General features: G+C 42.8%; 100 protein-coding genes and 3 pseudogenes (1 of these 103 running past the window's edge). 28 read left to right on the forward strand and 75 right to left on the reverse strand.

Annotation, left to right across the window (positions count from 1 at the left end; genetic code table 11):
- Window positions 1-63 precede the first annotated feature (63 nt).
- Both DYE48_RS05730 and DYE48_RS05735 read left to right on the forward strand, forming a co-directional pair.
- The gene (locus tag DYE48_RS05730; RefSeq protein ID WP_115822789.1) at window positions 64-705 is read left to right on the forward strand and encodes a YigZ family protein; all 642 of its coding nucleotides are present in this window, start codon (window positions 64-66) and stop codon (window positions 703-705) included.
- A 16-nt stretch (window positions 706-721) separates the two neighbouring features.
- On the forward strand, window positions 722-1,735 hold the full coding sequence (locus DYE48_RS05735) for an LCP family protein (protein WP_115822939.1): 1,014 nt from the start codon (window positions 722-724) through the stop codon (window positions 1,733-1,735).
- 41 nt (window positions 1,736-1,776) lie between these two features.
- On the opposite strand, the gene DYE48_RS05740 is transcribed toward DYE48_RS05735, so the two are convergent.
- Window positions 1,777-2,820 carry a glycosyltransferase family 4 protein gene (locus tag DYE48_RS05740; RefSeq protein ID WP_115822790.1) on the reverse strand — a complete coding sequence of 348 codons (1,044 nt, stop codon included), beginning with the start codon at window positions 2,818-2,820 and terminating at the stop codon, window positions 1,777-1,779.
- Between the two features lie 381 nt (window positions 2,821-3,201).
- Between DYE48_RS05740 and DYE48_RS05745 the strand changes: the two genes are divergently transcribed.
- Window positions 3,202-4,650 carry an APC family permease gene (locus DYE48_RS05745; RefSeq protein ID WP_115822791.1) on the forward strand — a complete coding sequence of 483 codons (1,449 nt, stop codon included), beginning with the start codon at window positions 3,202-3,204 and terminating at the stop codon, window positions 4,648-4,650.
- Window positions 4,651-4,685: 35 nt separating this feature from the next.
- On the opposite strand, the gene DYE48_RS05750 is transcribed toward DYE48_RS05745, so the two are convergent.
- Complete coding sequence (locus tag DYE48_RS05750) at window positions 4,686-7,853, reverse strand: chitobiase/beta-hexosaminidase C-terminal domain-containing protein (protein ID WP_244199374.1); 3,168 nt, start codon at window positions 7,851-7,853, stop codon at window positions 4,686-4,688.
- Window positions 7,854-8,082: 229 nt separating this feature from the next.
- Here DYE48_RS05750 and DYE48_RS05755 point away from each other — a divergent pair, with 229 nt between their 5' ends.
- Window positions 8,083-9,114: an LCP family protein gene (locus tag DYE48_RS05755; RefSeq protein WP_244199375.1), complete on the forward strand. Its 1,032-nt coding sequence runs from the start codon at window positions 8,083-8,085 to the stop codon at window positions 9,112-9,114.
- Between the two features lie 39 nt (window positions 9,115-9,153).
- Here the strand turns inward: DYE48_RS05755 and DYE48_RS05760 are convergent, their stop codons facing one another.
- Both DYE48_RS05760 and DYE48_RS05765 read right to left on the reverse strand, forming a co-directional pair.
- Window positions 9,154-9,414, reverse strand: a complete 261-nt coding sequence (locus tag DYE48_RS05760; RefSeq protein ID WP_115822793.1) for a hypothetical protein — start codon at window positions 9,412-9,414, stop codon at window positions 9,154-9,156.
- Window positions 9,415-9,590: 176 nt separating this feature from the next.
- Entirely contained in the window at window positions 9,591-9,800 is a 210-nt protein-coding gene (locus DYE48_RS05765) for a YkvS family protein (RefSeq protein WP_115822794.1), read from the reverse strand.
- Between the two features lie 192 nt (window positions 9,801-9,992).
- Between DYE48_RS05765 and DYE48_RS05770 the strand changes: the two genes are divergently transcribed.
- From DYE48_RS05770 to DYE48_RS21370, 3 genes and pseudogenes are all read left to right on the forward strand, one after another.
- On the forward strand, window positions 9,993-10,586 hold the full coding sequence (locus tag DYE48_RS05770) for a YdcF family protein (protein ID WP_115822795.1): 594 nt from the start codon (window positions 9,993-9,995) through the stop codon (window positions 10,584-10,586).
- 585 nt (window positions 10,587-11,171) lie between these two features.
- A pseudogene (locus DYE48_RS21545) lies at window positions 11,172-12,728 on the forward strand (alpha-amylase family glycosyl hydrolase); the annotation flags it as partial.
- Between the two features lie 66 nt (window positions 12,729-12,794).
- Window positions 12,795-13,460, forward strand: coding sequence for a DUF3459 domain-containing protein (locus tag DYE48_RS21370; RefSeq protein WP_244199387.1), 666 nt, complete (start codon window positions 12,795-12,797; stop codon window positions 13,458-13,460).
- 38 nt (window positions 13,461-13,498) lie between these two features.
- Here DYE48_RS21370 and DYE48_RS05780 read toward each other — a convergent pair whose 3' ends face one another.
- The 7 genes from DYE48_RS05780 to DYE48_RS05810 all read right to left on the reverse strand — a co-directional run bounded on the left by DYE48_RS05780 (window position 13,499) and on the right by DYE48_RS05810 (window position 22,053).
- A complete protein-coding gene (locus tag DYE48_RS05780) occupies window positions 13,499-13,960 on the reverse strand; it encodes a hypothetical protein (RefSeq protein ID WP_115822796.1) in 462 nt (153 codons plus the stop codon).
- Window positions 13,961-14,042: 82 nt separating this feature from the next.
- Window positions 14,043-15,713: a catalase gene (locus DYE48_RS05785; RefSeq protein ID WP_115822797.1), complete on the reverse strand. Its 1,671-nt coding sequence runs from the start codon at window positions 15,711-15,713 to the stop codon at window positions 14,043-14,045.
- A 299-nt stretch (window positions 15,714-16,012) separates the two neighbouring features.
- Complete coding sequence (locus tag DYE48_RS05790) at window positions 16,013-17,035, reverse strand: YecA family protein (protein ID WP_115822798.1); 1,023 nt, start codon at window positions 17,033-17,035, stop codon at window positions 16,013-16,015.
- A 271-nt stretch (window positions 17,036-17,306) separates the two neighbouring features.
- Window positions 17,307-18,344, reverse strand: a complete 1,038-nt coding sequence (locus DYE48_RS05795) for a LacI family DNA-binding transcriptional regulator (protein WP_115822799.1) — start codon at window positions 18,342-18,344, stop codon at window positions 17,307-17,309.
- A 124-nt stretch (window positions 18,345-18,468) separates the two neighbouring features.
- The gene (locus tag DYE48_RS05800) at window positions 18,469-19,308 is read right to left on the reverse strand and encodes a sugar ABC transporter permease (RefSeq protein ID WP_115822800.1); all 840 of its coding nucleotides are present in this window, start codon (window positions 19,306-19,308) and stop codon (window positions 18,469-18,471) included.
- Window position 19,309: 1 nt separating this feature from the next.
- On the reverse strand, window positions 19,310-20,659 hold the full coding sequence (locus DYE48_RS05805; RefSeq protein ID WP_115822801.1) for a carbohydrate ABC transporter permease: 1,350 nt from the start codon (window positions 20,657-20,659) through the stop codon (window positions 19,310-19,312).
- Between the two features lie 92 nt (window positions 20,660-20,751).
- Window positions 20,752-22,053, reverse strand: a complete 1,302-nt coding sequence (locus DYE48_RS05810; protein ID WP_115822802.1) for an extracellular solute-binding protein — start codon at window positions 22,051-22,053, stop codon at window positions 20,752-20,754.
- Window positions 22,054-22,314: 261 nt separating this feature from the next.
- Here DYE48_RS05810 and DYE48_RS05815 point away from each other — a divergent pair, with 261 nt between their 5' ends.
- A complete protein-coding gene (locus DYE48_RS05815) occupies window positions 22,315-24,051 on the forward strand; it encodes a glycoside hydrolase family 13 protein (RefSeq protein WP_115822803.1) in 1,737 nt (578 codons plus the stop codon).
- A 16-nt stretch (window positions 24,052-24,067) separates the two neighbouring features.
- Entirely contained in the window at window positions 24,068-25,438 is a 1,371-nt protein-coding gene (locus tag DYE48_RS05820; protein ID WP_115822804.1) for an MATE family efflux transporter, read from the forward strand.
- 72 nt (window positions 25,439-25,510) lie between these two features.
- Here the strand turns inward: DYE48_RS05820 and DYE48_RS05825 are convergent, their stop codons facing one another.
- The 17 genes and pseudogenes from DYE48_RS05825 to gvpQ all read right to left on the reverse strand — a co-directional run bounded on the left by DYE48_RS05825 (window position 25,511) and on the right by gvpQ (window position 36,213).
- Entirely contained in the window at window positions 25,511-26,458 is a 948-nt protein-coding gene (locus DYE48_RS05825; protein WP_115822805.1) for an ArsA family ATPase, read from the reverse strand.
- Window positions 26,459-26,471: 13 nt separating this feature from the next.
- Window positions 26,472-26,735: a cory-CC-star protein gene (locus DYE48_RS05830; RefSeq protein WP_089651275.1), complete on the reverse strand. Its 264-nt coding sequence runs from the start codon at window positions 26,733-26,735 to the stop codon at window positions 26,472-26,474.
- Entirely contained in the window at window positions 26,714-27,079 is a 366-nt protein-coding gene (locus tag DYE48_RS05835; protein WP_147299270.1) for a hypothetical protein, read from the reverse strand. Before DYE48_RS05835 ends, DYE48_RS05830 begins: the two co-directional genes overlap by 22 nt.
- Window positions 27,080-27,137: 58 nt before the next feature.
- Window positions 27,138-28,874 carry a carbon starvation CstA family protein gene (locus DYE48_RS05840; RefSeq protein WP_115822807.1) on the reverse strand — a complete coding sequence of 579 codons (1,737 nt, stop codon included), beginning with the start codon at window positions 28,872-28,874 and terminating at the stop codon, window positions 27,138-27,140.
- A gap of 143 nt (window positions 28,875-29,017) precedes the next feature.
- Window positions 29,018-30,151: an acyltransferase gene (locus DYE48_RS05845; RefSeq protein WP_115822808.1), complete on the reverse strand. Its 1,134-nt coding sequence runs from the start codon at window positions 30,149-30,151 to the stop codon at window positions 29,018-29,020.
- 144 nt (window positions 30,152-30,295) lie between these two features.
- On the reverse strand, window positions 30,296-30,655 hold the full coding sequence (gene gvpU / locus DYE48_RS05850; protein ID WP_115822809.1) for a gas vesicle accessory protein GvpU: 360 nt from the start codon (window positions 30,653-30,655) through the stop codon (window positions 30,296-30,298).
- A gap of 27 nt (window positions 30,656-30,682) precedes the next feature.
- Window positions 30,683-31,339 (reverse strand): YtxH domain-containing protein, encoded by a 657-nt coding sequence (locus DYE48_RS05855; RefSeq protein WP_115822810.1) that lies wholly within the window; start codon window positions 31,337-31,339, stop codon window positions 30,683-30,685.
- 15 nt (window positions 31,340-31,354) lie between these two features.
- Window positions 31,355-31,669, reverse strand: coding sequence for a gas vesicle protein (locus tag DYE48_RS05860; RefSeq protein ID WP_115822811.1), 315 nt, complete (start codon window positions 31,667-31,669; stop codon window positions 31,355-31,357).
- Between the two features lie 16 nt (window positions 31,670-31,685).
- Window positions 31,686-31,985, reverse strand: coding sequence for a gas vesicle protein K (locus DYE48_RS05865; RefSeq protein WP_115822812.1), 300 nt, complete (start codon window positions 31,983-31,985; stop codon window positions 31,686-31,688).
- Window positions 31,972-32,220 (reverse strand): gas vesicle protein, encoded by a 249-nt coding sequence (locus tag DYE48_RS05870; protein WP_115822813.1) that lies wholly within the window; start codon window positions 32,218-32,220, stop codon window positions 31,972-31,974. Before DYE48_RS05870 ends, DYE48_RS05865 begins: the two co-directional genes overlap by 14 nt.
- On the reverse strand, window positions 32,221-33,039 hold the full coding sequence (locus DYE48_RS05875) for a GvpL/GvpF family gas vesicle protein (protein ID WP_115822814.1): 819 nt from the start codon (window positions 33,037-33,039) through the stop codon (window positions 32,221-32,223). It lies immediately after the preceding gene.
- Window positions 33,040-33,051: 12 nt separating this feature from the next.
- On the reverse strand, window positions 33,052-33,306 hold the full coding sequence (locus DYE48_RS05880; RefSeq protein ID WP_115822815.1) for a gas vesicle protein GvpG: 255 nt from the start codon (window positions 33,304-33,306) through the stop codon (window positions 33,052-33,054).
- Window positions 33,303-34,064 (reverse strand): GvpL/GvpF family gas vesicle protein, encoded by a 762-nt coding sequence (locus DYE48_RS05885; protein ID WP_115822816.1) that lies wholly within the window; start codon window positions 34,062-34,064, stop codon window positions 33,303-33,305. Before DYE48_RS05885 ends, DYE48_RS05880 begins: the two co-directional genes overlap by 4 nt.
- Window positions 34,065-34,078: 14 nt before the next feature.
- Window positions 34,079-34,984, reverse strand: coding sequence for a gas vesicle protein GvpN (gvpN, locus tag DYE48_RS05890; RefSeq protein ID WP_115822817.1), 906 nt, complete (start codon window positions 34,982-34,984; stop codon window positions 34,079-34,081).
- Window positions 34,985-34,995: 11 nt separating this feature from the next.
- A pseudogene (gene gvpO, locus DYE48_RS05895) lies at window positions 34,996-35,265 on the reverse strand (gas vesicle protein GvpO); the annotation flags it as partial.
- Between the two features lie 100 nt (window positions 35,266-35,365).
- Entirely contained in the window at window positions 35,366-35,659 is a 294-nt protein-coding gene (gene gvpA / locus DYE48_RS05900; protein ID WP_115822819.1) for a gas vesicle structural protein GvpA, read from the reverse strand.
- A 20-nt stretch (window positions 35,660-35,679) separates the two neighbouring features.
- Window positions 35,680-36,213, reverse strand: a complete 534-nt coding sequence (gene gvpQ / locus DYE48_RS05905; protein ID WP_115822820.1) for a gas vesicle protein GvpQ — start codon at window positions 36,211-36,213, stop codon at window positions 35,680-35,682.
- A gap of 441 nt (window positions 36,214-36,654) precedes the next feature.
- On the opposite strand from gvpQ, the gene DYE48_RS05910 reads away from it, so the two are divergent.
- Both DYE48_RS05910 and DYE48_RS05915 read left to right on the forward strand, forming a co-directional pair.
- On the forward strand, window positions 36,655-37,848 hold the full coding sequence (locus tag DYE48_RS05910) for a S8 family peptidase (protein ID WP_115822821.1): 1,194 nt from the start codon (window positions 36,655-36,657) through the stop codon (window positions 37,846-37,848).
- 462 nt (window positions 37,849-38,310) lie between these two features.
- Window positions 38,311-39,276: a sodium:calcium antiporter gene (locus DYE48_RS05915; RefSeq protein WP_115822822.1), complete on the forward strand. Its 966-nt coding sequence runs from the start codon at window positions 38,311-38,313 to the stop codon at window positions 39,274-39,276.
- Window positions 39,277-39,313: 37 nt separating this feature from the next.
- Here DYE48_RS05915 and DYE48_RS05920 read toward each other — a convergent pair whose 3' ends face one another.
- The 3 genes from DYE48_RS05920 to DYE48_RS05930 form a co-directional block, all read right to left on the reverse strand.
- Window positions 39,314-40,036, reverse strand: a complete 723-nt coding sequence (locus DYE48_RS05920; RefSeq protein WP_115822823.1) for an amino acid ABC transporter ATP-binding protein — start codon at window positions 40,034-40,036, stop codon at window positions 39,314-39,316.
- Window positions 40,036-40,692: an amino acid ABC transporter permease gene (locus tag DYE48_RS05925; RefSeq protein WP_115822824.1), complete on the reverse strand. Its 657-nt coding sequence runs from the start codon at window positions 40,690-40,692 to the stop codon at window positions 40,036-40,038. The genes DYE48_RS05920 and DYE48_RS05925 overlap by 1 nt, the downstream gene beginning before the upstream one ends.
- Before the next feature lie 116 nt (window positions 40,693-40,808).
- Window positions 40,809-41,615, reverse strand: a complete 807-nt coding sequence (locus DYE48_RS05930) for a glutamine ABC transporter substrate-binding protein (protein ID WP_115822825.1) — start codon at window positions 41,613-41,615, stop codon at window positions 40,809-40,811.
- 270 nt (window positions 41,616-41,885) lie between these two features.
- Here DYE48_RS05930 and DYE48_RS05935 point away from each other — a divergent pair, with 270 nt between their 5' ends.
- Both DYE48_RS05935 and DYE48_RS05940 read left to right on the forward strand, forming a co-directional pair.
- Complete coding sequence (locus tag DYE48_RS05935) at window positions 41,886-42,743, forward strand: GAF domain-containing protein (RefSeq protein WP_115822826.1); 858 nt, start codon at window positions 41,886-41,888, stop codon at window positions 42,741-42,743.
- Window positions 42,744-42,868: 125 nt separating this feature from the next.
- Window positions 42,869-43,819: a nuclease-related domain-containing protein gene (locus tag DYE48_RS05940; protein WP_115822827.1), complete on the forward strand. Its 951-nt coding sequence runs from the start codon at window positions 42,869-42,871 to the stop codon at window positions 43,817-43,819.
- Window positions 43,820-43,984: 165 nt separating this feature from the next.
- Here the strand turns inward: DYE48_RS05940 and DYE48_RS05945 are convergent, their stop codons facing one another.
- The 10 genes from DYE48_RS05945 to DYE48_RS05990 form a co-directional block, all read right to left on the reverse strand.
- Window positions 43,985-45,262 carry a (Fe-S)-binding protein gene (locus tag DYE48_RS05945; protein WP_115822828.1) on the reverse strand — a complete coding sequence of 426 codons (1,278 nt, stop codon included), beginning with the start codon at window positions 45,260-45,262 and terminating at the stop codon, window positions 43,985-43,987.
- Window positions 45,255-46,658 carry an FAD-binding oxidoreductase gene (locus DYE48_RS05950; RefSeq protein ID WP_115822829.1) on the reverse strand — a complete coding sequence of 468 codons (1,404 nt, stop codon included), beginning with the start codon at window positions 46,656-46,658 and terminating at the stop codon, window positions 45,255-45,257. Before DYE48_RS05950 ends, DYE48_RS05945 begins: the two co-directional genes overlap by 8 nt.
- A 14-nt stretch (window positions 46,659-46,672) precedes the next feature.
- Window positions 46,673-47,551 carry a MurR/RpiR family transcriptional regulator gene (locus DYE48_RS05955; protein WP_115822941.1) on the reverse strand — a complete coding sequence of 293 codons (879 nt, stop codon included), beginning with the start codon at window positions 47,549-47,551 and terminating at the stop codon, window positions 46,673-46,675.
- A gap of 14 nt (window positions 47,552-47,565) precedes the next feature.
- The gene (locus tag DYE48_RS05960) at window positions 47,566-48,402 is read right to left on the reverse strand and encodes a carbohydrate ABC transporter permease (protein WP_115822830.1); all 837 of its coding nucleotides are present in this window, start codon (window positions 48,400-48,402) and stop codon (window positions 47,566-47,568) included.
- A gap of 19 nt (window positions 48,403-48,421) precedes the next feature.
- Window positions 48,422-49,315 carry a carbohydrate ABC transporter permease gene (locus DYE48_RS05965; RefSeq protein WP_115822831.1) on the reverse strand — a complete coding sequence of 298 codons (894 nt, stop codon included), beginning with the start codon at window positions 49,313-49,315 and terminating at the stop codon, window positions 48,422-48,424.
- 145 nt (window positions 49,316-49,460) lie between these two features.
- Entirely contained in the window at window positions 49,461-50,843 is a 1,383-nt protein-coding gene (locus DYE48_RS05970; protein ID WP_115822832.1) for an ABC transporter substrate-binding protein, read from the reverse strand.
- 60 nt (window positions 50,844-50,903) lie between these two features.
- Window positions 50,904-51,806: an N-acetylmuramic acid 6-phosphate etherase gene (gene murQ / locus DYE48_RS05975; protein ID WP_115822833.1), complete on the reverse strand. Its 903-nt coding sequence runs from the start codon at window positions 51,804-51,806 to the stop codon at window positions 50,904-50,906.
- Between the two features lie 15 nt (window positions 51,807-51,821).
- Window positions 51,822-52,769 (reverse strand): N-acetylglucosamine kinase, encoded by a 948-nt coding sequence (locus DYE48_RS05980; protein ID WP_115822834.1) that lies wholly within the window; start codon window positions 52,767-52,769, stop codon window positions 51,822-51,824.
- A 186-nt stretch (window positions 52,770-52,955) separates the two neighbouring features.
- Window positions 52,956-54,605, reverse strand: coding sequence for an alpha-glucosidase (locus DYE48_RS05985; RefSeq protein WP_115822835.1), 1,650 nt, complete (start codon window positions 54,603-54,605; stop codon window positions 52,956-52,958).
- Window positions 54,606-54,744: 139 nt separating this feature from the next.
- Complete coding sequence (locus DYE48_RS05990) at window positions 54,745-55,821, reverse strand: YkvI family membrane protein (RefSeq protein ID WP_115822836.1); 1,077 nt, start codon at window positions 55,819-55,821, stop codon at window positions 54,745-54,747.
- Window positions 55,822-56,055: 234 nt separating this feature from the next.
- Here DYE48_RS05990 and DYE48_RS05995 point away from each other — a divergent pair, with 234 nt between their 5' ends.
- The 8 genes from DYE48_RS05995 to DYE48_RS06030 all read left to right on the forward strand — a co-directional run bounded on the left by DYE48_RS05995 (window position 56,056) and on the right by DYE48_RS06030 (window position 66,723).
- Window positions 56,056-57,306, forward strand: a complete 1,251-nt coding sequence (locus DYE48_RS05995) for a PucR family transcriptional regulator (protein WP_115822837.1) — start codon at window positions 56,056-56,058, stop codon at window positions 57,304-57,306.
- A gap of 105 nt (window positions 57,307-57,411) precedes the next feature.
- Window positions 57,412-58,542, forward strand: a complete 1,131-nt coding sequence (gene ald, locus DYE48_RS06000; protein ID WP_115822838.1) for an alanine dehydrogenase — start codon at window positions 57,412-57,414, stop codon at window positions 58,540-58,542.
- 306 nt (window positions 58,543-58,848) lie between these two features.
- Window positions 58,849-60,549: a M4 family metallopeptidase gene (locus DYE48_RS06005; RefSeq protein WP_115822839.1), complete on the forward strand. Its 1,701-nt coding sequence runs from the start codon at window positions 58,849-58,851 to the stop codon at window positions 60,547-60,549.
- Window positions 60,550-60,562: 13 nt separating this feature from the next.
- Window positions 60,563-61,762 (forward strand): M14 family zinc carboxypeptidase, encoded by a 1,200-nt coding sequence (locus DYE48_RS06010; protein ID WP_115822840.1) that lies wholly within the window; start codon window positions 60,563-60,565, stop codon window positions 61,760-61,762.
- A gap of 114 nt (window positions 61,763-61,876) precedes the next feature.
- Window positions 61,877-62,821, forward strand: coding sequence for a nuclease-related domain-containing protein (locus DYE48_RS06015; RefSeq protein WP_115822841.1), 945 nt, complete (start codon window positions 61,877-61,879; stop codon window positions 62,819-62,821).
- A gap of 238 nt (window positions 62,822-63,059) precedes the next feature.
- Window positions 63,060-64,106 (forward strand): CdaR family transcriptional regulator, encoded by a 1,047-nt coding sequence (locus tag DYE48_RS06020; protein WP_115822842.1) that lies wholly within the window; start codon window positions 63,060-63,062, stop codon window positions 64,104-64,106.
- A 119-nt stretch (window positions 64,107-64,225) separates the two neighbouring features.
- A complete protein-coding gene (locus tag DYE48_RS06025; protein WP_115822843.1) occupies window positions 64,226-65,347 on the forward strand; it encodes a glycerate kinase in 1,122 nt (373 codons plus the stop codon).
- Window positions 65,348-65,364: 17 nt separating this feature from the next.
- Entirely contained in the window at window positions 65,365-66,723 is a 1,359-nt protein-coding gene (locus tag DYE48_RS06030; protein ID WP_115822844.1) for a GntP family permease, read from the forward strand.
- A gap of 348 nt (window positions 66,724-67,071) precedes the next feature.
- On the opposite strand, the gene DYE48_RS06035 is transcribed toward DYE48_RS06030, so the two are convergent.
- Window positions 67,072-68,013 carry an LCP family glycopolymer transferase gene (locus tag DYE48_RS06035; RefSeq protein WP_115822845.1) on the reverse strand — a complete coding sequence of 314 codons (942 nt, stop codon included), beginning with the start codon at window positions 68,011-68,013 and terminating at the stop codon, window positions 67,072-67,074.
- 231 nt (window positions 68,014-68,244) lie between these two features.
- Between DYE48_RS06035 and DYE48_RS06040 the strand changes: the two genes are divergently transcribed.
- Complete coding sequence (locus tag DYE48_RS06040) at window positions 68,245-68,583, forward strand: VanZ family protein (protein ID WP_115822846.1); 339 nt, start codon at window positions 68,245-68,247, stop codon at window positions 68,581-68,583.
- 52 nt (window positions 68,584-68,635) lie between these two features.
- On the opposite strand, the gene DYE48_RS06045 is transcribed toward DYE48_RS06040, so the two are convergent.
- The 12 genes from DYE48_RS06045 to DYE48_RS06100 all read right to left on the reverse strand — a co-directional run bounded on the left by DYE48_RS06045 (window position 68,636) and on the right by DYE48_RS06100 (window position 81,978).
- On the reverse strand, window positions 68,636-69,691 hold the full coding sequence (locus tag DYE48_RS06045; RefSeq protein ID WP_167449450.1) for an acyltransferase family protein: 1,056 nt from the start codon (window positions 69,689-69,691) through the stop codon (window positions 68,636-68,638).
- A gap of 41 nt (window positions 69,692-69,732) precedes the next feature.
- Complete coding sequence (locus DYE48_RS06050; protein ID WP_115822848.1) at window positions 69,733-70,506, reverse strand: glycosyltransferase family 2 protein; 774 nt, start codon at window positions 70,504-70,506, stop codon at window positions 69,733-69,735.
- A gap of 16 nt (window positions 70,507-70,522) precedes the next feature.
- On the reverse strand, window positions 70,523-71,875 hold the full coding sequence (locus DYE48_RS06055) for a sugar transferase (RefSeq protein WP_115822849.1): 1,353 nt from the start codon (window positions 71,873-71,875) through the stop codon (window positions 70,523-70,525).
- Between the two features lie 44 nt (window positions 71,876-71,919).
- Entirely contained in the window at window positions 71,920-73,572 is a 1,653-nt protein-coding gene (locus tag DYE48_RS06060) for a glucosamine inositolphosphorylceramide transferase family protein (protein ID WP_115822850.1), read from the reverse strand.
- A gap of 16 nt (window positions 73,573-73,588) precedes the next feature.
- Entirely contained in the window at window positions 73,589-74,650 is a 1,062-nt protein-coding gene (locus DYE48_RS06065) for a glycosyltransferase family 4 protein (protein WP_115822851.1), read from the reverse strand.
- Window positions 74,651-74,674: 24 nt separating this feature from the next.
- Window positions 74,675-75,916 carry an O-antigen ligase family protein gene (locus tag DYE48_RS06070; protein WP_115822852.1) on the reverse strand — a complete coding sequence of 414 codons (1,242 nt, stop codon included), beginning with the start codon at window positions 75,914-75,916 and terminating at the stop codon, window positions 74,675-74,677.
- Entirely contained in the window at window positions 75,888-77,381 is a 1,494-nt protein-coding gene (locus DYE48_RS06075; RefSeq protein WP_167449451.1) for an oligosaccharide flippase family protein, read from the reverse strand. The genes DYE48_RS06070 and DYE48_RS06075 overlap by 29 nt, the downstream gene beginning before the upstream one ends.
- A gap of 29 nt (window positions 77,382-77,410) precedes the next feature.
- Window positions 77,411-78,046: a CpsD/CapB family tyrosine-protein kinase gene (locus DYE48_RS06080; RefSeq protein WP_115822854.1), complete on the reverse strand. Its 636-nt coding sequence runs from the start codon at window positions 78,044-78,046 to the stop codon at window positions 77,411-77,413.
- Complete coding sequence (locus DYE48_RS06085; protein WP_115822855.1) at window positions 78,030-78,785, reverse strand: YveK family protein; 756 nt, start codon at window positions 78,783-78,785, stop codon at window positions 78,030-78,032. Before DYE48_RS06085 ends, DYE48_RS06080 begins: the two co-directional genes overlap by 17 nt.
- A gap of 32 nt (window positions 78,786-78,817) precedes the next feature.
- A complete protein-coding gene (locus DYE48_RS06090) occupies window positions 78,818-79,744 on the reverse strand; it encodes an NAD-dependent epimerase/dehydratase family protein (RefSeq protein ID WP_115822856.1) in 927 nt (308 codons plus the stop codon).
- A 366-nt stretch (window positions 79,745-80,110) separates the two neighbouring features.
- On the reverse strand, window positions 80,111-81,082 hold the full coding sequence (locus DYE48_RS06095; RefSeq protein WP_115822857.1) for a pectate lyase family protein: 972 nt from the start codon (window positions 81,080-81,082) through the stop codon (window positions 80,111-80,113).
- 131 nt (window positions 81,083-81,213) lie between these two features.
- The gene (locus tag DYE48_RS06100) at window positions 81,214-81,978 is read right to left on the reverse strand and encodes a tyrosine-protein phosphatase (protein WP_208639633.1); all 765 of its coding nucleotides are present in this window, start codon (window positions 81,976-81,978) and stop codon (window positions 81,214-81,216) included.
- A gap of 678 nt (window positions 81,979-82,656) precedes the next feature.
- On the opposite strand from DYE48_RS06100, the gene DYE48_RS06105 reads away from it, so the two are divergent.
- Window positions 82,657-83,760: a hypothetical protein gene (locus tag DYE48_RS06105; protein ID WP_115822859.1), complete on the forward strand. Its 1,104-nt coding sequence runs from the start codon at window positions 82,657-82,659 to the stop codon at window positions 83,758-83,760.
- 555 nt (window positions 83,761-84,315) lie between these two features.
- Window positions 84,316-86,652 carry an immune inhibitor A domain-containing protein gene (locus DYE48_RS06110; protein ID WP_115822942.1) on the forward strand — a complete coding sequence of 779 codons (2,337 nt, stop codon included), beginning with the start codon at window positions 84,316-84,318 and terminating at the stop codon, window positions 86,650-86,652.
- A gap of 57 nt (window positions 86,653-86,709) precedes the next feature.
- Here DYE48_RS06110 and DYE48_RS06115 read toward each other — a convergent pair whose 3' ends face one another.
- The 10 genes from DYE48_RS06115 to DYE48_RS06160 are packed head-to-tail and all read right to left on the reverse strand — an operon-like array spanning window position 86,710 to window position 98,754.
- Window positions 86,710-87,711 carry a sugar kinase gene (locus tag DYE48_RS06115; protein ID WP_115822860.1) on the reverse strand — a complete coding sequence of 334 codons (1,002 nt, stop codon included), beginning with the start codon at window positions 87,709-87,711 and terminating at the stop codon, window positions 86,710-86,712.
- On the reverse strand, window positions 87,708-88,340 hold the full coding sequence (locus DYE48_RS06120; protein ID WP_115822861.1) for a bifunctional 2-keto-4-hydroxyglutarate aldolase/2-keto-3-deoxy-6-phosphogluconate aldolase: 633 nt from the start codon (window positions 88,338-88,340) through the stop codon (window positions 87,708-87,710). Before DYE48_RS06120 ends, DYE48_RS06115 begins: the two co-directional genes overlap by 4 nt.
- A 12-nt stretch (window positions 88,341-88,352) precedes the next feature.
- Window positions 88,353-89,195 carry an SDR family oxidoreductase gene (locus tag DYE48_RS06125; RefSeq protein WP_115822862.1) on the reverse strand — a complete coding sequence of 281 codons (843 nt, stop codon included), beginning with the start codon at window positions 89,193-89,195 and terminating at the stop codon, window positions 88,353-88,355.
- Window positions 89,161-90,246, reverse strand: a complete 1,086-nt coding sequence (locus tag DYE48_RS06130) for a mannonate dehydratase (RefSeq protein ID WP_115822863.1) — start codon at window positions 90,244-90,246, stop codon at window positions 89,161-89,163. Before DYE48_RS06130 ends, DYE48_RS06125 begins: the two co-directional genes overlap by 35 nt.
- On the reverse strand, window positions 90,243-91,658 hold the full coding sequence (gene uxaC / locus DYE48_RS06135; protein WP_115822864.1) for a glucuronate isomerase: 1,416 nt from the start codon (window positions 91,656-91,658) through the stop codon (window positions 90,243-90,245). Before uxaC ends, DYE48_RS06130 begins: the two co-directional genes overlap by 4 nt.
- Complete coding sequence (locus DYE48_RS06140; protein ID WP_115822865.1) at window positions 91,651-94,068, reverse strand: glycoside hydrolase family 31 protein; 2,418 nt, start codon at window positions 94,066-94,068, stop codon at window positions 91,651-91,653. The genes uxaC and DYE48_RS06140 overlap by 8 nt, the downstream gene beginning before the upstream one ends.
- Before the next feature lie 18 nt (window positions 94,069-94,086).
- Complete coding sequence (locus tag DYE48_RS06145; RefSeq protein ID WP_089651417.1) at window positions 94,087-95,385, reverse strand: TRAP transporter large permease; 1,299 nt, start codon at window positions 95,383-95,385, stop codon at window positions 94,087-94,089.
- Between the two features lie 9 nt (window positions 95,386-95,394).
- On the reverse strand, window positions 95,395-95,883 hold the full coding sequence (locus DYE48_RS06150) for a TRAP transporter small permease (RefSeq protein ID WP_089651192.1): 489 nt from the start codon (window positions 95,881-95,883) through the stop codon (window positions 95,395-95,397).
- The gene (uidA, locus tag DYE48_RS06155; RefSeq protein ID WP_115822866.1) at window positions 95,884-97,680 is read right to left on the reverse strand and encodes a beta-glucuronidase; all 1,797 of its coding nucleotides are present in this window, start codon (window positions 97,678-97,680) and stop codon (window positions 95,884-95,886) included.
- Between the two features lie 54 nt (window positions 97,681-97,734).
- Entirely contained in the window at window positions 97,735-98,754 is a 1,020-nt protein-coding gene (locus DYE48_RS06160; RefSeq protein WP_244199378.1) for a TRAP transporter substrate-binding protein, read from the reverse strand.
- Between the two features lie 124 nt (window positions 98,755-98,878).
- Between DYE48_RS06160 and DYE48_RS06165 the strand changes: the two genes are divergently transcribed.
- Window positions 98,879-100,063: an ROK family transcriptional regulator gene (locus DYE48_RS06165; protein WP_115822867.1), complete on the forward strand. Its 1,185-nt coding sequence runs from the start codon at window positions 98,879-98,881 to the stop codon at window positions 100,061-100,063.
- Window positions 100,064-100,287: 224 nt separating this feature from the next.
- Here the strand turns inward: DYE48_RS06165 and gndA are convergent, their stop codons facing one another.
- The 8 genes from gndA to DYE48_RS06205 all read right to left on the reverse strand — a co-directional run bounded on the left by gndA (window position 100,288) and on the right by DYE48_RS06205 (window position 109,999).
- Window positions 100,288-101,700, reverse strand: coding sequence for an NADP-dependent phosphogluconate dehydrogenase (gene gndA, locus DYE48_RS06170; RefSeq protein WP_115822868.1), 1,413 nt, complete (start codon window positions 101,698-101,700; stop codon window positions 100,288-100,290).
- A gap of 39 nt (window positions 101,701-101,739) precedes the next feature.
- On the reverse strand, window positions 101,740-103,185 hold the full coding sequence (zwf, locus tag DYE48_RS06175) for a glucose-6-phosphate dehydrogenase (RefSeq protein ID WP_115822944.1): 1,446 nt from the start codon (window positions 103,183-103,185) through the stop codon (window positions 101,740-101,742).
- Between the two features lie 657 nt (window positions 103,186-103,842).
- A complete protein-coding gene (locus tag DYE48_RS06180) occupies window positions 103,843-105,360 on the reverse strand; it encodes a tripartite tricarboxylate transporter permease (RefSeq protein ID WP_115822869.1) in 1,518 nt (505 codons plus the stop codon).
- Window positions 105,361-105,376: 16 nt separating this feature from the next.
- On the reverse strand, window positions 105,377-105,835 hold the full coding sequence (locus tag DYE48_RS06185; RefSeq protein ID WP_115822870.1) for a tripartite tricarboxylate transporter TctB family protein: 459 nt from the start codon (window positions 105,833-105,835) through the stop codon (window positions 105,377-105,379).
- A 55-nt stretch (window positions 105,836-105,890) separates the two neighbouring features.
- Window positions 105,891-106,898, reverse strand: coding sequence for a tripartite tricarboxylate transporter substrate binding protein (locus tag DYE48_RS06190; protein ID WP_115822871.1), 1,008 nt, complete (start codon window positions 106,896-106,898; stop codon window positions 105,891-105,893).
- Window positions 106,899-107,146: 248 nt separating this feature from the next.
- A complete protein-coding gene (locus DYE48_RS06195; protein ID WP_208639634.1) occupies window positions 107,147-107,821 on the reverse strand; it encodes a response regulator in 675 nt (224 codons plus the stop codon).
- Window positions 107,802-109,412, reverse strand: a complete 1,611-nt coding sequence (locus tag DYE48_RS06200) for an ATP-binding protein (protein WP_244199379.1) — start codon at window positions 109,410-109,412, stop codon at window positions 107,802-107,804. The genes DYE48_RS06195 and DYE48_RS06200 overlap by 20 nt, the downstream gene beginning before the upstream one ends.
- Before the next feature lie 164 nt (window positions 109,413-109,576).
- Window positions 109,577-109,999, reverse strand: coding sequence for a hypothetical protein (locus tag DYE48_RS06205; RefSeq protein WP_115822873.1), 423 nt, complete (start codon window positions 109,997-109,999; stop codon window positions 109,577-109,579).
- 143 nt (window positions 110,000-110,142) lie between these two features.
- Between DYE48_RS06205 and DYE48_RS06210 the strand changes: the two genes are divergently transcribed.
- On the forward strand, window positions 110,143-111,012 hold the full coding sequence (locus DYE48_RS06210; RefSeq protein ID WP_115822874.1) for an immunoglobulin-like domain-containing protein: 870 nt from the start codon (window positions 110,143-110,145) through the stop codon (window positions 111,010-111,012).
- Window positions 111,013-111,074: 62 nt separating this feature from the next.
- Here DYE48_RS06210 and DYE48_RS06215 read toward each other — a convergent pair whose 3' ends face one another.
- Window positions 111,075-113,060 (reverse strand): S-layer homology domain-containing protein, encoded by a 1,986-nt coding sequence (locus DYE48_RS06215; protein ID WP_115822875.1) that lies wholly within the window; start codon window positions 113,058-113,060, stop codon window positions 111,075-111,077.
- Between the two features lie 240 nt (window positions 113,061-113,300).
- On the opposite strand from DYE48_RS06215, the gene DYE48_RS06220 reads away from it, so the two are divergent.
- Window positions 113,301-114,263, forward strand: coding sequence for an EVE domain-containing protein (locus tag DYE48_RS06220; protein WP_115822946.1), 963 nt, complete (start codon window positions 113,301-113,303; stop codon window positions 114,261-114,263).
- 38 nt (window positions 114,264-114,301) lie between these two features.
- On the opposite strand, the pseudogene DYE48_RS21585 reads toward DYE48_RS06220, so the two are convergent.
- Window positions 114,302-114,549 (reverse strand): annotated as a pseudogene (locus DYE48_RS21585) (aldo/keto reductase); the annotation flags it as partial.
- Window positions 114,550-114,581: 32 nt separating this feature from the next.
- Between DYE48_RS21585 and DYE48_RS06230 the strand changes: the two are divergent.
- Window positions 114,582-114,791 (forward strand): hypothetical protein, encoded by a 210-nt coding sequence (locus tag DYE48_RS06230; protein WP_115822876.1) that lies wholly within the window; start codon window positions 114,582-114,584, stop codon window positions 114,789-114,791.
- A 61-nt stretch (window positions 114,792-114,852) separates the two neighbouring features.
- On the opposite strand, the gene DYE48_RS06235 is transcribed toward DYE48_RS06230, so the two are convergent.
- A protein-coding gene (locus tag DYE48_RS06235) for a M20 family metallopeptidase (protein WP_115822877.1) crosses the window boundary here: on the reverse strand, window positions 114,853-115,343 show its end. The gene runs 727 nt beyond the window's last position; the window shows 491 of its 1,218 coding nt (coding positions 728-1,218); its start codon lies off the right edge, out of view — the gene reads right to left on this strand; the stop codon is at window positions 114,853-114,855.

Below are 115,343 nucleotides of genomic sequence, written 5' to 3' on the forward strand. Positions count from 1 at the left end.
TCCAACCGTTTGCCGATTGTTTTACCCATCGATATAATAAAACCTTAGGAGGTTTTAAAGACCATGTTAGAAAGCTATTATACCGTAAAACCAGAGGGATCAGAAGAAGTGACGATCCAGAAGTCCCGCTTCATCGGCTATGTCAAACGCTGTGAAACCGAAGAGGAAGCCCAGGACTTTATTGCACAAATCAAAAAGAAGCACCATGATGCTACACACAACTGCTCCGCCTACATGATTGGGGAGAATGACCTTATACAAAAAGCGAATGATGATGGAGAACCGAGCGGCACAGCTGGGGTGCCGATGCTTGAAGTTTTAAAAAAGAGAGGCCTTAAGGACACGGCTGTCGTAGTCACCCGTTACTTTGGCGGGATCAAGCTGGGTGCGGGCGGACTGATTCGTGCCTATGGATCAACGACATCAGCAGCTATTGATACAACGGGTGTTGTGAAGCGCCAATTAATGCAGGAGATGAAAGTGAAGATTGAGTACCACCTGCTCGGCAAAGTTGAAAACGCCGTAAGGAATTCAACCTACACATTGGAGACGATTAATTACTTGGAGAATGTGGAATTAATAGTATATGTAGAAAGCGGCCTTGAAGAAGACTTCGAACATTGGATGACTGACTTGACTAGTGGTCAAGCCACGATTGAAAGAGGAGACGCTTCCTACGTGGAATTTGATGTCACACCTGAGTAAAGGAGCTCACATCAACATGAAACACAGCAAGCTTGCCATTTTCATGTGGTCCGTGGCTTTCATCGTGTTAATCGGCGTTGGCGCTGCCACCGGCTATGCCGTCTACCTTACCGATCAGGTGAAAGAAACAGCTACAGAATCCCACCAGGAACTCGACAGAGGGGACAAATCAGAAAAGCGGGTGGAGGTTGTAAACCCAGCCAAAGATCACACATCTGTTCTTTTTGTAGGAATTGATGACAGTGAAGCAAGGTCTGAAGATACGTCCCGTTCGGATGCCCTCGTTCTAGCGACTTTCAATGATGATGATAAATCCATCAAAATGCTTAACATCCCCCGGGATTCTTTGACGTACATCCCGGAAGTAGGATATGAAGACAAAATTGCTCATGCACACGCTTTTGGAGGAATTGATGCCACGGTTCAAACAGTGGAGCGTATGCTTGACGTGCCTGTCGATTATTATGTCCGTATGAACTTCCAATCTTTTGTAGAAATTGTTGACTCTATTGGCGGCATCACCTATGATGTTCCCTTTGCGATTACGGAGCAAAACAGTTCTGACCTTGCAGGGGCCATTGAACTCGAAGAAGGACAACAAACGTTGAACGGAGAAGAGGCACTGGCTTTAGCGAGAACTCGTAAATACGATAGCGACTTGGCGCGCGGAGAGAGACAGATGGAAATCATTCAACAAATCTTCCGTGAAACAGCTTCAACCCGTGGCTTAAATCATTTCGATGACATATTGGCCTCCGTCAGTGAAAACATGAGTACAAATTTAACTTTTGAAGAAATCATCACCTTTAAAGATTACTTCCTCCAAGAAGAAGGCTTCACTTTCGAAAAAATGCAGCTTGATGGAGAAGGTGGCTTTACAGACAAAGGTTGGTATTATCAATTAGCAAAAGAAGATATTGAAACCACCAGTGAAGAATTAAAAGATCACCTTGGATTACGAAATCCGCTTGCATCAGAAGATCCATCCTCAACCAACAGCGAACCGGACGATGTTGAAGAATCAATGTAAAGTAAAAAACGGCCTCCTAAAAGGAAGCCGTTTTTCTTATTTTATTTTTCTTTTGGACCCTTGATCATATTCAAGATCGGTTTATAGTCTTTGCCAATTAAACCTGTCATTTCTACAATCATCTCGATCATCAACACCAACATGGCAAGAACAATGACCGCGCCATACATCGTGGCTTGCGAGAAAATGACGGCTGCCAGGCTGAACAAGGCACTAACGGCATAAATCATCAGGACAGACTCCGGATGGCTGTAACCTAAATTCAATAAGCAGTGATGCAAGTGTGATTTATCAGGGGCAGACAACGGTTTCCTGTGAATGACTCTTCTCACAATTGCAAACAAGGTATCAGAAATAGGTACACCTAAGATAATGACCGGGATGATGAAGGAAAACAATGTGACGTTTTTAAAGCCCAGAAGTGCGAGCACACTAATCATGAACCCTAAGAATAACGCGCCTGTATCACCCATAAAAATCTTCGCCGGGTAAAAATTATAAACAAGGAACCCAACTGTACTTCCAAGCATCATTAAACCAGCAAAGACGACAAATACATTCCCCATGGTAATGGCCATACCAGAAATCGTCAGCAAAGCAATAGCTGACACTCCTGCAGCTAACCCATCAAGGCCATCAATTAAATTAATGGCATTCGTGATCCCAACAATCCACAAAATCGTAATAGGAATGCTCAAATACCCAAATTCGATTTGGCCGCCAAAAGGCAGGTTGATGAAATCAATTTGAACGCCACCCAAAACAACAACCAAGGTAGCCAATAATTGTCCGCCCAGTTTTACTTTGGCAGATAACTCTTTAAGGTCATCAAGAACACCAGTAATAATAATGATCGTTGCTCCTATTAATACCGGCCATGTATAATCGCTCTCTGGAAAGAAAAATAAAATTCCTAAAGCAAAGCTCAGATAGATCGCCAAGCCACCTAAGCGTGGCATCACATTTTTATGAACTTTACGGTGATTCGGTTGATCGGTGGCACCAATTTTCACTGCTATTTTCTTGACCAGGGGTGTGATTAAAATCGAAGCGATCAAGCAAAATAGCAAGGCCTTGTACTCCATAAAGATCCTCCTCAGGTTTATTATGTCCTCTCCCAGAGGTCATAAGCTGATATATAATTTCCATATTTGTCTGTATAGTTACATCGGTTTTGTTACATATTAACCGTGAAAAATTATATCACAAGAAACCGGTTTTGATTGTAACGATTTAATTACTTTTCTTTAGCCAAACCCCCGCTTTTTGAAACATTTCTATGTAAAAAAAAACGCTAAATTCCTCCAAAATCCAACCCCTATAAGGCCGAAGAATTGACAATAGACCTTAAAAACATGCAAAATTCATCAAGTGTTTTCAGCTTTTCTCATCATAACAGATTGGATTGGAATATTTTACACATATATGAAAATTTACAATCTTTTTTCAAAAGGGAGGTCATGGATATGAGAGAAAGACGAAAATTAGAGCGGTCATTGAAGCCCCATTGGGTGTGGGCCATCGCATTTGGGTCAGCGATTGGCTGGGGGGCTTTTGTACTGCCGACAGACTGGATCAGTCAGGCAGGCCCATTGGGTGTTGTGATCGGACTTCTACTTGGGGCCGTCCTCATGATGGTTATTGGAGTCAGCTACGGTTTTCTCATTGAAAAATTCCCGGTCACCGGCGGGGAATTCGCTTATGCTTATATTGGATTTGGAAGACAATTCGCCTTTGTGGCTGGATGGTTTTTGACACTTGGCTACATCTGCATTGTCGCTCTAAACGCATCGGCATTGGCATTACTTACGAAATTTTTATTCCCTGACTTGGTTCGCACCGGAAACTTATATACAGTGGCTGGTTATGAAGTGTCCATCATTCAAATAGGAATCGCAAGCCTTGCTCTGATTGCTTTCGCCATTTTGAATATTCACGGAGCCAGTTTTTCAGGACAGACTCAATTTATCTTTAGTTTAATTTTAATCGCTGGCATTGTGCTATTAGCGATCGGAGCCATCATCACAGAGGGGCCGCAAATAGCAAACATCACACCTGCATTCCATCCGGATCAATCTACGCTCGCTTCTATTCTAACGATTTTAGCGATTGCACCTTTTGCTTATGTCGGTTTCGATAACATTCCACAAGCCGCTGAGGAGTTTAAATTCGAGGCGAAAAAAGCATTTGGACTAATCATATGGTCTCTCCTAGCTGCAGGGGTCGCCTATAGTGCGATGATTCTTATTACAGCAAGCACGATGCCGTGGCAGGAGCTGCTATTAAACATATCGGAGAACCAGTCGGTGTGGGGCACAGGAGACGCCATTGAAAGTTACCTTGGAAGAGCAGGCGTGTGGATTATTGCTGTAGCCGTTTGTATGGGAATTTTTACAGGGCTTAATGGATTTTACATATCCGCAAGCCGACTGACGTTTGCGATGGGAAGAGCAAGAATTTTACCAGACGTGTTCAGAAGATTGCACCCGAAATACAACACCCCCTACGTTGGAATCCTTTTCACAATGTTGATTTGCCTGATTGCTCCGTGGTTCGGAAGAGAAGCATTGTTATGGGTGGTAGACATGTCTTCCACAGGTGTAGCCATCGCCTATTTCTTTTGTACGGCTACTGCCTACAAGTTTTTCTCTTGGAAAGAAACAGGACCAGATTCGTCACGTACAGCTGCTCCTTGGAAGAAATTGTTCTCTCTGATCGGGATGATTAGTGCTTTAGGTTTCTTAGCTTTACTTTTGCTTCCATTCTCCCCGGCTTCTCTCGGAAAAGAGTCTTATATCGCTCTATTGATCTGGGTCGCATTGGGAATTGCTTTCTATGCATTCAACGCCAAACGTTATAACAGTATTGAACGAAAAGAAATGAACTATCTGATATTAGAAAAAGAAGAGATATAAAAATCCCCCGCTATTTCTATAGCGGGGGATTTGCTTTACTGGTCTTTATTTTTCAAATGTTCATTCACCCATGCAGGAGGCCCCTGCTTAGATTTCTTCGAATGCTCTTTGACCCACGCAGGTGGACCTTGCTTCGACTTTTTCAAATGAATCTGTGCAAGGACCGGATCATGGTCACTAGCACGACCATCCGCTTCAGAAAAGTCGGCATTGATATTTACGGTTTCCACTTTTGTGCGCTTGGCCAGATGATTACTGACAAGGATATGATCCAGCACTTGAGAATTCCCTTGATAGATGTACGTGTATCGTTCTTCGTCAGGAAGCTCCTCCATCATATTTGTGAGATCGTCCCCTTTGAGGGCCTCAACAGGTGCGGAAAATTCAAAGTCGTTCAAGTCACCTAAAACCACAACGTTTGCATCATCCATACGTTCTTCTACTTTTTCAACAAAGCCATTGATTACCTCTGCTTGTTTCAACCGCTGTACTTCACTTCCAAGCACGACCGGTTGGTTGGCACCAAACAATCCATCATCGCCGCCTTTTGAATTGAAGTGGTTCGCAACGACGACAACTTTTTCACCATTGAACTCAAATTCAGCAGCCAACGATTTTCTGGAATCGTCAAAGGCTTCGTTGGTAGGGTCAATGCGCCCAGGGTTCAACGTCAATCCGTCTTCATTAACATCTACAGCCGTTGTAGCATCTCCACTCGGCTTGTCTGTCAACGTGACACGATCAGGATTATAAATAAAACCGACGCGGATGTTCCCTCCTGGTTGACCACCATCTGTCTTATCAAGTGGTGCAATGTCTGTGAATTCATATTCCGGACCACCAGCTTCTACAATCGCATCAATCAATGTTTGGTAACTTTCGTTCGCTTCCACCGTTCCATCATCTGTTGGACCCGTATTATCTTGAACCTCTACAAGCCCGACTACGTCTGGAGTGTTCAAGTTTTCAACCATTGATTCGGCAATACGTTGGACCTTTTCAGGGTCTGTGCCCGCATGGAAGTTTTCCATGTTATAAGTAGCCACAGTCATTTTAGGCTTCAAGCCTTTAAGCTCTGCGGACTGCCTGTCTGTTCCGCCATCTTGAAGTTCAGGAAGCTCACCAACAACACGGATTTTGTAATTGCTGTAGTCGTAACTGACCACACCCGTAATCGACTGTTCGAAGTAATCTCCTGTTTTTGCCTGGACATCGAATCCATCTACGTCAATAAGCATTCTTTCAGGGTTGTAGTCTTCCAGAGAAATCAACAACCCTCCAGCTCTTGTGAAATCCTGATCTTCATTCGTTTCTACATAAACCGGTAGCTCATCATATTTAACAGGACCAGTGACCTTTGGTTCTGGAAGCTCAATAAGCATCCCTTCAAGACTTTCATAAAAATCAAGACCATCCTCTGCAGGATCGAAGGATTCCAGTCCATCATCTTCAATCACTTTTGTCGGTTGTTCCCGGTCAACACCGATGACAATAGGATCAGGTAAAGACTGCCCAGTGGAGGTAGCCGTAACCTCATTAGCGGTAATTTGTGTCGTTAATAGATCTGCTGCATCAGAGTAACCATCTTCACGCCATTCGGTTACTTTTCCGTTCACAGATACGACATCACCGGTCTCTACTCCAGAGGAACGTTTATACACATAAATCCCTTCTGATGTGGCAATATCTTCATCAGGATTCAAAGACTGCATATAGAACCCGTTGTTTCCATCGAGCTTCGTTACCACACCTTCAACACCTTCAACTGATTGCCCTTCATATGGAGATGTGTGAGCGGCTCCCTGAAGATCATGGATCTCAACATCGTCCAATGCTTTTAATGCTTCGTATTCAAAAACGGCCACTTCACTCGTTTCACCGTTGGCACGTACAACAACTGCTTGAACGACCGTATCTTCCGTAATCACAATCGGAGATTCATATGGCGTACTTTCTGCCGTCGGCTCTGAACCATCTAACGTATAATGAATAGAGGCGTCTGGCTCTGCCGTATTCAATGTAACTTCTGTTCCCTGCACGACTGATCCACCAGCAGGGCTTGCGGTGACAGCGAATACTTTTTCAATCAAATCAGATGGTGAACGAGGAACCAGTTTATATTCCCCGTAGTTGTAATCGACCACGCCTTTTACTTGTTCAAATGTATCCCCTACGCTTAATAAGTCTTCGTTTTGAGGTTGAACCACAAAAGTTCCTTGTTCATCTTGAACAGTAAAATCACCATATTGATTTTTATCGATGACTTCTACATTGTTCACTTGCACAAATTCACCTTCGATGGCTTCTCCATTGGAAGCGGAGAGGGCAGAGGCACCGACCTCTTGAGCATCCGGCACACCTACAGAACTCTCTACAACTTCTACATTCACGGAAGAAGCCAAGAGTTGAGCCATTCCAAAATATTCGCTATTTTCTCCTTGAGCTTCTACACGGTCACCCACCTGGACGTTCAGACCAGGGGCACGGACGATGATGCCTGCGGTTTCATCTTGTATGTATAGGTTCGTCTGTCCGCCTGCTTCAAATGCTGCTGTAGCGATTCCTTCCACGCGTACAGTTGCCCCACTCTCCATAGCACGAGCTTCTGCAATCGTTTGTAATTCGACTTCCTCTTCCTCAGGTACTTCGTAGCTTCCAAGATAATCGAATGTGTCTTTTGCGTACGTATCCCATTCTTCACTAACCTGAAACTCATTGGTAGGGTCCTGGTCGCCATTCAAAACTTCTGGCTGCCTTACGAGTGTGACATCTTTACCAAATTCATCATTGCTGCCAACCTGCCCAATGCTGTCAATGACTCCATTCTCATTTTTTAATACTAAGACATCATCCCCATTAAAACCTGTTACTCCACTAGTCAGATCCGTGACAGACTGAATTTCTTCACCAGCCTGACTATCAGACACAACATAAACTTCTCCTGAAGCCAGTGTTCCAGTTAGAGATTCCGATCGAGATGGTTCCACACTACCATTGGAATATAGCTCCAATGTGTACGCGGATAGGTCAACATCTTCACCGGTACCATTGTAAATCTCCAATGCTTTATTAAAACTCGATCCTTCCACATATTCAGAAATAATCAGATCGTCCAAACCTTCAGCTTTAGCTGAAGAAGTAGGTATAACAGCATAGCTGAAAACTAATGATACGATTAACAACAGATGAAAGATTTTTTTCACAATGCATCCCCTTTGCCTAAAATATAAGTTAGGTCTAGTATATAAAATTCAGAATAGATTTTATATTTATTTTCCGTAAAAAAATGTAAATGTTCCCAATGACACGTGAAAAAACGACTATTTATAACAGCACTTTTACAAATTATCCGACAAAAGATCCGTATCTATCGGATGTTTCCAACTGTGGTAAAATAGATAAGCGAGAGGTTAGAAATTGAGGTGTTCTATTTTGACAAAAAGAATCATACGGGTACGCAGACGTAAAAAGAAGAAAAAGATACGTCTGATTGCGGCTCTATTGTTTTTAATAACCTTAATGGCTGGCGGAGGCTTTTACTATGTGACCCAAGTGTACACAGCTGCCTTTGAAGGTCTGGATCGAGGAGATAAATCAGATCTGCGAGAAGAAGCGGTCGATGCCCAGGAAGATCCAATTTCCATCCTTCTGATGGGAGTAGAGGATTATTCCACAGACGGACAAGCCGGACGCGCAGATACCCAAATTGTATTAACACTTGATCCCGACACAAATAAAATGACGATGACGAGTATTCCTAGAGATACACTCGTTGATATACCAGCTTCAAAAGTACGGCAGAAATATGCAGGTTCTCACAAAATCAATGCGGCTTACACGTTAGGTGAAGTGACAGGATACGGAGCAGAAAAATTGACCGTAGAAACCGTAGAAGATTTGTTAGAGATTCCTATTGATAAATATGCGACCGTCAACTTTGATGGTTTTATTGAAATCGTTGACCTTCTCGGTGGAGTGACGGTTGATGTAAAAGAAAGTTTCTGGGAACGAAGCAGCATAGATTACTATAAAAAGATTGAATTTGAAAAAGGTCCAATGAAAATGGATGGAGAAGAAGCCCTCGCTTTTGTAAGGATGAGAAAGCGTGATGTAGCGGTATCTTATCCGAGAGATGAAAGACAGAGACAGTTTATCAAGGCCGGTATTGATGAAGCTTTGTCTCCAGGGACGCTATTTAAAATAGGCGAAATGAAGGATGTCATAGGGAAGAACGTAAGCACAAACCTTACCCCTGGTGAGATGCTCAGTTTAAGAAAAGCCTTTTCTTCAGACCGTACTTCTGTGGATACATTGGAAATAGACGGTGAAAATAAACGTCTCAATGACGGATTATACTATTTTGTCCCCGACGAAGAGAGTCTTGAAGAAACGAAACGCAATTTAAAGAAATCATTAGATTTACCCGTCCCCGAAGACAAAACCTATGAAGACCCCATCAATTGAGTCAAAATAAAGGACTTCCATAAAAGGAAGTCCTTTTTTTCATGCCATTGGTTTAAAAATGAGAATGCCATTCGTTCTGCAGAATCGAAATGGCCCTTCATACTTTTCTATAGATGCACTATCTGCGTTCATAATGGCAATGTTATGTACCCGTTCCTTCTGGTTCAGTACATTTTTAAACGTATCTTCTGTCAACCGTCTCAAAGGTTCAATCACAATCGTTCGATCAATTCTTACACTGTAACGGGCACTTAATGTCAATTCCTTATGCTCTAATAACAGTTTGGTTAATTGCGGCAAAAGACTACACCCTCTCATCAATCATACGCAATTTCTCTACCCTCTACTAATATATCTATCATTCCGTTTGTCCGAAACAGCACATGGGACTAGTAATTATTGATTATTAAGGAATATTTAACCAGAAAAATCACCCAAAATAATACCCTTCCCATTTATAGGAAAGGGTATTTGTGCTATTCTTCTATAATACGATAATTGGTATGAGCTACAACCGTTCTGTCGTATTCGAAATCGATTTCATCTAAGTTGTCCATAATCGTCAAATCTACGATCACGGATTGTTGACATTGACTCGGAATGACTTTGCCTTTGAAAATGATGTCATTTCTCTCAAAAGTTACGATTTGCCCTGGAGTGGCAATGCGATCATCAGGTTGTACCATATCTCTCTACCCTTTCTCTTCCTCGTATTTTGAATAAACTTTACAATAAATTAACAAACAATTCAAACAAAACTTTTACAATATATGTTACTAAATTCGACAAGATTATACAAGTAAAATGTTAAGAGGTTTAATAATTTTCTCTGGAGATATATACAAGATTATAAAGCTATCCAAAATTTGGGGGTTTTTATGGCATCTCATATAAAGAAAACAAAAAAGATCATTCTTTTGTCCTTCTTACTATTCATTCTATTCTTATCAGCAGCGGTGATGACACCTCTTCTTCTAGGTCCAGAGTTTTTGATAGCTGAAGATTCCTTGGAATCCTCCAAAGAATATGATGCAATCATCGTTTTGAGCGGAAATGAGGAACGTCTCGAACATGCGACTGAGCTCTTCAACGAAGGATGGGCGAGTCATATAATTTTAACGAATTCGACGGAAAATGGAACAACACCTGAGGAAGCCATGAGTATGGGAGTGCCTCAAGATGCGATTTTTGAAGAACCTTCTGCTACCAGTACATACGAAAATGCCACTCTATCTAAAAATATTATAGAAGAAGAAGGTTTTAGTTCTGCCCTCGTTGTCACAAGCGATTACCATTCCCGGCGTACAAAGATGACGTTTGATGACATATACGATAACGAAATAGAGTTGGACTACTCCTTTGCCTCTTCTTTCTTTGATCCTTCTGATGGAATGACCGAACATGAAAAAAGAATGACATTCGGCGAATATGTGAAAATAGGTGTCTATTGGTTCCGTTTACTCTTGGAGTGAACGGAATTTTTTCTTCTTTTCTGACATTTAATCATATAGCCCTATGGACATTCTTTGTTGACTCCTTTATTATGAAAGCGATTTCACCTATAATTTTGAAAGGATGGGATTCGTTTGATTCAAAAACGTTGGATTTGGCTGATCGGTATCGCGCTATTATTTTTGTCATTTGCGCAACCGGTTGCATCTACATATGCAGATGCTAAAACATACGATGAAGTTGTATTGCGCGGGAACGCTGAAACCTTAGATTGGAGTTCAAATAACAACCCTCTTACTTACAATGCTGAAGAAGGAGTATGGCTCAGTGGTCCAATTCCATTGGAAGGTGGAAAAGTCACAGAGTTCAAATTTGTTTATGATACAAATTGGATGCCTGGAGCAAATTTGACATTCACAGCTCCTCAAGATGCCGAGTACATTTTCGCTTTTCACCCTGAAAACGAACGCAAAGTCGACATCCGCCTCGCTGATACTTACGAAGCAAGTGTGGAGCTTGAGCTCACCGTCCCTGAGGGAACGCCGGAATGGGTGACACCTACGGTCGCTTCAAGCAAAAATAACTTCCATTACACAGCCGCACCTATGACGAAAACCTCTGAACATACGTACACAACTAAAATTGTAGGACAAGCGGGCGAAGAAGTTTCTTATTTTTATAGTCTTGCCGGGGAATCTTATAAGGAAGAACGCTCCGAACCTCGTACAGTGACTTTATCCACATCTGGCGAGAACAAAGAAGATACGGTCACCGAGTGGAAGAAAGTTCCTGTCGCCCAATCGGTGACTCACGATTATAACCATTCCCCTTACGTTCCGGACCACCGTGATGATGTAACGGTTAAAGTAGAAGTGCAGCACTTTGGACCAATCGACAAAGGAGCCATCTATTATACGACGGACGGCACCACTCCAGATGGAAAACGAGGAGAAGCTGCCAATGGACAAACCGCTCCTTTAAAAGTGACGGATACATCTGAAAATGCCGATGGATTGAAAACATCGATCATGGAAGGTGTTATCCCCTCTCAGAAAAAAGAAACACGCGTAAAATATAAACTCGATGTTTGGAACTCAAACAGTGACGGCTCTCAATTTGCCGATAACAATGTGTTGAGTTCTGAGGATGCCACCGAGTTCGCTTATTATGTAGACACATATGAGTCTCCGAAATGGGCAAAAGAAGCGGTTATTTACCAAGTGTTCGTTGATCGTTTCCGTGATGGAAGTACGAAGAACAATACGTCTGTAAACCCTGAACAGCCATACGACGAGCAGTTAAAAGGCTGGATGGGTGGAGACCTTCAAGGTGTCCTTGAGAAAATTGATTATATCGAGAATCTTGGTGTGAATACACTTTGGATTTCACCAATTTACGAGGGCCCGTATTCCCACGGATATCATCCAACAGACTTCATGAACATCGACCCTCGTTTTGGCAGCAATCAACTCATGAAAGAACTTGTGGATGAAGCACACAAACGCGATATGAAAGTCGTTTATGATCTTGTCCCGAACCACACATCCGATCAACACGACTTTTTCCAGGATGCCTTAGAAAAAGGACCAGACAGTCCTTACTATGATTGGTAAACATTTACGAATTATCCGAATGAATATGATACGTTTTATGGCATTCAAGAACTTCCTGAGTTGAACAACAACAACCCAGAAACGCGTGAGTACATGCTGGATGAAGTCGTCCCGTTCTGGATGAATGAAATCGGTGTCGACGGCTTCCGCCTGGATTATGCCAAAGGCCCAAGCCAAAGCTTCTGGGTTGACTTCCGTCATAAAGTGAAGTCACTCGATGAAGATGCCTTCATCTTCGGAGAAGTTTGGGACAATCTTGATACCATTTCTTCTTACAAAGGAAAATTAGATGGGGCGATCGATTTCGAGACGCATTCAGCGATTACGAATGCATTCATTCAGGATGGTTCAGTAAACGCACTAGCGTCATCTCTCGAGGAGACCTTCGGAACTTATGGGGATGAATTCGTTGCAGCAACCTTTTTAGATAGTCACGACATGCCGCGCTTTTTGTTCGAAGCTGATGGAAACGAAGAAACATTGAAAAATGCAGCAGCGCTACAGTTTACGTTACCTGGCGCACCAATCATCTATTATGGAGATGAGGTCGGCTTGTCTCAAAGCGGTGACCATAACCTTGTGGACGAGTGGAAAGACCGTTACTACCGCGAAATGATGATTTGGGAGGAAGAAAAACAGAACCAGGATATTCTTTCCCATTACAAAACGTTGATTGATGCAAGAAATGACCAGCCAGCCTTAACGCAAGGCGATTTTAACGTCATCTACTCTGATGATGACGTCCTCGTCTTTGAACGTTCCGTGCCACAGGACAAAGTGCTTGTCGTCATGAACCTGGGCGAAGAGGACCGGAAGCTCGATATCATCGACCTTTACAACCAGCAGACCCCGAACAAAGTACAGCTCACTTCGCTTCTTGAAAAGGAAAAGCTGAAGAGTCATAAAGGCACCCTAGAAATGACAAGCGAAGCAGTGTCTGTTGCGATTTATGATGTCAAAGGGAAGCTGCGCTATGAGGCTCCAACGGAAGAAAAGAAATACAACAAAGTCGTATTACGTGGATCTGCACCGTTCGACTGGTCCAGTGATGCCAACATGCTGACCTTCGATGAAAAGGAAGCCCGTTGGAAAAGTGAGCCGATGGAATTGACCGCAGGAGAAACAGTGGAATATAAATTTGTCCGTGACGGTGAATGGCTCGAAGGCGATAACCTCCGCTTCACACCCGAAGCAGATGGGGAATATATCTTTATTTTTGACCCTCAAAACGAATACCAAGTGACGGTGGAACAGGTTCAAGTCAAGAATGAAGCCGCCTGACAGAAGAGCTTCCTACTTTTTAAGTAGGAAGCTCTTTGTTATTTATGATAATCCCATAGGATCTTCCACTCCCCTTTTTCCTCTGCCACATAAACATCTTGATGCAGGCGGAAAAGTCCGTATTTTCCTTTATATGTTTGAATAACAGTCGCTTGATACACAGGACTTAAAGGTTTCGAGCCTTTTTCCATGGTCCATTGATCCAGTTTCTTCAGATCTCCGAGGACAAACTCAAAACTCTCCACACCGAAATGGTTCATGAACACGTGCGCACGGTCTTGTATGTAATGTCCTTTTGTGAATTTCTCCTTCATTTGAGAGTGAAAAAGCTCCCACGAATCCGAAAACTTCCCTTGTTGTTCATGCAAATAAAATTGCTCGATGGTACTTTCTGCACGCTGGCCAGGTCGAGTCATGAAGAAAATGGTGAGGACAATGGCAAGGATAACAATCAAGCCTAAAACAAAGATGAAAATCATGGGTGAACGGCTCCGCTTCATGTGATCCCCTCCCCTACTTACCTTATGCACGAGAGTAGAAAAAAAGAAAAGCCTGACTCTGATTTGAGTCAGGCTTACACGATCAATAAGGGTCCGCTTCGTGTCCTTTTTCCTGAGCTTTTTCAACGGCATCCGCAGCTCCTGCACTTCCAATCGGAGAGCCTCCCTGTTTCGGCAGCTTTCCTTTGGTCGGAGTGATTTCACTCGCCATTTCTTCATTCATGTTTCCTGCGTTCATGCCGAGCCCTTCCGCTACCTGTTTTCCATAATCCTCATCACATTGGGAGAAAAGAGAAATCATTTTCTTCTGGATGTGAGGCTGGCATGGCTTCAGGGAAGTCACGAGGTTCATAATTAGATCATCTCGCTCCCAGTCTTTTAAAAGTCGGTAGCGCTCGCCGGCTTGCTTGAAGTTATTTTCCCGATCAATGGGCTCTTTCTTCAACTTGCCTTCCGCATAAGGCTGATGAGGTTTTGTTTTCGGTTTTGCTTCTTCCAAGCCGTTTAAGGTGGAAGGTTCATAATTCACATGTGGATTCGCATCTTTTGGACGATCCGTGAAATAAGACATGTTGCCACCTTCGTAGTTTGTCGCCACATGTTTTTTTGGAGCATTCACCGGCAGCTGCTGGTAGTTCGCACCAACGCGATAGCGCTGTGTATCGGAATAAGAGAACGTACGCCCCTGAAGCATCTTATCATCCGAAAAGTCGAGTCCGTCCACAAGTACACCTGTACCGAAGGCCGCCTGCTCGATTTCATTGAAGTGGTTGTCCGGATTTTTATTGAGCACCATTTTTCCTACCTTCAGAAATGGAAACTGATCTTCCGGCCAAATTTTTGTATCGTCGAGTGGATCAAAATCAAGTTCTGGATGTTCATGATCATCCATGATTTGAACACAAAGTTCCCACTCCGGATAGTCGCCACTTTCAATCGCTTCATACAAATCTTGAGTGGCATGATTAAAGTTTTCGCCCTGGATTTCATTCGCCTCTTCCTGCGTCAAATTCTTAATTCCCTGCTTTAAAGGCTCCCAGTGGTATTTGACGAGGACAGCTTTTCCTTCCTCGTTCACCCAGCGATACGTGTTTACACCTGATCCTTGCATCTGCCGGTAGTTCGCCGGAATTCCCCATGGGGAGAAAAGGAACGTAATCATATGCATCGCCTCAGGCGTTTGACTGATGAAGTCGAAAATCCGCTCACTGTCCTGAATATTCGTGACAGGGTCCGGCTTGAAAGCGTGGATCAAGTCAGGAAACTTCATCGCATCACGAATGAAGAAAACCTTCAAGTTGTTTCCAACCAAGTCCCAGTTTCCGTCTTCCGTATAAAACTTCACCGCAAACCCGCGCGGATCACGCAAGGTTTCCGGAGAACCAGCCGAGTGCGTCACCGTAGAAAAACGGACAAGCACAGGCGTTTGTTTTCCTGCACCAGAAAACACCTTTGCCCGTGTATATTTCTCCACAGGTTCATCCCCTGCTTTTCCGTATGTCTCAAAGTATCCATGCGCTCCGGTACCACGTGCGTGCACCACACGTTCAGGTACACGCTCACGGTCGAAGTGGGAAATCTTTTCTATAAAATCATAGTTCTCAAGCGTCGCCGGGCCGCGATTCCCGACCGTACGCAGATTTTGATTGGTACGGACAGGATGCCCCTGTCTTGTCGTTAATGTCTTTTCGTTTTCCTCTTCAGAAAAGCGCTGATCCTCCGCTCCTCCTGGACCTTGTTCATGTTTATCCATATTCTTACCACCTCCGTTGTATAGGAAGAGTTTTTGCTGAGGTCAGGTTTTTTATTCCATAAGAGGAAATAAGATTATGTTAGCGAGTTTAGGGATTTTATTAGCAGCTTTGGGGGTTTTATTAGCGACTTCCGGAGTTTTATTGGCGACTTTAAGGATTTATCGGTGACTTCTGGACTTTTATCAGTGGGTTTCACTATTTTATCAGTAGCTTTCAAGAATTTATCGGTGGCTTTTAGACTTTTATCAATATCATCATGAAAAAGGCTTAGAGCACCGAGCTCTAAGCCTTTAAAAGGTCAACCTTCCATATAATCCTTCAGCTGAGTGATTCGCTTACTCATGCTGCTCGGACTAACATCATATTTCGTCGCTACTGCTTTTTTCGTCACCTTCTCAGGTTCAGTGCGAAACTCTTCAGATGTACGATAAATGTGTTCAAGCGCAGCAGAAACCACTTCCGGTTTACGCAACGTCGGATCTTCTGCCTGTTTATAAGAGAGCCAAGCTTCACGCAACCTCTCAAAGGTTGGTTCTGTTTTCAGCTCATCATCGACAAGATCGAGTACATCATCTTCCTCGGTTCCTTGCGTATCTTGTTCTTGTAATTCTTGTTTTTCTGAGGATTCTTCAGAAACGTTCATATACATCCAGTTTCTCAACTGTTCAATAAGTGTTGACTGCATGTAGGCATGAATCGATTCATATCCAGCCTGCTGGCATTTTTCCTCTATCGTCTGTTTGAAAGTTTGGTAGGATTCCTCATAGTTTGGAATCGCAAGCGGTACGAAGTTGAAGATCGGTCCCCATTTCAGAGAGACTCCAATCACATACGGCATGTGCAGGTAATTTTCTTCCTTCAATGGAATGCCGTCACGCTTCACTTCATAGGTTAGGCCACTCCACACATCTTTAACTGTTACCGTTTGCTCGGACTGAATCTCCTGGATATGGAAAACACTAGCGAGTGGCGATTTCCACGCTTCCATCGACGCTAGAGTCGCTGGACGGACGATTTTGTCCTGCTTCTTTTCAAAGAATTCCTCATAGAGCGTTGTTCCATCTTCTTGCTGTTCCATGAATACACCTCGTACCATACGGAAAGCCGCTTCTACTTCTTCCTCCTGCGTTTCACGCTCGTCGTTAGGCGTAATATTCGGATAGTTACGGTTCACATAGGCCATAAAGTGACTGTAGTGACCTTTCAACTCCTCATGAAGGCTTGTGGATCCCACGCCTTCGTCTGTCTTATTCATGCAACATTTCTTATATTTCTTCCCACTTCCACATGGACATGGGTCATTTCTTTTTACCTTACTCATTAATATCCCTCTCTTAACTCATAAACGTTCAACTCTACTAGAGTACCGAAGATTGAGCCAACATGCAAAAAATCAAGGAAAAAAGAAGGAGGAAATAATATACAGACCAGGTCATCCAAATATTGGATGACCTGGTCTGTCATTAATTGGATGAAACATGTGACTCTCAGTCACATGTTAAATATTGTAAGACCTGGTCGCCCAGTTTCTGGATGACCAGGTCTTACATATTCTTACATTGCACCCACAGAAAAAAACCACAGCTGGAAGGTTAGCTTTCCAGCTGTGGTTTGATTTCTTTTGTGGAAGCGCGATATTTGATATCGAAGGGGACGATAATCCTTTTCGCTGGTTCCTCTTTGTTTTTCACTTTTTCAATCAGACATTTGGCCGCCTGACTGCCGAGTCCATGAATATGGATATCGACGGTCGTCAATGGAGGACGGGTAATTTCTGATAAGTACACATTGTTGAAACTGACAATCGAGATATCGTCAGGCACGCGCTTCCCGAATTCTTCAAGCATGTTCACAACACCGATACTCATCAGATCATCGGCAATTACAATGCCTGTCGGTGGTTTAGGAAGGGCAAACAACTCATGAACCGCCTGACGACCTCCGGACTTCAAGAACTCTGTATGAATCCGGTACTCATCCAAGTACGGCAATCCGGCTTCTTCGAGAGCCAGCTCATATCCGCGCATACGATCAATGGTTACAATGCGGTCTTCGGAACCACCGATGAATGCAATACATTCGTGTCCAATATCAATCAGGTGATTGGTAATTTCTTTGCCGGCCCGGATATTATCGTTATCCACATGCGTGATTTCATCGACACGTGTCGCCGGTTTACCGACGATGACAAAAGGAAAATTCTGTTCCAGCAAAAATTCCATAATCGGATCATCCACCTGTGAATAAAGAAGGATGATGCCATCTGTTCGATTACTGAACACCATGCGCTTGACGGCCTCAAGCATTTCTTCATCTGTCTCTCCTGTACATAAGAGCATCGAGTAATCAAGCTCATGAGCGACCGCACTAATTCCACGCAAAACCTCTGGAAAGAACGGGTTTTGGAGCGCTTTGTCTGCACTGGAGGGCATAACGACACCGAGCGACTGCGTGGAACGGTTGGCCAGGTTCCTTGCATTGGCATTCGGATGATACCCCATCTCTTTCATGGCTTTTTTTACTCGCTTTTTCGTGGCTGGGCTGATTCTAGGATGGTCTGCAATGACACGGGACACGGTTGAAGGAGCTACCCCTGCCGCTTTGGCCACTTCTTTAATGGTTACCGCCATAACTTTCACCTTCTATTTGCATACTATGTTCATTTTATCATGAGGACGCTTTCATCTGTCTTTTATTAAAAAAGGAGAACCGGAGGGCTGCTCCGCTTCTCCTTCCATACATATGTCTTCAAGGTTATCCCTTCGTCCCCCCTGCTGTCAATCCAGAAACGAAATATTTCTGCAATGACAAGAAAAGCAAAGAGATCGGGACTGCAATTAATACAGAACCCGCAGCGAACAATGTGAACTCATTTCCGAACTGATCGGCAATCATTTCATAAAGTCCTACCGCAAGTGTGAATTTATCTTCCGAACGTAGCAAGATACGAGCCAGGATAAAGTCTGTGAACGGGGTGATGAAAGTAAACAGGCAAATGACCGCAATCATCGGTTTCGCAAGCGGCATAACAATCTGCCAGAAAATACGCAAGTTCCCTGCACCGTCCATACGAGCGGATTCGTCCAACTCTTTCGGAATGGTATCTAAGTACCCTTTCATCAAGTACGTGTTCATCGGAATCGCGCCACCTGTGTAAACAAGGATCAAGGCAAGGTGGGTATCAAGCAATCCTGTTAAGTTCGCCAGGGCATAGATCGCAATCAAAGCAGCGAAGTTTGGAATCATCTGTAGAATCAAAAAGGTCATCAAACCATTTTTACGACCGACAAAACGGAACCTTGAGAAAGAATAGGCGGTCATACACACGAGCGCAACAGAAAGCAGCATCGTCAGAACACAAATTTTAATCGTATTCCAATACCAAATCAGATAGTCGCTCTGTGCTGGATCGAACAACTCTTTATAGTGTTTCAATGTTGCGTCTTTAGGGATGATTGAGGAGCCTGATAAACTGTTCCCCGGGTTAAAAGAAGATCCGACAATCCATAGAATCGGGTATAGGATAATCGCGATCATAGCCAAAATCACAATGTACGAAAACGTCAGCTGGATCACACGTTGTTTGTTTTTCATATTACATCATATCCTCTTCTTGGAATGATTTCGTTCTTCTGAACTGCCACAAGGCTACGGTAATGACGATCAAGGACAGGATCATCGTAATCGCTGCCGCCTTTCCGTATTGGGCAGATGTCATCGTCAAGTTGTAGATCCAGGATATCAAGATATCTGTTCCACCTGCATTCTGTTCAGGAACAGCCGGACCTCCCCCATTGAAGAGGAAAATAACATTAAAGTTGTTGAAGTTGAACGTATACTGGGTAATCATAATTGGTGCTGTCGCATACAAAACGAGCGGCAGCGTAATGCTTCTGAATTTCTGAAAAATGGAAGCACCATCGACATCTGCTGCTTCATAAAGTTCATTCGGAATCGACTGCAGAACACCCGTAACCATGGCAAAAATGAACGGGAATCCAAGCCAAGTCTGAATCATGATCAACGCGATTTTCGTGTATGTCGGGTTCGTCAGCCATGGAATATCACCAAGACCAAAGACAGCCAGGATATCCCGGTTAATGGTACCGAACGTTTCATTGAACATGCCTGCAAAAACAAGAATCGATACGAATGCAGGAACAGCCCAAGGCAAAATGAAAATGGTACGGATCGTCTTTTGGAATATGATCCCATTCTGATTCATCAATACAGCAAGGAAAATTCCTAAAGCGATCTGTAACGTTGTCGCCCCAAACGTCCAAATAACCGTCCAGGCAAGAACACTGAAGAAGGTTTCTCTCCAAATAGGAATATTAAAGATATCAATGAAGTTTTGGAAACCTACCCAATCCACTAGATTAGCTGGTGGGGAATGGTATAAATCATAGTTTGTAAAAGATAGCAGGATGACAAATAAAATTGGAAAAATAACCACAAACACAAGCAGTAAAAACCCTGGTGTCATCATTAAGTAAGGAAACCCACCGCCTACGAGGTTTTGATACTGCTGTCTGATCGAGTTGGGTGCTTCGTTAAGGTCTCTTTGTTTTCCCACTTTAAAAGCATCTCTTAAATTGAACGCATAAACACCTAATCCTAGTATCGTAACGATCAACGTCAAGATTCCTTCTACAAGCAGAACGATGGAATGATCATAATTGGGATCGGTTCCAAGCGTAACAAGACCCCAAAATCCGAATTGAAGCAAGTCGGAAAAGGCAATGAAAAAAGAGGCCATTAAAATGAGAAAAGCAGAGCCTTTAAAAATCTGTTTATTATAGAATTGACCAAATCCAGGTAGGATCGACAGCCCTAAAGCAATCTTTCGATGGTTCGTCGTTGTTTGCGTCTTTTTCTTTTTTTGATGCTTTGGCTGACGCTTCTTTTGTTCCTCATCGTTTATCTTCTGTTGACGTTCCCCCATGTTCAATCTCCTTTCTTTCTATCCAACACGTAACCCTGTTTTTTAAAAAAACAGAGCCGGACCCGACAGACGGGTTCGGCTCTGCCCGATAATTAATTGCCTCCGTGATTGGATTCAATTTGTTGTTCAATCGTACTTTGTGCTTCATTCAGTGCGTCTTCAGGCTCGGACTTACCAGTTGCGACAACTTGCAAGGCCTGTGCCATCGGCTCCCAAACCTCACCCATCTCAGGGATGTTCGGCATTGGAACCGCCCGCTCAGATTGAACAGCTACTGCACGTGCTTTTTCGTTGTCCGCAATAATTGGATCTTCAATCAATGTTTTCACTGGAGGAATTTCATTTGTTTCTTCATAACGGATTTTTGCATTTTCTTCGTTCGTGATCCACTTGATCAACTCTGTCGCCCACTCTTTATTTTCAGAAGCAGAAGACAAGTGCCAGCCTTTCACACCAACGAATGTTTGTGGATATTCACCATTTGGAAGCTTCGGAAGTGGTGCAACACCATAATCGATTCCTGCTTCGTTCAATGCTTGATATGCCCATGGTCCGTCCATCATTGAAGCAACGTTACCTTCTTGGAAAAGGCCGTCTTTCGCTGATCCGCCGCTTTCACCGATGATTCCGGATGGGAATACTTCCTCGTACCATTTTTGGATGTACTGGGCACCTTCAACAGCACCTTCATTACTCAAACCAAGATCTTGTGGATTCAATGCTCCACCTTCTTCACCGAATACATATCCACCGTAACCAGCCATGATGGAGTTTCCGAAGTAGAAGTTATCCCATAGGGCCAAGAAGCCGTATTGATCACCATTATTGAACTCTTTGGTGAACTCAAACAGTTCATCGAAGTTTTCAGGTACTTCTGTCATATGTTCTTTGTTATAAATGAAAACCGGAGTTTCGGTAGACTTTGGAAGTCCGTAAAGGTTTCCATCGTATGTTTGTGCCTGGATGGAAGCTTCTGTATAAAGATCTGTCACAGTGCCGTCCACTTCAATTGGAGAAAGCAGACCTTCAATGGCGAACTGACCGATTTGGTCATGTGGCAGTGTTAAAACATCAGGGCCTGTCCCAGCCGGTCCGTCCAGACGAAGTTGTTCTCCCATTTTCGTCGCCATATCCAACTCTTTGAATTCTACTTCGATGCCATGTTCCTCTTCGAAACTAGCAATCGCAGGCTCAAGGCCGACACCTTTTTCTTTATCTTCCCAAACGACCAGCTTTTCAGGTTTTTCAGGCATGCCGTCTTCTGAGGATTCAGAAGATGTATCGTCACTACCAGAATCTCCTCCACTCGCTTCCTCTTCACGATCCGGTGCACACGCAGCCAGCATCGCAACCGTAAGAAAAGCGATAAACAATAAGCTCAACCACTTTTTCATACTAACTCCCCCTAATAGTTTCCTAATGGATATGTAACGCAATCCAGTGAAACCGATTGCACACATCTTGATTCTAATTATACAAACTAAAAATATATTTGCAAGCGTTTTCTTATAAAATATTAAAATTATGTTTCACTATCTATAACAGTACGTTAACGCTTTCACATTTTCATTGACTTCCCTATCTTTCTTCTATAGTTTTAATTAATAGAAACGCATGATTATGTGCAAACGCTTGTTCAGAAAGGATGAATATTGATGTTCAAAGAAGCCGTCTACCACAGACCGAAGAATAACTACGCTTACGCGTATGATGAGAAGATCATCCACATTCGTTTACGAACAAAAAAAGAGGATGTTGATACTGTCCAGCTCGTTCATGGAGATCCTTACAACTGGGCGGATGGCCATTGGCAGACCGAACAGAAGCCAATGGTAAAGTCCGGCTCTGATGAACTTTTTGACTATTGGTTTGCAACCTTAGAGCCCACCTTCCGCAGACTGCGATACTCCTTTTTACTGCAGGGTGGAGAAGAACAAACGGTTTTCACCGAAAAAGGATTTTATGATGAGGTGCCATTAGATGATACGGCCTACCACTTCTGCTTCCCGTTCCTGAACAGCATCGATGTTTTTCAGGCACCGGAGTGGGTGAAGGATACAGTATGGTATCAAATTTTCCCAGAACGGTTTGCCAACGGAGATTCCTCTCTGAACCCTGATGGGAATTTGCCATGGGGAAGCACAGAACCAACACCAACAAACTTTTTTGGGGGAGACTTTCAAGGGGTGATCGACCACCTCGATCATTTAGAAGAACTCGGCATCAATGGCATCTACTTCACGCCGATTTTCAAGGCTCATTCCAACCATAAATACGACACGATCGACTATATGGAAATCGATCCACAATTCGGTGATAAAGAAACCTTCCGCAAGCTCGTGAAAGAATGTCACAAACGAGGCATTCGGGTCATGTTGGATGCCGTTTTTAATCATAGCGGTTACTACTTCAAACCATTTCAGGATGTATTGAAAAATGGAATCGATTCCGAATATGCAGACTGGTTCCATTTAAGAGAAGACAAAGTCGTCACAGAGCCTGTCCCGAACTACGATGCTTTCGCTTACGTGTCCAGCATGCCGAAGCTCAATACAGAGAACCCTGAGGTCAAAAATTATCTTCTGAAAGTCGCACGCTATTGGGTGGAAGAGTTTGATATTGACGGGTGGCGACTGGATGTTGCGAATGAAGTGGACCATGCCTTTTGGAGAGGATTCCGTCAAACCGTCAAGGAAACCAAAACGGACGCTTATATCCTTGGTGAGATTTGGCACGATTCAATGCCATGGCTTCAAGGAGATCAATTCGATGCTGTCATGAACTATCCATTCACAAACGCAGTCATAAACTTTTTCGCTAAGAAAAAAATAGGGCTGGAGCAATTCAAGAATGAACTGTCCCATGTTCAGCATATGTATCCTGTATCCGTCAATGAAGTCGCGTTCAACCTTCTTGACAGCCACGACACGCCAAGAGTTCTGACCTACGCTGATGGAGATAAACGAGCCGCTAAATTGATGTACCTTTTCCAGCTTTCTTATGAAGGGACTCCTTGCATCTATTATGGAGATGAAATCGGCATGACAGGCGGCGAAGACCCTGGCTGCCGAAAATGCATGATCTGGGACGAAGAAGATCAAGATCAGGAGTTGTTTTCTTTTATACAAAAACTGATCGCTCTTCGTAAATCAGAGCCAGCGTTTGGTAATCAAGGCCGGTTCTCATTTGTTGATTACGGAAAACATGTCCTTGCCTATGAGAAAAAGTCAGACGAGCAGTCCCTGTTGTTCTTGATTAACCTTACATCCGATCCCATTTCTATCGAAGATGCTTCACCATCGAGAATCGTGGATGGTGACCAAAACTCTAAAGTAAAAGGGGAAAAAGCTACCTTAAGTCCATCTGGATATTTAATTTTGGAGAAAAAGTAAGTAGAGGAGTCTTTCCATGACTCAAGCTAAAAAACTAACGTTGTTCGCCCTCACATGGCCGATTTTCATTGAAGTTCTGCTTCACATGTTGATGGGTAACGCCGATACACTCATGCTCAGTCAGTACTCCGACGATGCCGTGGCGGCCGTCGGAGTTTCCAATCAAATCCTTTCCGTTGTCATCGTCATGTTCGGATTCGTTGCGACGGGGGCAGCGATTTTAGTCGCGCAAAACCTCGGGGCTGAACAAAAGAAAGAGGCAGGAAGCATATCCGTCACGTCACTCAGTGTCAACTTATGGTTTTCGCTCCTTCTAAGCTTCGCGCTCTTTGTATTCAGCGAACAAATCCTGAGTGTCATGGATCTGCCGGCTTCTCTTATGGGAGACGCCACGGACTATATGAACATTGTGGGCGGACTTATTTTTGTCCAGGCCATGCTGATGACGATCGGAGCGCTTTTAAGAAGCTATGGTCACACGAAAGATCCCATGTATGTCACGATCGGCATGAACATCCTGAACGTCATCGGCAACTACTTTGTTATTTTCGGTCCGTTCGGTTTTCCCGTCTTTGGAGTAGAAGGTGTCGCTTATGTGACAGCAATTTCGAGAGCTTTCGGCTTTTTCGTTCTCCTGTTATTGCTCATCAAACGTGTGTCCGGGGATCTGCCCTGGCGCTCTTTTTACCACTATGAAAAAGAGCACATTAAAAATCTACTTCATATCGGTGTCCCGTCTGCCGGAGAGCAGCTTTCCTACAATGCCAGTCAGATGGCCATCACCTATATTGTCGCCCAAATGGGAGCGACCGCGATTACGACGAAAGTCTATGCCCAAAACCTGATGATGTTCATTTTTCTATGCTCCATCGCCATTGGGCAAGGTACGCAAATTTTGATCGGTCATCATATAGGCGCAAAAGAAACGGAGAAAGCTTACCGGCAATGTATTCGGAGCTTACAGTTAGCCATTGTTATCTCTTTATCCGTGGCCGTTGTTTTCTATTTTTCCAGTGACTTTTTGCTTGGTCTCTTCACAGAAGACTCAACCATTTTAGCAACAGGAAGCATCTTGTTATTGCTAACGGTTCTACTGGAGCCGGGACGCGCCTTCAACCTCGTTGTCATCAATTCGTTAAGAGCCGCTGGCGACGTGCGTTTCCCAGTCATTGTCGGAGTCCTATCGATGTGGGGAGTTCAGGTGACCATCGCCTGGATATTCGGTCTTTATTTTGCCTATGGACTGATCGGCATCTGGATCGGCTTCATCGTGGATGAATGGCTGCGCGGTGTCCTTATGCTGCGAAGATGGAAATCGAGGATATGGCTGAAAAAATCTTTTGTCACTCAAAATGAAAAAGCGCGCAGTCAAGCGAATACAAGCTGACCGTGCGCTTTCTTCTATTCTAATGGATATATTTGGTGTACCAGGTCATACATAAAATGGAAATTAAAGTCATCATCTTGCCTTTACCCCTTCACTAAGGTTGCTTGAGAAGGTTTTTAGTTTGTTCATATCGGAAACGTCTTCTTCAAATAACGGGATTTGAATTAGCTGCTGTTCTTTGAATTTCCCTCTGATTTCCTCAAGGTACGTTTCTTCTTGTTTTCGTCTTTTTGCAAGAAATTCACCGTCTGCATAATCGGGCAGGACTTTATTAACGATCAGAGTCTTAACTATCAAGTCATGCTGTTTCAATTTCCGAATCGCCTGCTCTGTTTCGAGGATCGGAAGCCGCTCTGGTATTAAAACAAATACAAACCCAGTCTGAACAGGATCAAGAATCACTTTCCTTACTGCAGCAAATTTTTCTTTCCTACGCTGCAACACATCGTAAATCGGATCATCGACAGGATCGCCATCATTTAACAGCTGGGTGTAGTTGTCGTTAATCTTTTTCCTGCGTTCAAGCATCCCGTCAATCCAAACACTCATTAGCTCTGGCAAAGTCAATAGACGGATCGTATGCCCTGTTGGTGCTGTATCAAATACGATCTTGTCAAAGTGCTCGGATTCTTCCAGAATAATCGAGATGAGACGGTCGAATAAGGCGGCTTCATCCGCTCCGGGAGATGCACTAGCCATATCAATCTGCCTGTGAACCTCTTCGACCATTTTCGATTTCACAAGGCCTTCCAAATTATCTTTCACACCTGCAATGTACCGCTTAGATTCATAAAAGGGATCGATTTCAATTCCCCAGAGGTTTTCCATTAATGCCGTCTTCTCATGATTGACTTTTTCGTGAAAAATATCTCCAAGGTTATGGGCAGGATCTGTAGATACGACAAGGGTGCGATGCCCTTCTTTCGCAAACGCAACAGCAAGTGCAGCGGAGGATGTTGACTTCCCTACTCCTCCTTTTCCACCCACGAAAATAACTTTATTCTTATGCAAACCTTCCATGCTACTTCCTCCTCTAACAACAACGAATGCCATCGAGTGGAGACTTTTCCATCCCCATCCGCAAGTGCCAATCGTGGAACTTTTCAATGATGTGCGGGTATAACTCTAACGTATAATAAAAAGCCGGATTCGGTATCCCTAACATATCTGAATACACAAGAAGTAAAAAGAGGTCATCTTCATCCCTCAGTTCCCTGGCAATTTCCTGTTTGTGAGGGAGGCTTAACACTTCATCATAAAACTCAAATAACCGTTTTAACGAAAATTTTTTCTCCATGCCTCTCCCCCCTTATTTTCTATCCATCTACCATTAATGAACAAGCTATTGTATCGCATTCGAAAAAAAATCGACCGTAACGCACTCCAAATGGATATATGTCCTTGCTTTACGTGCTTGATAAAATAAACGAAAATGGCCAGGAGATTCCTTGGATCTACATAATCCACATGAATCCCTTCGCTCTGGTTGTTTCTATACCACTCCCCTAGATTTTCCCGATCCTGGTCGTGATGCTTAAATTCTTCTTTCATATTGATGAAACCATCGTCATCGCTGCATATCCCTCCACAACACCCCATGCCAATTTCTTTCTCAGGGCGAATGATCATGATTTCTTTCATGGTGTCGATGCTCCTTTCAAGGAAAAAGAAAGCCGACAATGCCGGCTTCCTTTTATGATTACGCACTTTTCTCAATAGAATCGTCACGATTCCCTGCAATCGCAGAAAACGCTGTAATGAGGATCCAGAAAGTAAACACAAGGATGATTGCGCCGAAAGTAAACAGCATCCAGTCGCTTCCATCATTCCATGGCGCCCACTCGGTCACCACCTGATCAATCATGGCCCACAACGTCATAAACATGAGGAAGACCATCGGAATGATCGTCGGCAGATAGTTTCGTCCTTGACGTTTCAACCAAATGGAAACGAGTAACAGACTAATACCTGCCAGGAGCTGGTTCGAGGTCCCGAATAAAGGCCAAAGCAAGTATCCACCAGAACCGAACCCTTTAGGACCTTGAGGTATTAACGTAAGAGCGGCACTGGATACAACCGCAACCGTTGTTGCCACATGGGTTTTCGTCAATGGCGTCACTTTATATTCCGTTCCCAGTTCTGCAATAATATAGCGCATCAAACGGACAGAAGAGTCCAACGTCGTTGCGGCAAAACTGACGACGATGACGGAAACGATCGTTGCTGCAACAGAGGCAGGAATACCAAGTCCAGAAGCAAGCTGTCCTGCACCCTGGATAAAGACGCCAAGTCCCGCACCACTCGCCGCTGTAAATCCGCTATACGTCGCTGAAAATTCACCTGCTGTTGGGAAAAATGTAACAACAGCGATAATCGCAACAAGAGCCAATGCCCCTTCACCGACAGAGCCTAAATAACCGACAAAACGAGCGTCTGTTTCTTTATTCAACTGTTTCGAAGATGTTCCCGATGATACAAGACCGTGGAAACCGGAAATCGCTCCACAGGCAATCGTAATGAACAATAGCGGGAACCAGGATGTATCCGCAGAAGCGTTTGTCACTGGTGCCGTGATTTCAGGGTTTGTGAAAAGCAGTCCCAAATACAGAAGACCAAGTCCAACAATCAATTGGTGAGAGTTGATATAGTCTCTTGGCTGCAACAACTTCCAAACCGGCAAGGTGGAAGCGATATACACGTACACCATCAACACGACAATCCATACGAAGAAGGCCATGGACGTCGCATTCAAACCAAATAATGTTGAAGCACCTTCGCCACCGAAATAGCGGACAAGGTCAATTTGCAGTGCAGGTACATAACTCGCAACGATTGCAGCTAAATACATGACCGCAAGCGCAACAATGGATGGCAGCAGCATATTTCCCTGCTTTTTATACACGCTGTAGCCGATCCAAATGGCCAATGGTATTTGAATGAAAACAGAAAGTACGCTTGCCGGGAATGAAATGAATAGATTCGCAATGACCCACGCGAAGACGGCGTTTACCATTAAAACAAGCAGTAAAATGATAAATAAAAACAACACTTTTGCTTTTTGCCCAATCAACTTACTGGCAAGCGTCCCGATGGACTGTCCTTTATTTCTCACCGACAAAACAAGTGTACCGAAATCGTGGACACCGGCAGCAAAAACGGTTCCTAACAATACCCAAAGCACGGCCGGCAGCCAGCCCCAATACACAGCAATTGCTGGTCCAACAATCGGCGCCGCCCCTGCGACGGAAGTGAAGTGGTGTCCCCACAAAACGAATTTATTCGTCGGGACAAAATCGACACCATCCTTATACTGATGGGCGGGTGTGACATAGTTCGGATCAAGACGATAGATCTTTTCGGCAATGAATTTCGAATAATACCGATAACCTAGAAAAAAGATGAGACCACCAACCACAGCTAACCAAATCCCACTCACAAAAACCCTCCTCAATCTACAAAAGTATGTATGCGTTTACATTTAAATGTATTATATATTACTTTCCTTTCTGAATTCAATGCGATATACAGATTTTTCTGAAAATATTAGATATAAAAAAGAGAGAAGCTCCTGCTTCCCTCTTATTGAGCGGATGTACTTACCTCTTCATATTTTTTGACAGAACGTGTCATTCCTAAGAAGGCAGGCTTCCCATTTGGCAATTTACCGAAAAGCAAGCTTGCAAAAGGAAAATAGCGGTGAGCGAGCCATATGATGACGTAACAGAAAAATAAGGTCAGGACGAACCTTGTGGAGATTCCAATATGAAACCAGTAGTTATTAGGTGTTGGAATAACTTGAGCTACTGCTTTTAATACAATAGGATGTAGCAAATAAAATCCAAAAGAATAAACCGCTACATTTTTAACGTATGGCAGAATGGGCTGCCATTTTCGAGCAATGATTTCCATTAGACGGAACATGGTATAGCTTCCAGCCATCATATAAATCAGATTCAAAACTAAATAAGTCCACCCTGGTAAATAAAAGGAAGAAACGGTATAGAGATGGTAGTAGAGCTGGACAGTTGCAATGCCAGCGGCAACCGCAACAAAAACCCATGCAAAGGTAGATTTGTTATAAATTCTTTGTTTTTGTTCTTTAAAGTTAATCCCAATCCAGGCCCCTAATAGATACGGCCCCATACTGCTCAAAAAGAAAGTAAAAGGAATAAGTTGATACTCGCGATTGAAAAAATGGTACCCAACGGCAATCAGCATTCCAAAAAGCCATAGATACTTTCTAAAAAACGTTACTTTCTTTACTACAAATAATATAGCTGGGAAAAATAGATAAAATTGCACAATCAAGAATATGAAATGGAGCTGATAGAAAGACTCCCCTTTTAAAATGCGCATACCAATTTCACTAACATCAAAAGGTACAGCTCCTATATAAATGGAGTAAGCTTCATAAAATAACGCCCAAACAAGATAAGGAACAACAATATATAACGCTCTCTTTTTATAGAAAGCCTTTAACTCATTCCAATCCATTCTTTGTCCAATATATTTATAGAAGAACACCATAGCCGTGATCATAATGAAAATTCCTGCTTCTATTCTTATAATTCTATTAAGGAAATGATATTTAGCAAAGGCATCCCCATCTGCTGGTAGTATGGAGGCATACGTTCCTGTAACGTGAACCAGAACCACCATGACCATGGCAAAGAGCCTTAATAGAAAGATCGACTCAATTTTTTCTCTAGCCATTTTTCATCATCCTCTATCAAAATCATGATCTAAACTCAGGTCATCTTACCATGGTCCAGCTCTATTTTTAGGGTTGTTGCCATTTTATAATCTCTTTTTTAATTAAGGTAATATTTAAGGTAGAATTTGGACATTTGGCAACGATTAATTAGCATCAATTTTCCCAAGGAAGAAACCATCCACTTCATCAAGCTTTCCACGCCAGTAAAAACTTCCTTCAGAAGGCGTGGGCTTGGAGTCCCCATTGTACACTTGCGCTTCTTCTAAATGGATATAGCTGATTTCCTCATGCGCATAGTTGACCTCACTAGCACGCGACAATTTCTCACTCAGTTCCTGAGAAATTTCATTTCCATTTTCAAACGTCCGGCTCAACGATTGCATGTATTTCTTTGCAGATACAGTCGTTCCAGTAACTAATGCTCCATTGACGTTCAACGTAAGATCAAGGGAAAAATCTCCTTGGTTTGCCGCTTTTACAAAGTTTAGTAGAATATTATCCATTTATCTTCTTCCCTTCTATAGTCATTTTTACTTTGTGGTATCGTCATTAACGGTTAATGTTGTCTTCCCTGTCTTCACTGTTTCTTGATTTTCATCTTCTTCATTGTTCACAGGTTCTTCACTATTTTGTTCAACATCATTTTCTTCGTTGTTCACTGGTTCCTCACTTTTTTGTTCCGCATCATCTTCTTCATTAGTCCCTGGCTCTTCATTTTCCTGTTCCACATCATTCTCAGGTCTTTCTTCTTCTGTTCCCTCATTAGCTTCGTTGACTGATTCTTCATCCTCAGCCTGATCGGTCTCCTCCGTAGCAGCCGCTTCATCAGGTGATTCCAGTTGTTTTTGAGAAAGATCCGCACCATTCAAGGAACGTGTTTCTTCCTTTTCTTCCTCCTCATCAGAACCGGTTTTCACTTTGTCTTTCACACGACCGACAATCTCACTCGTTTTATCCTTCGTTTGGTTTTTCAAATCCTTCAGCTGCCCACCGGCTTTTTCTGCTTTTTCCTTCATGCTTCCTTTATCTTCTTCTGCGCGATTCGGTTTTAAGAAATAGCCTGCCGCTGCACCAAGAACTCCGCCTACAATGGCTTTGGTCACCCGATGACTGCTTTTACTTTCCGTTTCCTGCTGGTTGTTTTCTTCATTCGTCGGGTTGGTCAACTTTGTTTTAGATTCGCTCATGGTCCATCTCTCCTTTTATTTTTGGTGTACTTTCTGCATGTTTTTCTCCAATTGTTCAATGCGTTTTTGCAGTTCTTCATTTTCTTTTTCCAATGCTTCCGTGTTCGATTGAGCGGCTTTCGAATTCAAATACGGGTCGGTTTCCCACCAGTCCATGCCGATTTCTTTCGCTTTATCGACAGAGGCGACGATGAGGCGGATTTTGATTGTCAAAAGCTCCACATCTGCAAGCCCCACCCTGATATCTCCAGCGATGACCACCCCTTTGTCCAATACGGTTTCTAACACATCCACAATACTGTTCGATTGAGTCGGGTGTTCAATGGACATCTATGATGCCTCCTTTTTATAACAAATTGCCTAAAGGTCCGAGATCGATATTGAGATCTTCATCATTCAGGTCAAATATTTCTTTCAGTTCATCCATTTTCACCTCAAGGTTCATAAGAGCCACACCCAGCTGCTCGATCTGCTCTTCCGACAACGTTCCACCATCAACACGGCGGATCGCTTGTTTTTCCACGAGTTGACGCAGCAGCTCGATGACAGTTAAGACGAGTTGCGCAAGTCCTTGCTCCGCACCCTCCGGGTCTAAATTGAGCCGGCCGCTTTTAAATGGCTGCTCTTGTAAATTACTTTGTGACACGTTCCAACGCCTCCTTTTCCTTGTCCAGCGTTTTAGAGTTCAAAGCGTCATCCAAACTGGATTGGACCAATGTTTCTACAGAGGAAATCAATACTTTCAAATCCACATAAACAAGGTCAATCCCAGCAATGGATATGATGATATCCCCCTTGATGGCAACTCCTTTATCCAGAACGGTATCTAAGATATCAATAAGGGCAATATCCTGGTTTTCAAAGTTTTCTCTGTAGGACACTCATCCCACCTCACTTTTAGAGATTGACGAAAAGTGATAAGGGGGCCACGGCCCTGTCACTTCAATCACCCAGCCTGCCTTTTCTCCTTGCTCATTCGCTGTTGTTATATCCTTTAAAAAAGTTTCTACTTTTTCGAGATCGATTAAGTAGGCACCATTCCAACACATATCCGCATCTTTTCCGGTGACATTCTTATTCCAGACTTTTTTCTCAGCTGTGTCTTCACATAGTGCCTCCCACTCACTATGTAATTGTCTTACGTATTTTTGCTGTTCCTGTAATACTTGCTGATCAATGGACTGATCTAATTTTTTCCTTTGCAAGTACTGCATCCCTTTAGACATCTTGGAGATTTCTTCTTTCTTCTTTTGAATCTCAGGATGATGGTCCGCCACTTGTTCCTTTAAACGGTCAGAGTGATTGTAGATTTTGATGTTCCACTCTTCTTTTCCTTTTAACTTCTCCAGAAGCGTCATCCATTCTTTTTCATGGGCACCCATCTTCTTTTTCAAACTTTCTTCGTTCTGGAAAAGCGTACAAAACTTCATCGGGATTAAGGTGAGAGCATTCTTCAAGCTTATTAATATTTCATGATGAAGATAAGCCTTCTCCTGCACCCATTCCATTTGTTTTGTATTTGTTTCCAATGCCTCTTCTCCAAACTCATCTTCCTCGACTCTGCTGACGATTGCTGAACACCAGCCATAATCCAGCACTTCAAGACCGCCATTCCCGTCGATCCCCGTCAGTTCAGAAAATGCTTCAGAATCTACTTCTTCTTTTAACGTGATTCCATACAAATACAGTAGCCTTTCCATCTTGAAAACTCCCTACTTCCTTTTCGTCATGCTCTCCCATTGCTCCATCTCACGCTTTTTGGCGATTTCATATCGTATCAGCAGTTCTTCTTCCTGCTCCTCATAATGCTCTTCCGATATCTCTTCCAATTCATACATCATTTGCAGCTGAATCAATTTCTTTTGAATGTGCTCGAGATCGTACATTTCCTTATCCACTTCTTCTTTCACATGCTCTCCGACTTTTTTTATTAAATGAATGGGCGAAGTGAATAGTTTTTGAATCATGAGGCTTCTACTTTCAACTTGATGTTGATGAAATTATACGCAGGCCACGGTCCTGTATATTTGAAATCAACATATTCCTTCCACCGCTCATGCAGCTCATTAACTTTCTTATCGAACGCCTCTTCTTTTTCCCGGTCGATTAAATAAGCTCCATTCAAGAGCATTTTTTCACCAATCGTATCATTCACCTGAGAGGCCTCTGCTAATTGGTCCAAAGGGGCGTGAATGGTGGTTTCGATCTCTTTTTGAATCTTGGTGAAAAAGTCACGAGCCATCTCTCCAAGCTGAATCCGGTCGAAATATCCGGCCGCTTCTGATTTGTTCGCTACCGTTTCCTTTTTCTTTTTCACCCGGTCGTTCTGATTGATCTGCTCTTCCAGCCATTCTCTTTTACCAACGATTTTCAAACCAATTTCAATTTTATCCCGAACTTCGACAAACAACTTTTCCAGTTGAGGATAAAGGTTTTCGATGAGCACTTGCGTATCTTCTTTCGTATTAAAAACATTCCCAAAACTGATGGGAACGACAGAACTCTCCGTTTCCATGACTCTCGAAATTACTTGCTGGTGAGTCATGAGTGCTTTTTTCTTCGGGTGATAGATTTTAATCGGTGCTTCTACAGCTACCATGGCCGCATCTTTATGATGGACCGTGAAAACTTCCTTTTCTTCGCCTTCAAATTCAATCGTACCGAAACTCTTCTGCTCTGATGTTTGAATACAACAGAAAACATAGATTCCCATTTGTTCACTCATAAACAGACTACCTCCTAAACCTTTTTGCAATGATCAAGAATGATTTTCCTTGCTTTCTCTTCATCCTTCGTCATCGATAATACGGAAAAATAAGTCATATCCAGACACAGGTTCTGAAATGCTTCATCCTTTCCATCCACACGCACGCTTGTTTTTTCAGCAATATCAGCAATCATGATCGAGGCACGCAAACTTAGAAAATCTTCCTTCTCATCCATCGATTTTTTCACTTCTCTTACAAAGCGGACGATGGCTTCGGCTTTCTTCTGCTTCATTTTCGTCCTCTCCATCACAACTGCCACCTCAGCTTCCAAACTCATGGCATTCATCGGGATGGAAATCATCCGATCCATTAACGCATCCTGCGTGTCGTAAACTCCGATATATTCAGCCGGATTACTCGTGAAAATGACCCTGAAATCAGGATGAACCCTCACGTGTGAATCCTTACTTTTCGATCCATATAAAGGAAGGATTTTTTCTTCAAGAACAGATAAAAACAAATTGTTCGTTTCCGGACTTGATCTTGTGAACTCGTCATACACCAAGGTATGTCCATGTTTCACCGCTTCATAAAGATGTCCGCTTACCCAATCTTCCGTGACATTTTCTTCAATCTTTTGAACGGTCCTTACAAAATTATCATTCAGCTTTTTCCGGCTGTACCCTTTGTAAGCGCCAATCAAGTCGTCATTGGTCAAATCCTTATTGCCTGAAAGGAGCGTTACAGGCTTGTTTCTTTGCTTCGCCACATGGATAGCAAGCGTCGTTTTCCCGATGCCTGATGGACCTGTATAGTGAACAGGATAACCGGCTGATAAATAGTTTAGAGAACGCCGGATCAGGCTTTTAAAGAAGGGTTGATCATAAACGTGTTGGTTTGTAGAAGGACGATTGCTGCTTTGTTTAAGTACACTCATCATCCCTACTCCTACTGCTCGACCTGTTCTTCAATGTCGGTGCGATATCTGAGGCTTAAACGTGAAAAGCCTGTTACTTCACTGTTCTCATCAAGAAAAACTTCATATAACCCGACCATTTGATCCCTGGCATACTTTTTCATATATTCCTTTTCTTCAATCACTTCGACCAACACCCGCCACTCCTGGTCTTTCTTTCTAGCGGAAATAATTTTATGTGGCGGTGCAATATTTTCATTGAAAAATTCGGTTACTTCATTCAAGACCTTCATAGCGGTGCATCCCTCTCTTTTCCTATCAAACTGTTTCTTTTATAGATGAGGAACAAGATGGAATTACGAAAATTCCACCCTATCCCTTTTCACTAAATACATGGGGCTTTTATATACTGAACTCTCCTCTTTCATTTGAAGAACGCGCGGATGACGACTGCTCTTCTTCACCTAGACGGCCTCCGAGTCCTTCCTCTTCAACCTCATCCCGCAGTAGACCGACAGCTTCTGCATATCTGAGCCATGTATCCACACTGGCAATGACTACTCTCGCTTCTACCGTAATCAATTCAATTCCCACAACGGAAACGCGGGCAAACGCATCGATCACAATCCCTTTATCCAAAATACGGTCAACCACTTCTGCAAGACTGGAACTATCTGTTGATTTTTGAATCGCCATGTTAAATCTCCTCTCCTTATTTACGAATGATAAGTTTTGATACTTGATAAACCTTTGATATCTTTTGGCCCCTTAATAGAAGCGGAACTCTTTATATGAGAGACCCCTTTTATATCGTTGGCGCCTTTGATCCTTCCGCTCGAAGAACTGTTCTCACTTATAGAATCCTGAATCTGCTCACCGGATTCTTTGACAGAACCGAGCTTATCTTTGAATTCAAGCAGGTGCTCTTGAACCTTCCCCTTTACTTCCTCCGCCTTCGAATGAACATGATCGGCATTCGCTGAAGTTTTCTCCTGAAGCTCTTCTTTCATGTCCTCGATTTTAGACTGCATCTGCTTTTCGAATTGCTGCCGGAAAAAATCTCCCGCTTGATCACTCATTTCATCCTTGGCATGTTCAGTCGCCTCTTGTGGGTCATCTGCCTTCCGGATAATTTTAGATACCGGATTCGGCATCTTATCCTTAATGACATGCGCGGATTTTTTTAACCCTCCTTCCACTTGATCAACGATTGTATTCTTTTTTTCCTCATCGTTTTGTGAATGTGTCATCAAAACACCACCCTAATATTTGCATCTATAATTTTTGGCTGGTTTCTACTCTTACTTCCCACGAATGGCTATCTAAAACCCTTCGCTTGATAAAAAGAATAAAAAATGGTAAGAATTACATCCTATTTTACGAAGATCCTGAATCTATAAGACTAGGAAACAGTACGCTCAGACATTCCTTTACAAAAATGACATTTCTATTAATGTTCACAGCAAAACCTGAACGGTAAGTTTCCAGCCAATATTATTTCATAATATTTTCTATCATCTTCCATTTCCACGAACCGCAAGACCTTTTTGAACATAAAAACTTGGGAATATCCACCTGCAAAACTCCTTTTAAACGCATTCCCCCATAACAACTATCCCAACCCGTATTTTGAAGGAAAACGGCGAAATTCTTAGAATTACTAGAGTATAAACTTTTAAGGAGGAATAGTTTTGAAGTTCAAAAAACTAGCAACACTATCACTCGCAGCCACACTGGCCATTCTGCCGACAACAGGGCAGGCGTTCGCTGATTCCGCACCGGAGTCATTGAACAAAGTCAACGTACAGGAAGATAAAGGAGAGTTCATTAAAGGAGAAGTTGTCGTTAAGTTCAAAAACGGAAAGTCTTTGAATGACAAACAACTGAAGAAATTTGGAGCAAAGTTAGTTTCAGAAGAACGCTCTTTCGTAGATTCAAAAGTTAAAGTACTTAAAGTCGGAAACGTAGAAGCCGTAGCCAAGGCACTCAGCAATAATCCAAATGTAGAATATGCAGAGCCAAACTACGTTTTCGAAGCAACATGGACGCCAAATGATACTTACTATAGTGGATACCAGTATGGTCCACAGAACACAGACACAGAAGCTGCATGGGATATTACCCGCGGAAGCAGCAGCCAGGAAATTGCCATTGTCGACTCTGGGATCGACTACAATCATCCGGACCTTGATGATAAAACAATCAAAGGCTATGATTTCGTAGATAACGATTATGATCCAATGGACTTGAATAATCACGGAACACACGTGGCAGGAACAGCAGCTGCAGAAACGAATAACGGATCGGGTGTTGCCGGCATGGCTCCAAACACGAAAATCCTTGCCGTCCGTGCTCTTGATGCAAACGGCAGCGGTTCTTTGTATGACATCGCTGATGCCATCCGTTATTCTGCTGACGTAGGAGCAGAAGTCATCAACCTTTCCCTAGGCTGTGACTGTGATACTCAAACACTTGAAGATGCTGTAGATTATGCTTGGAATAAAGGTTCTGTAGTCATTGCCGCTGCAGGTAACGATGGAGTATCCACAACATTCGAACCGGCTTCCTATGACAATGCCATCGCCGTTGGTGCAGTCGATAGCAACAACAACAAGGCGTCCTTCTCCAACTATGGCACATGGGTAGATGTGACAGCTCCTGGTGTCGACATCGCATCCACTGTTCCGAATAGTGGATATGCCTACATGTCCGGGACATCCATGGCTTCCCCTCATGTCGCTGGACTAGCTGGATTGCTTGCGTCTCAAGGACGCTCCAACAGCAACATCCGTGCAGCCATCGAACAAACAGCTGATCCAATCTACGGTACCGGCTACTACTTCGAACACGGGGTCATCAACTCTTACGATGCGGTAAACTATTAATCTAAAAAAGCGGCCACCCGGCCGCTTTTTTTGTTATATTAAAAGACACAATATCGAAATATACAGATTTACCGATAAAATCACCGAAGTCACTGATAAAAGTATCCAACCCACCGATAAATGTTCCAAAGTCACTGATAAGACTCCAGAAACCACCGCTAAAAGCTCATAACCCACTGATAAATAAATTCCACCCCACCTCAAAGTCGAGTTCTTCACAACCTGCCTCAGACTCGAAGATCCCCTTTATAGATAGAAGACTATTTTATTGACGTTCTCACAGGAATTCGCTATATTAATAGTAACAAGGGGAGTAGCGACCGTATAATGCGGTTGGTGAATCGTCACTTCAGTGTGAGAACACTCGGTTCACCAAACTATGACCATAGTACGCAAGACCTTGGCCTGCACGGAAATAGGGCCAAGGTCTTTTTTTATTGGCTCAACTAGAGGAGGAAAACGATGAACTTTTTAATTTTCGCCATCTCAGCCATAGTGGTCGTACTAGCTGCCGTCCAGCTGAACCGCTATGGGGATGTCATCAGTCAAAAATCTAAATTGAGCGGGGCTGTGGTCGGAACATTCCTTATAGCCGGAGCTACATCTTTACCGGAGCTTACGACAAGTTTAACGGCCGTCTATATCGACAACCCCGACATTGCAGTGGGTAATATGCTAGGTAGTAACGTGTTTAATGTATTAATTCTAGCTGCGGTTGATCTTATTTATCGCAAGCAGAAAATGTTCAACAGCATCGAGAAAAAGCAGCATCTTCCTTCTGCGATTGCAGGGATTATTTTTACACTGGTAGTGGTAGTCTCGCTGTTCATGAGTTCTACCCTTTCTCTTTTTAATATCGGGATCGAAATGTTCATTCTTGTCGGGTTGTACATCCTGACCGTCCGCTTTTTTGAAAATGAGGAAGCAGAACAGATGGATGAAGCGGCAGCTACAGGGAAGGATATTTCCTTAAAAGCGGCAAGCATTGGTTTTGCCATCAGCGCGATTGTTGTCTTCGCTGCTGGAAGTGCCCTTTCGATATCAGGGGATCAACTGGCCCAGCAAACAGGGATGAGTTCGAGCTTCGTCGGGAGCTTCTTGATTGCCGCTTCCACCTCTCTGCCTGAACTCGTCACCGTCCTTGTGGCGTTCAAAATGGGAAATTATGATATGGCTGTAGGCTCCATTTTAGGGAGTAACTTGTTCAACTTGCAGCTTCTTGCCATCACCGATCTCTTTTATCAAAACGGGCCGATCTTAAGTGCAACATCAGAAGGAAACCTTCCCATTGCTTTATTGTTCATTGGTATGATGGTACTGACGATTTTCATGATGGTAAGGAAAAAAGTCGAGAGCTTCTCTCGCTACGCAGCTCCTTCTCTTCTTATCGTAGTCATGTACTTTGTCTCATCTTATTTCCTTTTCTAATTTAAAAATCCGCAGACATCGTCGTCTGCGGATTTTTCTATAACACTTTACTTAAAAACTCCTGCGTTCTAGGATTTTGTGGATTTCCGAATAAATTATCTGGTACATCTTCTTCCATAATAACCCCTTCATCCATAAACAGTACCCGGTCGCCGACTTCGCGGGCAAAACCCATCTCGTGTGTGACAACCACCATCGTCATTCCTTCCTGCGCCAAGTCCTTCATAACGGCTAACACGTCTCCGACAAGTTCAGGGTCAAGCGCTGAGGTCGGTTCGTCAAACAACATGATGCTCGGTTCCATCGCTAAGGAACGGGCGATCGCTACACGTTGTTTCTGCCCTCCAGAAAGGCTTTCAGGATAAGCGTCCGCTTTGTCACTCAGGCCGACTTTCTCAAGCAGCGGACGGGCGACTTTTTCGGCTTCTGCTTTCTTCATTTTCTTCACTTTGATTGGACCAATCGTAATGTTATCAAGGACCGTCTTGTGCGGGAAAAGGTTAAAGTGCTGAAACACCATTCCGACACGGGAGCGGACATCATTAATATTGATTTTAGGGTCGGTCAAATTGTCCCCTTGAATGATGACTTCTCCAGAAGTGACTTCCTCAAGCAGGTTCAAGCACCGTAAAAACGTACTTTTCCCAGATCCAGATGGTCCGATAACACAGACCACTTCTTTTTCTTTGATTTCTGCATTGATTCCTTTTAACACTTCGTTGGAACCGAATGATTTATGCAAATCTTTGACGGTAATCATTACACATCCAGTCTCCTTTCAACTCGTCTCAAGTACACGGCGGTCGGCACCGTGATGATCAAGTACATCACACAAACCATCGTCAATGCCTGGAAAGCTTGGAACGTCATTCCGTAATACTGTTGTCCCATGTAAAGCAACTCGCCTACAGCGATGACGGAGAAAAGGGAAGTATCTTTCAAGCTGATCACGAATTGGTTACCTAGCGGCGGTATCATTCTTCTGAAGGCTTGTGGCCAGATGATGTAACGCATTGTCTGGTTACGAGTGAGGCCAATGGAACGCCCAGCCTCTTCCTGTCCTTTATCAATTGAGTAAACCGCTCCCCTTACGATTTCCGCTATGTAAGCACCGGCATTAATGGCAATCGCTATGATCGAGGCGGTGATTTTGTCAATATTGATTCCGGTTAAATCAGAGAGACCGAAATAGATGAACAAAATTTGTGCTAAGATCGGTGTTCCGCGAACCGCTTCTACATAAACCGTCGCAAGTCCGTAAATGATCTTATTTTTCGACAAGCGGGCAAAACCAAAAACTGCCCCGAGCACAAATCCGAAAATCAATCCAACAAACGTGATGAGTAGTGTCCATACCAATCCCTCAAGCAAAAACGGCATGACACGAAAATAGTGCGATTCCGTAATGAACTCCATATATGTATTCGCTCCTTGTGTTTTGAATGTTGTAATGGTTCATGCCAGTATTCAATTCATGGAAAAAGCGTAACAAGCCAATCACTTGCTACGCTTTTCTGATCAGCTTCTCTCTATTACTCCGAAGATTCTGTGCCGTATTTACGCTCACCGAACCATTCTTCGTAGATGTCATCGTACGTACCATTATCAATCAATGTTTGTAATGCTTCGTTCACATCACTCACAAGTTCAGAATCTTTAGGAAAAGCGATTCCATATTGCTCCCCTTGCAAAATGTCTCCAGCTGTTTTCAAGCCTTCAGAGTCATTGGCTACGTAATACTGGACGTTAGGAACGTCATACATTACCGCATCTAGACGACCCGACTCAAGGTCCATATACGCTTCGACAATTCCAGGGAATGTAATCAACTCAGCATCCGGGTGGTTTTCTCTGATGTACGTTTCACTAGTCGTACCAGAGCGTGTTCCTACCTTTTTACCTGCAAGATCTTCTTCAGATTGAATTTCATCATTATCTGCGCTGACCGCAAGCATCAAACCAGCATCATAATAAGGATCAGAAAAATCGATGGTTTCTTTACGCTCTTCTGTAATGGTCATCCCAGCAATCCCGATGTCATAACGGCCGGATTGCATACCAGCGACAACGCCGTCAAACTTCATGGATTCAATTTCAATGTTGAACCCTGCTTCATCAGCAATCGCTTTGATCAAATCAATATCGAAGCCTTCCATTTCTCCCGTTTCCTCGTTCATGAACTCGAAAGGGACAAAGTTGTTATCCGTCGCTACTGTGTACGTTTCTCCGCCCGAATCACCAGAATCTCCTGATGAGCCTGCTTCACTATCACTGCCACACGCAGCAAGTAGCAAACTTAAAGCCATAACCATAATGAATAAGTACCATTTTGCTTTCATCCATTTTTCCCCCTTTTATTATGTGACTTCTATTATCTCAAATTTTACTACTCTTGCAAATTTTCTGAATACTACTTTTGGGCGTCTTTTAAGCTGAAATTTGTTATTCTATTAAATTTTTCTATTGATTGCTCATTATTTCTTTAATTTTTGTTAATTCACTAACGATTACGACACATTTTTTAAAATTAGGGGATTAAATCTCAGTTTCAAAGGGAAATAGGGTATAATAGGGTATAGCTCCTAATTTTGTGAAAAGGAAGGTTTTTCATGTCGGAAGAACATCTGATGGACTCAGAAGGATATTATTCTTTAAAATCAGCCGCTCAGAAAATATTTGAAGTGGTGACACAAAGATTGGATGTCCAGACCGCTTACGTCACGATGAGAGGTAAGCACGCAATGACCGTCCTGAGTTCTTTAAATAAGAAAGAGGAAATTGTCCCTGAAGGTTATACCATTGATTATAACGAAAGCCACTGCCGGCTGATTATTAATGATCAAGACCATGTACTTAGTACAAACAATTTAATGGAAGATAAACTCACAAGTGATATGAAAGCTTCAGCTGAACTACAGGTAAGAGGCTATCTCGGTGTCACATTAAGAGATTTAAAAGGGAATGTGTTCGGAACTCTCTGTGTTATGGACAAAGAGGAAAAAAACTTTGATGATCAAGACATAGAATTCTTACAAACCATTGCCTCCGTTCTTTCCCATATGATTGATCTTGATCAAACCCATTACAACATGGGATTAATGAATGTACCGATCATCCCGATCACAGAAAGTGTATCCGTCGTTCCTATCCAGGGAATCGTAGACGAAGAACGTGCAGACAAACTGATGCGAGACGTCCTTCTATATGGAAAAGAACAAGATATTGACCATTTCGTCCTTGATCTATCTGGATTGGTTGTCCGCGACCAATTTTTCTCGGAAATGCTTCCAAAGCTCATTCACGCTTTGCAGGTGATGGGAATCGATACAATCTTAACAGGGATTACTCCGGAAGTAGCTCATAAAGAAATCGAAACGAATGTGCTATCGACTCATAAACCGAAAACCGTTTCTAATTTGAAGACAGCTCTTTCAACAATTGGATTTAAATTAGTAGAAAGTCATTAAAACTCGTCATTGTGACGAGTTTTTTTAGCTTCGTTTCTTGATAAATTAGAAATTTAATCGATATTTATGTTAGAGGAAATCTTAATCTTTTGTCGTATTATAAATTTATAGAAAGGAAGTATGCCATGATTGTTAAGAAAAGGACATTTCCTAGAGATATTGAACAACTGCAAGCCATTGAAAGAAGGCTTCACGAATCTCACCCTCAAAGGCTTCAGGTCAAAGAACACCTCAAAACCCGCCTCTCCGGTCACAAAGGAGAACTCGCCCTCAACTTTCCACTCTCCTATCTCCCTTCACACTACCGAATTTTCCATCACCTTCGCCTTTACGACGGCACCCACTATTTCCAAGTCGATTGCTTAATTCTGACGGATCAATGGATTTTGATTATTGAAGCCAAAAACATTGGTGGAGAGTTGTTTTACAATCAAAGGTTCAACTTTCTGTCTAGAACATGGGATGAAGGGCCACAAACGTTTTCTGATCCTGTTCTTCAAGTCCGCCGTCATCGAAGACAATTGCAGCAATGGCTTCATATAAAAAGTTTCCCCGACATCCCTATCTACTGCCTGGTTGCCAACAGTCACCCAGGAACTTCTATAAATACAGATGATCCTTCCCTCGATATCGTTATCCGCACGGAAGCTCTTCCTGAAAAAGTAGAGGAGATTGACCATAATCATATCGGGGAAAGACTGTCGCAAACCCTTACTGAATTAATCAGCAAAGAGATTTTAGAATCAGATTCTCCCATCACTTATGACTATATGAAAGAGTTATCGATTAACGATTCGAATATTAAAAAAGGCGTGTTCTGTACGGGATGTCAGCGATTAGCAATGTTCTGGGATTATGGACAATGGAAATGCAATAAATGTAGCCACAAAGATAAGGTAGCACATCACCCAGCTTTAAAAGATTACTGTTTGTTAAACGGCCCAAAGATTACTAGTAAAGATTTGAGAGGATTCTTACTCATAGATTCCATTCACAACTCGCAAAGAATCTTAAAAATGATGCACTTGAAGCATGAGGGCAATAATAAAGGAAGAGTCTATTTTCTAAGATGCTAATATATGTGTGAAACCTACTAATATAATCAGTAAACTTGCTAATAAAACTACAAAACCTGCTAATATATTGCTGAAAGTTGCTAATAAAACACCCAAACCTGCTAATATCCCATCACGTCCACCCACACCAAACCACAAAAAAGACGACCTCATCAAGAGATCGCCTCACCAATTCGGCCCAGGATCAGCCTCCATCAATAAATCTACCAAATGTACAGCTTCCATCTCCAAGCCTTCGCGCTCCACACCAAGCTTCATCTGCAGCTGACACCCTGGATTAGAAGTCACGACACCACCTGCTCCCGTGCCGCACACATCCTGCATTTTCACATCCAAAATATCCATCGCATCTTCATAATTCACAATGTTATAAACGCCCGCCGATCCGCAGCAAAACTCCGGCCGCTCCAACTCGCGCAATTCCAGACCAGGGATGCGACGAATCAAATCCAACGGTTCACTCGTCACCTTCTGTACATTGCGCAAGTGACAGGAAGGCTGATAGGTAACGGTCTTCAACAACTCTTTTTCAAAAACAAGCCCGTCCAACTCGACAAGCACTTCAGAAATATCTCTTACCCGTGCTACAAACCTTTCTGCACGCTCATGCCACTCTGTGCCCTCATCAAACAAATGCGCATACTCGACCAACCGAGCACCACAGCCTCCCGCATTGTTCACGATGTAATCAAAGCCCTCCTCCTCGAAGGCTTCAATATTCCGCTTCGCGAGTTCCACAGACTGATCGACTTTCCCCGTGTGAGCGTGAAGAGCCCCGCAGCACGTCTGAGATTCTGGGAAAACGACCTCCGCTCCACTCCGAAGCAAAAGCTCCACCGTATTCTGATTTGTTTCAAAAAAGACACTGTCCATCACACACCCCTTAAAGAATCCGACCTTCGCCGCAGCCGGCCGCTTACGTACATACCGGTCTGCGCGCGCCTGACGTTTCTTCGGCGTAGGCATACTTGGTAAAGCCGCTTCAAATTCATGAATCCGAAGCCGGGCTCTTTTCGTTAAACCAAAACGCTGGGAAACCTTCTGCAACCCACTCTTCTGATAGAGCCAAGTCGCATTCCCCAACGTATTCATCCACTTTGAAGAAGGAAAGAATGACTGGAACAAGAAATCCTCCACAAGCCGGCGCGGCCTCTCTTCATCGATCACGCGCTTCGCTCCCTCAAAGATCTCTCCATACTGGACGTTCGTCGGACAAACGGTCGTACAAGCCATGCAGCCAAGACACTTTTCAATCGGCTCCTTTAAATCTTCGACAGAAGCTTTCCCTTCAGCAACCATTTTCACAAGATTGATCCGCCCTCTCGGCGAATGGGTTTCTTTTTCCATCGTTTCATAGGTCGGACAGGCAGGAAGGCAGTAGCCGCACTGGACACAGTCGAACGTCTTGTCATAGTTCAAGCGCTCCTTCAGTGAACTAGTCATGATGGAGCACCAACTTCTGCCCCTTTTCAGGAAAAACTTTGCCCGGGTTCAAGATGCCGTTCGGGTCCCAGCTGTCCTTGATGCGCTTCATCATATCAAGGCCGACCTCTCCAAGTTCAAGCTCCATGAACGGTGCCTTCATCGTACCGATTCCGTGTTCGCCGGAAAGTGTCCCACCAAGATCGAGGGCAGCCTGGAACATGTCCTCCACCGCCTGCTCAACAAGCTTCATCTCTTCCACATTTCGCTTGTCGCACAAAATATTCGGGTGCAAGTTTCCATCCCCCGCATGACCAAAGGCGACCACTTCCAGGCCGTACTTCTCTTTGATGAGCTCTAACCGGTCCATAAAGTCCGGGATTTTGCTTCTCGGAACCGTCGCGTCCTCAGATACCTTCGTCGGCTTAATCTTCGCAATTGCAGGCGACACCTGTTTGCGCGCATGCCAGAGCTTGGCCGCTTCCTCATCACTTTTAGGAATGATGACTTCTTTAGCGCCCATCTCTTCCATAATATCCTCGATCAACCCCCGCTCTACACGAAGCGTTTCCGGGTGTCCATCGAGTTCAATGATAATAACGGCAGCTGCAGCGACAGGCAGACCGACGGGTTGGAAGTTTTCGACGGCTGCGATACAGGCTTGATCCATGAATTCCATCTTCGCCGGCAAAATTCCTGATGTCAGCGTCTGGGAGATCGCTTCCCCTGCTTTTCTCACTTCGTCAAAAGCAACCATGATTGTCTGCACAGCAGGTGGCTTCGGCATCAGCTTCAATGTGGCACCAACGATGACGCCGAGCGTTCCTTCCGAACCGACGATCAGCTTTGTCAAGTCAATGCCTGTGACATTCTTAATCGTCTGACCACCCGTCTTAATGATTTCACCTTCAGGGGTCACAACCTCCAACCCTAGTACGTGGTCCTTGGTGACTCCATATTTCAAGCCACGGGGTCCTCCGGAGTTTTCCGCCAGATTGCCGCCAATCGTTGCTACATGGGCACTGCTTGGATCGGGGGCGTACATCAGACCGTGTTTTTCTGCGGCTTTATTGATGTTTCCGGTCAATACACTCGGTGTCACTTTTACCGTCAAATCGCGTGGACTGAGGTCGATGATCGCCGGGAATTGAGACATATCCAAAACAATCCCGCCGTGCACAGGAAGAGGACCGCCACTCAGGCAGGTGCCGGAACCGCGCGGATGAACCGGTACTTTGTAACGATTGGCAAGCTTCAAAACATCAGCGACTTCCCTTTTATCTTTGACCTGCACCACAGCATCCGGCAGGTGTTCCCCAAAAGAAGCATCAAAACTATAACTGTGACGGTCGGCCAAGGACGTTAACACATGCCCTTCCGGAAGCAAAGATTGCAGCTCTTCCAACCACTTTTCCATACAATGATTCCTCCTTATCCCTTCGTTTTCTTCCCTTTCAACAAATCCATGACGTCGGTAATTTCATGAAAGTACTCGGAGGCCTTGTCCCACTGTTCGGTGACAACGTTGACAAAAAGAATGTCGATCATATGTAACTGGGCAAGACGGGAAGATGTCGCTCCACTTCGAAATGGTGCAGGAATCTCCCTTGAGGCAGAAATGTACAGCGAAACATCCGCATGCTCTGTTACAGGAGACTGTCCATAACGCGTCAAACTAATCGTCCGAGCTCCCTTTTTCTTGGCAATTTCCATGATTTTTGCTGTTTCATAAGTTTCACCAGAAAAAGAAATGCCGAAAACGACATCGTTCTCTGTGACGTTGGCAATATTCATCGCCGCATTATGCATATCTGTAAACGCAGAGGTCGGCTTGTTCATCCTTAAAAATTTCTGTTGGGCATCCTGAGCGATAATTCCCGACGCTCCTACGCCGAAAAAGTGGATGGATCCCGCTTCATTCAACAGCCTCACCGCTTCCGATAACGTCCGGTAATCCACCATTTCCGTCGTTTCACGGATCGCCTGCAAACTGTTGCTCGTTATTTTTTCTACAATTGAATCGGAAGGCTCGCCCGGCTGAATATCCCGGTACCTAGCCTCCGGTTTCTTTTGCAAATCGCCGGATATCCTCAACTTCAATTCCTGCAGACCCTTCAAGCCAAGAGACTTGCACAACCGAATGACGGCCGCGCTGCTCGTCGAGCTCAGTTCCCCAAGCTGTGTCGCCGTACAATGGATCGCTTCATGAGGCTGATCCAAAATAAATTCGGCGATCTTTTTTTCAGAAGGCGGCAGCTTATCTTTCATCTCATTGAGAATGACAAGCCCGCCGGTTAGAGAATTCTTCATTTGTTTCACCACACTTATCCTTTAATGGCTCCCTCAGTCATTCCTTTAACAATTCGTCGTTGGAAAATCGCATACAAAACGATGACGGGTACGATGGCAATGACAAGGCTCGCAAACAGCGTTCCCCATGCATTCGTGTACTGCGTTTCATTACTAATATAATCAATCGCAAGAGCAAGCGTATAGTTTTCCTCCGTCTGAAGAAAAATGAGCGCCATAAAATACTCATTCCAAAACTGGATCATATTCATTATCGTAACGGTAATAATCCCTGTTGTCGAAAGCGGCGTAATGATTTTCCATAGAATGCCATACGGTGACATCCCATCGATCGCAGCTGCTTCCTCCAGTGATTTTGGAATCGTTGCCATGAAACTCGTCAAAACGAAAATGCTGAATGGCAATTGGCTGACCGCATAAACGATACTGAGTCCGAAAATGTTATCCAGTAGATTCAGCTGCATTAATAGGAAGAACAATGGAATCCAGCCGAGTACCATCGGAATCATCATCGCTGAAATATAAAGCGTGAACAACAACCGGTTTCCGCGGAAACGCATGCGCTCTAAAGCATAAGAAGTCGGAATCGCCATCGCAAGGGTCAGTGTCGCTCCAAGACCTGTCACGATGAAACTGTTAAACACACTCGTATCGATATTGTAATTGCTCCATGCATTGACGAAGTTACTGAAGCTGAACGATTCCGGCAGCCCCCATGGATTGGCATAGATTTCTGCGTTGGATTTAAATGCACCCAACACCATCCAGAAAATCGGATATAAGACGGCCAGAGACCAGATGATCAATGGAATACGTACAATCGTTCTTGAAAAAATACTTCCTTTTTTCACCCTATTCCCCTCCTGTCTGTTAATACTCCACTTTCTCTCTTCTCATCAGGAATTGCATAATCAAAACGGTCACGAGAGACAAAACCAGAATCATAACCCCGATCGTCGCGCCGTATCCAAAGTTGTATTTAACGAAAGCCTGTTCATATAAGTAGGAACCCATCACGTGTGTCGAGTTGTTCGGCCCACCTTTGGTCATGACCTGGACGATAATGAAGGACCCATTCAAGGTCGTAATAATGATATACAAAATGGAGATCTTGATTTGCGGCCAGATCAGCGGCAAGGTCACCTTCCAAAACTGCTGCCACTCGGTAGCCCCGTCGATTTCTGCTGCTTCATAATAACTTTTCGAGATGTTGGATATTCCGCCCATCAGCATGAGCATGAATAACCCGATCCCTGCCCATACAGAAGGAAGCACTAAACTTGGCAAAGCCCAGTCTTCACTCCCGAGCCATGGTCGTGTCCAGCTCTCAAGGCCGATCAATTCAAGGCCTGAGTTCACAAGCCCGAGACTTGGATTATAGATGAACATCCACAGGATCCCGATGACGACGACGGACATGATATTCGGAAAGAAAAAGACAATCCGGTAAAACGGAGCTTCTTTAATTTTCATTTGTGTTAAAGCGACGGCAAAAAAGGTCGACAGAATCATGATGCCGATAACCTTTGTAATAACGAGAAAATAGTCGTGCCAAATCGTACTTGGGATGATCTCATCACTGAACAATCTGCGATAATTTTCAAAACCTACGAACTCCGCGAGTGAAGAGGCCCCTGACCATTTGAAAAAGGAATAATAAAGACCATTGAATAGGGGATACAACGTGAACACGGCAAACAAAATAAATGTCGGAACAAGACAGAAGGCAAGGAACAAGTTCCGCTGTCGACTGGACTGGACCATTTACAACCACCTCTTTTTCTAGTGTGAATATGTTATTGGTTAGCATAAGTCAAGCAACAGCAGGATTGCTTTCCCGCCGTTGATTGGCTTATGCCTTTAAGAAAAATGGAATGTGAAGACATCCGCCTCCACATTCCACTGTCCTTTACTCCAAACTGCTGCGGTATTCCGCTGCCGCTTGTTCAGCTTCCTCGACGAACTCTTCAGCCGTAATATTACCGAGCATCAAAGATACGAGCGAGTTGCTGATTGGCGTCTCAAGCTCTGAACTCATCGGGTGTGGCTTTTGATAAATCTGGACTTGTTCAGGATCGTTAATCATTTCGTTGGCATCAATCAAGAATGAAGGAACTTCCTCACTGGAAGCAAGGTCGACCCCTTGCAAGTTCATGATTGCTCCCGTATGTTCAGAGAAACTCTTCGCATATTCTTTTGTGAAAACAAACTCGACGAAAGCTTTCGCTGCTTCCGGGTTTTCTGCTTTTTCTGCAATAGCAAGTGGACGTAAATCCGGAACAATTGCAGCTGGTTCGCCTTCATCCTGCATCGGAGAAGGAATGAATCCATATTCGAAGTCTTCCGGTGTATCATTCGCCATTTCATTCGGCAGCCAGAAACCGACCGGAATAAATGCATTGTCATGAAGCAGGAAGTTCATCTGGGACTGCGTATGGTTCAACGCACCAAACCCGGAATCAATCATGCCTTCCTGCTGCATCTGCTCCACTTTTTTCATAACATTAAGGACAGGTTCGCTCGTCCAAGCGCCTTCTGCACCTGTAATAACATCATTAAGTAACTCGTCTCCACCAGCTGCACCAAAGGCAGGGTAAAGCATACCGCGTAGGAAGTAGTATGGATATTGACCTGTCGTTACGAAAGGCTCAATGCCTTCATCTTCCTTAATCTGACTCATCGTATCCATGAAGCTCGGGAAGTCTTTAGGTACATCCCAATTGTTTTCTTCAAACCAGGCATTGTCATACCATGTGCCCCACGTATCGAAGACAAGTGGCAAGCTGTAAATATCTCCATCGTACGTAGCTGGATCAACAATGAAACTTTCACCTAGAGCTGAGCCATCCTCAAGCTCGACGCCGCTCAACCAATCCGTCAAGTTCATCAGCTGGCCATCTTCAACCATCTGCGTTTCACTGGAACCGGCACCATCAATATAAACGACATCAGGTGGATCATCGGATACCCAGCGTGAACGCATTTCTTCATTAATATTAGGCCCTGCATGTTCCGTAATCGAGACATCCGGATATTCTTCCTGGAAATCAGCAATGACTTCTTTCCACCAAGAATCTCCATAACCACCGACAAAGTACTGAATCTCTAGCTCTCCCGAAACTTCACCAGTTTCACCAGACTCCGAAGACCCTTCAGAAGTAGATTCTTCTTCTGTGCCCTCGCTGTCTGTTTCTTCCGTCCCTGCTCCAGGTGCACAACCGACCAACAACAAGAAAGCGAACAAAACCGCCATCATCAACCAAGCAGATGTTTTCCGCCACATGCTCAACATAAGCTCCCCCTTTTTGATTGAAAAATTTATTTGAAACCATGCAAAATGGTCTTCAAATCATTAAGATTCATTCATGGCCTTTCGCAAATTGCCCTCGTTCTCCTGAAGCATTTTTTTCGCTTGTTCATAAGAAACGCTTCGCTTCAGCATGACAATCGCTGGCTTCACTTGCAGCTTTGCTTTTTTCAACGTTTCCTCAGCTTCCTCATAAGTCGCTGAGGTACACTCTATCAAAATGCTTTTCGCACGTTCTCTCAATTTGTGGTTGCTTGCATGAACATCCACCATCAAATTCTCATAAACCTTCCCGAGTTTGACCATGGCTGTCGTACTCATCATATTCAACACCATTTTGTGGGCTGTCGCTGCTTTCAGCCGTGTCGAACCTGTCAAAACTTCCGGCCCGACAACCACCTCGATCGGGCACTCAGCATAATCACTGATTTCGGAATGATGGTTGCAAGATAAAGAGATGGTGTAGGCTCCGACCGAATGCGCGTGTTTGAGAGCTCCAATTGGATAAGGCGTCCGACCGCTGGCGGTAATCCCGACAACGACATCGGCTGATGTGAGTTTTTTTGCTTTCAAATCGGTTTCGCCTTGATCCGCATCATCTTCCGAATTCTCTTTCGCCTTTGTAAAGGCGTTCCCGCCCCCGGCCATGACCGCTTGAACCATATCTGGATCCACCAGGAAGGTCGGTGGACATTCGGAGGCATCCAAAATGCCCAGCCTGCCACTCGTTCCTGCTCCTACATAAAAGAGTCGGCCTCCCTTTTTTAATGAAGCGGAAATATGATCGACAGCTTTCGTAATGGCTGGCAAAACCTTTTTGACGGCTTCAGCAATTTTGTGATCTTCTTCATTCATAACTTTTAAGATTTCTGAAGTCGTCATTTCATCCATGTTTTTTGTTCGTTCATTTCGTTGCTCTGTTGTTAGGAACGTCAAGGAATTCGTCACCTTTGGCACCACCTTTTAATAATTTTCCGGGATTGCTAACATCGCTGCTCCAAACTCAGGTGGAGCATAGGGCTCTCGATATACGCCCAACCCTCTCGTTTCGATCTGTTGGATGAAATGTTGTTTCAAGACTTTTGAATGCTTGAAAATAGACCCAGCTGCTGTAATGGTTTTATCTCTTTCAAAACCGCGGCGAGCGATACTTTCTACATGTAAAACGAGTTCATCGGCCGCTTCTTTCAATAACTTCACCGCGACTTCATCCTTTTGTTCCGACGCTTCGATCACGCATGTCGCAAGCTTCGCTATTTCGTGCTTTTCATGAGGACTCCCATATATGTAACGGACAAGGTCTTCAGGGTTATAGAGATTTAACTTTCCCAACACGAGCCGAGTAAGAAGTGTTTCTTCCCTACGTCCATCCGCTGCTTTAGCTATATATGATAACGCTTTCAAAGAAAGGTGATAACCACTGCCTTCATCCCCGATCAGATGTCCCCAACCACCACATTTATGAATGGATCCATCACGGTTAACGCCAATCGCATTCGACCCTGTCCCAGAGATGACGAGGATGCCAGGCTCCTTTTGGGGAGAAAGCGCTCCTTTCAGTGCGGCTAAACTATCAGATCCAATAAATAAATCGCAATTTTCTGAAAATGATAAACCTAAAAAAATATCCTCCACAATCTTTTTCATTTCTTGTTCGTCTTCTGGTCTACCTATACCAGCAAGTCCGAAGCCGACGCCAATGATTTGTGCAGAATCTAAGTTGAATGTTTGTAATCCTTTTTCGATGAGCGTTTTCAAACGGCGACCGGCTTCTTCAAAACCAATCTGATGAGGATTGGTCCCCGGTCCCTGGACGACTTTTGGTTGTTCTGGGTATGTACAGTGATCTGCTTCAAGGAACAGGCACGTCGTTTTCGTACCGCCTCCGTCTATACCAATCACGTAGTTCATCGACTTCCTCCAAATCTTTGTTGGCTTTATTATAAATTTTATGAATTTTTATGTCAACATATGTTTTAAAAAACTGTAATTATATTTCAAATGAGGTTTATTCAAATGAAATGACTCCAATACCAATAAAAAAGATCACACCAGGTCATCCAATATTTGGATGACCTGGTGTGGTTATTATTCCCATTAAAGTCTATATACTGTTCCTTCATAAGGAGCTAATCCACTCCGATTCGCTGACTCCGTTTCATTCGTAATAACAACAGGGTTGCCTTCTATTTCTTTTACAATACCATCATCTAATGTCACTTCTTCTGAAGAAAAGTTACAGACGACAAGAAGACTTCCTTCATCCCCAACACGCTTATAAGCAAAAACGTTCGGATCTCCTCTCATCAACAGCTCAAATCGTCCGTCTGTAATCATATCCATCTCTTTTCTCAAACGGATTAACTGTTGATAGAAATAAAACACAGAGTTTTTATCATCCAGAGCACGCTCCGCATTAATCTCTCTGTAATTCGGATTCACCTGTATCCACGGCGTTCCATCCGTAAAACCACCATTTTCCATACCATTCCACTGCATCGGTGTCCGGGCATTGTCACGGCCTTTCACGTAGATGGCTTTCATCAGATCTTCATGGGACCAACCTTGTTCTTTCTTTTCTTTATACATATTTAAAAGCTCAATATCCCGGTACTCTTCGAGCGTTTCAAAGTTGACGTTGGTCATCCCAAGCTCTTCCCCTTGATAAATGTAAGGAGTCCCCTGCATCATGTGCAGACAAATGGCGAGCATTTTTGCTGATTTCACGCGGTACTCCCCGTCATTACCGAAACGTGACACAATTCGCGGTTGGTCATGGTTGTTCCAGTATAAGCTGTTCCAACCAACACCATGTAGCGACGTCTGCCACTTTTCAAAATTCTCCTTCAAGTCTACAAGGTTTAAATCCGTCCAATTCCACTTATCCCCGTTTGAATCCAAGTCCATATGCTCGAATGTAAAAATCATGTTCAATTCTTCATTCTCTGGATCTGTGTAACGCTTCGCATCTTCAGGAGAAGCCCCAGGCATTTCCCCAACTGTCATTACATCATAATTTGATAAAACTTCCTGATTCATTTCCTGCAAAAATTCATGGACACGCGGACCGTTCATAAAATAGGGACTGCCATCCCCGTTCTCTCCATCCGGGTACTCTGGATCTTTGGAAATGAAATTGATGACGTCCATCCGAAATCCATCCATCCCTTTATCAAGCCAAAATTTCATCATATCGTACACATCTTCCCTCAGCTTCGGATTTTCCCAATTTAAATCTGGCTGCTTTTTCGCAAAGATGTGCAAATAATATTGACCTGTCTTTTCATCATATTCCCAAGCCGGACCACCGAAAACAGAGTTCCAATTTGTCGGTGGCTCACCGTTCTCCTTGCCTTCTTTCCATATGTAATAATCACGATACGGATTGTCCTTGCTTTTCGAAGACTCTACGAACCATGGGTGTTCATCAGACGTGTGATTGACGACGAGGTCCATGACCAACTTCAAGTCTCTTTTATGAGCTTCTTCCAAAAGCCGCTCCAAATCTTCCATCCTTCCAAAAAGTTCATCCACTTGACGGTAGTTGCGAATATCATAGCCATTATCCTCTTGTGGAGAATCATAGACTGGGGACAGCCAAAGGACATCCACTCCGAGCTCTTTCAAGTAATCGAGCTTCTCAATGATTCCAGGGATATCGCCAATTCCATTCCCGTTCGTATCATTAAAACTCTTCGGATAAATTTGATAGACGACACTCTTCTTCCACCACTCTTGATTATTCATCTCTACCACTCCCTTATGAGAACCTTCTCATATAACCATAACGCAAAAGCGCAGGTGACTTCCATTATTTGTTGTACCAGGTCATACAGATACATGCAGATAATGGAAAAAGACCACCTCACAACGGTGGTCTTTTGGTTTATGCGGATAAGCGTTCTGTATTTTTGTGTTCTTTTTTTAGTCGGAACGGTGCTGTGACCAGAGCTAGAATTAGGAACAGTCCCATATACCCGATCAATGGGTAGAAGAACGCGACAAGTTCTGTAAACCCTGCGAAACTGAGCCCGAAAGCGACGACTCCTGTAATGAGAACGAATTTCTTATGCTGGCTTGTCCCGACTTCTGTATAACGAGCAGCAAAGGAGAAGAACATGCTGACTGCTGTATTAAAGACCATCCCGAACAAAACGATTGAGTAGAACGTTCCAAGTACTGGAGAAAGGTTATCCACAAGTGCCAGTAGCGGCATATCATAGGACGCAACGGCATCAATCTTTGAGAAGATGGCCAGGTGACTGATTACAATCATTATCCCGAGCCCTAATCCTCCCAGTAAACCGCCAAGTGCAGACGTTCGTTCATCCTTCTCATTTCCTCCCATCAATAAGGACATCGAAGCCCCTACGGCCACGTTAAAGGAAACATAATTAATGGCTGAAATAAACCAGTTGGATAAAGCGGAGGGTTGCTCCACAGCCACTGCATTCAAATCACTGAAAGACTGTTCCATGGTAAACAAGCTGTATCCGGATATGATTAAGACCGTGATAATTAAAAACGGTGTAATACTGCCGATGATGTTGACGACTTTGTCCACATTCATCATGATTGTTGCCATAACGATCACACTCATGAAAATGATACCGACGAGCGGCGGCAGCCCGAATTGTTGACTAGGAATTGAACCCGCTCCTGCAATCATGACGACTCCCACTCCAAACAACGTTAGAATGATGACATAATCAACAATCCGTCCAAGCCACTTGTTCCCACTCACTTTATATACCGCTTCCTTATGCGAAGTAGCCTGCGTCCTTGTCCCAAGTTTCACAAGCATCATACCCATATAAGCGAACAGAGCTGTAGAGATAATCGTACCGATCGTACCTAAATAGCCGAAACTCGTAAAGTATTGAAGTATTTCCTGTCCCGATGCAAATCCCGCACCGACGATGATTCCTATAAAAGCGCTTGCAATTTTAAATACTTTTTTCACGAAAAATCCTCCTATATTCAGAAATGTCTGCTCGTAGATGGTTTAGGTTAAACGCTTTCATATCAAATGTGTAGAACCAGCTTACCATGAATGCGCTTTCGGTTATTTGGTTAAATCAACAAATCCCCTCTCCTATATTCGTCCAATTCAACAAATACTTCAATAGGAAAATGGATGTTTCTATACGAGAATCAATGATAATATAAAGGTATTCACACCATAAGGAGTACCGCTATGAAACATTCATCACACTTGAACTATTCATATAAAGATTACATCGATTCCCCAGAGGGGCTTGCCGACAGCATTGCGGAAACCTTAGGATGTCCGGTCACCATTGAGGATGCCAATCACCGCATCGTCTCTTACAGCAAACATGAGAAAAATGTGGACGAAGCAAGAACCGCAACCATTATGAGACGGAAAGTACCTGAACATGTGATCAATGGTTTATGGAAACAAGGCATTATGGCCAAACTTTTCGAAAGCGACCAGCCACTCATTGTGAAAAAAATTGATGCGATCGGCCTTGGGCACAGGTTAGCGATTTCTGTCCGTAAAAATAACGAGATTCTAGGTTTCATTTGGGCTCAGACGAATGACCTCTCTGTAACAGCGGAACATTTGGAAGAGATGAAGGAAGCCGCCCAGTGGGTCAGCCACCATCTCCTGAGACAACAGGCGAAAAAGAAAAAAACAGAGGAAAATCGAAAAGAATTTTTCTGGCAGCTGCTTACAGGCTCTCTCCAAAACCAGGCGGAGATCAAACGCTTGGCCAAGAAGTTCCATATGAATTTGCAGGGGCAGCTCTGTGTAGCTGTATTCGAGTTCACAGAAGAAATGAGTCAGGCGGTAGAGCGCCATGCCTATTACTTAACAGAAACCCTCCATCAAACCCGTGTTGTGAACCGAATCTTTGATGATCAACAGCTCATTCTCCTTGTTCGGACAGATAATAAGGAAGATGCGAACGAAATGAACCAGGCTTTCATTCGTGAATTCACACAAAAGATGAAAGAACGTCTTCATTTTGAGGATTTGAAAGGGGCTTTCGGGCTGATTTATGACTCGCCGACATTGATCAGTGACAGTTACAAGCAGGCTTTAAAAGTTCTGGACTTGAAAGAACAGTATTCCACAGGGCTCCATCATGTCGATAACTACCAGGACCTTGGTGTCTATCAATTCCTTAATGAACTTTCAGCTCTTCAAAAACGGGAGAACTATAAAAACGATGCCCTCAGGCATATTAGGAATTACGATGAACGTAACAATTCCATGCTATTAGAAACATTGAAAGTTTTTCTTGAAAAGAACAGTAATGTCCATCAGGCCGCAGCCCATATGCATATTCATACCAATACATTGAACTACCGGCTGAAGCGGATCAAAGACATCGGCAGCATCGACTTCAAGGATATGAATCAGAAGACAATGCTTTACCTTGATTTACTGATTTATGAGAACGAACAGGAGGATTTGTGATTTTACACAAATCCTCCTGTTTATTTTTTCACTTTCAACTAAACAAAAAGTCAGGCTTGAGAGCTATACTTTGGTTACATTCAATTTGAAAGGTGGACGTTCCCCATGATTATCGGAATTCCAAGAGAAATTAAAAACAACGAAAACCGCGTAGCAATTACGCCTTCAGGTGTCATCAATCTCATGAAAGCCGGACACACGATCCGCATCGAAACCCAGGCCGGAACAGGCAGTAATTTTACAGACCAAGAATATCGTGATGCTGGCGCTGAGATTGTTGAAACCGCTTCCGATATTTGGTCGAATTCAGAAATGGTCATGAAAGTAAAAGAACCGCTTCCATCTGAATATGGATACTTCCGTAAAGGACTTATTTTGTTCACATACCTTCACCTTGCAGCGGAACCAGAACTGACAAAAGCGTTAGTAGAAAACGAAGTGACGGCGATTGCCTATGAAACAGTTGCTGTCGATAATAAACTTCCACTACTTACTCCAATGAGTGAAGTAGCTGGACGTATGGCGACACAAGTCGGAGCTCAATACCTTGAAAAATCCTTTGGCGGAAAAGGTATCTTGCTTAGTGGAGTTCCTGGCGTTTCCCGCGGAAAAGTCGTCATCATTGGCGGAGGAATCGTTGGTACGAACGCAGCGAAGATTGCTATCGGCCTTGGTGCACATGTAACTGTTTTAGACTTGAATCCAAATCGCCTTCGCGAACTGGATGATCAGTTTGGTGCAGATATCCAAACGTTGATGTCCAATCCATTCAACATTGCGGAAGCTGTCAAAGACGCGGACTTGGTCGTTGGAGCTGTTCTTATTCCAGGAGCTAAAGCACCGAAGCTTGTGACGGAGGACATGGTCAAAGAAATGAAAGACGGATCTGTGATCGTTGATGTCGCGATCGACCAGGGAGGAAACTTCGAAACCGTCGATCACATTACAACACACGATGATCCGATTTATGAAAAACACGGCGTCCTTCATTATGCAGTGGCAAACATTCCAGGAGCAGTGCCGCGCACATCGACGATTGCCCTTACAAACGTAACCATTCCTTACGCTTTGCAAATCGCTTCTAAAGGTGTAAACAAAGCTGTAGAAGAAAACAAAGCGATTGAAGCAGGTATAAACACAGCGAATGGTCACTTGACTTATGAAGCCGTAGCCCGTGACCTCGGTTATGATTACAAGCCAGTAAAAGAAGCCCTTCAAACTTTAGCACATGCATAAAATAACCAGCTCCTCCACGAATGTGGAGGAGCTTTTTTCATGTAGAAAAACTTCCATATATTTACGTACCAGGTCATACAAATAATTCCATTTCAAATTATAACTTTCAATTAGTTCGATAGTTGGAATCTATTTCGTTACTCGAAATGTTCGTGTGACGGTGATTGTGTCTGAAAACCGTGATTAAAGTCTTATATCAAGCTTCTATTCGACATTATTTTCTGAATATACAAACAGTTCAATCTACTCTGTATAATAAATCCTATATTACCTATAATTGGATACATTCTTGCTAGGAGGTTGGTTATGAAGAAAAAACACGTGATTCCAATGGCCGTATTGTCATCTGCACTTTTAATGGGAACGGTCGCACCGACACAGTCACATGCGATCAGTGAGAACGCAAGTCCAAAAGCTCACGCACAGATCCAGCAAAAAAGTGTACATAAGGATAAAGACAATCGTCCATTCTTTGTACAGCAAAAACAGAGTGAAAAATACACAAATGCTAATGAAAACTCCGCGAAAGCACACTTGAAAAAGAATAAAGAGAAATTCAAAATGGCTGATCCTGACCGTAGTTTAGGAAACGCCGAGATTACAAAAGATGACCTTGGTATGACGCACGTCAAACTTCAACAGGAAAAGAATGGCGTACCTGTAGAAGGACACCAAGTGGTTGTCCATTATGATAAGGAAAACCAGGTCCAGACTGTAAACGGTCAGTTCAACGAAGCGATTGAACAAAGCGATATTTCTACCAACGCTTCCTTAAGCGAAGCAAAAGGGTTGGAAGTCGCCAAAGATGCTGTTGATGCTCCCGAACAATTCGTAGAATCTCCGTCATCCACTCTTGTCATCTATCCGTTTCAAGATGAAAATCATCTCGCTTATAAAGTCAATGTGAACTTCCTTGGAGAAAACCCAGGAAACTGGTTCGTTTATGTAGATGCCAATACTGGTGAAGTCATCGACAAATATAACGCCATCATGCATGCAGATGGCTATCAAGCTTCCAAAGGATCAGGCACTGGTGTCCTTGGAGACCATCGCAACCTTCACATTTCCCACAGTAACGAGAAAGGTGTGGAAGCAAACGGAACAGATTTTTACTTATATGACAAATCCCACGAAAACCTGGATGGCATTTACACATACGATGCACAGAACAGTTGGAACTATGCGGGCTTGCAAGATAAATTGTTCTCTTCCCGTGATGCGGCCTTTACAGATGATTATGAAAAACCAGCCGTCGATGCCCATTACAACTCTGAAAAAGTATACGAGTATTATTTAGAAGAACATGACCGCAACTCCATCGATGGTGAAGGAATGGCCATCAAGTCTACGGTCCACTTTGGTAAAGATTATAACAATGCTTTCTGGAATGGTCAGCAAATGACATACGGAGACGGAGATGGCGAATTCTTCATCCCCCTGTCTGCAGGACTTGACGTAGCAGCCCACGAAATGGCCCATGGTGTCACAACAAATTCTGCCGGTCTCCTTTACCGCTTTCAATCCGGGGCTTTAAACGAAGCCTTCTCTGATATTTTCGGAGCACTCGTCGATGAGGAAGATTGGGAAATCGGTGAAGATATTATGGCAGAAGATGCTATTGCTTCTGGACGAACGTCTTTAAGAAGCTTGAGTAATCCTAGCAAATACCCTGTCGGCGAAGACTATGTTCCATACGGGGATGGTAACGGCATGTACCCTTCTCACATGGATGAATACTATGACCTGCCTCTAGATTTAGATAATGGTGGTGTCCATATCAACTCTTCCATCATCAACCATGCGGCTTACATCACAGGTGAACAGATTGGAAAAGAAAAGCTCGGTCAAATCTATTACCGTGCTTTAACCGTCTACTTGCAGCCGGAATCTGACTTCAGTCATGCTAGAGAATCTCTGATTCAATCAGCTGTCGACCTCTATGGAGAAAATAGTGAAGAAGCTCAAGCTACTGAAGATGGATTCAATCAAGTAGGAATTACAGAATAAGGAGGAATTGTCTATGAAAAAACAAGTATTTGCAGTCGCTAGTTCCATCGTATTGGCTTCAAGTGTAGCCATCCCTACGTTTGCGGCCGGTAATCATCCCGGTACCCCCGAGCAGCAAACGTACAACAGCTCGGGTTGGACAGACTATGGCCAGCTGACCAAAAAATTGGAGCAGATTGAAAAATCCAGCCAAGGAACTGTACAGGTCGACGTGGTGGGTCAATCCAATAACGGTCTTGATATTTACCAAGCCCGTGTCGGTCACGGCGATAAAGTCATCCTTATCGAAAGTGAAATTCACGGAAATGAAAAGACAGGAACGGAGGCTATTCTGAATCTATTAAGCTATTTAGGTTCAAGTAACTCCCCTCACGCCCAAAAAATCAGAGAAGAGGTAACACTTGTTACCCTTCCAAAAATGAATCCAGATGCTTCGGAGCTCGACAGGCGCGGAAATGACATGTCCTGGTCAGAAGTCGTCGAAGACTTCCCTCAGCTGGCTGAGGCCGGTGGGCCGACATGGAATTACTATACAGCCCCCAACATTCAGGGGGACAATTACGCAGCTAATCCAGGATTTGATGTGAACCGTGACTTTAATCCTAATTTGGATTATGTTCCGGAAGCGGAAGATATTCCGGGTTCTTCCTCTGAGCCTGGTTGGTACATCACCCCGGAAGCGCAAACCGTCCGTAACGTCTATAAAAATCTTCAGGACGAATTCGGAAAAGTGGACGTTTTTGTAGACCTCCACCACCAAGGACTCTATTATGTGGATGGTACGAGTGATCCAGTCACATTGTCTCTATCAGGACAATTCGTACCCGCTCCAAACTCAGAAGAAGGAGCGAAGTACTCCGAATATGCAGACAACTATGATTACGATTATTCCCGACAGTTGAATGTCGCCGCCTATGATGCGCTGCAGGAAATGGGTAATTCGCCATTCGATAACATCACCCTTTACAGTCAAGGGCTCGACCTTCCAGGCACAGCATTAGGTTCTTTTGCTCTTAACGGCAGTGGCACCGTCCTTTTCGAAGTGACCGGTCAAACGCAGAGTCTTGGTCAGAAGAAAAAGGGGATGCTTATGAAAGCTGTGGAAACAGGTCTTCAAGGAATTATTGACGGAGTAGCTGAAGACACAGTTGATGATTTGAACCCTGAAGATTACGAAGAGATTCCTGAAACGGCTTACCGTCCAAGTTTATAATTCAAAAGAGCGAGGCGTCTTGTTCAGACGTCTCGCTCTTATTATTTAAAGAATTTTAATAGATTTATCCACTTTATGCTAAACTAAAGACAGTGCAAAGAAAGGTGTGAAGTATTGATTATCAAACATTTGGAAGATCCAGTTGGAATTGAAGTTCTGAAAATGTTGCTGCGCCGATTACATCCACATCATCCCTCTATTCCTGAAATAAAAGAAAGACTGTTCAGGGAGCAGGCAGGCCACAAAGGAGAAAAAGCCCTCATTTATCCTCTTTCGCTACTTTCCGATGATCTCTTCATCTTTTACAATCTCCGTTTAAAGTCAGGGGACCACTTTTTCCAAAATGATGCATTAATCCTTTCAAAGGAATGGGTTCTACTAGTGGAAGCGAAATATATGGCCGGTCAGCTCAACATCGATGATAAACAATTAATTCAAACCACGGAAAAAGGGTTAATGGCTTATGATAGTCCCCTCACTCAAGTCCGCCGGCACAAATACCTCCTTCAAAAATGGGTGGACCAGCATGGTTTACCTCCTCTTCCTATTTATTGCGTTGTAGCAAACAGCCATCCAAAATCTATTATTACATGCGCCGATGCCGGATCAGATTTTGTGATACGATCGAACGCTCTTCACGAACTAATCATAAGTTTAAATAAGCAGAAGCCTGCTTTAAATGATTCCCATTTGCAAAAGTTTATTACGGTCCTTCTTAACTCTAACCACCCACTATCTTTTAATTATCTATCTCATTTTAATATTTCACACAAAGATCTCCGACCTGGCATCCATTGTACAGGATGTGAATATTTAGGTATGACCCGTCATCATGGGTCCTGGTTATGTAAGAAGTGTTCCTCTAAAGACAAAAATGCTCATACCCCCGCACTTAAAGATTATTATTTCATTTATGGACCACAAATCACCAACGCAGATTTGAGAGCATTTCTTATGATACGTCCCCCTGCAACAGCGAATCGTTTCCTCCATACACTCAATCTCCCATTCAAAGGAAAGAATCGAGGAAGAGTCTATTATCTTAACTTTTTTGAGTGATATCATCTAACCTTTGAGCGATTTCCTTCACTTTGGTTGAATTCTCTTTTACTATGAACGATTTCACACAGGATTTGATTGATTTCTCTTCTACTTTGAGCGATTCCATCCAATCCTTGAGCGATTCTTCCTTCTCTTTGAGCGATGCCACCCTATATTTGATCGATTCCTCTTACACTTTGATCGATTTTATCAACCTTCTATCTGGTAGAATGTTAGAAAAAAGGAGTGGCTCAACATGGAACTTACAGATCAACTAGGAAAAGAAATCATCCGTCGACTATCCCTATACATCGATGTCGCCATCAACCTCATGGATCCGACTGGAAAGATTGTAGCCAGCACAGATACCGCTCGTATCAATCAAATCCATGGCGGAGCTCAAAGAGTTATAGAAACGCTGGAAGCACAACAAATAACAAAAGAAATCTCAAACCAATATTCCAATACGAAGCCTGGGGTTAATCTCCCGATTTTTCATAGAGGCGAGCTTGCAGGTGTGGTCGGTTTGACAGGAAATCCGGATCAAGTGTTCCAAGCAGCTGGAATGACCCAAGCTTCCGTAGAGATTGCGCTGGAACAATTATATATTCAGAAACAGAGTTTTTACCAGGAAAGGCAGTGGAACCACTGGTTTCATCGGCTCATTTCAAACGAAGAAACCGAAGACCTGGAAAAAGAGGCCCGCTATTCTTTACGTGCAGACCTTAAGAAGGCATGGCAAGTCCTCGTTTTCCAGACACATTCACCTTTTGATTTCGCAGAGAGCCTCCGCACACAGGCAGAACAACTGAAGGTAAGTCCTCTCTTCATCCTGCCTTTTCAGGAAAATTCAGTGGTCATGCCTCTTCCATTCCAAGAGCATCTACCACCAATCAAAACAGATGGACCTGCCGCTGTTGGTGAACCAGGGTATAGTGCTAAAGGTATTTATACATCTTTCCAACAGGCAACGCAGACGTTAGATATTGCAGGAAAAGCCGGTAAAATTATTTACAGTGGGTCACTTAAGATGGAACGGCTACTTTCAAGCATTCCAAAGGACACGTACACAGAGATCACGGAGCCTTATGCCAATCGGCTGAACCAATTAGAAGCAGCATATTTAGAAACGCTCCATTCTTTCTTCAACAACGCCTTGAAAATGAACCGGACAGCTGATGATTTGCATGTCCATCGAAATACTCTTCATTACCGTCTGGATCAAGTCCATAAAAAAGTAGGCTTGGATGCACGGAATTTCAAAGATGCGATTATCTTACAAGCCATTTTAGTTAACCGTTAATTTGTGCACTTGCACAAGAATACGCTTACATTTTTCTGATATTTTGTATAACTCATCAATTGTTATCGTTTCTTATTTCCTGTTGAATAGAAAGTAACCAAATTAAAGGAGGGTGAATGATGAAGGTAGTTTTTGCCCCTGATTCCTACAAAGGAAGTTTGTCTTCCATTCAGGTCGCTGAAGTCATGAGAAAGGCTTTTCATTCGGTAAATCCAAATATTGAAACCATTATGAAGCCAATGGCTGATGGCGGAGAAGGCACATTAGAAGTATTTTCTACATCTGTGTCCCACGAAAAAATCCACTTATCATGTAAGGGCCCGTTGGGAGAAAATCACGAGAGCTGGTATGTAAAACTGGACGATCAGCGGGCTGTAATTGAAGGAGCCGTGATTGCCGGCTTACCACTGGTTCCAACAGAAAAACGTAATCCCGATCACACAACAAGCTATGGTATTGGGCAGGCAATCACTCATGCTTTAGACGAGGGATGCACGAACTTAATTGTAGCTATTGGGGGAAGCTCAACGAATGACGGTGGCCTCGGAATGTTACAAGCACTTGGAATGAAGACCTATGATGAAAATAACCAGGAGACAGGGATGTACGGAAAGGACCTCCATGCCGTAAAAGAAGTGGTTTTTTCCGAACTGGACCCACGTCTCAAAGACGTGACGATCCGTGTTGCTTCTGATGTAGACAATCCATTGACTGGCCCTCGAGGAGCAAGTCATATCTATGGCCCACAAAAAGGAGCGACCGAGCAGCAAGTAAATGCTTATGATCATGCTTTAGACCACTATGGAAAACTCATTGAAAAAGTGTTTGATAAAAACATCATGAACACCCCTGGTGCTGGTGCTGCTGGCGGCCTCGGATTTGCTTTTCTTACCATTGGTGCGCAACTTGAATCAGGCGCAAAGTTAGTTGGCGAAGCTATCCAACTCCAAGACGCCATCCGCGATGCTGATTATGTCATTACCGGAGAAGGACAAAGCGATGAACAGACGCTATATGGAAAAGCGCCAGGGTATGTAGCGGAACTTGCAAAAGAAAACCATACACCTGTTCTTCTCATTTCAGGGAGTTTAGGCTCTGACTACGGTGCTTTAAATAAAATATTTACGAGTTGTTTTTCCATAATTCCAGGCCCCTCGTCACTAGAGGACTGCCTGCAGAACGCAGAAGAATATTTATTTGAGACAACGAGACAAGTCGCAAGGTTAATCACCAAACAATAAAAAGGAGTGAATCGTCTATGGAAGGTTTCGGACTTGTACTTATTATTTTACTCGGTGTTTTATTTGTCATTGTAGCCACCGCAAAATTCAATCTCCACCCTTTCCTTTCCCTTTTGATTTCTGCTTTTGCTATCGGAATTTTAGCAGGTATGCCACTGGGAGATGTCGTAGAGGCCGTCAATGGCGGGTTCGGAGGATTGATGGGAGGCATCGGACTCGTCATCGTATTTGGTACGATCATCGGTGTCATATTAGAAAAATCGGGCGCTGCTTTACGTATGGCGGAAGTCGTTTTAAGAATCGTGGGGGAAAAAAGACCTCAGCTAGCGATGAGCGCAATCGGAAGTATTGTCAGTATCCCAGTCTTCTGTGATTCAGGGTATGTTATTTTATCCTCTTTAAAGAAAGCGCTTGCAAATAAAACGAAGGTTACCGTTGCATCTATGGCGATTGCCTTATCTACAGGTCTGTTCGCCACGCACACTTTAGTGCCGCCGACACCTGGACCAATCGCAGCTGCAGGGAATATTGGTGCCCAAAATTATCTAGGAACGGTCATTTTATTTGGTGTCATCGTCGCGATTCCTGCCATCTTGGTGGGTTACCTTTGGGCTGTCAAAGCCGGTTCTAAAATTCACATTGATCAAAGTGAAGAGGATGCTCTCTATGATTACGACGAGGTCGTCAGCAGTTTTGGGGATATGCCTTCGGCCAATAAATCATTTGCTCCTATTTTAGTTCCGATTCTTCTAATTGGATTCAGCTCTGTCATCACTTTTGCTGGATGGGAAGGTCCTGTTTTTTCCTTTTTCCTATTCCTAGGTTCACCTGTTGTCGCTCTTCTGGTTGGCGTTTTATTCGCTTTCACTCTTCTTCCAAAATATGATGAAGAAACACTTACCCAATGGGTAGGAATCGGAATTAAGGAAGCCGCTCCCATCCTGTTGATTACAGGAGCAGGTGGAGCGTTCGGTTCTGTGATCAGCTCCACAAGCATTGCTGATCTCATTAAAGGAATCGCGGGGAATGAAGTAGCGGTCGGAGCTGTATTCATCTTCATCCCTTTCATCATCGCTGCAGCATTGAAAAGTGCTCAAGGATCGTCTACAGCGGCGATTGTTATCACATCAACCTTAATTGCTCCACTTCTTCCGCAGATTGGAATCGAAGGAGCCGTACCACTAGCACTCATCGTCATGGCGGTCGGTGCTGGTGCCATGGTCGTCTCACATGTCAACGACAGCTATTTCTGGGTCGTAAAAGAGTTCAGTGGGATGTCCATCACACAAGCTTACAAAGCTCAAACGATGGGGACATTACTGCAAGGACTGACAGCCATTATTGTCACTTCGATCCTCTGGTTTATATTGGTATAACACTAAGAGAGACCTCCAATGTGGAGGTCTCTCTTTTTGACTAAAGCTGCTGAGTCCTTCGATATTAACTGGAGAAGACTTCTCTTCCTACCAAGTGAAATATACAATCACGCCAATCATTCCCCAAATTGGAAGAGAAAAAAGACCCGCCCATAAAAGCCCTTTGAAAAAGTTCCCTTCATATTCCTCCATACCATCACCTCTTTAACAAACAGTATGGACATTTCCATATATAGACTTACTTTAGATTATTTCACAAAATCCGACGTATATTTCCCAGGTAATAATTCAATCTCGCCAATTCCCATCAAATTCCGCACAAAAAAAGCTACCCTATAAAAGAGTAGCTTACGAATTGTAGTCAAGAATCATTTCTCGAACATCTTCTACTTCCTGGTCCGGCACTTCTAAATAATAAATTCCATTAATTTTAGTGCCTGTACCCGTCATCTGGTAAGTAGACAAATTTTCTCTCGCCCCACTATAGTTCTTCATCAAATCCTGCATCGTACTGAAGTCCATATTAGTAGAAACATTTTTACCAAGAACGTCCATCACATTACCAATTTTATTAATGGATCCGACATTCATCCCTTTATCTACAATTCCCTGGATGACTTTGCGCTGGCGCTCATTACGTCCGAGGTCGCCCTGGGGATCATCGTACCGCATACGGACATAGCCAAGGGCTTCTTCACCATCCATAGTCAATTCACCTTTTTTATAATGGAAGTTATCCTTCCCATACCATTCGATATCGTTTTGGATGGTAATGCCTCCAACGGCATCCACCATTTCTTCCAAACCTTCCATGTTCACTTGGACATAATAGTCCAGGTTAATATCAAGAAAGTTCTCGACAGTCTGGATAGCCATATCTGCTCCACCAAAGGCGTAAGCATGATTAATTTTATCCTGTTTGCCCGAATGAGAAGAATCGCCCACCATCTCCGTACGTGTGTCACGAGGAATGCTAATGATTTGACTGCGATTGTCGTTTGGATCAACAGACAATACCATTAAAGCATCAGAACGTCCGGAATCTCCGGCTCTTTCATCGACGCCCATCAACAAAATGTTCAGCGGTTCTTTTTCTTTTCGCTTCTTCTCTGTCAGTTCATGATCGATGGATGTGACTTTTTTGTGCATCTTTGAATCCACCGTGTTCTTCGCCCCACTATACAGGGAGTAACTATATACACCTGCAGGGACTAATAACAATACCAATAAAACAAGCGTGACTTTCCACCATCGTGTTTTTCTCTTCTTATGTTTATCCGAACGTTTCATCTACAATTCTCTCCACCTTATATCACTTTTTCATTCTATTATATAGCGAGAAGGTAAGACTTACAATTCTACAATTATAAAATCATAGATAATCTCCAATACTATTAAAAAGTTTAGAGAAGGAGATCTTACGATGAAAAAAGCGATGATCACAACACTGCCCATCCTCTATATGATTCTTATTTGGATCCAGTCGAGTCTTTCTATCGAGACGATTAAGGAGTGGATTTTATGACACTAGGATTTTCCCTGGAAAGTTTGCACCTGGTTGAGTTCGCGCTATTATACGTTCTCATCGTACTCGCTCTTCACGTTCATAACCGATTCACTAAAGCGACCAATCTACTTGCTGCTATTTTTGCCTCTTTTTACGGATTTATTGACGAAACCCACCAGTTCTTTGTAGTCGGGCGTTCGTTTACGGTTAATGATCTGATAAAAGATTGGTGTGGAGTATGGATCACTTATTTTGTGGTTGAGTTTAAGTATTTAAGAATCAATAACCATTCTCATGGTACAACAAATGATGTCGTTGACAATGTATTCGCTCCATTAAATCAGAAACATTAATTATACTTCATATGTGAGAATAGATTACTCATACGTTTTCTTCTACCATTTTCTATTTAGCAAGCAAATGAGGAACTGGTTGTGTAACTTTCTTTTTATTAAGAACCTTTCTTCTCAAAGTTTCTACCAAAGGTTTTTCCACAACGTTATAAACAATACAGCAAGAAGCGGTAACCAAAAGGATGATAATGATCAACCCGAAGAATGGACTGATGATATTAAAGAAATTCAACTTCACAAATATCATTAAATATCCTTTTATAAATGGGCCATGAGCAATGTAAATGGAGTAGGAAGCTCCACCTAGATAAGAAAAGAAACGCGGGACATTTCTCTTGGTCTTATCCATTTCTGCTATACCATACATAATTAACATGGAACAAAATCCGTACGCTAGGGATAAGGGGATAAAGGTAAGGGAATAAACATTATGGACCCATACCAGGAAATAGCCAGCCATCCCGAGTACAATACAAAGTCCAGCGTATTTATTTGTGAAATGGATAGAAAGATAAGCTACGAGCGCCCCACAAAAGATTTCCACTATACTAATACTGAAAATAGAGCTTGGAAGGAAGGAAAGTATATTCATTTCTCCAAGAAGAGTTAACCCAACCAATAAGCCTATGAAAGGTTTCATAATCACTGGTTTATACATATAAGCAAAGAATAAGAGATAAAAGAATACGATGTGTGTCAGTGACCATGCTGAACTTAGTATGGGCTCATTAGTCAATAAGAGAAAAGACTTGAGGGTGATTTCCATACTATAACCTTCTTGGAGCATGGGAAACGCTAAGGGGACAATTAAAGCTAATGTTGTAAAAATCCAATATAAAGGGAAAATCCTCAAAATTCTTTTGATCAGAAACTGAGTGGCTTTTTCCTTATTTCCAGCATACTTGTTATAAAGGTAATAAATCATGAATCCTGTGACAATAAAAAAGAAATCTACGCCCCCTGTTCGTTCCCATTGGGCTACATTAAACCAATCATACCCAATTTCCTGATAAAAGTTATTGTTCGCATGTCCGATAAGTACAAATAATATAGCAAGAGCTCTGGATATCTGGATGATCTCCAATTTACCGGAATTGGATTGTTTCATGATCTTCATCTCTCCTATGTTTACTTACTAAAAAACCAGGTTCAAGAAGTTCGCGTATGTTTCCTCATTGCACGGACGGAGTAATTTAAAAAATACCACATCGTCGAAGGAAGATTACTACGACCGACTTTCCTGTAAGTATTCCAAGTCTTCCGAGCTGACTTCCACTTGTTGCTGGATAGCGATTCATTACATTTTCTATATAAAGCCAGTTCTTCATTCAATCCATAAGCAGTCACTCCATGAGAGAGAATGGACATCCACAATCCATAATCTTCAGAACAATCTCTATAGAGGGGCATTTGCACCTTACCTAGCTTTTCCTGGTTCAGCACCACTGTCAAAGTTCCAATTGCTGTATTCTTAAGTAAGTCTTTATATGTGATTTGACTAGGCATATGGAAAACAACCCCTGTAGGGTTCCCTTCTTCCTGCATAATCCTATAAGCAGTGTAAGAAAAAGAATAACCATTTTGATGCATGAACAAAATCTGTTTTTCTAGTTTTTGCGGGTGCCATTGGTCATCACTGTCTAAAAAAGCTAGATATCTACCATCTGCAGCTAGGATCGCTTGATTCCTAGCATAAGCAGGCCCACCGTTTCTCATTAATTTGATAAGCTTAATCCGTTCATCTTCCGATTGTTTGGCTTCGATAAGTTTTACGGATTGATCTTTAGAGCAGTCATCCACGATAATCATTTCCCAATTCGTGTAAGTTTGAGATTGAACGGATTCAATCGTCTTAGAAATAAAATCCGCTGAATTATACGAAGGAGTAATGACAGAGACTTTCCCCATATTTCTAAAATCCATTTGAACATCTCCCCTTTTAATGAATCGCCCTCTTCTTACCCACACTTTTCATGGAATCTTTCATATCCACGCCTTGTGCCTGTTCACGGTGGAAAACTACTTTCAATGTTAAGATCAATATTTTCCAATCTGATAAAAAGCTATAATTTTTCACATAGGCTAAATCAAACCGTAATTTATCTTCAGCTGAAGTGGTATATTTTGCGTGCACTTGTGCTAAACCAGTGATGCCAGGTTTAACTTCAAGACGATGATGGTAATCTGGAAACTGTTTATTGAATTGTTTCACAAAATATTCTCTCTCTGGTCTGGGCCCGATCAGGCTCATCTCACCTTTCAATACATTGAATAATTGCGGAAGTTCGTCTATTCTCGTCGCTCGAATAAATGAACCAATTGGAGTAATCCTTGGATCTCTTACAGTTGCTAAAACCGGCCCTGTTTTATTCTCCGCATCGGCAACCATACTTCGGAACTTATAAATCCAAAAGGTTTTCCCTTTCATCCCTAAACGCTGCTGTTTATATAAAGCAGGGCCCGGGGAAGTCAAAGGGATCAGCCATACTAATAAAATCAGTAGTGGGCTAGTGAGTAGGATTAAACCCATGGAACCAATCACATCCATACCCCTTTTCAGTAATTGTTGGACGGGATGAATATGAAAGGGTTGGATAGAGTAGACGATTGTATCATCCATCTGATAGGTTTCAGCTCCCTGAATCCCCAATTCATACAGCTCAGGTATAACCAATATTTCCTTTCCATATTTAGTGGCAAGCTGTACCATTTCCACTTTTTCTTTTGCGCTAAAACCAGAACTGACCAACAACGCATCTGTCTCTTCACCGTATTTTGTTAATATATTTTCATCCATTGAATGAGATGAACCACATATCTGATACCAGCCTTCATTCTGCTCAAGAAAATGATGCATCTTTGAATCATCGTTTCCAATCAACCAGATCCTTTTTATAGCTCTTTTCCTTATTAAAGACCAGGCTAGCAACCTGACGAGTAATAAAAGAAGGGTCTGCAGACTAATAGAAACCATCAAATAGCTTATACCGAAAGTGAACCATGATGTGAAAACGATTCCCAAACTAATGAACAATCCTAAGATGGTCATTGAGAAAACGACAGAATACATAAGATCCTTGACCGATTTCCTCTCCCAGTTCCTATAAGAATCGGAGAATGTGAAAATCATATAGGCTATTCCTAATGCGAGAGGAAGTGATGCTGTGTGAAACGGGAAATCAACGATAGAGCTAGCCTCAAAAAAGTTATAGATTATCCGAAACCCGCTAAAGAGCAGAGCCATATCAATAAAAATAAAGGGGGCAAAGTTTCCTTTAAACGACTGATTCATCTTATTCCTCTCCTCTCTTGCGATCCTGAGTCATTAAAACTTAATCAAGAATTTAAGTTCTTAATTGAGAACGAATGTGCAAAAATTCCCTTCCTATTACTAGGTTTCATAACTTTTTCAAAAGGTTTGGACTTTAACATATAAAGTTTTTTAATCAAATTCAAAGGATGATAATCGATCCGTTTCCCATCAACTAAAGAAATGTTCTCTCTTGCATAAGAAATGGTGTGTAATCCGTCTGGATAAAGGCTTCCAGGTGGCTGTTTCAAATGTGAGACTGGTTCTTCCTGAAATTTATCCGGACTTAATTCTTCTACTCTATTAAGAACAATACTCCCACCGTATGTGGCCGAACAGTCTTGCGCTGGCCGGTATAATACATCATTTCTGACAAATGGAGTACCTGCTGGTCTTGCTGAACGGATATCATACTTAACCGGGTTTGCAGCATGCTCTTTCCATTCACCGAGAAGGTGATCTGAATAAAAGATATGAAGCTCATAATTCTCGGTTTGGAGGGATGACGCCCTTGTACAAAACAGCCACCATTTTCCATTCCAATGAATAATAGTAGAATCTACAGCTGCCACCCCTTTCAAGATAGTTTTGACTTTTCTCCATTCTTTAGTCTCATCATCCCATTGATGTAGCGTCACTTTTTTCGTTTCTGATGTTTCAGGAATACAGTAGTAGTTATTACCGTCTTCAACAATATAAGGGTAAGACATATGTGTGGGTAAGTTCATCGTTCCCTTTCTCAGAATATACTTCCCATTATCTTCCCCTTCGTTCATTAGATGACATTCACTGATAAAGCCTTTTACAACTCTATGATCCACTTCTTCGAATATCAAACGTAACTCTCCATCTGCTTCATAAGCGAATGGATCTGCATAATACAGTTTTTTATCAGGGAATAACCATTCAATTTCTAATGGGTTTTCACTCAAAAAATCTTGTAAGGGTTGCTTCACAATACCAATATTCCAGTACTCGTATCCAAACAAGCGCTTATACCATCTTTTAGCTTGATGTTTTCCTATTCGCAGTGTATATCTTATTCGTTTCATTACTGAGACAGGAGTGTTTTTTTCTATAACGCATTCATGTGGACCAAATGTATATGGTACACCTTTGTTTATTTTCCTACACATCTGAGCTGGCCATTCTAGTATGGCCTGCTCTATTTGTCCCTTATGTTTTTTAGCTGAAAAAAGAATCGTTGGAAGGGAACCCTTTATCAAATTTTGAACTTTTCCGTTGGGAAGTAAACGATCAAAAAAAACTTCCGTATAGGATGATTCTTTCCATAATTCATGAAGAATAGGCCCTCTTTCTTTTAAGTGGCGGAAGGACCACACACCGTACAAGGGTAGATTAAGAAATTCGCCTTCAAATCTTACATCACTTAAATCTAAATAAAAATCCAAATGATAAGCCCTTAAATGTAAGAGGTCCCTTGGCTTTAGTACACCTTTGTCAACTTCACATATTTTGTAACTACAATGAGGGAAAAGATCTTTTATATTGTGGTCTTGGCTTTTATAGGACTGGTTCTTTTCACCAGCATGAACCTTAATTATTAAGGAACACTCAAGACCTTCCATTTCTTTCAGTTTATGAAGTGTTTCATACTTCCACTTTTCTCCTGAAAGTTCATCTATAATAATTCCAAATTTCATATTTTCAACCTTCATATAACCCTCCCCCTCTCTAAACGAAATCTTTTCGTTCTAGATATTCTTGTAGTGTCTCATCTACCATTTTTTTTAAAGAAAACTCTTCTTCCACCCGCCGCCGTGCCTTTATAGATAATTCCCGATGCTTCATCGAATCCCCGAATAACGTCAAAATCTTTTCATAGAATGCATCAGTGGAATGTTCTGAAACAAGATAACCCGTTTGCCCTTCAAGGAGTGCTTCACTTATCCCTCCCCTATCTATGGATATGATGGGGGTACCTACAGCCATCGACTCCAAAACGACCATGGGAAAAACCTCGCGATTTGAAGTGAGCAACATGATATCCATGTCTTCGATAAATTTTTCCGGGTTCTTGATTGAACCAAGCATCTTTACTTTCCCAGATAAACCATACCGTTGAATTAAATTTTCCAACTTGTTCCTTTCCGGTCCGTCTCCACCTATAATAAAATTCACATTTTTCATACCTTTGCACTTCCTGGCAATCTCAATAAAGAATTCAAGGTTTTTTTCTTTAGATAATCTAGCCAACACTCCCACATTGAAGTCCTGATCTTCTTTTTTTTCTCTAAAGATAAATTGCTCTAGATCTACACCGTTATAAATCGTTTTAATGATTTCCTTTCGAACGCCGGATTCTAAGAGCGATTTTTTTTCAAAATTGCTCACGGTAATGATTCGATCGACAAACCCGTTCATTAACGTGGAGAATATTCTTCTGCTTTTCAGTTCCAACCAGGTGATATTGTGCTTTGTGTAGAGAAGTTTAATAGGCTTGCGTGTCATCATCTTCAGAGCAATTCCATAAAGCACCATCCGCAAACTATTCGCATGAATTAAAGAAATACCGTTGAGTGTCACTACTTTTTTCAATCTCAACAAATTTTCATAATGTTTCTCTCTTTTTAATTGAACATAACGATCCAAATGCTCGATTCTATTTTGTAAATCACCTGGACCTGCAGCATAGAAAAACTTGAGATCTGGATGCTCCAGATGATTTTCGAGTTTGCAGAAGTAAATCTCTGCTCCTCCAAAGCTTAATTTATCCGTTAGTAACAAGACATTCATTGGAATCACCCCTATTCATATCATTCATGATACTTTTTGTACCGTTGTCACAGGAGGTGTACTTTCCTGCGCCTTCCTTTTATATCGATTTAAATAGGTTGATAAGATCGCCAAGACCATAAAAAAGATGTCATTGATGATTACAGATAGAAAGCCCATTTGAAGGACCATACCTATAATTGTAAAAAAAAGATAAGGTTTATGTTTGTGAATTTTACTTTGATACAGTTGATAAACGACAAGTAATAAAAACAAAAGATAAAAGAATATGCCAAGGAGACCCGATTCAGAGAGTATATCCAAGAAGGTGTTGTGTACGGAAAGATTATCCCCATATTCAAAGGAATTGTATTCCGCAAAGTTGAAGGCACCAATTCCAACGATTTTGTGGGTGGTGAAATATTCCCAGGCTCGCCCCCACAACTCGATCCGACCGCTGCCCCCGTCACTCGTAAAGTCGTTCATTCTCGATTCTAATATGGAAAGCAAATCAAATCTCAAATATACGATGGCTATATAGCACGCAAAGGTAACGGATAGGATGACCCCCATCGTCATTTTCAATTGTTTGAAAGGATGGTTAATCATTCCATATAAGACGAAGAGGACCAGCATGACAAGTAACCCCCCTCTAGAAAAAGTGAGGATATTCGTCGTAATACACAAGATCAATCCTGCTTTGTTCAACCATCCTTTTGAATTACATAAATAGTAGGCGAAGAAAACAGTATTATAAAAAACAAAAAAGTTAGGATCTTGGAGTAAGCCAATTAATCTAGGATAGTTGCGATCGATCATCAATCCGAATTGAGATATTCGGATTCCCTCGGTATCAAAAAAGTAGTCGACACTTTTAAGTCCAATCACGTACAAAAGAAGGCTCGCTGTATTGAAGATCAGACCCACATATCCAATACTCTTATCAATGATCGATTGATTGACCCCTTCAAGTATGGATTTCATCACCATGTAACAAGACAAATAGATAAAAGCACCAGCCATTATCCTTATACTTGAGGCAGGATATAGCGAGAATGCGCCTGTAAACGAGTAAATCAGATAGAATGCGATCATAGCCACTTCATATAATTGCAGATGATAGAACCGGAACTGACTGATCATAATGACAAAATAAAGGAGGGAAAAGATCATATAAGGTTTTAATGAAAACCCTATGTGAACACCATAATTAGCTAAAGTGATCAGCAAGAATAGAAAAAATACAGTCCAATTTCTTTTATGATCCGTTGGCTTTTGAAGGTCCATTTCCCACCCCTCCTGAATGCTTCGGCACTCGTCCTTGTTTGTATTTCAATATCCAATGTTGAGTATAAACGGTGATTTTTCGCCTTAGTTCAGTGTCCAGCAAAGGAAGCAGCAGCACAAGGATGGAATGGAGACTCAGTGCAAGTATGGCATGAAAAGTCTCTAGCCATTCCATAAGAAATAAGCCAGCAAAAAAGTAGGATAAATAAGGAAATAAGGACTTTTTGAACAGCACCCATCGATTTGGTGAACATAACCAAAAACCTAGAAGAGCCAAAACTTCGATAGCCACTCCAGTAATGGCAGCACCGATAACGCCATAAGAAAGGCTTAAGGTTATATACATGCCTACACCGACGATAACAGTGACAAATTGTATAAATGTACGGAAATTTTGTTTTTCCATCGTTGTTAAACCGTCCGCTAATGCTATGTTTATGGATTGAAGTAAAAGCATAAGTGAAAGAACTTTAAGTGGAAAAGCCGCACCTAACCACTCCGTCCCGAATAAAACCTTGATGACGTATTCAGAAAGGTAAAAAAAAGGAAGAACCATCATCATACCGACCAATGACATGATTTTTGTCTGCGTAATCCGATGGTCAAGGTGTCGTTCCAAGTTCTGATTTTGGAAAGAACGAAATAAAACGGGATAGTAAGCTCCTGCTACAATAAAAGGAATTTGCTGCAAAGCTTGTGGGATTCGATAAGCCACAGCGAACAGTCCCACTGCAGCAATCGGGATCGTTTTCTCAAGAATGATAGGCCCAATATGCGGCAGCAAAACAAACAGGAGGCCCCCCAATGTGAAGGAACCCAGGTTCTTGAAAAGACCTTTATGGAAAGGGTATGAAAACCGAATGGATACGTCCTTCATCACTAAGATCAGACCAAAAATTCCTGCTGTTAAATAAGAGAATCCATATAACGCACACATGATGAGAGGGTTTAACTGGAGCCCCATCCCGATCACCATTGCTGTAACAAGACAAAATGATGAGACCATACGGATCAATCCGTAATATTGCATTTTTTCAATAAGTTGATAGAAAGTCGTTCCTATGCTTTGTAAGGCGACACCAGTGACCATAGGGATAATTAAATAGTAAGCCGTACGAATCAACTCTCCGTTACTTGAGTTGAACATGTGAATGAAGGAGAAACCAATGAAAAAGGTGGCCACAAGAAGAGCCAATCTCATCTTCACATAAGAAGAAATCAGTTCCTGTAATTTCACCTTGGGCTTAGAACCTTCGCGAAGTGTGATATCGCTTAACCCTGCATCTGTAAAATACCCCATAATCATGGCAAAGGCTAAAGCGACACTGAACACTCCATAATGGTTGGATTGGAGGTAGGATGCCAAGACAATGAGAGCAGCAGCATTCAAAATACTAGATAGGGCCGTACTGTAAAATAGATGAAGGATATTTGATCCAATGGAATTTTTCTTTTCCTTGTTCACCTGCTCCTCCCCTCCTTCAAAGTTTTCATTTATCCCGTTTGTAGAATGGTGCCGAAGACTTCTCTACCAGACCTTTCAATTGCTTCTACAGTGTTTACTAACTTTTCTTTCTTACTCTTATTTGTTCGAGCTACCAAAATAACACCTTCACAGTACTCGACTAACAATTGAGCATTTGCACTAAATAAAAATGTTGGAGACGTAAATAAAATGAGATCGAACGCCTTCTTACATTCCTCAACGACCCCTTTAATTTTTTCAGGTATCCACATTCCCTGTGGAAATTTTTGGGTAGATCCAGTAGTTAAGAGGCATAGGTTAGGGACCTGTGTTTCCCTGATCATATTTTGTACACCTCTCCTTTCTAGAACAGCATTAGCCCAACCCAATTTATTCTTTTTTTGAAAAAAATCATGGAGAGTAGGAGACGATAGATCCGCATCGACCAATAACACTCTCTTACCTTGTTGAGCCATAGCCATAGCTAATTTCGCAGATATCAAAGAGTTTTCCGTATGTTCATCTACTGATGTAAGCATCAACGCTGAAGGTTCGTGTCGGATGAATCGATTCACTCGAATTTGGATCATGCGTATTTGCTGAGTGCTCACATATTGTTCGTTGAGCATTAATCTCTGTTTGATCTTCTCAGACACTGACCTCATTTTTTTTCTCCCCTTCTACGACTTCCATTTTTCTACCTCTCTGGATAGGATTTTCTTCATGTTTCCTCTTTCGTGAAGTTTTCTTTTTCAAATGAAGATCACCAAAGACCAGAATCCCCAATTCCTTTTCTACTTGAGAAACGGTTCGGATTGAATCATCTAAATGTTCCCTCAAAAAAGCGACTCCGATCCCAGCTAATAACCCAATCACTACCCCAATTCCCAAGTTCAGTGTAGTGCTACCGATTTTTTCAGCGGTGGTTCCATTAGGAGAATCGCTTAAGATGTATATATCTTGTACATCAAACAGCTGATTCATCTTGTCTACAGTAGTAACAACGATCATGTTCGCTATTTTTTCTGTATCATCCGGACTACTTCCTCTTACGACAACATTCACAATCTGTGAATTCCTCGTATTCTGTACGACCACCTGTTTTTCTATGTCTTCATAACTGATACTAAATTCGTTGCTTACGTAATTAAGTACGCTGGGGCTTTTAATAAAATCGATGGTAGAGGCAAGTAACATATTAAGTTCTCTCGATTCCGCATATTCAGTCGTTTGTTTGTTCAAATCACCGACAACGATACTCTCCATTGATTCATACGTAGGCTTCATGAAAAATATTGAAACAGCTCCGACTAAAATAAACACGAAAAAGGTGACGATAAAGATTGTAAGGATTCTCTTTTTGAGAACAGAGAAAAAAGCTTTAATATCCATCTGATCTTGCATGACAACCTCCACCTATTCATTAAAGTTTATATCTAATAAGTGTGCACTTGATGACTTTGACAATATTTTATTGTTAATTGAATGCCGTCCGATAGTGTATAAGAGGGTTCCCAATCAAGCCAATGTTTAGCCTCCTGGTTGGAAAGTAAACTATGACGGATATCCCCTGGCCGTTCATCATGAAAAGAAGGACTCATAGAATCACTAATGTTAAAGTACAGTTCTTCAATAAGTTCTAATATAGAAGTTTTAGTTCCTTGGCTGATATTGAGCGTTTTTCGATCACCATAATGACATGCGGCTACATTCGCTTTGGCTACATCTTTAACAAAAATAAAATCTCTCGTTTGCAACCCATCTCCGAAAACGGATAAAGCCTCCCCTCTCAAGGCTTGATCGATGAACAAGGCCACTACCCCGGCTTCCCCTTTTGTATTTTGTCTCATTCCATAAACATTGGAATAGCGAAGAATGGTATAGTTCAAACCGAATGTGTTAGAAAACATTTGAATATAGGTTTCTGCATTTCTCTTTGACAGCCCATAAAACGATAAAGGATCTACAGGATGATCCTCCCCTATAGGTAAATATTCCGGTGCACCATAAACAGCTGCTGAAGAAGCAAAAATAAACTTCTTCACTCCATATTTCACGCAGGCTTCTAACAGGTTTACTGTCACCTTGATGTTTTCTTCCGCATCAAACCCTGGATTTTTCATTGAATAAGAAACTGAAACTTGAGCCGCTTGATGAATAACGATGTCCGGCCTTTCCTTGGCAAACACTAAATCTAACTTATCTTTGAGATCTACGTTATAGTGAATCACACGATCAGAAATGTTCTCTACCCTTCCTGTTGATAGATTGTCTAAAACGATTACATCAAAATTCTGTAGAAGTAATTCATCTACGATGTGTGATCCAATAAAACCAGCCCCACCTGTCACTAATGCTTTCACTAGACTCCACCTGCCTATCCGCATTTTCTTTATAAAGAACCATCAAACTCTCGTTCTTTATAAAGTATATTATGTTCATTATAGAGTGTTTATCTTTAATAGCAAAACTCCAAATCCACCTTATTTGTTCTCGATAAGACACTTTTCGTGGTGAATACTTCCAATACCTCTCTTTTTTTATCTTTTTCGTTCTGTTTAAAGAACAAAAAAGAATGATCAGTTTTACTAAAGGTTCAAACTGATCACTCTTTTATTTAATGTTTTTGTTGTTACACCCTCCTGCTCCTACACTTTGGTTTGGAAGAGAGGTATAAAAAGGTGCTCCATATAATAATGATCCATTTCATAATTGTGAAGCTGCTAAGGTCAGGGGGTCGACTGTGGATAGTATGAGTTGTCATCCCCTTGATCAACGATATATGTTTCATTCACATTAGAAATCAGACTGTTCCTCATAGACTGAGCAGAGAAATTTACAATCTTAGTTTCCGAGGCATATGATTCCACGTCCCAGATCATTCCTTGAAAGCGGTTATCTGATCCAGACACTTTTAAGACCTCTTCTGTAGCATCTGACAATTGAATTTGAAAGTCAGTAAATTGATTCCCCGACACCTCATTAGGAATAGATTTAGAACTCTCTATGACGATACATTCGACACAATCATCCAACGTAAGATTAATAAAGCGATTGCCATTAACAAAGTTATATTTCCCAGTTGGTGTTTCAGCCTTGATGAAAACTCCTGTTCGAAAACCCACAATTTTTATCGATGAAAAATCGACAAAACTAATAAATTCATTGGAATGGTCAGCTACAAGTGCTATAGCTGTTCCCGTGTTTTCATCACTCGTATTTATAATATTCATCCCCTCAATGCGTGAAGTTTCCCACGACCAGAACTTTTGTCCACCATCAAAATAGAGGACTTCAGAAGAGAAGTTTTTATCAGACACCTCTATGATGCCATTTGTAATTGAGGCATTTTTCATGATTTCAAAAACCCTAAAGTCACCTTGAACTTCTAAAGTGGTGTACTTTCCTAATTCCAGCTCAATCCCTTGTTTTAAAATAATCCCTTTCTGAAGGATGAATCTTTGATTACCTGTCACCTTAACTTTCCCTAATTCATGTTTCACGCCATAATTAATAGCCTCTTGGATAGCCGTTGAATCATCCTTATCGTCGTTTCCTTTGGCACCAAAATCCTCAATATTTACCTCCTCTTTCAGTGAAGCTTTTTCTAAGGATTGTTGTTGATTTTCATATTTTTCGTAAACAAATAGAATACCGAGGATAAGTACAGCTAATGAAAGCATAAAAACCTTGTAATTCAACACATACGCTCCTCAAAAATATTTTAAAGTGCCCTATTGTTTAAGGACAAATAAAGACTGAAAAAACGCAAGCCTCTCCAATTAGGGCTTGCGTTTTTCATGACATGAAAGAAAGACTGTCTTCCTATTGTTCAAAAAATTCCCAGACGCTTTTTTGTTCTAATGCGCTCTGGAGGATCCGTATAAACCATCTCTCCCTCAAGAACAACGTGAGCATTTTCCATGAATTGATACATGAGATCTGTACCGAACTTTTTCTCAATTTTGCTGTAAGCTTCTTTCATAAAAAATCCACGTTTTTTGGAGTCATGAGCGTTAGAGGCTACAAGGTGAGTCAGATTGAATTCAATCATTTGATAAGAAAATTTTTGAACTTCTTTCCCTAATTTCCCTGCAATACTTGCGGCGGTTACTTGAGTGATAGCGCCATTTCTTACAAAGTTATAGAGTTCATTCGGTTGCTGACGAATCATTTTATTACGCTCTGGATGAACGAGTACAGGCTTGTAACCAAGCAATTGAATCTCATACATCATTTTTTTAGCATAATGGGGAATGTCGTGATTCGGCAATTCGAGAAAAACATAACCGCTATTCTTGTTGATAGAAAGCAATTCCTCCGAATCAAACGCTTCAAGATCTCCATTGAGTCTTATCTCCTGTCCTGGGAGCACCGTCAAATCAATTCCTTGTTGAAAGAGTTCATCATTCAACTGAGCGGTTTTCTGGATAACGAGCGATTTTGGATTACTATACCGTGTATGAAGGTGATGGGGAGTAGCAACGATCGTATCGATTCCTTGTTCAACAGCCAACTTGGCCATTGCGACACTATCCTCCATCGTCTGAGCTCCATCATCTAATCCAGGTAAAATATGACTGTGCAAATCGATCATTTTCATTCCACCTCTTTAGTATTTTCGAACAAAGGTTAAACAGGTTGCTATCTCCTAACACCTAAGATAATTAGTAAATGATTTCATGTGCACTTATTAAGTAGCTACTAACCAACAAACAGCATTGTTAAACAATATAATCCAATAAATTCCTTCACGTTCAGCCTCACAAATTGAGAATTGCGCAGACCGCAATTGAACTAAACACAACACTGCATATGTTTTTGGGATTTACCTTCTCCTGTGGTTCTTCGCAATCTCTTCGTTGTTCTTTATTAAGAATGGCATAAATTGATTATATATCCTTGGGAGACATATAGGAAACCTCAAATACTCCCATATTTCACTTTAAAGAACAGATTCATCAATAAATCTTTAAAATACTCAATATAACACTAAAATAAGTAAAATATTCCTTGTTTATTCTTTTGAAAGAACACATTTTTATTAAGACCCGCCTTTTACTTTCACCAACATAGGAGGATTTACACCTCAGTACCAGAGGTTTAACATCGTTGTTTATGCACGTGAGACGTAAGAACCAATTGGATTTGTTTTTCATATAATACAGTCTTAAATCTTGACTACATTTTCAGGTGAGAATGAACATACCAAATTCTTGTTAAGAGAGCTTTTATAGTAAATAAGAAGGAAAATTGAAAAGAAGAGGTGTACCAATTGGTATTTTCTAATGAAGAACTTCAAAATGAGATCAACAATTTGACAAGTGCCATAAATGGGATTGTGTCACTTTTATCCTCAAACAGTAACTCCTCAAGTTCCCAACCCGTCTATATTCGAGTTTCTGACTTTTCAGGAGTAAGTGATGCAGATAGGTTACAGAAAGCGATTGACTATGCACAGCAACATTCCATAAAAACCGTATTTTCTGATGATCTAAGTTTTTATTTAGAGAGCACAATTACTATAAAAAAAGGTGTACGTCTATTGTCTGCTTACTCTACGGTTTACATGCTGGGAGCGAATGTGGACGGATTCATCATAGAACAAGATGCTTCTTTTTTAGGGGGAAAAGTTGCTATTGACGTAACTGGATATACAAGAAGAGCCATTTCATTGAATGGATCACAAAAGTTCTACAACACGTGGAACAATACACAGATTGATGATATTACGATACTGAACTGGATGGGGGATAACGGGGGCACTGGGATTTACCTTTACTCCGGAGGAAACGAACACGAAATTTCATTTGTAAACTTCAGCAACATTAAAATCGTAGGCTTTGAAAAGGGAATACATCTTCGCGCAACAAAACCTAGCAGCGGCAGGGCTTGGGTAAACGCGAATAACTTTGACAATATCGCCATCGAAGATTGTGTCCATATGATTGTGCTTGAGGGAAGCGAAACGGTCCCATTTGAAACAACAGGAAATATATTTTCAAACCTCCAAATCCAACCCTCTAATTCTACAAAAAAAATCATTACAGCCAGTGGCCAAGATAACAGATTTACAGGCATGGTGTGGGACTTATTTGAGATTACCCACTCCGGGTCTGTCGTAGATTTTACTGTTAGGTCGTCTTATAATTTCGTCGACTTATCCAGAAATGTGCCCCTGGATCGTGTCAGTGATAAAGGGAGAAAAAACCTTGTCGTTAGTCATGACACGACAATAGTTGAAAAAAGAACGAGTGACCCACAAAATCCTGTGGTAGGGCAAGTATGGTTAAGAACAGACCTTAACCCAACAACAGATGCTGTTTATCGAGTCATGACCAGCGCAGGTATTATGTACATTCCTATAAAACCAATATGATGAATTAGAATCTCTGACTATAGGATTGGAATAAGTATGTGTCTAGAAAGTATCTGTATGGAATTGAAAACGTAACTAAGAATAGAAACACCATGTTGTTATATCGTTTATCCCATGTATTAATGCTACAATAACGCTCATTCTTAACCTTCTTCTAGCGATATTCCTTCGAGTTGTACGTATAGGAGTACTGTAATCCTTTTATGTATTCAGGTTGCACCATGACTCTATTTTTACCATTGTTACCTAATAAAATCAGCTCTTCTTGTATCATTTTCAAACCTAAAAACACCGGGAGCACTATCAAAGTATGAATTTTAATATATGACATTTTATATTAAATTATGTCGGATGATGAACACTCAAGACTATCACAAAAGAGAAGTGGTAGTCTTTTTTTCTTATTTTTCTGAATAATTAGCAAATAATGTTGATTATTCTTTCTTTTTTGATAAATTAGAAAATGTAGGATAAAAAAGGTTTCTAAAGAAAGGGGTCATTTTATTGAAAAAAACGTCAAAGATTGTAACATCTGCTTTAGCTCTAGCTCTCACCATGGGGCCAATGAGCGCCAGTGCATTCGAGTTGCCAACGACTGGGCATGAGAACGTACATAAATCTCATTCACATTCTCCTAGCGGTATGCCATTTGATGCAGCCGTCGCTAATGATGAGCGCTTGATCGAGATGTTGAAAGAGAATGGGAAGATTGCCAAAGATGCTACACCTGCGGAAGCTGAGGAAGGTTTGAAAAAATTCTTAAAATCTAAACAAGCTTCTGCTGAAAAAGCCAAAGGGCAGTTCGATGATGAAAAAGCCGAGACGAAGAAAAAGTTAAAAGAAGCCATGGATAATAACAGCTTGAAGAAAGGTAAAGGAAATAAACTTGGACAAGCGGACACTCCTGATGGTGTAGAGGAAGAGGCTTATAATGGAGAAATGCGTACGGATAAAGTACTTGTTCTTTTAGTCGACTATCCAGATAAACCGCGTAACACCATCTCTCCTGAACACTCGGATATGTATTATGATGATGAAGATGCTTACTCACGTGAACATTACCAGGACATGTTATTTGGTGATGGCGGCTGGACAGGACCGGACGGGAAAAACTATGTATCTATGAAACAATATTATGAGCAGCAATCCGGTGGAAGTTATTCTGTCGAAGGGGAAGTTGCTGGCTGGTACACAGCTAGTCAACCAGCTGCTGCCTATGGTGGGAACTACCCGACAGAGGATGATAGTGATGTCAATGCACGTGGGCTGGTCAAAGAAGCGCTTGAAGCTGCTGCTGCTGATCCAGAAGTAAACCTTGCTGACTATGACAAGTGGGATCGCTATGACCTAGACGGTGACGGGAACTACCTCGAGGCTGATGGATTAGTCGACCACTTGATGGTTATCCACTCTGGTGTTGGTGAAGAAGCTGGAGGAGGATCCCTAGGTCCTGATGCGATTTGGTCCCACCGCTGGAATCTTGGTGGAGTCTTCGCACTTGAGGGTACAGAAGCATCTGTTCCTTACTGGGGTGGTGCTATGGCAGCCTACGATTACACAATCGAGCCTGAAGACGGTGCTGTAGGAGTTATGGCGCACGAATTCGGACATGACCTCGGCCTTCCAGACGAATATGATACACAGTATTCAGGAGAAGGAGAGCCGGTTAGCTACTGGTCCATCATGTCGAGCGGAAGCTGGGCAGGTGACATTCCTGGTACAATGCCAACAGGATTCAGTCCTTATGCAAAAGAAATGCTTCAAGCTTCTGCCGTCGTAGATAGCGATGGTACCGAAGGAAACTGGTTATCCGGAACAGAAATTAATGTTGATGATGTCACTAAGGAAGGCATGTCGGTCCTTTTGGATGAAGCGAATACTAAAGGTGAGAACAATGATGTGGTCAAAGTTAACTTGCCACAAAAAGAAACGGTCATCAACGAACCAGCTAGTGGTGAATATGAGTACTTCTCCGGTAGTGCTGATGAAATGCACAACTATCTAACCACCACAGTCCATCTTACAAATGCTACGAGTGCGGAATTCAATTTCAAGGCATGGTACGATATTGAAACAGATTGGGATTATGCATACGTCACTGTTAACGGGGAACCAATCCCAAGTGATATTACTACAGATACCAACCCGCATGATTCTAACCTAGGTCACGGAATTACAGGAAGTTCTGATGGTTGGATTGACGCTTCCTTCGACCTTTCTGCATACGCAGGCCAAGAAGTTGAAGTGGCCATTGAATACGTGACAGATGCAGCCGTATCGAACCCAGGCCTCTACGCTGATGATCTTTCAGTTGTCGTAGACGGTGAAGAAGTGCTATTTGATGATGCAGAAGGTGAAGCGAAATTCAATCTTGATGGCTTCACGAAGGATGACGGAATCAAACGTTCTGACCACTACTACCTGCTTGAATGGCGTAGCCACAACGGTGTAGATGAGGGATTAGCCAACATCCGCCGTGGAGATAGTCTCATGACATTCGATGACGGACTTGTCGTCTGGTATGTGGATAATAAATATTCCGAAAACTGGACAGGTTTCCACCCTGGTGACGGGTTCCTAGGTGTTGTGGATGCAGACCAGCGCGTAAACAAATGGAGTGACGGTAGTCTTGGATTGACTCGTTATCAAGTCCATGATGCTGCTTTCAGCTTAGATAAATCTGAAAAAATGTATCTAGACTACAGTGAGCTTCTTGGTGTAACCATGAAAGATAATTACACGAAGCGCACACCTCTTTTCGATGACAGTGCAGACTACTCCAACCAAGGTCTAGTTGATGCAGGACGTAACGTACCTGAGTACGGACTGAAGTTCAGAGTCACTGGTCAAAGTGAAGATGGTACAGTTGGTAAAGTGATGATTTTCAAATAATAGGTTGAACTAAAAAAGACATTGAAGAGTAAATCTTCAATGTCTTTTTATTCTACATTACCGAACCACATCATGAAGGTGAGCATTCATAAATCCAAACACTTCATCTTCAGAAAATGAAGAATGATCTCCTTTCACCGTGTGCTTTAAGATACTTGAAGCCTTTCCGAAATCAAGAATGGACGCCTCATCCAAACCTTCCAGCATTCCATGCAGAATTCCTGCGGCAAAACTGTCTCCGCCACCAATTCGGTCCAAAACCTGAATGGAATGTTTCTGACTTTCAATAAATTGATCATTTTGCAATAGAAAACCCTGTAGTTGATGACTCTGTGAATCTATCACTTCTCTGTTCGTACAGGCGAAAAGGGAAATTCCATAATCCTGTGAAGCTTCTCTGAAGTACTTTTTTAATAGACTCGGATGGAAGTTCTCTTCTGGACCTACATTCAAAATATGTGTGAAGTCCTTTTGTCCGGCAAAACAGATATCTACATAAGGAAGAATCTGTTCAAAAGCGAGTTTTGCTTCCTCTTCGCTCCACAATTTGCTTCGATAGTTACAATCGAAGCTTACGAGCACCTTCCTTTTGCTCGCTTCCCTAACCGCCTGAAGAGTGAATTCCTTCAGCGAAGAAGAAAGAGCCGGGGTAATGCCGGACACATGGAACAATTGACAAGATTCGAAGATAGCGTCCCAATTCCATTCCTGCCCTGCCACTTGCAAAAAGGAAGAGTAGGCGCGATCATACGTCACTTTTGCTGAACGGGGTCCATATCCTTCTTCAACGAAATAGACACCAAGCCGTCCCTCTTCCCTTTTCACCCATTGATCGTTGACGTTCCGCTCCCGAAGGAATTTTCTCACATTTTCTCCCAGGTCATTGTCTGGAACCGCGGATACGAACGCGACCTCATGGCCGAAGTTTGCTAGATTTACTGATGCATTGAGTTCCGCCCCGCCGATTGTAGCTTGGAATTCCTTCGTCTCTTTGACTCTTTGAAAACCTGGGGGAGTCATTCGCATTAATGGTTCTCCGAGAGTGACGATTCTACTCATACGAACACCTCTTCAACCGCTTCGATGAACAACTTTGCATTCGCGGTAACCATTTCAAAATTCCCTTGCTGAGCTGGTCTAGTAACCTCTCCTCCGACTCCTACATGAACAGCACCGTTTCGAAACCAATCCTGGATGTTATCAAGATCCACACCGCCTGTAGGCATGATTTCCACTTGAGGGACCGGGCCTTTGACCGCTTTAATATGAGAAGGGGAAAAGGCTTGTCCAGGAAAAAGCTTCACGATGGATGAACCGAATTCAAGCGCTTCGATGGTTTCGTTCACGGTCATGCATCCTGGAATATAAGGGACTTGATATCGATTACAAAGCCGGGCCGTTTCTTTACTGAAATTCGGTCCGACGATGTATTCGGCTCCTGAATGGATGGCTAATTTAGCGGTTTCAGAATCAAGTACAGACCCTGCTCCGATGATGATCCCATCATAATTTGAAAAATGCTGAATAACTTTTTCCGCCTGAGGAATAGTGAACGTGAACTCAAGACTTTTGACCCCGCCTCTTATACAGGCCTCAGCGGTTTCGATGGCCTGTTCTGGTGAGTTTCCACGAACGACCACGGTTAATTTACTGTTCAGCAATTGTTGATACACATCAAGTTTCTTCATCTTCTTACCTCCTTATACTCCTGAATAAGCGGAAAAACCGCCATCGACAGGAACTACGATTCCATTCACGAAACTGGATGCTTTTGAGTCGACCAGCCAGAGAATCGTCCCTGCCAGTTCCTCTGCCTCACCGAATCGGTCCATCGGTGTCTGGGTCAGGATTTTATCCGCGCGCTCTGTGTAATCCCCCGCTTCATTAAGAAGAAGATTTCGGTTTTGATCGGTAAGAAAGAATCCTGGGGCTATGGCATTGACTCTGATACCCACTTTGGAAAAATGGACCGCGAGCCACTGGGTGAAGTTGCTGACTGCTGCTTTAGCCCCGCTGTAGGCCGGAATTTTCGTGAGCGGGGTAAAAGCGTTCATGGATGACACATTGATTATGGTACTCCCGTCATTATCTGGCATATCTTTGGCAAACACCTGTGTCGGAACTAAAGTGCCCGAAAAATTCAATCGAAACAGATCATCAACGGCATGGGGAGACAGATCAAAAAAGGACTGCGCCTCTTCCTCATCGCCAGTAAAATACTCGCTGCTCGTCGTTGCTTTCGGATGATTTCCCCCTGCACCGTTGATCAGAATGTCGATCTTTCCCCATTCTTCATTGATGCTTTTCTTCACTTCTTGGAGACTGTCCGAATCGAGAACATCTACACTGTAACCTCTAGCTGTACCCCCGTCTTCTGTAATGGAAGTGACAACCTCATCGATCTTCTCTTGGTTTCGTGCAAGAACAGCGACTTTTGCGCCGCATTGAGCTAATGTTCGGCTGAGAACGGACCCTAAGACACCACTCCCACCCGTGACGACGGCGACTTTATGATTGAGATCTACTTGAAATGGCAGCTTCACCTTTATCCTCCGTTCTTTGATTCATTTTCCATGTATCGATGATTCCATTTAAATACGTCGCCCCGAGGGCACGATCATACAATCCATACCCGGGCCGTCCTTCTTCTCCCCAGATCATTCTTCCGTGATCAGGGCGTATCGGACCTTCATACCCACAGTCGATAAGTTTCCCTATAATTTCTATCATTGGAAGAGATCCTTCATGAACCGAGTGCGAAGTTTCCTGAAATGAACGCTCCCCTGTCCAACGGATGTTCCGAGCATGGACGAAATGGATACGTCCACGTGCAGCTTCTATGATTTGAAGCAAATCATTCTCCCCTTCAGCTCCGAAAGACCCTGAACAAAACGTCAGTCCATGGTGGGGGCTTTCCACACTTCCAAGAATACGTTCAATATTTTTGCGGTTCGTTACAACTCTTGGTAATCCAAATATGTTCCAAGGTGGATCGTCCGGGTGGATAGCCATATTTACATCTACTTGTTCTGCTACTGGTATGACTTTTTCCAGGAAGTAGATAAGGTTCTCCATGAGTTGCTCTTCATCTATGGTTTGATATTCATCCATAATGGCCTGCAATTCCGTAGACTGATAGGAAAGGTCCCAGCCTGGAAGCGTCAGTTTTCCATCTAAAGGATTTAAGCTTCGAGCGGTTGATTCTTCATAAGCAAGAGAATGAGACCCATCTGGTAGAGGCTCAGTCAAATTGGTTCTCGTCCAGTCGAACACGGGCATGAAGTTGTAACACACCGTTGAAATACCAGCTTCACCGAGGTTTCTTAACGTTTGTTGGTATTTGGAAATATAATGATCCTGCGTCGGTCGCCCTAACTTGATATCTTCATGTACGGGGACACTTTCAATGACTGTGAGCTCAAGCCCCTCGGATTCAATCGCACTTTTCAATTCTTTGATTCTCTCGAGCGGCCATACTTCCCCGGCAGGGATATCATAGATAGCTGAAACGATGCCCTTCATTTGCGGGATTTGCTTGATTTGTTCGAGCGTGACAGGATCGTCCTCTCCATACCAGCGAAAACTCATTTTCATAGAATCACTCCATTCTTCAAACCGAAGTATTCTTTTGCATTGTGATAAGAGATATCTTTTACATAAGCTCCCAGCCATTCAATCTCTGACGGTACTTTCCCGTCTTGTGCCCATGTACCGAATAGATTGCAGAGAATTCTTCTGAAATACTCGTGCCTGGAGAATGATAAGAAAGAACGTGAATCTGTCAGCATCCCGACAAAGTGTTTGATCAATCCGACATTAGCGAGGATTTTCATTTGATTTTCCATGCCGTCGATATGGTCATTGAACCACCAGGCGGTTCCGAATTGAACTTTTCCAGCCGTGCTTCCGTCCTGATGATTCCCCGCAATCGTCGCCAGCACATAATAATCCTTCGGGTTCAAGCAGTAGAGAATCGTTTTAGGAAGACCGCTTCCATATTCAATGGAGTCGAGCATATGGGATAAAGGCTTTGCAAGCGAACGGTCTCCCGGTGAGTCATAGCCCGCATCTCTACCCACACGTTCGAACATTTTCGTATTGTTGTTTCGCATCGCCCCGATATGGAGCTGCATGATCCAACCTTTTTTGTTGTAGAGGGAGGCAAGGAATTGAAGCGTGAATGTTTTATACTTCTCCACCTCAACATTTGTCAGGCTCTCTCCGCGCATTTTTTTATCAAAAATCCCTGCCACTTCTTGCTCATCCGTTGGTTTATAAAACATCTCATCAATGCCATGATCGGAGGCTTTGCATCCATGATGATCAAAATAATCGACACGTCCAGCTAATCCATCCAGGAAGTCGGAGTACTTTTGAATCTCCGTATTCGTCACTTCACCCAGTTTCTGTACCCAGGCATTGAAATCTTCTTTATCGATTTTCAAGCCAGGATCCGGTCTGAATGATGGAGCGACTTGAAACGGGTGGTTTCCATTCTGCAATTCTTTGTGGAATGCCAGGTCATCGGTAGGATCATCCGTCGTACCGACAAACTCGACCCGATCTTTTTTCAATAGTTGTTGCGTGGACATCCCACCATTCTGAAGCTTTTCATTTGCCATGTCCCAAATACGATCCGCCGTCTCAGGATTGAGAAAGTCATGGATTCCGAAATACCTTTTCAGTTCCATGTGAGTCCAGTGGAACAATGGGTTTCCGAGCGTATTCGGAACCGTTTCAGCCCATGCTTTGAACTTTTCTTTTGGATCCGCATGGCCGGTAATATAATGTTCATCGATGCCATTCGCTCTCATCAAACGCCATTTGTAATGATCGCCACCGAGCCAAACATCCGTAAGCGTCTCAAACGTGATATCCTTTGAAATTTCATCTGGAGGCAGATGATTATGAAAATCAATGATTGGGAGATCCTTGGCAAAATCATGATAAAGTGTTTTCGCATAATCGTTGGTCAGTAAAAAGTCCTCTGAAATAAAATTACTCATCACTTTCACCTTCCTTTAAAAATTTCACATTCAAGTCCGTATAGAAGTCATCAGACAAACGGACACCGTTTACAACTACCGTACGCGTTTCACTTTCCGGAAAATAGATGCGTACTTTTTCATACAAAGGTTGATAAGAACCCTTCATACTTACATCTACCTGGACGTTTTGGTCATCCGTCACCGTTTTTACGGTCAACCAGCTCGCCACACCCTTTTCATGATCCAGAGATTCTCCATCATCATCATAAAAAGATTTCTCGATTGTGGCAGCGCCTCTGGCCGGATAAACAAGTAACCCACGTGCATCGTCTTCTTTATGACGGAAGGAAATTTCCCCATCCCTGATTGGGAACACGGCACCTCCTTGAGCGAATAAAGGCACTTGATGAAGATGAGCATTCACGGTCAATGTTTGACCACCCTCACGCCATGTTTCAGCGTTCATGTCATACCATCCTCGGTCATTTGCAGGCAAATACACAGTTCTTGTCGTTTGACCTTTTTCCATGACGTTCGCCACTAGTAGATCTTCCCCGACCATGAACTCATCATTTTCCTCGAACGTCTTTTCATCTGTTTCAAAATGATAGAAGGTCGGCGTAAGTACCGGCTGCTGCTGTTTATGGGCGTTATATAAAAGGTGGTAGAAATACGGCATCCATTTGACCCGTTCTTTCATCCAGTGACGGATAGTTTCGATATATTCCGGATACATCCATGGAACATTGACCGCCTGATCTTCATTCCAGGAATGGATCGTAAAACGCGGGTGGAAAATGCCATTCTGGATCCATCTGATCAGTAATTCAGGTTCCGGTGCTTTTCCTGAAAAACCACCGACGTCATGGCCGAAATTGTAAATGCCGGATAAGCTCAAGCTGAGACCCATCTTCAAGTTATAACGAATCGTTTTCCACGCTGTGTAGTTGTCACCGGACCATGTTTGGACGTATCGGTGCATGCCTGGACCACCAGAGCGGGATATGAGATATGGACGGCGGTTTTTATCATATTCCTGCTGAGCTTCCAAAGATGCTTTCATCATAAGGAGCGTTTGAATCGGTTTGATTTTTGATACAGGAAGCGGTTCGCCGAAGCCATCAGCCATAGCCCGTTCATCCCACACTTCGTATTCGTTGTTATCATTCCAAGTGGAATCAATCCCATAGCGTAATAGGGCATCTTTCACCTGATTCTTCCACCATCGGATGGCGGTCGGATTGGTGTAATCGACATAAGATCCAACAGCATCCCAAAATTGCGAAACCTCAGGGGAATCACCGGTATGATCTTTAATGAACAGGTTCTCTTCGGCTGCTTTTTCATATTGAGGATGATCCGTAAGCAGGACCGGTTTGATATTGGCACACACTTGAATGCCATTCTCATGAAAGTATTCGTTCATCCCTTCCGGATCTGGCACTTTGGACCGGTTCCAATGAAAGACATAACGCTTATCTCCGATGGATGTGTAACCGGAAGAGAGCTGGAAGGAATCACATGGAATGTCGTATTGTTTACACGCATCCACAAATTTCTTAAGCTGCTCTTGAGCATCCGGCGCATCGGTATAAGTCATTGTAGAACCCGAGTATCCTAGACTCCATTTCGGTGGAAGGACCATCTTCCCTGTCATCCATGTGTACGTTTCGACGACGTTCTTCACCGATGGACCGAGAATGAAATAATAGTCGAGTGTCCCTGACTTCGCCTGATAATAACGGTAGAAGCCATGGTAATTGTCCAGTTCTGCTCCCATATCGAAAATGCTGTCCGAATAGTTGTCGTAATATAGACCGTAAGCCGTACTTATTTTTGGTGATTGAACGATATAGAATGGGATATGTTTATACAATGGGTCGGTTCTTTCTGCGTCATACCCCATCGCATCGATGGTCCTCATCTGGTAACGCTTGTGATGACGGTTCATGTCTCCACTTTTTTCACCTAAACCATAATAACGATCCTCCTGGTCACGCTCCATATAGTGGAATACGCCTTCACCCAGCTGATTCTCAAAATTATAACTTTGGGTCTTTCGGTCACCGGCGACTTTCAACCACTCTCCGTCTCTCTTTTCGTACCAATCGATATAAAAGCCATGAAGATGGATTTTAGCCATCAATTTCGAAGTGGAAATCAACACGTGGCCATTTTCTTCAACTGCTTCATAAACAGGAAGGGAAAAAGCAGAGACATCTTCCCTCTCCCTTCCTTCAAACGGCACATCGTCCATCCCAGGTGCGATGGCCCACGTCTTTCTTTCATCAAGGTCACTCCCTGAATGATGGTGAACCCGGAACACACCCTCTTCTAAAATATATAGTGAAATTTGGTATCTTTCTGATTTAAAGGTGACACGGTTGTTTCGAGCGTCTGTCCAAGTAAACGATAGCTGAGTAATCATAAGAACTCTCCTTTTTATTTACAAAAGTCCGAACAATTCTGGCAGGGCCAGACTGATCCATGGGATATAAGTCACTAAGAGCAAAGCAATAATTAGAGCAATGAACATACGCGTCAATGGTTTGAGCACCGACTCAATGGAGACATCCGCCACACTACAACCGACGAATAACGCACTACCTACAGGAGGTGTCATAATCCCGATACAAAGGTTGAAGACGAGCACGATTCCGAAATGGACCGGATCCATCCCCAGCTGCATCGCAATCGGAAGGAAAATCGGTGTGAAAATCAGTACGGCTGGCGTCAAGTCCATAAACGTACCGATGATCAGTAGAATAATGTTCATGATCAGAAGAATGATGATCGGATTCTCTGATGCTTGCAGAAGCAGATCACTGATCGCTGTCGGAATCCCTGTGAATGCCATGACCCAGGACATGATTGAAGATGCTCCGACAAGGAATAATACAATTCCTGTCATGACGACCGTTTCACGAAGAATATCTGGAATGTCTTTCAGCTTGATTTCACGATAGACGGCCGCCAAAATAATCGAATACAAAACCGCAACCGCCGCCCCTTCTGTCGCCGTAAAAATACCTGCTACGATACCACCAATAACGATGACAATCAGCAACAAGCTCGGAATCGCATCCAAAACGACTTTGAGACCTTGTTGGAAAGTCGGACGTTCAGCGACAGGATAAGACTGCTTTTTTGCAATAAAGTAAGCGACGATCATGATCGCAAGTCCCATCAATATCCCTGGCAAATATCCTGCCATAAATAACGCGGAAATTGACGTTCCACCACTAACCAATGAATAAAGGATCAATACACCACTAGGCGGAATCAATAGCCCCGCAGGTGCAGAAGCAATGTTTACCGCCGCTGAATACGAGCGATCATATCCTTCCTTTGCTTGTAACGGCCCCATCACACGACCGATGGCAGCAGCTGATGCTACGGCTGAACCTGAAATGGACCCGAAAAGCATATTTCCGACGACATTCGTATGAGCGAGAGAGCCTGGCAGACGCCCGCCAATCAACTTCGCCAAGTTGATCAGCCTGATCGCAATTCCACCATTGTTCATAATACTCCCAGAGAGGATGAAGAAGATAACGGCGAGCAACGCAAAACTGTTAATGCCCTGGACCATTTTTTGTGCAGCGGTAAAAACAGCCACATCAAATGGAACGACGCTTAAAGCAGTGATAAATGAAGAAACTCCGATACCCACGGAGATCGGAACTCCGAATGCCAGCAACAAAAAGAAAACACCGAACAATATGAGTGAAGCCTGTAATGCCATGTCCATCCGTTACCCCTCCTTTCCTGTACTGAGTTCTTCTTGGTACTCTTTCACAAGCAATAATTTATAAATGACGACGAGTACACCACAAATCGGCAGGATTGAATAAACCACGCCCATGGGAATATTCAAAATTGGTGTCGTTTGTGTCATCGTAATACTGACAACTTCCATTCCGCCTTTAATCATAATTAAAATCGCAAATGCGAAGATGAACACGTCATTTACAATCCTTACTCCAAGACGGATCTTTCCTTTAAACTTGTTCTTTAAAAAAGTGATAGCTAAATGCTGGTTGGAACCGAACGCATAAGTCGCTCCCAAAATAGCTGTCCATACAAGCAAAAACCTTAGTAGTTCACCAGTCACTGTACTTGGCGCATTAAAGAAGTAACGGCTGACCACCTGCCAGATCGCACCGATGACAAGAACGGCGGTAAACACTGTAGTAACTGCCATGATTGTTCTGTCTAACACCATTTTTATCTTTGCAACCATTTATTTCCCCTCCCTTAAAGGGCTTTTCCATCTCTTTTGCAGTGTGTATTGAGCCATCTTCGGCTGACGGTCGCGGGTGAAAATTCCTTTTTTATTCCCGTCCACCCGTACCGTATCCTGCTTGGTCATAAAATCAGCGAAGTTCCAAACTTGTTCACCAACCACTTCTGGAAACTCATCAAAAACATTGTGGTACTTTTCTAAAAACTGCACCTGAAATTCCTCCGAAAACATGACGGCGGGTACCTTATGAAGGCCCGGCACCGTATCGACCCCATATTCCGTAATGACGATCGGCTGGTCGTGCGTCTTCGCCCATCTGTCGAGATAGTTCCTGAGGTCGGCGGTGCCTGCCTTCAGATCTCCCGGTGTCGAATACCAGCCAAAATAAACATTCAAACCGATGATATCCACAAGTTTGGATACGAAACATTTCTCCGGTTCAATCAGCATCAAGTTCACATTCATGATCGGCCGGTCGTCGAGCTTCCGAACAAGCTCCACCAAATCCTTGTAATAGACTTCCGCTTCCGGTTCCATCGTCGAAGCTTCATTCGAGAGAGACCACATGATGACAGACGGATGATTACGGTCCCGTTCAATCAATCTTTGAAGTGTATCCAAGTGATACTCCTTCAAACGGCTGGAAATTTTCCCATTGCTGAAAACGGGCTCCAGATTCCCCGTCGCTGGAACCCCTTGACTCAACAGGCCAACGGCAGACGTTTCATCGATGACTAAAAATCCAAGTTCATCTGCCAATTGCAAAACCTCTTCTGCATAGGGGTAGTGGGCAGTGCGGAAAGAATTTGCTCCTGTTTCCTTCATTAAATACATATCTCTTAAATTAGTGACAGGATCATACCCTTTTCCTCTGATGACAGCATCTTCATGCTTTCCGAACCCTTTTAAATAAATAGGGGATCCATTGAGCAACAACTGCTCGTCCTTGACTTCGATTTTTCTGATACCAACATTCAAGTAATAATGATCGAGAATTGTCCCTTCCCCATCCTTGAGGTAGACATCCAACTTGTATAAATAAGGATTTTCAGGACTCCAGGCTTCTGCTTCAGGGACTTGTATTTCTGTGGTATTTCCTTGTCTTTCAGCTATGATTTCTCCCTGATCATCTTTCAAAGAATAATAGACAAAAGCTGATGGTGGACTTTCGGATTGCACCGTTATCATTCCTGTCTCTCCATTGAAATCGGTACCAATTTTAAGCGAATGAATAAACGTTTGTGGTGTCGTATATAGGAAAACAGATCTGTGAATACCTGAATAATTGAAAAAGTCGTGCTGTTGGTGCAGGGTCCTTTTGGTTTCACCGTCCTCTGTCACTTTTTCTATAACTTCCCCGGGAGGAAGCATGTCCCATGTCAATTCATTGTTCACTTTCACAATGATGCGATTCATCTTTTCTTCATTTACAAAAGCAGTCACATCGACCTCAAAAGGAAGGAATCCATTATGACTTTCCGTGACAAAATGACCATTCACCCACACCTTAGCATGATGAGCAACTGCTCCGAATCTTAAAATGATCCTTTCTGTCATCCAATCCGACGGTACATAAGTGGACGTTTCATACCATACATCTCCTAAGAAATCTCTGATCTCCTCTGAAGTCGTTATATCGTTATAACTTGAAGGTACGGGCATATGTATCGGGGACGGAATCCCCTGAGATGGCCACCTTTCTCCAGCCCCTTTTCCGCTCGGGTCCAGCTGGAACTTCCAAACGCCATCCAATGGTTTCTTTTGTCTTTTCTCTGTCATCCTTGGATATAACAAGGTTTCCGCCCCCTTAAAGATTAAGGTGCCCACCTCGATGAGCACCTTTTTGTATTATTCAGTCAAACTCTTGATCTGTTCCATGATTTCTGCAATTCTATCGTCTTCCTTGAACTCTTCGTGCATTGGCTGAACGGCTTCAATGAATGGTTCTTTATCCACATCATTGAACTCGACGCCCATTTCTTTCGCTTCTGCTACAGCTTCTTCCATCGCTTTATTCCAGATTTCTGTATGATATTCAGTAGCTTCTTTAGCTGCTTCTTCGAATGCTGTCTTTTGTTCATCAGAAAGGCTGTCCCATGTCTGCTTACTGATAATCGCAATATCCGGAATCATTGTATGTTCATTGCGTGAGAACGCTTTCGCCACTTCGCCATGTTTACCTGTCGTTAATGCAGTCGGGTTACTTTCCGCTCCATCAACCACTCCCTGTTGCAGCGCTGTGTAAATTTCCCCGTATGGCATCGGTGTCGGTGTTCCGCCCAATAGCTCTACCATTTGAATCGCAGTTGGACTATCCATGACACGAACCTTTAAACCTTCTAGATCAGCAGGTGTTTGAATCGGCGTATCCTTCGTATAAAAGCTACGTGCACCAGAATCAAAGTAAGTAAGACCGACAAATCCTTTATCTTCAGTAGATTGATAGATTTCCTGCACAACATCAGATTCCATTACTTTTCGATAATGATCTTTACTTTCAAAAATATAAGGCAAAGAGAAAACAGAGTACTCATTTGAGAAACTTTCAAGTGCTCCAGCACTTACTTTCGTCATGTCAATTGCGCCACTTTGGAGCTGTTCAAGTACTTCTTTCTCACTGCCTAGAACACCATTGGCAAAGATTTTAACTGTAACCTCACCATTCGTCTTTTCATCTACACCAGAAGCGAATTTTTCAAGAGCTTTGTGAACCGGATGATCTTCACTCAAGTTATGAGCGAGACGCAGTTCCTGACTATCTCCACCAGAACCCCCGTCACCTGAAGCTTCAGAATCAGAACTTCCACAACCGGCAAGCATAAGCAATGAACCAATCAACAACAACGACCATAAACCTAACTTTTGCACATGTACCTCTCCCCTCAAATATTTTAAGCGTTTTCAAAACTTTGTTTGTTTACACAACAAACTGTTAATCATATAATAAAGGTAACCAAAATAAATTTCAAGAGTTTTTTGAAAGGGGTTTCAAATGAGCACAGGAGATGCCACTTACATCAGAGCGTTGAACAAACGTATATTAATAGAAAACATCATTGAGCATCAATCCATATCAAGAATTGAACTTTCCAGATTAACCGGACTGAACCGTTCCACCGTATCCTCGCAAATCAATCATATGATGGAAGAGCAATTGATCATCGAACGTCCTTCCGAGGTTTCTTATGGTGGGAGAAAACCGATTCTTCTTCAAATGAATGAAGCGGCAGGTTACACGATCGGAATCGACTTTGATATGCCACAGACTCAAATTCAAATTGCCAACCTGCTTGGTAAACCGCTCGCCAATTACCAAGTCCAAACCGAGGATGAGGATGTGTGTAAAAATATCGAGAAAGTGATTGAAAACGTTCATGATGTTCTTAAAAAACATCGTGTGTCCGAGTCGCCTAAAGGGTTAACAGGGATTGGAATAGGCATACACGGCATTGTTAATAACGATCATAACATCGTTTTCACACCAAAGGTCCAGTGGAACAACATCAACATGAAGGAAGCATTTGAAAAGCATTTCGATATCCCGATACACATCGACAACAATGCGAATTTGACCGTTTATGCTGAACAAGTGTACCACTATCCGATGGAGGACCTGTTCAGTATCACCATGTACTCTGGTATCGGTCTTGGTATATTAGAAGGAAATGATATATACAAAGGAAGCCAGGGGTTCGCAGGAGAAATCGGCCACATGATCGTCGAAAGAAACGGCCTACAATGCAGTTGTGGTAATAAGGGCTGCTGGGAACTTTACGCCTCTGAACATGCCTTGAAAAGAACTCTGAAAGCGAAAGGTTACATCAAGCATTCAACTGATGATTTTGACTTAGCTTCTATTAAGGATGAATCCATAATAGAAGAATACCTGGATTACATGGCTGTTGGATTGAATAACATCATTAACATTTTCAATCCGGAAATCGTCATTATCAACAGTGAATTCATGCACCAGCACAGACACTTGCTTATTTCTTTGAAAAAGCGTCTGAACTCAAGAATGAACAACTACCAAGAGATTGTCACTTCATCTTTAGGGAAGGAAGCCTGCTCTCTTGGCGGCGTAGCGATTTCATTAAAAGAATATTACGGAATCAACTCTTTGAATCTCAGTCACTATCCTTATTTTGATAAGGTAGGCAAAGCTTCTATTAGTTGAGAAAAGCCAGAACATGCAGAAAGCGTATGTTCTGGCTTTTCTTTTTACAATTAGATAAGAAGGTCGAAAAGTTGGGTAAGTTGGGCGTGATTCAAACTCTTCTGCTCGACACTTACACTTTTTGTTACCACTCACTCTTCCTGCGCGCGTTCCTCACCTTACTACTAGGCATTGAAATCAAAAAAACGCAAGCCATATTAAAGGCTTGCGCTCTTTCATAATTATTAACCATTAATCCAATCCGTATGGAACGTACCTTCTTTATCAACACGCTGATACGTGTGCGCACCGAAGTAGTCACGCTGTGCTTGCAGCAAGTTTGCTGGAAGCTTGGCTGTACGGTAGCTGTCATAATAAGCAAGGGCACTGGAGAACGCAGGTACCGGTACACCGTTTTGAATTGCAAGAGCGAGTGTTTCACGAAGCTCTTTTTGATAAGACGTTGCGATGTCCTGGAAGTAAGGATCGAGAAGCAGGTTTGTCAGGTTCTCGTCTTTGTCGTACGCGTCTTTGATCTTCTGCAGGAACTGGGCACGGATGATGCAGCCGCCGCGGAAGTTCATGGCGATGTCGCCGTACTGTAGGTCCCAGCCTTTTTCTTCCGACTGTGCACGCATTTGTGCGAAACCTTGGGCGTAGGAGCAGATTTTACTCATGTACAACGCTTTGCGAAGGGATTCGATGACTTCTTCTTTGTTTCCGTCAAAAGTGACTTCTGGACCAGTCAGGTATTGGCTTGCTTTCTGGCGCTCTTCTTTCATCGCAGAGATGAAGCGTGAGAACACAGACTCTGTGATGATCGGAAGTGGAACACCAAGATCAAGGGCGCTCTTACTTGTCCATTTTCCTGTTCCTTTTTGACCAGCTGTATCAAGGATCACTTCCACAAGTGGCTTGCCTGTTTCTTCGTCCACTTTTGTGAAAATGTCTGCAGTGATCTCGATCAGGTAGCTGTCGAGTTCGCCTTCGTTCCACTCTTTGAACACTTCGTGCAGCTCTTGTGCAGACAGTCCAAGGACGTTTTTCATGATGAAGTACGCTTCACAGATCAACTGCATGTCGCCGTACTCGATGCCGTTGTGAACCATTTTCACGTAGTGGCCGGCACCGCCGCGGCCCATGTAGGCAGCACATGGTGTGCTTTCGACGTTCGCTGCGATTGCATCAAAGATCGGCTTCACTTCCGCATACGCTTCACCTGGTCCGCCAGGCATGATGGAAGGTCCTTTACGCGCTCCTTCTTCCCCGCCGGAGAATCCTGTACCGATGAAGTGGATGCCTTTTTCTTCTAAGTAAGATGCGCGGCGTTCTGTATCTTCGTAGTACGTGTTTCCACCATCGATCAGCATGTCGCCTTCTTCTAGATGAGGGACTAGACTTTCAATGACTTTGTCTGTCGTTTCGCCTGCTTTGACCATCATCAAGATTTTGCGTGGTTTTTCAAGAGAAGCGGTGAATTCTTCTGCGCTGTATGCTCCAGAAATATTGCCTGTGTTTTCATCATTTCCGACCAGTTCGTCTACACGGTCTGTCCAGTAATCGTATACAGACACGGTGTAGCCGTTATCCTGAATGTTCAGGGCAAGGTTCGCCCCCATGACTCCTAAACCGATGACTCCGATATTCTGCTTATCCATGTTCCGATCAAATCCTTTCCATTCTATCTATAAAAATTCTTACCACCATGTATAGCCGTCTTCGTTCAAGAGCTTCTCAGCTGCTTCCGGCCCTTCAGATCCAGCTTGGTAGCCGTGAAGGGGGAGAGCGTCGTTTTCGAATGCTTCCAAGATTGGCTGGACCCACTTCCAGGATAGCTCCACTTCACTCCAATGAGCAAAATACGTAGAATGACCCTGCATGGCATCATTCAACAAGTTTTCATAGGCTTCTGGTTGGGCATCCAGGTTTTTAGAAAAATTGATATATGCGGGTTCGAACTTCTCGTTAGAATCGTCCTTCAAGTTGATGCGCAAGCCGACACTTTCGTTCGGATTGATCTCGATCATCAACAGATTGGACACAGCACCTGCTGCATCTTCATCCGCGTCAACTTCATTCTTGAACTCGATAATGATACGCGTCGACTTTTTCTCGAGACGTTTCCCTGTACGAATGTAAAAAGGAATGCCCTTCCAGTAGTCGTTGTCGATATACAAACGAGCAGCGAAGTACGTATCGTTGTTTGAATTTTCTGCAACCCCGTCTTCTTCTAAATAACCGGGAATCGGCTCAGCATTCATTTCGCCAGCTTCATACTGTCCACGTACCACATGTTGGGAGATTTCTTCTTCCTCCACCGGACGCAGCGATTCCATGATCGCTTTTTTCTTTTCTTCAATCTGTTTCGGCGTCAGTTTTGCCGGGTGGTGAAGCGCGGTCATCATCACTAACTGCAGCAAATGGTTCTGTACCATATCACGAATCGCTCCAGCTTTATCATAGTAACCCGCTCTTGTACCAACACCGACGGTCTCACTTGCTGTAATTTGGACATTCGCAATCTGTTCATGACTCCAGAGCGCCTTCAAAATCGGGTTCGGACGAATCAAAGATTCAAGGTTCTGCACCATCGGTTTTCCAAGATAGTGGTCGATACGGAAAATCTCTTCTTCCTGGAAAACTTTCGTCAGCTCTGCGTTCAAATGCCTTGCTGAGTGCAAGTCACTTCCGAATGGCTTCTCAACGATCAGACGCTTCCAACCACTTGTATCTGTGATTCCATTTTCGTGAAGAGATGCCGAGATCGGCTCAATCAACTTCGGTGCAACCGAAAGATAGAACAGACGGTTTTCTGGAATCGAAAGCTCGCTTTCTCTTTCTTCAATAAAGGCTTTCAATCCCTGATAAGATTCATCCTTCATCGCATCGAAAATGAAGTAACGGAAAGAAGCAAGGAACTCGTCCAAGTTCGATTCGTCTACATCTCTTCTTGAGAAAGATTCCAGAGACTCTTTAATGATGCTACGGAAGTCTTCCTGCGTATAAGGTCTACGTCCAAGGCCTACGACGGAAAGGGAATTCGGCATTTTTCCCTCAATATATAAATTATAGAGAGCGGGATAGATTTTACGTTTCGCCAAATCACCGCTTGCTCCGAATAAAACAAAGGTCATGTCGTCCATCATTTCTACGGTATCGATTCCATGACTTTTCGTGTTGTGTTGGTCCATGATTCGTGTTACCTCCTGTACTTTTCAGCTTTTATTAGTATAAAGCATGAGCACCAAATATGTAAGTGAACAGGCTTACGCCAGGAACACTGTTTTATTGTTTACCTCATCCATGACATTTATGAAATGTGTCTAAAATGTATAGCTTGCCATGAAAATTATTTTACTGAAAATTCGGCTGTTTTTAAAGAGGCAACAGGAGGCACACAGTCCGCATCAGGCTTAATTTCAGCGATGTGAGAAACGTGACGCTTTGTATGTCGGCTATACTCTTAGTGTGAGCGTTTTCACTCTTATTTGCAATAGATTGAAAAAAATTTTCATATTATATTTGTTTTTTGAGGTCTATTTGGCTTTGAATGAGGTGGTTTTTTCTCGACTTTGATTGATATCCATCTCTATTTGAGTGATTTTCTCTTCACTTTGAGCGATATCTCGATCCATTTGAGCGATTCCTTCTACTTTGAGTGATATTCGCCTCCATTTGAGCGATTCTTCCCCTACTTTGATCGATTTCCAGCTCCATTTGAGCGATTCTTTCTCTACTTTGAGCGAAAACGCCTCGTCTCAATCCATACGATAAAAAGAAAAAGCCGAACGCTCTCCTTTTTAGGAAGCATTCGACTCTTTTTCTGCCTGCTCGGCTTGTGCATTTTTCCGATTACGAATGATCGGTACAACGAACGATAGGATACTTACGATGTAAAGTCCGATGGATACCGGGTCGGAGATGAGAATAATCATGTCTCCACCTGCAGCCGTAAGAGACTGTCTCAGCGATTGCTCCATCATGCCACCGAGGATGAAAGCTAAGATGAACGGAGCTGCCGGGAAGCTGAATAGTCTCATTAAATAACCCACGAAACCAAAGATCAGCAATAAATATAAATCAAACGTGCTGAAGCTGATGGCATAAACACCGATCAAGCTGAAAATCGCGACTAGAGAAATCAGCATTGGACGTGCGATTTTCAATATTTTTGCGATGTATGGAATGAGTGGTAAATTCAGAATCAATAAAAAGATATTCCCGATATACATACTTGCAATGATGCCCCAGAAAACTTCCGGGCGATCCGCCATCAGGAGTGGGCCCGGCTGAATCCCGAGGACGAGGAAAGCTCCTAACATAACAGCTGTCGTTCCGGACCCCGGTATCCCAAGGCTAAGTAAAGGAACGAAGGCACCACTGGTCGCTGCGTTATTAGCCGTTTCCGGGGCAGACAACCCTTTGATTGATCCTTTACCGAATTCTTTGGGGTTTTTAGCGATTTTCTTTTCTGAAATATAACCGATGAAGGAAGCGATTGTCGCACCTGCACCTGGCAAAACGCCGAGGATAAAGCCGAGGAACGACTGTCTGCTCATCGGGCCGCGCATCTCTTTGAAATCTGCTTTACTAAGCTTCAAACTTCCGATATCACCTTGATTTTGAAGTGATTGATCCTTCCGGTTTTTCACAAGAAAACAAATCTCAGCCAGCGCGAATAATCCGAGCGCGATAACAAGAAAATCGATCCCTTCCAGTAAGTTGGGGTTGCCAAACGTAAAGCGGCTCGTCCCCGTCTGGCCGTCGATTCCAATGGTTGCGACCATAAAACCGATCGTCGCTGTAATCAAAGCTTTGATTGTAGAGCCATCAGATAAACTTGCAATCGCCGTCAAACCTAAGAACATAAGGGCAAAATATTGAGGCGGACCGAAAGAAACAGCGACCGCAGACAAAGCAGGAGCGAATAACATCAAAAGAACGACGGAAACTGTTCCACCGACGAAAGAGGATATCGCAGCAATCGCCAATGCTTTTCCTGCCTCTCCCCTTTGGGCCATCGGATAGCCGTCAAAGGATGTGGCGACCGTTCCGGATATTCCTGGCGCGTTCAAGAGAATCGAAGACGTCGATCCCCCAAACACTGCGCCGTAATAGACACCCGCCATCATCACTAATGCGACCGAGGGGTCCATTCCATATGTGATTGGTATCATGATCGCAATCGCACTGATTGGTCCGAGGCCCGGCATCATTCCAATCAGCGTACCCGCAACAACGCCGATTAGAACGAACAAAATCCCCTGCCAGCTGAACGCGACCTGAATTCCCTGCATTAATCCTTCCATTGCACCCATGGTGACTCACCTCCTTTTAAAATGGTAAAACTCCTTGTGGGAGACGGATTTGTAGTAAGTAATTGAACGAAAGGTACATAATCAGTGGAAATAGAACCGCAACGAGGATGGTCGTGACGAGCTTTCTGTACCCCAGGAACCAGGAACAGACAAAAATGAATAGCATGGAACTCAAAACAAAGCCGATGATTTCAAGTAAGAAGATGTAAAGAAAAATCATGCCACCGACCGCGAGCAATACCAGCATTTCTTTTTTCGGTACCTGACGTTTTTCTTTTTCCTGTTCGGTTTCTGAAGATTTATCAAAGAATAAAAAGATGGCAAGAATGATCAATAAATAGCCCAGGATCTTTGGAACGAAATCCGAATCGACCGGCACATAAGGGTATTCCTTTAAGTTATAGCTCAAATAAAGATAACCAGCAGCGAACAGAATTAAAAAGATACTCACTTTCTGGTTCAACGTTTTCAGCAAAAACATCACCTTCGATCTAATAGAAAAGGGCCTGCGTACAGACCCTTCCTATCTATTATTGATTCAAGCCAAGCTCTTCCATTAAGCTTCCAAGTTGATCCCTTTGTTCATCAAGGAACTGGCTGTATTCTTCACTATTCATGTACATTTCGTCCCAACCGTAGTTGTTACGGATTTCCGCAAATGCTTCCGAATCACTGACTTCTTTCAGTTTTTCTTCATAGTAAGCGACTTGTCCTTCGGTCATATCTCCAGGTCCGAAGAAGCCTCTCCAGTTTACAAACGTGGCATCGATGCCCTGCTCTTTCGCTGTCGGGAAGTCTTCTAGCACTTCACCATCCAAGCGTTCTTCTGCTGTAATTCCCAGCACACGAACTTTTCCTGCTTTTACTTGTTCGACGGTTTCAGCAATCCCTGTAGAATAAACGTCAGCGCTTCCGTTCAGGATTTGTGTCATCCCTCCGCCATCTTGAGCAGAAACGTACTTAATTTTTTGAATATCGACACCCGCTTCTTTAGCGATGGTGACGAATTGCATGTGATCCATAGATCCAGGAGAAGATGTTCCTACGACCGTTACGCTAGAAGGATCTTTTTTCATGTCTTCAAACAGCTCATTCAAATCCTGCCACTTGGCATCATCGGCGACAGCGAATGCCGCATAATCTGCAATCATATTGGAAAGTGGTGTGAAATCTTCATGAGACAAATCCGACTGTCCGTTCAATGGAACGAAGATCATTGGAGGAGAAGAAACGAAAATGTTGTGTGGATTGTTCGTACTGTTTATGTAAGACCAACCGACAGCTCCACCGCCTCCTTCTTTGTTGACGACACCGACGTTCTGCTCGGTGATACCTTCTTCTTCAAGGATTTTCCCAACAGAGCGAGCGGTCGTATCCCAGCCACCGCCGGCACCAGCAGGAGCAACAATTTCAATATTCTTGCTCGGCGTCCATTCCCCATCGCCGCCATCCCCACTCGTTTCCGAAGAGTCGCCGCCACAAGCAGCTAAGAACAAAACAATTAATAAACTACCCATCATCCATACATGCTTCTTCATATAATGAATCCCCTCTCTTCTTACTATTTGATGTTAGTTTATAAGAAACAGCCTTAAATGTAACCGTTTTCAAAATAATCGAAATTAAAAGCATAAAATCAATTAACCAAATAAAATTCACGAGAGTTAATATGTAAGAAACTGTAAGACCTGGTCATCCAATTCTTGGATGACCAGGTCTTACAGTTTTATCCATTCCTTTCAATCCAATAAAAAAACTCGTCCTAATGACGAGTTTTCTCCTTAGCTTATCCTCTATAGTATTTCCTCTGAGGCCGACCGACTTTTCCGTAGTTCATCTCAGCCTTGCCTTTCCCTATACTGATCAAGTATTCCAAGTACCTTCGAGCGGTCGTTTTTGATGCTCCCATCTGACTGCTTGCCTGTTCAGCAGTCAAACCGTCACCTCCCGCATCAGACAGCATCCTTTCCACCTTTTCAAGCGTCAGCGGATCGATGCCTTTCGGAACAGATATGGTAGTGGCGGCTGCTTCATTGGAAGACTTGATCAACTGATCGACTGCTTCCTGATCGAACGTCTCAATTTGGGACATACGCTTTTTCCGCTCCTGATAGTTTTCAATCGTCTCTTGAAATCGTTCCATCGTGATCGGCTTAATGATATAGTCGAACACACCATACTTCAGCGCCTTTTCCACAATCTCTTTTTCCTTCGCGGCCGTAATCATGATCACATCCGTATGTGGCGCGATCGAACGAATGTCATGCAGGAGGTCGACGCCTAACTGATCAGGCATATACACATCCAACAAAAGCAGATCCGGTTGATGTTCTTCAAGCATCTCTAGAGTTTCTTCAGCATTCAAAGCCTTACCGACAACTTCTACACCATCGACCACTCGCAAAAATTGCGCATGCAGTTCTGCCACCCTGAAATCATCTTCACTGATCATCACCTTCATCAGGTCCACCTCCTGTATGTTTCGGTAAAAAAATTGAGAACACAGCACCGCCATCGTCACTGTGATCCACTTCCATCGTTCCAGACAAACGCTCGACAATCTCCCTCACATTATGAAGACCATACCCCCGATGATCTCCTTCTTTCGTAGAGAAACCACGGACAAATAAAGAAGTGTACACGTCTTCAGGGATGCCCGGCCCGTTATCTGACACTTCAAAAACGATGTCATGGCCCACATCCGTCACAAAAAACTCGACTCTCTTCTCCTTTTGACCACTCACCGCTTCAAAAGCATTATCAATCATGTTGCCTAACATCGTGATTAACTCTGTCCTTGTGATATACCGGGGGACACGCCGTAACTCCGAATCTTCCTGGATAATGAAGTCTACTTTCTGCTCAGAGGCCGTACTCATTTTCCCCGTCAGGATTGCCTGAACCGTTTCATCCTGAATCCGGTCAAAAATCAAAGTTTGATGCTTTTGGGACATATGGAAATCTTCTTCGATCATTCCCATCGCCTCTTCCTGTTTCCCTAACTGCAAAAGCCCGAGTAGCACGTACATCTTGTTGGCATGCTCATGCGTCTGGGAGCGCAGACTTTCCGAGTGCCTTTTCACTTCCGACAAAGTCTGAACCATGTTCCTGACTTCTGTCTTATCACGAAAACTGGAAACGACCCCGGCTACCTGTCCTTCATGCATAATCGGAGTCCGATTGACAATAACGACCTTATCCAGCAGAATCATCTCTTCGTCCCTGGTCGCATTTCCTGTTTCAAGCACTTTCAGCATTTGCGTATTCGGAAAGACCTCAGAAATCAAACGACCCTCGGCTCCCTCGGACAAGTTTAAAAGATCGATCGCCGACTGATTGATCATCGTCACCCTACCCGCTGCATCAATAGATATGATCCCTTCTTTTATAGAAGAAAGAATCGCTTCACGCGTTTGGTAAAAGGAAGTGATTTCATAAGGCTCAAGGCCAAGCGTATCTTTTCTTATACTCCGCGCCAGTAAAAGGCTTCCGACAGCTCCGACCACTAATACAAGGACCGCCACACCAAAGACGTTCTCAAGCTTATTCCACACAATGGAACGAACGTCCTCCAGCAAAAAACCGACCGAGACGATGCCGATAATATCCCCATTTTCACCGATGATCGGTGCTTTTCCTCTTAAGGAAGGACCAAGCGTACCTTCTGCTTTTGATATGTAATACTCGCCGTTCTTCAGCGCCCGTTCGTTGTCTCCACCGACCATACGCCTGCCGATTTTCCATTCGTCGGGATGGGCATAACGGATGCTCTCCTTATTTCCGATCACAACAAACTCCGCCCCCGACTCCTCCTGCACACTCAAAGCGATTGGCTGAATGACTTCAGAAGGGTTCTCTGTGTCAAACGCTTCTTTAATGGAAGGCATAAAAGAGACAGTACTCGCGACCTGGAGAGCGAGCTGTCCCATCTGATCTTCGACATCTCTTTTTTCCATATAGGCAAAAACACCGGCTAACAGCCCGATCACCAAAACAAGTAACGATAAAATCAACACCATAATTTTCGTGCGCAGGGAAACTTTCACTGACATCTCCACCTATGAAAACGTTATCTCAATCTATCGTAACATAGGAGAAGATTCTAGAGATTGATAAATTCTGAATTTTTCATCTTCTAACAACTCAATTTTCTTTTTTCCTCATAAAAAAAGGACAAAGAAACATTTAGACGTTTCTTTATCCGCTCCTATGTTTATTAAACGGTCCTCTCTCTCCTTGAATGAAGGCTCGCCACAAAGATGTATAATAGCAAACTTACACCCCCACCTATGGAAACATAAAACGGTTTAAAATAAAGCAATCCAATCGACCAAACAGGCTCTCTCGGCCCAACATCCCGCAGGACATAAGTAAATCCGATAAGATACACAGCCAACCTTTCCACTATGATGACAAAAAGACCTAAGCTAATCACACTTTTCAATGAACTTCTCTCCCCAAGAATGATACTTGAAAACACGCCTAACAGGACATAGGGGATGGTTACAGTAAGTGCTCCAATGAAAATACCCGATACCTCAAATCCGCCCACAAACCTTGTGTCCACAAAGTAGCCGATCATCAGAACAAGAACATAAAAGAATGCGGTCATCCCTGTTCCTTCAAAGTATTTATTCATGAAAGCCTCCATTCTTAGTAAAAAGATTTAATCAATCCTCATGCTAAAACTAAGACACTTTTAACATAAAACCCCAACTCAAACTCCAGATCTAGTAATATATTCCATATGATACAATTGAAGAAAACCAGGGGGATGTGTCCATGCTAAAAACGCTATTCAGCACCATAACCATCTGTATCATAGCCGTATTTGGGTTATGGATCTATGAAAGCATGACGACCAAAGAAACCTCAGGCAATCCATATAGTGATACGATTCCTAGTCAAATGGGAGAACCTGATTCTATTGAGTTTATGTTTACAGAACGATTTCCTTACACAGAAGAAGAAATTCTAGAAAAAACAGGATATGGTCCTAAAACAGGGGAAGGGTTTAACAGCAGCAATATGATCACCCCGATCGCTGATTTCCAAATCAACCAACCTGGAGAAGAACAAGGAACATACATAGAAGGGATCCCAGAAGGACATACAGTCAAAGTAGAACTGATTGAACGGACGAAAGAATTAGAGAAAATGGCTAAGGTAAAAGAAGTGACGTACAAAGCAGGCGAGAAAGGACTCGTCGCCACCCTCCCGGAAAAAAGAGACCAACTTTATTCCCTTAGTGCGGAGATGATGAACGGGAATGGAGAGGTCATCGATACTTATGTCGGTATTGTCTATGTACCACCCGAGCCTGAAGTGAATGCAGAAGTTTCTATCGACAAGACTTCCTACTCTCCCACCGACACGATGGATTTCAGAATCACCAATTTCGGTCCTTCCGGGTTAAGTTATGGGGCCAGGTTCATCATTCAATCTTATGAGAATGAGGCATGGAAGACTGTCGAAGGACCAGAAGCAGTCGTAGCTATGGAATATATTCTGCTTCCAAAAGAATCAACTACCCATACTGTCAAACTCGAATCCTACGATCTTGAAAAAGGAAAACACCGAATCATCAAGCGTCTGGGTGTTTCCGATACAGAAGTGGAAGAAGGATTGGCGGCTACCTTTATCGTTGAGTAGATTATGTAGCTCATGCTTCCAAACTTAAATAAAACGGCTGCCCCAGAGGACAGCCGTTTTATTTATCTAATCGTTGAAACGTATTCAAATGTCTCTTCACCGTCATTAATCTGGTAAACGACTTTGTTATTACTAGTGGTCCATAGTCCACCGTATTTAAAGGAAATGCTGATTCCGAATTGTTCCCCGTAACTAATGACAGGATCGATTCCACTATTCTTCAGTTCCGCTTCTGTATAAGAACTGCGACGGGAATTATCTTCAAAGATTTCTATTTTCTCTACCGTCACATCTGTACGGGTGAGGTTATAAAAAGAAGTAGAGACCCTTTGGATTACGTTATTAACAGTAACAGAACCGTAGCTGTTGAATTGGAGGGAAGGTTTAATCCAAACGCTGACACGGCTAGTCGCTTTTTTCCCATCTGGAGTTTCTACGGTAATCGTGGCAGAGCCTTCCCCTACAGCGGTAACAAGTCCTTCATCAGTAACAGTGGCTACTGATGAGTCACTCGAACTCCATGTATAATCATTGAATGGGACTTCATGACTTAAGGAAGCTTCGAGCTGAACTTCTTTCCCTTTTTTCATACTATATGAAGTATGATTTACGGATACACTTCCATCCTGGTAATAAGAAAGGAGATACTCCGCCGCTTTAAGTTTATTCAAGCCTTGTATTGTCGCAGATTCATCAATGGCAAATGCTTTATTCACAAGTGAACGAGCATCTTCTACTAGAGTAGCATCCTCTTGAGCAACTGGATCTGGCAATTCATTAATGGCTTTTTCTGCTGCATTAATCGCTGGAGTCAGCGCATCATACACCACCGTGAATTGATAAGATTCACTGTCAGTCGTGTAACTCAAGACATTCTCCCCATGTGTCAAAACTTCTTCAAGGTTCATCTCTTTTGTATTTCCACCAGGCAATGTAAGGCTTAGAGTTTCTTCATCAATCACTTCTACACCCAAAACACTCTCTGCAATCTCTACAGAAACCTCGGTTTTCTCTGCTTTGTTCCCTGCCTGGTCTTCAGCAGTATAAATCAATGTGTATTTTCCAACCATGTCAGTGTCTACTTGACCTACAGGTTCACCATCTCTTGTAATCTGCATATCGACAGTCACTTCCCCATCAACATCATCTGTCGCTGAAACAATGGGCTGGTTAAAGCTTAACCCTTTTTGAATGAAGTACTCTTTGAAACCATCGATAGTAATGACAGGCGGTTCTGTATCTGGTACTTCGTATTGAACAAGGATATCTTCAAAGACCTTTCCTTTATATTCAAAGGAAACTTTGTTCTCCCCGTCGACCAGCTCTTCATCAAGGTCGATCTTAACTGTCTCATTGTCCGTAAAATTGACAGCCAACTGGTTTTCACTCAGGACCTCAATGTTTTGAACTTCTAGGAAAAGTGTTCCTTGAGCCACTTCTGTATTGTAGGATAACAGCGCAAAGTCACCACGACGCATTTTGGCATTTGGTGAAAATGTTGTTGTCGTTGTACCGGAGATCAAGCCGTGAGAATATAGAGTTTTTAAATCTTCCATATACCATGCTCCACCTACTACATCTGTGAACGGCATCTCTTTTTCATCTTCTAACTCCAAGCCATATCCCTGGACAATCATACGTGCCAAAGCCGCCCGCGTAATGTTGGCCTTAGTACCGAACTTATTTTCACCCACACCAACGACAATGTTCGAATGATAGAGAGCATTGATGGCACCGGAATACCATACCCCTTGCTGCACATCTTCAAATGGAGCTGGTGGTGCATTCTCTTTATCTAAATTCAACAAATTTGCAAGCATAACAGACGCTTCTGCACGAGTGATTTGATTACGAATCTTAAATTCTCCACCTTCGTAACCACTCACAATTTGTTTTTCAGCCAAAGCATGAATGGGTTCATAATAAACCGTTCCTTCTGGTACATCTGTAAACTCTTGTGCGAAAGTTTTTACTGGGTTGATTGTAGCAACCACAGATAAAGCCATGACAAGAATCACAAACATACGATAAATGTTTGTTCTTTTCATAGTGCTAGTCCTCCCCTAAATAAATTCCATTTCCTATTAACCTATAAAGTGGAAATTATAAAAAGAGTATTATTACCTAAATGTTAAAGGTATGTTACAAAACTTTTACAAAATGCTGAAAAAACAATAGTGAATTGGGTCTATTGATATAATTAATTGGAAATATAAACCTAACTATTAAACCAAAGGGGAGAGTTCATACTTTATTACTTGGATAGTCAGGACAAAGAAAACCTTCGAATGTTGAAAAGAACGAATTTGAAAAACGTTGGATGGAGAGAAGAAGATTTAGAAGAATTATTAGTACAAAACTTAGATCGTCTCTTAGATGAACAACATTTAATGCCTTTGTTTACCGAAAGAAAGTTTCAACCTGAACCTGATATTTTAGCACTGGATCATACAGGGAAGTTATACATTTTTGAATTGAAACGCTGGAAGTCCAAAGATGATAATCTACTACAAGTATTAAAATATGGCCAAGAATACGGCCAGAAAAGTTACAAAGATCTTGAAAACATATATTTCAAATTCAACCCGGATTCAGCATCCCTCATCCAGGACCATAGGGAATATTTTAAGCTGGATTCAGAATCAGAAATCAAAGAAGAACACTTCAATCAACATCAACAATTTTTAATCGTCACCGATGGGACAGATTTCAAAACACGTAGAGCCATTAACTATTGGAAGGAAACAGGCCTTGATATAGAAGCGATCGTCTACCGTGTCTATACCACAGATGCAAACGAGCATTTAATCGAATTCAATACTTACTCCCCATCTCAGGATGTTATCGAACATGAGCCGTCCAACTTCATCCTCAATACGAATTATAAAAGAAACCCAGACTCCCACCAAGATATGATGAAACAAGGAAAAGCAGCTGCTTATTACCATCCATGGAAAAATAAAATCCAACGAATTCAGAAAGGAGACAAAGTCTTTCTCTACCAAAGTGGCAAAGGAATCGTCGCTATGGGGATTGGTACAGGAGTAGTTAACAAAGAAGAATACCATGGAAAAACAAATGAAGAATATAATATGAACTTAGAAGATTTCACCATATTGAAAAAGCCTATGGCAGCCAAAAAAATGAAGGAAATTACAGATTCGAATTTCATGTTCAACCAAACGTTATTCTCCGTCGATAAAGAAAAAAGCGATCTGATTTGGAAACATATAAAAGAAAATCATATGTAAATACAAAAAAGCCTGCTAATATTAGCAGGCTTTTATATTTATGAAAAGATCGAATCTATCTTTGTGATTTCCTCATCCAAAAGCTTAACATCCAATGTCCCCAAATTATCAACCACCTGTTCCGTTCGCTTAGCTCCTGGAATGACGGCATCAATGGATGGCTGATTCAAGTACCAGGCCATTACAATATGAGGACCCTCCACTCTCTTCCACTATAGGACGGTAACTGATCGACTTTAGCTAAATTCTGTTTAAAGTTCTCTCCCTGGAAAAGAGGATTCTTCGCATGAGATAGAACAGACGAAAGAATTTAAGAAAATGAATAAAGTAAATGAAGCGATGTTTCAAAAAGGCGAAATTAGACTCGTATCCACCCTTCCGGATAAAAGAGACCAACTTTATTCCCTGCATACTGTCAAACTAGAATCGTACGATATTGAAAAAGGAAAACACCGAATTATCAAGCGTCTGGGTGTTTCCAATACAGAAGTGGAAGAAGGATTGACTGCTGAATTTAATATCCAATAATAAAAGCAACATATTTTTTTAAAGTAGAGCCCTGGAACCAATAGATTCAGGGCTCTATTTTTTATGAGTTCAAGAAATTCAAAGCGGCTTGCCTATAGATTTCGGTGGTCTCTGCGAGTTCATCGAGATCCACATATTCATTAATCTGATGCGGTACTTCACGGTCTCCCGCTCCAATCGTAACGATTGGCACGCCAGCTACATGTAAAAACGTACCGTCCGTTGCACCGGGAACGCCGTTATACACCGGTTCTTTTTTCAAAACGGTGCGGACTGCTTCTGAAATAGCTGTGACGACAGGTTCATCTTTCTCCGTCGATGTCCAAGGGCGATCCTCAATAACAGTGAAATCGGCTTTGAAATCAGGGTCATCCTCCGCAAGCCGATCTAATATTTGCTGTAGTTCTTCTTTCAATACATCATGGTCCTGGCCAGGAACGGTTCGGATATCCAGCGTTGTCATGCATTGTTCCGGTATGACATTGATCTGGGCATCCCCTTTGGCCGGTGATTGTAAAATAGTCGGTGTGATGCTTGGCCACCCTAAGGTCG

It is taken from the genome of Halobacillus trueperi (genome assembly GCF_003386945.1).
GTDB lineage: Bacteria > Bacillota > Bacilli > Bacillales > Halobacillaceae > Halobacillus > Halobacillus aidingensis.

What these genes read in the sequence shown, in the direction of transcription:
- DYE48_RS05730 (WP_115822789.1), top strand. Translation starts at nt 64, where the DNA reads ATGTTAGAAAGCTATTATACCGTAAAACCAGAGGGATCAGAAGAAGTG.
- DYE48_RS05735 (WP_115822939.1), top strand. Translation starts at nt 722, where the DNA reads ATGAAACACAGCAAGCTTGCCATTTTCATGTGGTCCGTGGCTTTCATC.
- DYE48_RS05740 (WP_115822790.1), bottom strand. Translation starts at nt 2,820, where the DNA reads ATGGAGTACAAGGCCTTGCTATTTTGCTTGATCGCTTCGATTTTAATC.
- DYE48_RS05745 (WP_115822791.1), top strand. Translation starts at nt 3,202, where the DNA reads ATGAGAGAAAGACGAAAATTAGAGCGGTCATTGAAGCCCCATTGGGTG.
- DYE48_RS05765 (WP_115822794.1), bottom strand. Translation starts at nt 9,800, where the DNA reads ATGGTACAACCTGATGATCGCATTGCCACTCCAGGGCAAATCGTAACT.
- DYE48_RS05770 (WP_115822795.1), top strand. Translation starts at nt 9,993, where the DNA reads ATGGCATCTCATATAAAGAAAACAAAAAAGATCATTCTTTTGTCCTTC.
- DYE48_RS21370 (WP_244199387.1), top strand. Translation starts at nt 12,795, where the DNA reads ATGATTTGGGAGGAAGAAAAACAGAACCAGGATATTCTTTCCCATTAC.
- DYE48_RS05780 (WP_115822796.1), bottom strand. Translation starts at nt 13,960, where the DNA reads ATGAAGCGGAGCCGTTCACCCATGATTTTCATCTTTGTTTTAGGCTTG.
- DYE48_RS05785 (WP_115822797.1), bottom strand. Translation starts at nt 15,713, where the DNA reads ATGGATAAACATGAACAAGGTCCAGGAGGAGCGGAGGATCAGCGCTTT.
- DYE48_RS05790 (WP_115822798.1), bottom strand. Translation starts at nt 17,035, where the DNA reads ATGAGTAAGGTAAAAAGAAATGACCCATGTCCATGTGGAAGTGGGAAG.
- DYE48_RS05795 (WP_115822799.1), bottom strand. Translation starts at nt 18,344, where the DNA reads ATGGCGGTAACCATTAAAGAAGTGGCCAAAGCGGCAGGGGTAGCTCCT.
- DYE48_RS05800 (WP_115822800.1), bottom strand. Translation starts at nt 19,308, where the DNA reads ATGAAAAACAAACAACGTGTGATCCAGCTGACGTTTTCGTACATTGTG.
- DYE48_RS05805 (WP_115822801.1), bottom strand. Translation starts at nt 20,659, where the DNA reads ATGGGGGAACGTCAACAGAAGATAAACGATGAGGAACAAAAGAAGCGT.
- DYE48_RS05810 (WP_115822802.1), bottom strand. Translation starts at nt 22,053, where the DNA reads ATGAAAAAGTGGTTGAGCTTATTGTTTATCGCTTTTCTTACGGTTGCG.
- DYE48_RS05815 (WP_115822803.1), top strand. Translation starts at nt 22,315, where the DNA reads ATGTTCAAAGAAGCCGTCTACCACAGACCGAAGAATAACTACGCTTAC.
- DYE48_RS05820 (WP_115822804.1), top strand. Translation starts at nt 24,068, where the DNA reads ATGACTCAAGCTAAAAAACTAACGTTGTTCGCCCTCACATGGCCGATT.
- DYE48_RS05825 (WP_115822805.1), bottom strand. Translation starts at nt 26,458, where the DNA reads ATGGAAGGTTTGCATAAGAATAAAGTTATTTTCGTGGGTGGAAAAGGA.
- DYE48_RS05830 (WP_089651275.1), bottom strand. Translation starts at nt 26,735, where the DNA reads ATGGAGAAAAAATTTTCGTTAAAACGGTTATTTGAGTTTTATGATGAA.
- DYE48_RS05835 (WP_147299270.1), bottom strand. Translation starts at nt 27,079, where the DNA reads ATGAAAGAAATCATGATCATTCGCCCTGAGAAAGAAATTGGCATGGGG.
- DYE48_RS05845 (WP_115822808.1), bottom strand. Translation starts at nt 30,151, where the DNA reads ATGGCTAGAGAAAAAATTGAGTCGATCTTTCTATTAAGGCTCTTTGCC.
- gvpU (WP_115822809.1), bottom strand. Translation starts at nt 30,655, where the DNA reads ATGGATAATATTCTACTAAACTTTGTAAAAGCGGCAAACCAAGGAGAT.
- DYE48_RS05855 (WP_115822810.1), bottom strand. Translation starts at nt 31,339, where the DNA reads ATGAGCGAATCTAAAACAAAGTTGACCAACCCGACGAATGAAGAAAAC.
- DYE48_RS05860 (WP_115822811.1), bottom strand. Translation starts at nt 31,669, where the DNA reads ATGTCCATTGAACACCCGACTCAATCGAACAGTATTGTGGATGTGTTA.
- DYE48_RS05875 (WP_115822814.1), bottom strand. Translation starts at nt 33,039, where the DNA reads ATGGAAAGGCTACTGTATTTGTATGGAATCACGTTAAAAGAAGAAGTA.
- DYE48_RS05880 (WP_115822815.1), bottom strand. Translation starts at nt 33,306, where the DNA reads ATGATTCAAAAACTATTCACTTCGCCCATTCATTTAATAAAAAAAGTC.
- DYE48_RS05885 (WP_115822816.1), bottom strand. Translation starts at nt 34,064, where the DNA reads ATGAGTGAACAAATGGGAATCTATGTTTTCTGTTGTATTCAAACATCA.
- gvpN (WP_115822817.1), bottom strand. Translation starts at nt 34,984, where the DNA reads ATGAGTGTACTTAAACAAAGCAGCAATCGTCCTTCTACAAACCAACAC.
- gvpA (WP_115822819.1), bottom strand. Translation starts at nt 35,659, where the DNA reads ATGGCGATTCAAAAATCAACAGATAGTTCCAGTCTTGCAGAAGTGGTT.
- gvpQ (WP_115822820.1), bottom strand. Translation starts at nt 36,213, where the DNA reads ATGACACATTCACAAAACGATGAGGAAAAAAAGAATACAATCGTTGAT.
- DYE48_RS05915 (WP_115822822.1), top strand. Translation starts at nt 38,311, where the DNA reads ATGAACTTTTTAATTTTCGCCATCTCAGCCATAGTGGTCGTACTAGCT.
- DYE48_RS05920 (WP_115822823.1), bottom strand. Translation starts at nt 40,036, where the DNA reads ATGATTACCGTCAAAGATTTGCATAAATCATTCGGTTCCAACGAAGTG.
- DYE48_RS05925 (WP_115822824.1), bottom strand. Translation starts at nt 40,692, where the DNA reads ATGGAGTTCATTACGGAATCGCACTATTTTCGTGTCATGCCGTTTTTG.
- DYE48_RS05930 (WP_115822825.1), bottom strand. Translation starts at nt 41,615, where the DNA reads ATGAAAGCAAAATGGTACTTATTCATTATGGTTATGGCTTTAAGTTTG.
- DYE48_RS05935 (WP_115822826.1), top strand. Translation starts at nt 41,886, where the DNA reads ATGTCGGAAGAACATCTGATGGACTCAGAAGGATATTATTCTTTAAAA.
- DYE48_RS05940 (WP_115822827.1), top strand. Translation starts at nt 42,869, where the DNA reads ATGATTGTTAAGAAAAGGACATTTCCTAGAGATATTGAACAACTGCAA.
- DYE48_RS05945 (WP_115822828.1), bottom strand. Translation starts at nt 45,262, where the DNA reads ATGACTAGTTCACTGAAGGAGCGCTTGAACTATGACAAGACGTTCGAC.
- DYE48_RS05950 (WP_115822829.1), bottom strand. Translation starts at nt 46,658, where the DNA reads ATGGAAAAGTGGTTGGAAGAGCTGCAATCTTTGCTTCCGGAAGGGCAT.
- DYE48_RS05955 (WP_115822941.1), bottom strand. Translation starts at nt 47,551, where the DNA reads ATGAAGAATTCTCTAACCGGCGGGCTTGTCATTCTCAATGAGATGAAA.
- DYE48_RS05965 (WP_115822831.1), bottom strand. Translation starts at nt 49,315, where the DNA reads ATGGTCCAGTCCAGTCGACAGCGGAACTTGTTCCTTGCCTTCTGTCTT.
- DYE48_RS05970 (WP_115822832.1), bottom strand. Translation starts at nt 50,843, where the DNA reads ATGTTGAGCATGTGGCGGAAAACATCTGCTTGGTTGATGATGGCGGTT.
- DYE48_RS05980 (WP_115822834.1), bottom strand. Translation starts at nt 52,769, where the DNA reads ATGAACTACGTGATTGGTATAGACGGAGGCGGTACGAAAACGACGTGC.
- DYE48_RS05985 (WP_115822835.1), bottom strand. Translation starts at nt 54,605, where the DNA reads ATGAATAATCAAGAGTGGTGGAAGAAGAGTGTCGTCTATCAAATTTAT.
- DYE48_RS05995 (WP_115822837.1), top strand. Translation starts at nt 56,056, where the DNA reads ATGAAACATTCATCACACTTGAACTATTCATATAAAGATTACATCGAT.
- ald (WP_115822838.1), top strand. Translation starts at nt 57,412, where the DNA reads ATGATTATCGGAATTCCAAGAGAAATTAAAAACAACGAAAACCGCGTA.
- DYE48_RS06005 (WP_115822839.1), top strand. Translation starts at nt 58,849, where the DNA reads ATGAAGAAAAAACACGTGATTCCAATGGCCGTATTGTCATCTGCACTT.
- DYE48_RS06010 (WP_115822840.1), top strand. Translation starts at nt 60,563, where the DNA reads ATGAAAAAACAAGTATTTGCAGTCGCTAGTTCCATCGTATTGGCTTCA.
- DYE48_RS06020 (WP_115822842.1), top strand. Translation starts at nt 63,060, where the DNA reads ATGGAACTTACAGATCAACTAGGAAAAGAAATCATCCGTCGACTATCC.
- DYE48_RS06025 (WP_115822843.1), top strand. Translation starts at nt 64,226, where the DNA reads ATGAAGGTAGTTTTTGCCCCTGATTCCTACAAAGGAAGTTTGTCTTCC.
- DYE48_RS06030 (WP_115822844.1), top strand. Translation starts at nt 65,365, where the DNA reads ATGGAAGGTTTCGGACTTGTACTTATTATTTTACTCGGTGTTTTATTT.
- DYE48_RS06035 (WP_115822845.1), bottom strand. Translation starts at nt 68,013, where the DNA reads ATGAAACGTTCGGATAAACATAAGAAGAGAAAAACACGATGGTGGAAA.
- DYE48_RS06040 (WP_115822846.1), top strand. Translation starts at nt 68,245, where the DNA reads ATGACACTAGGATTTTCCCTGGAAAGTTTGCACCTGGTTGAGTTCGCG.
- DYE48_RS06045 (WP_167449450.1), bottom strand. Translation starts at nt 69,691, where the DNA reads ATGAAACAATCCAATTCCGGTAAATTGGAGATCATCCAGATATCCAGA.
- DYE48_RS06050 (WP_115822848.1), bottom strand. Translation starts at nt 70,506, where the DNA reads ATGGATTTTAGAAATATGGGGAAAGTCTCTGTCATTACTCCTTCGTAT.
- DYE48_RS06055 (WP_115822849.1), bottom strand. Translation starts at nt 71,875, where the DNA reads ATGAATCAGTCGTTTAAAGGAAACTTTGCCCCCTTTATTTTTATTGAT.
- DYE48_RS06060 (WP_115822850.1), bottom strand. Translation starts at nt 73,572, where the DNA reads ATGAAGGTTGAAAATATGAAATTTGGAATTATTATAGATGAACTTTCA.
- DYE48_RS06065 (WP_115822851.1), bottom strand. Translation starts at nt 74,650, where the DNA reads ATGAATGTCTTGTTACTAACGGATAAATTAAGCTTTGGAGGAGCAGAG.
- DYE48_RS06070 (WP_115822852.1), bottom strand. Translation starts at nt 75,916, where the DNA reads ATGGACCTTCAAAAGCCAACGGATCATAAAAGAAATTGGACTGTATTT.
- DYE48_RS06080 (WP_115822854.1), bottom strand. Translation starts at nt 78,046, where the DNA reads ATGAGGTCAGTGTCTGAGAAGATCAAACAGAGATTAATGCTCAACGAA.
- DYE48_RS06085 (WP_115822855.1), bottom strand. Translation starts at nt 78,785, where the DNA reads ATGCAAGATCAGATGGATATTAAAGCTTTTTTCTCTGTTCTCAAAAAG.
- DYE48_RS06100 (WP_208639633.1), bottom strand. Translation starts at nt 81,978, where the DNA reads ATGATCGATTTGCACAGTCATATTTTACCTGGATTAGATGATGGAGCT.
- DYE48_RS06110 (WP_115822942.1), top strand. Translation starts at nt 84,316, where the DNA reads ATGGGGCCAATGAGCGCCAGTGCATTCGAGTTGCCAACGACTGGGCAT.
- DYE48_RS06115 (WP_115822860.1), bottom strand. Translation starts at nt 87,711, where the DNA reads ATGAGTAGAATCGTCACTCTCGGAGAACCATTAATGCGAATGACTCCC.
- DYE48_RS06120 (WP_115822861.1), bottom strand. Translation starts at nt 88,340, where the DNA reads ATGAAGAAACTTGATGTGTATCAACAATTGCTGAACAGTAAATTAACC.
- DYE48_RS06130 (WP_115822863.1), bottom strand. Translation starts at nt 90,246, where the DNA reads ATGAAAATGAGTTTTCGCTGGTATGGAGAGGACGATCCTGTCACGCTC.
- uxaC (WP_115822864.1), bottom strand. Translation starts at nt 91,658, where the DNA reads ATGAGTAATTTTATTTCAGAGGACTTTTTACTGACCAACGATTATGCG.
- DYE48_RS06140 (WP_115822865.1), bottom strand. Translation starts at nt 94,068, where the DNA reads ATGATTACTCAGCTATCGTTTACTTGGACAGACGCTCGAAACAACCGT.
- DYE48_RS06145 (WP_089651417.1), bottom strand. Translation starts at nt 95,385, where the DNA reads ATGGCATTACAGGCTTCACTCATATTGTTCGGTGTTTTCTTTTTGTTG.
- DYE48_RS06150 (WP_089651192.1), bottom strand. Translation starts at nt 95,883, where the DNA reads ATGGTTGCAAAGATAAAAATGGTGTTAGACAGAACAATCATGGCAGTT.
- DYE48_RS06165 (WP_115822867.1), top strand. Translation starts at nt 98,879, where the DNA reads ATGAGCACAGGAGATGCCACTTACATCAGAGCGTTGAACAAACGTATA.
- gndA (WP_115822868.1), bottom strand. Translation starts at nt 101,700, where the DNA reads ATGGATAAGCAGAATATCGGAGTCATCGGTTTAGGAGTCATGGGGGCG.
- zwf (WP_115822944.1), bottom strand. Translation starts at nt 103,185, where the DNA reads ATGGACGACATGACCTTTGTTTTATTCGGAGCAAGCGGTGATTTGGCG.
- DYE48_RS06180 (WP_115822869.1), bottom strand. Translation starts at nt 105,360, where the DNA reads ATGGGTGCAATGGAAGGATTAATGCAGGGAATTCAGGTCGCGTTCAGC.
- DYE48_RS06190 (WP_115822871.1), bottom strand. Translation starts at nt 106,898, where the DNA reads ATGAAGAAGCATGTATGGATGATGGGTAGTTTATTAATTGTTTTGTTC.
- DYE48_RS06195 (WP_208639634.1), bottom strand. Translation starts at nt 107,821, where the DNA reads ATGAAGGTGATGATCAGTGAAGATGATTTCAGGGTGGCAGAACTGCAT.
- DYE48_RS06200 (WP_244199379.1), bottom strand. Translation starts at nt 109,412, where the DNA reads ATGTCAGTGAAAGTTTCCCTGCGCACGAAAATTATGGTGTTGATTTTA.
- DYE48_RS06205 (WP_115822873.1), bottom strand. Translation starts at nt 109,999, where the DNA reads ATGAATAAATACTTTGAAGGAACAGGGATGACCGCATTCTTTTATGTT.
- DYE48_RS06210 (WP_115822874.1), top strand. Translation starts at nt 110,143, where the DNA reads ATGCTAAAAACGCTATTCAGCACCATAACCATCTGTATCATAGCCGTA.
- DYE48_RS06215 (WP_115822875.1), bottom strand. Translation starts at nt 113,060, where the DNA reads ATGAAAAGAACAAACATTTATCGTATGTTTGTGATTCTTGTCATGGCT.
- DYE48_RS06220 (WP_115822946.1), top strand. Translation starts at nt 113,301, where the DNA reads ATGTTGAAAAGAACGAATTTGAAAAACGTTGGATGGAGAGAAGAAGAT.
- DYE48_RS06230 (WP_115822876.1), top strand. Translation starts at nt 114,582, where the DNA reads ATGAATAAAGTAAATGAAGCGATGTTTCAAAAAGGCGAAATTAGACTC.